Here is a 115,343-nt window from a genome sequence, read left to right as displayed (position 1 = left end):
AGGCCCTGCCGAAGGCCGACGTGCAGCGCTTCCGCGACTACGGCGCGCAGATCTACCACCCCAACTTCGAGGTGTGGGACCGGCGGCTGTTCGAGCTGTACTGCCCCGGCAAGGAGCGCTACGTCGGCCGCGACGAGTGGCACCGCCGCATCCTCGACTCCGCGGAGGTCTTCGGTCCTTCGAACGTCATCCCCAACTTCGTCGCGGGCGTGGAGATGGCCGAGCCGTTCGGCTTCACGACGGTCGACGAGGCCATCGCGTCCACGCGCGAGGGGCTGGACTTCTTCATGTCGCACGGGGTCGTGCCGCGGTTCACCACCTGGTGCCCGGAGCCGACGACGCCGCTGGGCAAGGCCAACCCCGAGGGCGCGCCGCTGGAGTACCACATCCGGCTGCTGGAGACGTACCAGGACGCGCTGGACAGCCACGGTCTCTCGTCCCCTCCGGGGTACGGGCCGCCGGGGGCGGGGCGCGCGGTGTTCTCGGTCAGCTCCTTCATGGACTCGATGCCGCTGCCGGACGACGCCTCGGAGGCCGCGGTTCCGGCACGGACGTGACGGCACGGACGTGACGGTGCGGATGTGACGCTGCCGAGGTGACCGCGCGGACGCGAGGGCGGGAGGGCGCGAGGGCGCTGGCGTGACCGCGCGGTCGTGGTGGGATGCTGTGCCCCATGGCGCGCGCGGGAGAGCACGACAGGACCCGGACCAGCTACGACACCGTGGCGGAGACCTACCTCGGCACCGTCGGCGGTGAGCTGGCGCACAAGCCGCTGGACCGGGCGCTGCTCGCGGCGCTCCTGGAGCAGGCCGGGGACGGCGCCCCGGTCGCCGACCTGGGCTGCGGCCCCGGGCACGTCACGGGGTGGCTCGCGGCGCACGGGGCGCGGGCGGTCGGGATCGACCTGTCGCCCGGCATGGTCGCGCTCGCCCGGCGCGAGCATCCGGCGGCGGAGTTCCGCGAGGGCGACCTGCTGCGGCTGCCTGCGGCGGACGGCGAGTTCGGCGCGGCGGTCGCGCTGTACTCGGTCATCCACCTCGAACCGGACGAGCTGGCGCCAGCGTTCACGGAGGCGCGCCGGGTGCTGCGGCCCGGCGGGCGGCTGCTGGTCTCGTTCCACGTCGGCACCGAGGTGCGGCACCTGGACGACTGGTGGGGGCACCCGGTCGACGTGGACTTCCGCTTCCTGGAGCCGGCGGCGGTGGCCGCCCTGCTCGGGGCGGCCGGCTTCGAGGTCGAGGCCACGCTGGAGCGCGCCCACTACGCCCAGGAGCCCGAGACGACGCGCGCCTACCTCCTGGCCCGGCGGCCGGAAGCGTAGGGTCTCGCGCTTGTCCTGACGTCGGCGTCAACGTCTAATGTCGGCCGTATGCGCATCGGGGAACTCGCCGAGAGAGCGGGGGTCAGCACGCGGACCCTGCGCTACTACGAGTCGCGCGGGCTGCTGCCCGCCGCCGACCGCGGCGCCAACGGCCACCGCGTGTACGGCGACGACGCCCTGCGGCTCGTCGCGCAGATCCGCACGCTGCAGGACTTCGGCTTCGAGCTGGAGGACACCCGCCCGTTCGTGGAGTGCCTGCGCGCCGGCCATCCGGCGGGCGACTCGTGCCCCGACGCGCGCGCGGTGTACCGCAGGAAGATCGCCGAGCTGGACGGGCTGATGGCCGAACTGCGGGCGGCGCGCGACCACCTGACCGCGCAGCTGGCGCGCGCGGAGGCGCTGCCGACGCCGTGCGGCGCGGGCGGGACCGACGGAGACGTGCCGCTGTGCGGCGGCTGACGGGAGAGGCCACATGACGACATCAGGGACGACGCCGCAGACGAAGAACGAGGGCGTTCCGTACGTCACGGACGAGACGTTCGCCGAGGAGGTGCTGCGCGCGGACGTGCCGGTGCTGGTGCAGTTCACCGCCCAGTGGTGCCCGTCGTGCAAGCAGCTCACCCCGGTCATCGGCGCACTCGCCGCCGAACTGGGCGACCGGGTCAGGGCCGTACGCCTCGACGTCGACCACAACCCGCGGACGACCGTCGCGCACGGCGTCCTCGCGGTGCCGACGCTGCTGGTCTTCCAGGGCGGCGAGCCCGTACGGTCCGTGGTCGGCGCCCGCTCCAAGGCCCGCCTCCTGCGGGACCTCGACGGTGTGATCTGACCCCGGCGGGCGCGGGGGGAGGGGCGGCGGCGGGAGGGGCATCCGCCGGGTGGGGTGGTCGCCGGTGCGCCTGCGGGACTGTACGCGTACGTGAGGCAAAACTCCGCGTATGTCTGCATACGTTCCACACGGCGCGTACCGTCTCCGGCGCGTCCTCACGCTCCTCTTCGCGCCCCTCCTCACCGCCGCCGCCCTGCTCGCGGGCCCGGCCGCGGACCCCGCCGCCGCCTGCCCGGCCGGAGCCTGCGGCTCCGTCATCACCGCCCCGCTCGCACCGCCCGCCCCGGCCGCCGAGCCGTGCCCCAGCCCCGATCCCGTCGTGTGCCGGATCCGGGTGCTGCCGTGGGACGAGAAGGTCGAGGCCCAGCAGACGCGGATGCGCTACCACGGGCTGCTGGAGGACATGCGCCGCACGGAGGCCCGGATGCGGGCGGACGGCGCGTCCGACGAGGAGGTCGCCAGGAAGCTGGTCGACATGCGCAACCAGGCCAAGGAGATCACCCGCGCCGGCATGACGCCCGCGGAGGTCCGCGTGCTGGAGGAGCGCAACCAGGCCAAGTACGGCAACCCCCTCGGCCCGACGGCCGACCAGCTCTACGCCAAGTACGGCTCGTGGCAGGAGGTCATCGCCGCCTCCACCCGCACCAGCACGGCCGTCGACGAGGCGCTGAGCCTGCACTACCACCCCTGCCCCGTGTAACGCCCGGGGCTGCGGGGCTCTCGGGGCCGTAGAGAAATGCGTGGCGGGCGGGGCCGATCCTTGCGAGGGTCGTAGGTGCTCTATCCCAGTTCAGAAGGAGTGCCCGTGCCCCGTGCCGTCACGCTCATCCGCTCCGACTCCCTGTCGGACGTCGCCGAGTACGCCTACGCCGCCACGGCGCCCGCCGAGGCCCGGCTGATCTTCCTCGCGGGCGCCTGCCCGCTGAACGCGGACGGCTCCACCGCCGCGGTCGGGGACTTCGCCGGACAGGCGGCCACGTCCGTCGAGAACCTGCGCACCGCGCTCGCGGACGCGGGCGCGGCCCTGACGGACGTGATCAGCACCCGCGTCCTCGTCGCCTCCACCCGCCAGGAGGATCTGGTGAAGGCGTGGGAGGTGGTACGCGACGCCTTCGGCGAACACGACGTGCCCAGCACGCTGATGGGCGTCACCGTCCTCGGCTACCACGACCAGCTCGTGGAGATCGAGGCCGTCGCCGCGGTGCTCGACTAGCCCTTCCGGCCCGCTAGTCCTCGCCGGTCCGCAGGGTGTGCGCGAGCACGGCGCGGATCCGGCGGACGTCCGGGCGGGCGTCGGTGAGCAGGATGTCCGCGCACAGCCCGTCCGTCGCGGCGACGAGCGCGTCGACCGCGCGCGGGTCGGTGGAGTGCCGCTCGCCGATCTGCGCCACCACCTCCCGCCACCGCCGCGCGACAGGACGCAGGGCGGGGCGGCGGGCGGCCATCGTGGACAACTCGCGCTCGGCGAGCGCGCGCTGACGGCCCTCGCCGCCCGCGGAGGCGACGAGGGCGGCGAGTCCTTCGAGGTCGTCGGTGTCGCTCTCGATGATCTCGTGCAGCCGGCGGGTGTACTCGTCGGCGACCGTGGACAGGGCCGCCACCAGCAGGTCGTCAAGGGTCGCGAAGTAGTACGCGGTGAGGCTGGTGGTGACGTCCGCCTCGCGGGCGACGGTGCGGTGCGTGACGCCGCCGGCGCCGTCGCGCTGGACGACGCGGAGCGTGGCCTCGATGATCTCCGCCCGGCGGCGCACGCCGCGGGCGCGGCGGCCGTCGGTGACGGGCTCGGCCTTGCGGCGCGTCACGCCGTGCTCCACGATGCGGGCCTCCGGTCGGGGTGGTGGGTGGGACCAGGGTAGTCGGGGCGCGGGGCGGCCGGCGGGCTCGTGCGGCGCGGGTGGCGGGGCCCGTACGACGCGGGTCGCGGAGCCGTACGAGGCCGGAGACCACCGCGCTACCGGCCGCGCCCTCCGCAACCGGCCACCGCGCTCAGCCGTCCTCCTCCGCCCCCTGCGTCGGCCCCACCCCCCGCAGCGCCACCGCCGCCACCACCGCGAGCGCCGCCACCGCGACCCCCATGATTCCCGTGGCCACGTTCAGCCCCGAGACGAACGCCTCCTCCGACCGCCGCAGCACCTGTCGCGGCAACTCCGCCCCTGCGGCGGCCGGGAGGCTGTCGCCCGCCGCCTCGCGCGGGCCGTCCGGCAGCCCGGCCGGAATCCACCCCTCCACCCGGGCGCGGTACACCACCGTCGTGACGCTCCCCAGCACCGCGACCCCCACCGCGAGCCCCAGTTCCTGCACCGTCTCCGACAGCGCCGACGCGGAGCCCGCCTTCGCCGGCGGCGCCGAGCCGACGACCAGGTCCGTACCGAGCGCGGCGAGGGCGCCGAGCCCGAGGTAGACGAGCGCGAAGCCGGTGACGACCGGGGCCGCGCCGTCCGTGCGGTCGACGGTGGCGAGCAGCCCGTACCCGATCGTGGACGCGCCCAGCGTCGCCCCGACGACGTACCCCGGGCGGACCCTGCGCGCCAGCAGCGGCGCCCCGATCGCGGCGACGAACATCATCAGCGCGGGCGGACCCATCCACACCCCCGCGGCCAGCGGCGTCATGCCCTCGACCAACTGCAGGTGCTGCGTGACCAGATACATCACCCCGCCGACACCGACGAGCCCGACCAGCAGCAGCCCGAGCGCCACCCCGAACGTCCGCTCGGCGAAGAGCCGCAGGTCCAGCAGCGGCGCGGCGAGCGTGCGCTGGCGCCGTACGAACCACACCCCCGCGGCCGCCCCGACCGCCAGCGCCGGCACCGTCGCACCCCCGAGGCCGCCGCCGCCCTCGGCGGCGACGTGCTTGACCGCGTAGACCACGGGCAGGATCGCGGCGAGCGACAGCGCGACGCTGGGGAGGTCGAAGGGCCCGTCCTGGCGCGCCCGGTACTCGGGCAGCAGGAACGGCGCCGCGACCAGCACCACCGCGACCATCGGCACGGCGACGAGGAACGCCGAGCCCCACCAGAAGCGCTCCAGCAGCGCCCCGCCGACGAGCGGCCCGGCGGCCATGCCCAGCGCGAACATCGTCGCCCAGATGCCGATGGCCAGCGCGCGCTGGCGGGCGTCGGCGAACATGTTGCTGATCAGCGCGAGCGTCGACGGCATCAGCGTCGCCCCGGCGACCCCGAGCGCCGCGCGGGCGGCGATGAGCGCCTCCGCGCTGGGCGCGTACGCGGCGGCGACCGACGCGGCGCCGAAGGCGGCGGCGCCGACGAGCAGCAGCCGGCGGCGGCCGAAGCGGTCGCCCAACGTGCCCATGGTGACGAGGAATCCGGCGATCAGGAAGCCGTACGCGTCCATGATCCACAGGGATTGGGTGCCGCTGGGGTGCAACTCGGCGGCGAGCGCGGGGAGCGCGAGGTAGAGGACGGTGACGTCCAGGCCGAGCAGCACGGTCGGCACGGCGAGCACGGCGAGCCTCGCCCACTCCCGGGGGCCGGCGCGGCGGGCGACGGACGTGGTCATACGGGGCTCCCTCGGCGGTGTGGACGACTGGGCTCCTTCTTGAACGATAGTTCTAGTTGTTGTTTTGTTCAAATTGTTGGGCGGGCGGTGCCGAGGGAGTGGGGTGGGGTCGGGCCTGCCCGGCGGCTGGGCCACCGACGTCGGCCCCACCCCAACCCCCACCCCAACCCCACCCGCCACCGCTGCCCCCTGACGATTGGCGCAGGCGCAGTCTCGACAGCCGGGGAGACCCGTTCGTTCACTCTCTGTATGGGAAACGGGAAACAGCCACATTCGCCTTGTTCGACCCGAGTCCGCTGCCGCACGCTGACTGGTGCCGGCGATCGAAGGCCGCGACAGCGGTCCGGTCACGGGAGTCCGGATGCCTGAGCGCACGTACGGGTTCGGGCCCGAACTCCGCAGGCGGCGCCTGGCGGCGGGGCTCACGCTCGATCGTCTCGCCGCGCTGGTGCATTACAGCAAGAGCCATCTGAGCAAGGTCGAGACCGGGCAGAAGAGCCCCACGCCGGAGCTCGCCCGGTGGTGCGACACCGCGCTCGGCGCGGGCGGCGCGCTCGCCGCCCTCGTACCCGAGCGCGCCGTGTCCGCCCGGCGCTCTCCTGCGAGCCATGACGGTGAGGTGTGGACGTTGCGCATGCACAAGGACGGTTCGAGCCGGTTCGAGTCGTCGGCGGGGCAGCACACCGCCGCGGCCGGCACCGGCCCCGACACCGCCCCGGTCTTCGCGCTCGACACCGGTGGCGGCGCACGTCCCGACGCCGGTCGCGACCGCGCCGGCCCCGGTCTTGCGCTTGACGAGGGCGGCCTGCGCGCGGCCGCCGACGCCGGGGGGACGACGCTGATCGAGGCGTCCCGCGCGGTGTTCGCCCAGTTCCGCCGCCTCGGCCAGACGGCCGGCCCGGCGCTGCTGCTGCCCGCGCTGATCGCCCAGACGCACACCACGGAGCAACTCGCCCTGCGCTCCGGCCCGCGCACCCGGGGCGAACTGCTGGTGCTGGCCGCCCGGTTCGCCGAGTACACCGGCTGGATGGCCCAGGAGTCCGGCAACGACGAGGCCGCCCTGTGGTGGACCGACCGGGCCGTGGAGCTGGCGGAGGCCGGCGACGACCGCCACCTGGCGGCGTACGGCCTGGTCCGGCGCGCCCTCGTCAGCCTGCTCCGCGGCGATGTGGCGCACGCCGTCGGCCTCGCCGAGCATGCCCGCGACGGGGACGCCCCACCCCGCATCCGCGGCCTCGCCGCCCAGCACGAGGCCCAGGGCCACGCGCTCGACGGCAACTACAGCGCGTCCATGTACAGCCTCGACCGGGCCCGCGAACTCCTCGCCCTCGACCGGCCGGACCCCGAGGAGCCGGTCATCGGCGCCTCCCACGTCCCCGACGTGGTGTCGCTCTACACCGGCTGGTGCCTCTACCACCTCGGCCGCCCCCAGCGCGCCGCCGACTACTTCGCCCGGGAGACGGACCGCATGCCACTCCACGCGTTACGCAGCCGCACCCGCTCCGGCGTCCGCCTTGCCCTCGCGCACGCCGCGTCCGGCCAGGTCGAGCACGCCTGCCACCTCCTGCGCCCCCTCCTCGGCCACGCCGCCCTCGTCCACTCCGCCACCATCGGCGCCGACCTCCGCCGCACGGCCCGCATCCTCGGCCGCCACCCGCGCAACGCCGCCGTACGGGACCTGAGCCCCGACCTCACGGCGGCCCTCACCGCCACCGCGCCACGCACCACCACCCGCTGACCGACCGCCCCGTTCCACCACCACCCGTACGAAAGGACGCTCCGCCATGCCCGAAATCTTCATCAACTACCGCACGAGCGACGGCAAGGACGCCGCCTACGCGCTCTACCACGAGCTGACCCGCCGCTTCGGCGACCGCATGGTCTTCCTCGCCGCCCAGTCCATCCCCGCGGGCGAGAACTACAACGACGCCCTGACCAAGGGCGTGCGCCGCTGCAGCGTCCTGCTCGCGCTGATCGGCCACGGCTGGATCGACACCGTCCACCCCGCCCGGCCGGGCACCAGGGCCCTCGACCACGAGGACGACTGGGTGCGCCGCGAGATCGAGGAGGCGTTCGCGCACGGCGTCGCCGTGATGCCCGTCCTCATCGGCCGCAACACCGAACAGCTCGACCCCCGGCGGCTGCCCGAGAGCATCGTGGCGCTGGCGGACTGCCAGTACATGCGCTTCACGTTACGCACCGCCCGCCACGACCTCGCGCTCATCGGCGACCAGCTCGCCAAGCAGGTCCCCGAACTCGCCGCCGCCGACAGCGGCCCCGACCCGGCCGCCGCGGCGGAGCCGCCCGCCGAGCCCGGGCCCGGGGCCGACGACACCGCCCCCGGGATGCACAACACCGGCCAGAGCGGCGGTATCGGCAACATCAGCGGCCGCATCGGCACCGTCGTCGGCGAGGCGAACGCCCCCTTCCACACCGGCTCCGGCGACCAGATCAACGGCGACCGCATCGATGGCGACCAGATCAACGGCCCCCAGGTCACCGGCGACGGCAACATCGTCGGCGGCAGCGACCACGGCGGCATCGACCAGAACTTCGGCCCCGCGCGCCGCCGCCGGGAGAACGACCGATGACGGACTTCGGCACGTTCGTCGGCGAAGCCCGCGCCCCGTTCCATACCGGGCCCGGCGACCAGTACGTCTACATCGCCGCGATGGCCGAGGCGTCCCAGCGCCTCGGCAACCGCGGCAAGGACCCGCGGGCCGTCGCCAAGGAGCAACTCGCCTTCGTCCACCAGCGCTTCGTCCCGCCCCGCCACCTCGGCGAGGCCCGCCGCCTGCTGCGCGAGCACCGCACCGCCGTCCTCTCCGGGCCCCCGGGTTCCGGCCGGCACACCGCCGCGCAGATGCTGCTGTACGAACCGGCCGCCGGCACGGGCATCCACGCGGTCGACCCGGAGGACGGCGAGGACGGGCGGGTGACGCTCGACCGGCGGGCCGTGGCCGACGGCGACCGCCTGCTCCTCGACCTGTCCGACTGCGAGGCGACCCGCTTCGTCGGGCTGCAGAGCGAGCTGTCCGCCTTCCGGTCCGTCCTGGAGGAGCGCGACGCCCGCCTGGTCGTCGTGCTCTCCCCGCACCTGCGCGACTTCCTCCCGGCGGAGCTGCACCGGCTGATGGTGCACCTGGACCGCCCCCGGGCGGACCAGGTACTCATGCGCTACCTCCGTCGGGAGCAGCTCACCCCACCCCCGGCCGCACTCGCCGCACCCGAGCTGGCCCGCTTCCTCGCCGACGCCCCGATGGACGACATCGCGCGGCTGGCCCAGGGCATCAAGCAGGCCCGGGATGCCGCGCCCGCGGGATCGTTCGACGACTGGTGGCCGGACCAGTTGGCGCAGCTCACGGAGGACGACTCCGCGGAGGCCGGGTTCGTCCGCGGCCTGGTCGACGGGCGGCAGCGGGCCCTGGCCGTGACCGTCGCGATGCTCCACGGCGCCGCGCCCGACATCGTCTACCAGGCCGTGAACGCCCTGCTCAAGGTGGTCAACCATCCCGAGGACGAACGCCCCCTGCTGGACCGGGCCGATCTCAACGCCGAGCTGGTCAACCTCGGTTGCAGCCCCGGGCCGGACGGCCGGGTGCGCTTCGAGCGCCCCGGCCGGGTCCGGGCCGTGCTCCGGCACTTCTGGTCGTACTTCCCCTACCTGCGCCCCAAGTTCCATACCTGGGTCGCGCACTGCGTGGGGGACCTGCGGCTGGACCGCGGCGAACGGGACCGGCTCATCGCACGCTTCGCCGAGCAGGCGCTCCGCACCGGCCGCCCGCTGGAGCTGAGTTCGCTGGCGCGCACGTGGGCCGACGACCGAACGCACGGGCTCGTGGCGGACGCCGCAAAGGCGCTGGAGGCCGGAGTCGGCCACGACGTGCACGGACGTGTCCTACGGCAGCAGATCCTCGCCGACGTACGGCAGCGCGGCCTGCCGAGGACGTACCGGCTGGCCCTGACCGTGGTCTGCGCCCAGGTGATGGCCGTCGGCCACCCTGACCAGGCCCTCGTCCGGCTGCACCACCTGGCCCGCGCCGAGGACGACCGCGACGGGCGCCCCGCGCTGGCGGCCCTGCTCGCCCTCGCGACCGGCGAACCCCGCCTCTGCGCCCTGCTGCTCTCCCGCCTCACCACCTACGGCATCGGCCCCGCCGGCTTCCGGTGGCCGTACGAGGTACGCATCTTCCTCGCCCTCGCCGGCGCGGCGGCCCGCGACCCGGACCTGTGCACCGGGCCCACCGCCCGCAGGCGGCTGACCGAGTGCTGGGCCGCCGTGTTCGCGTACCGGCCGCACGAGGAGTGGGCGCCGCACGTCCCCGCCTGGCTGACCGCCGCCGCGACGGCCCGTGCCCCCGCCCACCGCGACGCGCTGCTCGCGACCCTGGCCGCTGCCGCGGCCCCATACCCCGCGGCAGCCGGCCGCACCTACGTCCTCTCGCAGCGGTGGGTCCTGGCCCCCGGCCCCGACCGCGCGCAGCGCCGTGACGTGGCGGAGCGCTACCGCCGCCGCCTCGACACCGCCCAGGGCCTCGGCCGCCCGCCCACGGAGCCCGGACCCCCCGACACCGATACCCCTCCGGAGGCCCCCCGATGAGTTCCGGCCATCGCATCCTGACGGTCTTCCTCACCGTCATCTGCCTGCTCGTCCTCACCATCGCGGGCCTCGCCGCCGACTGGCCCCGCTGGTTCTGGCCCGCCCTCGGTGCCGTAGCGCTGACCGGCACCGTCGCCGCCGCCCGCGCGGGCGCGTACCGCGGCGGCCGGATCCCGCAAGAGACCACGCTGGAGCCCGACCGCCCGATCCCGCCCCCGCCGCGCCAGGAGCACCGGGTCACGAACGTCTCGCTGCCCAGCGCCATGCCCGACTACGACTTCCTCTTCTCCGCAACCGTGCGCTGGATCCCCGAGGACTGCGAGAGCCCGCACTTCGACCCCTGCGGCCTTGCCGTGCACGCCGTCCTGCTGCGCGCCCGGGAGTTCGCCGCCCGGCAGTCACCGCGGTCGCCGGCCATGGCGCAGCACCAGCTCAACGGCGTGCTGAGCGTCATGGAGCCGGATGCCTCCGGCCGTGTGCTGGCCATGGCGAAGGACGTGGGCCTTGCTCTGTCCGACTCCGACCGGGAGCGGCTGAGCAAGCTGTCGAACGTACGGAAGGACGAGGACGTCTGGGAGCACGAGCGCAACTACGAGCGGAACAAGCGCATGTACCTCTCCGACGACGTGCTCAAGGACCCGGGCAGCGCCGTCGTCTGGTGGCTCGCGCGCAACGACGAGCAGGTGGAGGGCACCGTGGAGCGCATCGGGCTGCTGGCGCAGCTCTCCGCGGCTGCCAACAACAGCGAGGTGGCCCCACCCTTCCGCGACCTGCTGTACCCACCGGAACCCGAGCCCGGGCCGGAGTTCGAGCCCGAGCCCGAGTACGAGCCGGGGCCGGAGGAGGCGGTCGTGCCGCCGGAGCAGCAGTTCGCCGACGTGACCACCGACTGGCTCCGGCTCGGGCGCCAGGACCCGGAGACGATCCTGCTGATCTCGCGGATGGCCGAAGCCATGGAGGCGACGGGCAGGAAGCAGGAAGCCGACGCGCTGCGCCGCTTCTTCGGCTTCCCCGAGGACCCGCCGCCGTACGCGGACGACCAACCTCCTGACGAGGAAGGCCCGTTCGCGGAGGCGGGCTGAATAGACTCGTGTCCATGGCGGACAGGGGTGGGGAGAGGGCCGGTGCGGTGCGGCTGACCGTGGTCGGTGGGGCGGACGTCGATGACGAGGAGCTGGACTCGCTCACCCGGCAGTTGCGGTCCGCGTTGCTGGAGTTGGATGTCGACGACGTACGGTCCTGGCGGGCCGGGGGCGAGGTGCCGGCGGGGGCCAAGTCCGGGGAGGGCCTTGCCCTCGGGGTGCTTGCGGTGACGCTGGCGCCGGTCGTGCTGCGGTCCGTCGTGCGGCTGGTGGAGGCGTGGTTGCAGAACCGGCCCGTCCGGTCCGTACGGCTGGAGCTGGACGGCCGCAGCCTCGAACTCGGCGATGCCACCGACGCCGAGAAGCAGCGCCTCATCGAGGCGTTCCTCGACGCCCGGGATTAGCCGTGGCCGGCCCCGGCTCCGGCAGTCGTGATGCGCTGCTCATCGCCACCGACACGTACGACGACGGCGCCTTCCGCCCGCTCCGTTCGCCCGGTCAGGACTGCGCCGGCCTCGCCCGGGCGCTGGCCGACCCGGCGATCGGGGGCTTCCGGGCCGAGCAGGTGAAGGACGCGCCCGCGCACCAGGTGATGCGTGCCGTCGAGCGCTTCTTCCGCGACCGCAGCCGCGACGACCTCCTGCTTCTCCATCTCTCCTGCCACGGGATCAAGGATGACGATGGACACCTCCACTTCGCCGCCCGCGACACCGACCGCGACCTGCCCGCCTCGACCGCCATGCCCGCCGCGTTCCTGCGCAGCCAGTTGGAGCGCTGCCGGGCGCGCACGATCGTCGTCCTGCTCGACTGCTGCTACAGCGGTGCGTTCCTGACCGGCGCCAAGGGCGACGACCAGGTGCATCTACGGGAGGAACTCGCCGGCTCCGGACGGGTGGTGCTCACCGCGACCAGCCGCACCGAGTACGCCTGGGAGGGCGAACGCCTGGAGACCGCCTCCCCGCAGCCGTCCCGCTTCACCGGTGCCCTCATCGAGGGGCTGACCACCGGCGCGGCGGACCTCGACGGCGACGGCCGGATCACCGTGACGGAGCTGTACGACTACGTCTACGAGTCGCTGCACCGCGCCGGTGCACGGCAGCGGCCCCGGATGTGGGCGGACGTGGAGTACCAGGTCGTCATCGCCCGCGTACCGCCGCCGCAGCCCGCGGAGGAGGAGCCCGCACCGGCGGTGGACGACACGAACTACCGCGAGATCATGGACGCCTTCTTCGGCGGGGGCGGTGCAGCGCCGCCGCTCGGGCGCACCCGCCGTGGCACCGACGCGACCCTCCGGCTCGACATGGACCTTGCCGACATGGCCCGGAGCACCGTCGAGGAGTTCGTGGTGGACACCGCAGTCCTCTGCCCGACCTGCTCGGGAGGGCTCGCGGCGGAGGGGACCTCGATGCACCTGTGCGCGCACTGCAACGGCACGGGCAGGACGAAGGGCACAAGGCGCAACGTCCTCGGCTGGGAGTGCCGGCACTGCAAGGGGACCGGCACGCTTCTTCCGTATCCCTGCCAGGAGTGCGGCGGCGGCGGCCGGATACGCACCCGCCGTACGCTCAAGGTCAAGATCCCGGCCGGCATCATGGACGGTGCCCGCATCCAGCTGGCCGGCGAGGGCGAAGTCGGCCCCGGCGGCGGCCCGGCGGCGGACGTGCACGTCCACGTCACCCAGCGGCCGCACCCCGACTTCACCCGCGAAGGCGACGACCTGCACACCCGCATCGCGCTGTCCGCGAAGGACACGGCCGCGGGCACCACCGTCCGCGTGCCGACCCTGGTCGACGGCGACAAAACCATCCGCATCCCCGCCGGTATCCGCGACGGCCAGTCCCTCCGGCTGCGCAAGCTCGGTATGCCCCGCCTCAAAGGCCGCGGCCGCGGCGACCTCTTCGTCCACGTGGACATCGACGCCTGACGCCCGGCGCCGCGCCGGGTCCGCAGCCGTCAGCGGCGCGCGTGCCGTACCGTCAGCCGGCCGAAGCCCATGACACCCGAGATCCGTATCGTCGGCCCTCCGGAGGCCGGCCGGCGCGGGGGCTTGTAGACGGAGTCCTTCATGCCGGTCTGCACGCCGTCGAGGTCGACCACGGCGTCGTGCGGCACGGTGATCGAGGCCCTGCCGGTGCCGACGTTGAGCACGATGTCGACCACCCGGTGCTCGATGATCGCCCGCGACAGGTCCAGCCGCACCCGCCCCAGCGCCGAATCCACCTTCAGCGTCCGCGGCACCCGCCACGCGCCGCTCCGCTTCACCCGCCCGGTCGCGGCCCCGATCGCGGCCGACGTGCCCGGGTCCTCCGCGGGCAACGACGCCAGCGCCTCGGCCAGTTCGCCGCGCGTGGTGGCGGTGAGCAGGCGGTCGAGGCGCGCGTCCATGTCCTCGCGGGTCAGCCGCCCTTCGGCGTACGCGTCCCGCAACCGCCGGGCGCCGTCGTCCCGTTCGCCGTCGCCGACCAGCGTCGATGCATCGTCCGGAGGGGAGGTCACGCGCTCACTCTAGCGCCGCCCGCGTACGCCGCCGCCGGGCCCGGCGCACCCGCGCCCCGATGCGCGTCGTGCGATCCCCGGCCGGGGCCTGAAAGATCGGGGGATTTGCGCCGGTTGCTTCTACAACCCCCCGGGGGCGTCACGGGTCTTACCGGGTATCCGGGGGCATGAGCCGTATGCTTCTGAAATCCCTCTGTGTCCAGAAAAGGGAGAACAGCTATGCGTTCCACCCGACTCAGGAAGTTCGCTCTGGCGGCCGCGGCCACCGTGCTGGTCCTCACCCCCGCCGGCGCCGCCTACGCGGGCAGCGGGCCCGCGCCGGCGCCCTCGGGCAAGAGCGACCGGGCCGCGGCCACCGCGCCGACCGCCCAGGGCAACCCCGAGAGCAAGCGGGCCCAGGCCGCCGGGGTCTGTGCAGACGCTTACCAGATCGGGGCGACCGGCTACATCAAGCGGAGCGGCGCGACCCTCGCGTCGGTGAAGCAGTTCTATTCGCCTTCGTGCAACGAGAACTACGGCTACCTGTGGGTGTGGGACAGCTTCCACACCGGCGCGAAGCCGTACGACGTGACCCTCGGCGTGTTCAGCTACGACCGGGACGCCGTGGTCGGCAAGCTCACCCGCAACGACACCACGCAGCAGGAGTTCTGGACGCAGGGCACCGCCACCGCGAACGAGTGCACGGCCGCGGTCGGCACGCTGCGCGTCGAGGGGGCGCCGCTGCCCAACCAGGCCGCGTCCGAGAAGCGCTGCTGACGGCCCTGGGTCGAGGGCCGGTCGACCACAGGCCGGCAGACCGTACGCCGGCGGGTCCGCTTCCGCATCGCGGGCCCGTCCGCGTACCGGCCGCCAGTCCTACCGCTCGCTGTCCAGATGCGTCATCGCCGCCGCGCCGTACCGCTCACCGGCCACCGCCGTACGCGGCACGGCGCGCTCGACCGCCGCCAACTCCTCCTCCGTCAGCGTCAGTCCCGCCGCCGCCACCGCGTCCGCGATCCGCTGCGGCCGCCGCGCCCCGACCAGCGCGACGACGTCGCCCTCCGGCCGCGCCCCCGCGCGCCCCTGCGCCAGCACCCACGCGATCGCGAGCTGCGCGACCGTGAGGCCGCGCGGCTCGGCGATCTTCCGCAGGTTCTCCACCAGCGCCAGGTTGGCCGCCACGTTGCCGTCCTGGAAGCGCGGCAGATGGGAGCGTGCGCCGGTCGCGTCGGCCACCGGGCGGTAGCTGCCGGAGAGCAGGCCGCGCGACAGCACCCCGTACGCCGTGACGCCGATGCCCAGCTCCCGGCACGTCTGCAGCACCCCGGCCTCGGCGCCGCGGCTGAAGAGCGAGTACTCGATCTGCACATCCGCGATCGGGTGGACGGCGTGCGCCCGCCGGATCGTCTCCGGGCCCACCTCCGACAGACCGATGCCGCGCACGTACCCGCCCCGTACCGCCTCGGCGATGGCGCCGACCGTCTCCTCCACCGGCACGGCGGGGTCGAGCCGGGCCGGGCGGTAGATGTCGACATGGTCGGTGCCGAGCCGTTGCAGCGAGTACGCGAGGAAGGTCTTCACCGCCGCCGGCCGCCCGTCGCTGATCCCGAACGTGCCGTCCAGGCCGGTCAACTGCCCGAACTTCACGCTCAGGACCACCTTCTCCCGGTCCCTTGCGTGCAGCGCCTGCCGGATCAGCCACTCGTTGTGGCCCATGCCGTAGAAGTCCGCGGTGTCGAGCAGCGTCACCCCGGCGTCGATCGCGGCGTGGATCGTCGCCACCGACTCCTTCTCGTCCGCGGGCCCGTACGCACCGGACATCGCACTGCAGCCGAGCCCGATCGGGGCCACCCGCGGGCCATCCGCCCCCAGCCGTCGCATCTCCATGCACGCAACTCTAGGCAGCGGAAGGGCCGTCGGGTCCGGATCACGCCCGGCTGGACGCCGCCCCGAAGGCTTCGACGCCCGTCAGCTCCGCCGACAGCGCCCACAGCCGGGCGGCCTGGTCCGGGTCGGCGGCGTAGTCCCGTACGCCCGCGCGCAGTTCCTGCTCGCCGCCGGCGCCCGCCGGCTCGGCGACGTCGCAGTCCTCGCAGTACACGCCGCCCAGGCCGGCCAGGCGCGGCGAGGTCGCCGCCCAGACCTGGGTTGCGGCGCCCTGCTCGGTGGTCTTGAAGGCGTCGCTGAGGTTGCCGTCCTCGTCGATCCAGCCCTGCGCGATCTGCTCCTCGCGGGGGATGTGGCGGACGAGTTCGGTGAAGATCATCCCGGGGTGCACGCTGAACGCCCGGACGCCCGCATCCCGGCCGAGGGCGTCGAGGTGGACGGCGAAGAGCGCGTTCGCGGTCTTCGACTGGCCGTACGCCAGCCACTTGTCGTACGGCTCCGCGCGGAACTGCGGGTCGTCCCAGCGGATGCCGGAGAGGTGGTGGCCGCGGGACGAGAGGGCGACGACGCGGGCGCCGCCGTCGTGGACGAGGGCGGGGCGGAGGTGGTTGGCGAGGGCGTAGTGGCCGAGGTGGTTGACGGCGAACTGCCCCTCCCAGCCCGCAGGGCCTACGCGGGTCTCGGGGCTGGCCATGACGCCGGCGTTGTTGACGAGGAGGTCGAGGGAGCGGCCGGAGGCGAGGAACCGGTCGGCGAAGCCGCGGACGCTGTCCAGGTCGGCGAGGTCCATCTCGTCGACCTCGACGGCGCCGGGACCCTCGGCCGCCAGGCCGCCGAGCGCCTGCTCGGCGGCGTCGCGCCGCCTGGCCGGTACGACGACGCGGGCTCCGGCCCGTACGAACGCGCGGGTCGTCTCCAGCCCCAGACCGACGTAGCCGCCGGTGACGACGGCGAGCCGGCCGCTCAGGTCGACGCCGTGCAGGACGTCGGCGGTGGTGCTCCGGGCGCCGAAGCCGGAGCCGGTGTGCTGCTGCGGAGTGGTCGTGTGGGTCATGTCGCCGACGCTACGACTTGGAGGGCGCTCTACCGCAAACCCGACACGGGCGGGGTGCCCGGGTCTTGCCGGCGGTGCGTGGCGGACCCGGTCCCCTGTTCCGGGCCCGCCGGCACCGACGGTGTGGAACGGTCGGGGAACGACCGTTCTCCGACCAGAGGGTAATGTCGAGAACGGTCGTTCTCAAGCGGCCGGACGCGGCCGCGACGGGATCGGGACGGGGCCGGTACGTTGTGGGCGGCGCAGCGGGACGTGACGGCGGGCACGCGGGCGGAACGGGAGCAGCGGACATGGACGACGCGGTCAACGAGGCCGACCGGGAGCGCGTACTGGAAGCCGCCGACCGGCTCTTCTACGCCCACGGCATCCGCGCGGTCGGCATGGACCGGATCCGCGACACCGCAGGCGTCTCGCTCAAGCGCCTCTACCGCTGCTTCGCCTCCAAGGACGAGCTGGTCGAGGCGTACCTGCGGCGGCGCGACCGCTGGGTGCGCGCGGAGCTGGCGGACTTCGTCGCCAAGGAGGCGACGGGACTGCCGCGGGAGCGGGTGCTGGCGGTCTTCGACTGGCTGGAGTGGTGGTTCGGCCGACCGGACTTCCGCGGCTGCCCGTTCACCAACGCCTTCAACGAGATCGGCGCGGACAGCGCCCGCGCCGCCGCCGCGGTCCGCGACCACCAGCTCGCCGTCAGCGCGTACCTCCGCGGCCTGATCGCCGCGACCGGGATACCCGACCCGGACGCGGTCACGAACCGCTTCCTGATCCTGTACGCCGGCTCCCTCACCTTCGCCGCCATCTCCCGCAGCACCGAGCCCGCGCGGTACGCGCGCGAGACGGCGGCGGCGATCCTGCCGCCGACGGGAACGACGCGGCACATCACAGAACATGGGGCATGAGGGCGGGGCTGAAGGGCTGAGATCGAGCCGCCACCGGGGCCGTTGACGCGGAGATCATGCCGTGTCACACTTCCGGCAAGTCTCCCCTGCCCGAAATCGGTTATTCGGAGGGTGAGATTCCCCCCTCTGGGGTGACGATTATCGCCGTCACCCGCCGGCGTTCTTCGCCGACGCTCCACGATTTCGCAAGGCTTTCGGCTTTCAGGCCCTCCTTCGCCATGCCTGCGACTGTGAGTCCTTCCCCTTTGCACCCGGCAACTCCGGTACCCGGTCCGCGGTTTCAGCGGCCCGGGTCTTTTGCAATTCCGAAAGGAAGTCCTTGATGACTGATCGACTGGTTGGTTCCGCGGCCGATGCCGCTTCGCAGCCCGTGGCAGGGGGCTCCGGGGGGCAGCGGCCCGGGCCGCAGGAGGTGCGGCGTCGTGTCGCGCGGCACCTGGCGGTGCAGGTGGACGGCGAGGGTGCGCTGAGGGACCGGTGTGCCGGCCGGATCATCGAGTCCGCACTGCTGTTGCTGCTGCTGCGCAAGGAGCGTGCGCTGCCGCGGGTGCAGAAGGAGCTGCAGGAGTACCTGCAGCGGGCCCAGCCGAAGGGCACCCTGGAGCGGGTGGTCGTGGACGCGCTCTCCGGCCGGGCGTGCGAGGCGGACGAGCTGCTTGCGGGCCTGAGCGGGGCCCGGCACGGGTCCGGGATGCGGAAGCGGCTGCTGCTGGACACGATTCTCGTGCTGTGCGGACTGCTGCCGGACGGTACGCGTCCTGATCCGCGGGAGATCGCTCCGCGGCCGCAGGCGGTGTGGACGGAGCTGACGCTGTACGCCGCCACGATCCTGTACGTCCACGACAACGCCGGTGCGGGCGCGGACGCGGGCGAGTCCGGGCAGGAGCTGGCGGAGTACCAGGAGTTGCTCGTACGGCGGCTGGCGGCCTTCCCGGCGAGGCGGGTGTGGGAGGGGAACGCGCTCTGCCACCTGGTGGCGCTGCACGCCCTCCACACCTTCCGGCCCGGTTCCGAGCTGATGCGGGAGGGGATCGAGGCGCTGTCGCGGCTGCGCGGCCCGGACGGTGGTGTGCCGTTCATCGACGGGCAGGAGGTCTTCGTGACCTCGCTCGCCGCGGTGGCGCTGGCGTCCGCGCCGGGCCACGAGCGGCTGGCGGCGCGCATGGGGCAGTACCTCGCCTCGCGACAGCACTTCGACGGCGGCTGGGGTTACAACGAGGCGACCACGCAGACGGATGTCGACGACACCGCCCGGTGCGTGGAACTCCTGCGGATGCTCGACGCGCGGCGGTACCGCCACGTCATCGCGGCGGGGGAGGAGTACCTCTGCTCGCGGACCAACGAGGCCGGCGGCTTCCCGACGTATCTGCGGGGCCACACCTCGGACCTGGACATGACGGCCGGCGCGGTGATCGCCATGCCCTGGAACCGCTACGGGAACATGCTGGCCCCGGCGGTCGACGTCCTCATCGACGCCCAGCAGCCGGACGGCAGCTTCGAACCGAGCTGGACGCTGAGCAGGTCCAGCGCCATCCTGCGCATCCTGGACGCCCTGGCCTGCGTGCCGGCCGCGGAGACGGCACTGCACCGGCGCGCCGGCGAAGCCACCGCCAAGGCCGTGGCGTTCCTGGACGAGAGCCGCGGCAGCGACGGCGGCTGGGGGCACGTACCGGGCAAGGACAGCGACGTGCTGTCCACCGCCCAGGCCCTCGCCGCCCTCGCCCGGCACGCGCCCGGGACCGATCTCGCCAAGCCGCTGGCGTACCTGACCGACCAGCAGCACGACGACGGCGGCTTCAGCTCGATAGCCGACCAGGCGGGTCCGCGTCCGCTGCCGTTCGACTTCCCCGTCCTGGCCGACGTCCAGGTCCTGACCGCGCTCAACCGCCTCATCGCGCACAACGCCGCCTGACCGGACCACACTCCGGCACACGGGCCGAGGCCGCCAGCCACCAGGCGGTTCGGCCTTCGGTTAACGGAGTGCGCCGGAACGCCGCCTGGCTGTCGGCGGCGATCGAGGGCCGCACCGGCGGTGAGGCCCTCGACGTCATGACCCGGCACGACCCCGGCGGCATCGGATCCGGATCTCCGTAACGCCGCTCGTACGTCAGCTCCCGCGGCGTACCCGGTCGTGAGCGGCCGTGGCCAACTGGTAGTACGTCGCGAGCTTGTAGTACTCCCCGTCGGCCGTCAGCGCGCCGGCGAAGACGAGCTTGCGGTCGCCCTCGTAGGTGTACGGCGCCTTGGCGGCGAGCACGCCGAGCTTCGGTTCGATGTGCGAGGGGAGCGCCGCCGGGTCGGTCGTACGGGTGGAGAAGCTGACCCGCTCGATCTCCGCCGCGTCCCAGCCGAAGGTCGGGTACAGCGCGGACGAGGTCGCGGCGAAGTCCAGGAGCTGTCCGCTCGGCTCCGGCAGCCCGAAGTCCCGCAGCATCGCCTGGACGGTGGCGCGCTCGAAGTGCTCCGGGGACAGCCCGTTGAAGTACACGTTCCACGTCCGGTTCGCGTGGTCGATCGCCACGGTCGACACCTTGCTGTCCAGGCCGTACTCGACGAGCACGTCCATCCACTTGGAGAGCGCCGTGGACATGGCGGGGACGGCGGCGAGCCGGCCCAGTTCCTGCAGTTGCCCCATGGGGAAGACGGCGTAGCTCTTGTTGAAGCCGCTGTTGACGCCGTAGTCGACGCCGTAGCAGTCGACCGGGAGCGTGGTCAGCAAGTCCGCGAACATGCCGCGGACCGGATGGTCCGTCTCCTCGGCGAGGCCGTGCTCCAGGGCACGCTCATAGGGATTGCCCTCGGCCAGCGGCACCGTGAAGTCGAAGGAGATGTCCCGGATACTGCCCCCCTTGTTCACCGCGTTGAACACGACGGTGGAGTCGGTGACGACGTTCGGGAACGCCGTCAGCAACGCGGTCATCTTCTCGGGCGGGCAGTCCACGCCCACCAGCCCGGCCGCTTCTCCAGCAGCCGCACACAAACGCTCGATCCCAGGATTTGCGCTCATTGCTCCCCCACAGGGTGATGTGAAAAGGCCCTGCCCGCTGCTCGTTCCAGCAGGACATCGGATAGCGAACACAGGCGGCCGACCGCGCCGGCCTCGGCCGTGGCCGAGAGCAGGACCGTGGGTCCTGCGGCGCAGGGCCGGATTCGTAAGTCCCCCACCGGCACCGGCTCTTCCGGTTTACGGTCCGCCGCACTGCCGTGATTCTCAGGGGGAATCTCACCCTCCGCATTTCCTCATCCGGGCAGGGGTGACGTGCCCAAAGTGTGACACGGCCCTGACCTCCACGCCAGCGACGTCGGTGGCGGCCCGGACCGTACGGACCGCGCACGTGCCGACGGCAAGCCACCGGCAAGTCACCCTCAAGCCGGGCAGGTCAGTCTTGGAGCAGGCAACCGGGACTACCGGCGCCGGGGCGGGTGTGCAAACCGGCCGACTGCCGCAGTCGGCGCGGGTCCCTCGGGGGCAGCGGTTTTCGAGGCGATGGGTCTGACGGAGGAGCTTCGATGCCGTTTCATCCCTGTACGCGAGGTCATGCGCGAAGAAGCAGTGCCGCTGCTGCCCCCTCTCTCCTGTGTGACCCCTGCATCAGCCAGGTCGGGCGTCATCTGCGGGAGCTGGCCGGCCTGCACCGGGAGTGCCTGTACCAGGCGTCGCCGACGGTGGCGACCCGGTGGAGCAATCCGACGAAGGTCTCCACGAGCCGCCGCCTCGACTATCCCGACATCTCGGTGCTGGACACACGGCAGCGCATCTCCTCCCTGCTGGAGTCGTGGTCGGGCATGGTCGTGGAGAAGCGGAGGGCCGCCGCGCCGAAGCGCAGCGTGCCGCACCTGGCGGTGTTCCTCGCCGGGCAGGTGGACTGGATCAGCACCCAGCCCGCGGCGGCGGACTTCGCCGACGAGATCGAGGGCCTGGTCAAGGAGCTACGGCAGACCATCGATCCTGAACCGGGCGGGCACTTCACCTTCGTCAAGGAGTGTGTCCAGGACGGCTGCAGCGGAACCATCACCGCCTCGCTCGGAGCCGGCGAGCCGGTGCCCGTGCGGAGCATCGCCTGCTCGGCGGGGCACGCCTGGGCGCCGCACGAATGGCTCCTGCTCAGGCAGCTCATGGAAGGGCGGCGAAAGGGCAGCGAGGCGTGAGCAGACCACCGCACCACAGACTCGTTTCGACCAAGGTGGCCGCGCTGGCCATGGGGGTGTCGGAGGCGACGATCCGAAAATGGGTGAGCCGGGGGAAGCTGACCCGCTACGGCGCGCCGAACCGCCGCTCGCACTTCGACATCGAGGAACTCGCCGCGCTCTCCGCACAGCGCCGGCCCTGAGCCGGGCGTACGGGTACCCCGGTCGCCATCGACTGGCGGACTCCGTCCTGGTCCGCGTGGGCATGAACCGTGAGGCGAAGGAGCCGGGCGGACGGGGCCCGCCCGGCTGGTTCGCTAGCCGGAGGCGGGGGGCGCCGTGGTGTGCATGTGGTTCACCAGGCGCGGGCGCCACTGGTAGTACGACTGGACCTTGCAGTACTCGCCGTCGCCCGGCGAGGTGGCGACGTAGACGGCCTTGGGGTTGTCGGCGCCGTACGGGATCTCCCGCAGGAAATGCTCGATCTTCGGCTCCACCCGGTCCAGGATCGCCAGCGGGTCGGGGGTGATCGCCGAGTAGCAGAAGCGCTCGATGTCCGGGGAGTCCCAGCTCAGTGTGGCGTAGAAGCCGAACGCCTGCTGCGCGAACTTCAGCAGGTGCTCGCTCGGCTCCGGCATGCCGATGTCGCTCAGCATGGACCGGACGGCCGCCGGCGTGAGGCAGTCGTCCACCTCGCCGAAGTACACGTTCATCGTGCGGTGTCCGTAGTCCATGCCGATCAGGGTGATCTTCTCGGCCAGCCCGTAGCGGTCGAAGAAGTCCATGTTCCCGGCCACGCTGGGCGGCATGGAGGGGAGGGCGGCGAGCTTCGGCAGGCTCTGCATCTGCTCGCCGGGGAAGCACGACCACGCCTTCTGGAAGCCGCCGACGAGGCCGAAGTCGATGCCGTAGCTGCCGATGGGGAAGCGCGCCTCGATGTCCCCGAGGAGCGAGTCGATGGGGTGGTCCGTACGCGGCAGGAGGCCGTTGGCCTGCGCGAGCGCATGCGGGTCGATGGTGCTCGGGAGCATCATCATGTGGCAGTTCATCTCTCCGGCGTGGCGGGCGTCGGTCGCCACCCGGAAGAGGATCGCGGCCTGCGGGAGCAGTTCCTCGAACGCGCCGAGGATCGGCCAGACCTTCTCGCGCGCGCAGGGCACGTCCACGAGCCCCGCGGTCTTCTCGATGGCGGCGTACAAGTTCTCTGCCGAACTGGACATGGTTCTCCTGTCGTTGAAGTCGCGGTTACTCGCTCAGGTAGCCCTGGAGCGTGGGCGCGAATGTCTCGACGAGCTCGTCCACCGACGCCGAAGCGATCGGCTCCATCTTCATCACGTAGCGCAGCATGATCAGCCCGACGACCTGCACCACCAGCGCGTTCAGCCGCAGCCGCGGTACGTCGACGACCTCTCCCAGCCGGGTGACGAGCAGGGCGGAGAAGTGCTCGCGCAGGTACTCCGCGCCCTCGGCGCTGCTGGTGGCGGCCCGGACCCGCTCCAGAAGCCGCGGCCGCAGCTCCGGGTTCTCCCAGGCCGTCAGGGACATGCGCAGCAGGTTCTCGCCGAGCTGCGCACGGGGCCCGGAGACCGCTTCTTCGAAGAGCGCGTTCGCCCGTGCGGCGAGGTTCCCGGGAGCGGCGCTTCCCGCCTGAGCGGCTTCGGACATGGTGACCTCCAAGTCTCGGGTACGGCTTCCTGCCGCCGGGATGTCAGTCGCCCCGGGTGAGTTTCCTGAGCATGGGCGAGAGCTGGTAGTAGGAATTCGCCTCGACGAACTGCTCTTCTGGCACCCACTTGACGGCGATCAGATTCACCCGCTCGCCCTCGTACGCGAACGGCGCCTGCCGCACGAACCGTTCCATGTGCGGCTCCATGGGGGCCGGGATTTCCGCGGGCTCGAATCCCGCACTCGGCGGCGGGGCGAGAGCGACGCGGAAGATGTGCGCGGAGTCCCAGCCGAGCGTGATGTTCGCCCGCATCGCCGCGCTGACATACCGGAGCACCGCTTCGCCGGGCTCCGGCATTCCCATCTCGCGCAGCATCGAGGCGATGGCGCCGGGCTCGGGCCGGTTGTCGGGGGTGAACTGGAAGTACAGGTTCATCGTGTTCGCGCGGTAGTTGACCCCGACCATCGCCACCTTGTCGAGCCCGTAGCGCGCGAAGAGCCCTGCGTTCTCGGCGACCGCGTCCGGCATGGACGGGATGTCGGTGAGCGCCGCGAGCGGCTGCAATGCCTGCGGGAAGTGCGCGTAGAGCTTCTTGAACCCGCCGACGACCCCGGCGTCTATGTAGTACTCCTGGACCGGGACACGCCCGCCGATGTCGGAGAGCAGGGCGCCGACGGGATGGCCGGTCTCGCCGACGAACCCCTTCGCCAGCGCGTACGGGTACGGATTCCCGATCTCACCCGGCACCCTGAAACTGAAGTCCAGCTCGGCCGCGTTACGCTCACCGCTCTGCACCCCGAGAACGACCAGATCCTCACCCAGCACGGCACCGAACGCATCAAGCACCGGCCACACCTTGTCGCGAACGCAGACGGCACCCACGAGCCGGGCGGATTCCTCCAGCGCCGAATACACTTCTTCCACTTCGGTCTTGTCTGCCAACATTTCCTCCCTGTGCGAGTCATTCGTGTGCGGGCATGGCAAAGCCGCCACCGGGTTGCGTCCCGGACGGCGGCGTAGAAACGTGGCTTTGTCATGTGGGGGGAGAGGGCCGGAAGACGGCACCCGCGACGCCAGGTCGCGGGGAGGGGGAGCCGGCATACAGAAGCGCCGGGAAATCGGGACCAGAGCCCGAACCTCAGCGGCGCAACCCTATTTCTAGATTCTTCAGCCCTCGGCTGTCAAGCCCCCTGCACCGCAGGACGCCACACCCCGACAAACCGGAACAACACCCTTCGGTAACCTCGCGGGGATTGCAGAATCCGCAACGCTGCCGTGTCCATTGCCCCTGTGGAACCCTGGCGGCTGCGCGAAACGCCCGCGCGGGGCACGCCCTTGGCGAGGGCGTCCATGCCGACGGGCCGGTGCGAACGCACCGGCCCGTCGGGGAGTTCGGGTGTCAGCGGTGCCTGGCGCGCCGATGACGGCTGACCAGGACGGCTGCCGCACCCGCACCGAGCAGCAGGGCGGCGAGGGCGAGGACCTCTCCCAGGCCGGACGTGCCGGTGCTTGCGAGTGAACCACCCGGCTTCCGGTCGCCTGCCGGTGCCGGGGTGTTGGGCGCCGGGTCCGTCGGGGGCGCCGGTGACGGTGTCGGTGGCTCGGTTGCCGGCGGCTCGGTTGCCGGCGGCGTGGGTGTCGGGGGCGTGGGTGTCGGCGGTGCCTCCTTCGGGATGTACACACCGGCGTCGATCGTGTGATCGACCCCTCCGGGCCTGGTCGGCGCGGTGACCGGGGCGTACCCGTTGCACAGCCGGCCGTTGTCCGGCGGGGTCACGTTGGAGTCATGCACCCGGTCGTCACCGGCCCGCGGCAGGGTGAACCGCAGGTCATCGGCGGCCGGCCGGTCCGGCACGTCGCCGGTGTCCGCCGTGCACACATCGAACTGCACGGTGTATTTGGCGCCCGGAATCAGCTCGTACTCCGCTCCGACACCGCCGAAGTAGTACTCACCGGCGGCATCGGTCGTGGTGGTGGCGACCTTCTCGCCATCGGCGTCCAACAGGTTGATCGTCGCATCCGGCAGCAGCACGTGCCCGGCGTCCTGGACGCCGTTGTGATCGCCGTCGAACCACACCACGTTGCCGATCTGGATCGGTGCGTTCGCCGCGGCGTACGCGATGTCGCCGAGGCCGCCGGCCTTGCCGAACCCGTTCTGGTTCGGACCGACGAACTGGTAGGCGTTGGCTGCCGGATCGTTGCCGGGGCCGAGGCCGGTGGCGACGTCGTAGTAGCCCGTTCCGCTGGTGATGACCTGTCCGGTCGGGTCCATCTGGGTGCTGACGGCCCACTGCTGCTGCGGGATGTAGGCGACCGATCCCAGCGAGGACTCCTGGTGCGGACCTGGTTGGGTCGCGGAGCCGCCGTTCGGGAAGAAGTCACCCGGGAAGTACTCGACGACGCCGCTGGGCTGGACCCCGTCAAGGGTGGGGTCCGTGGCGTGGTCGGGGCAGTTTCCGGTGCCTTCCCACTCGTACCCGCCGGTGGGCGTGGCGCAGGCCATGTTGATGTCGCCGCCGGACATGCCGTTCTGCGGGGTGTCGTTGCCCGGCCTGGGGTCCAGCCCGCCCCAGCTCACGACGTCCATGAACCGGTCACGGAAGCCGAGGATCAGCGAGCCGTCGCGGGTGAAGGCCAGACTGGCCAGCTCCGGCTGCGGATCGATCATCGGGCCGTTCACGCTGAAGGTGTCCCAGTCCTCCAGGGCGGTGTTCCACGGGTTCCAGTGGTTGACCTGGTCGCGGCCGGAGTTGCTGGTGAGCACGCTCCCGCGCTCGAAGTCCAGCGGCTGGGACAGCACGGTGGTGAAGTCCTCGCCGTCATAGGTGGCGACGACGGCCTTCAGGTCCGCGCGATCCTGTGTGCTCTCGGCGCTGCACACGCCCCCGACGTAAAGGGTGTTGTTGTGGGTGGCCACGCTGAACGGGCGCCAGTCGTCCGGCGACGCGCAGCCCGGGTCGGGGATCGGCACGGTCGCCTTGGGCGCGGAGGCCGTGGGCTTGGTCGCGTCGAAGCTGACGAGGCTGCGGGTGAGCAGGTTCACCGCGTACAGGGTCGAGCCGTCCTCCGACAGGTCCAGGCTGCCGATGCTCTCCTTGCCCGGTGCGTCGGTGAAACCGGCGTCCTTGATCAGGTTGTCGGTGTCGTGCGGCGTCTTCGTGGCGCCCGGCACCTTCGCGAACAGCTTCGGGGCACCCCCGCCGTCGGCCGGCACGGTGTAGATCGCGTCACCGCCGTCCGGCCCGTACTCGGTGTACCGCCGGGCGAACGCCGACTGGAAGAGCTGGTCGCGGTGTTTGTCGTAGGCCAATCCGTAGGTCGTGCCCACCTGGTCCTGCGTGTTGAGCACTTCCGGGCATGCCTGCTGGTCGGGACAGTTACCGCGGGCGTCCGTCCCGAACGCCACCAGTGCCCGGGTGTCCGTCCCGCCGGCACCGCTCTGGATCGGCACGAAATAGCGGGAGTCGGGCAGTGCGTAGTCGGCCGGGTCCCAGACCCCGGTGATCACCGAGTCGTCCTTGCCGTCCGAGACGTCCACGGACGTGGTGAAGCTGTCGAAGTGGTTCGGCGCGGTCGAGGCGGGCGCCGCCCGCAGATAGTCGCTGTAGGGTGCGGGGACGGTGACATCGACGCGGTAACGGCCGCCGGTCAGCTCGCTCGACGGCGGCACGACGACCTTCCCGGTGGCATCCGTGACGCCGGTGACGTGATGGCCGGCGGGGTCGGTGACATCGACCTTCATCCCGCGCTGCGGCACGTCCATGGTCGAGTTGATCACGCCGGTGCCGAAGAAGTCCCGCAGTACCTGAACGGTGAGGCTGCCGTCGGAGGCCGAAGCGCTGGCCTGCCCGGCGCCGGTCAAGAGTGTGCCTGTGCCGCCGCCCACGAGCAAGAGGCCGGACAGCCCTAAACGCACCACTCCATGTAATGGCATGGCATTCCTTCATTTGTTCGACGCCGACGTCAAATCGGCATATTCCAGGTTGAGTTTATGGGCTACGGAGGGTCATGTCCGGAGAACACAGAGTTTGTCCGTGGCTGCGTTTGACCTGTTACAGTCGCGCCGCGTGCGGAGCATCAGAATGCAGAGCATCGACACCAAGCGGGGCCCCGGGGGGCGCGAGGCGGGCCGGCGCCGCCGGTGGCCGAGGTTGCGCTGGGTGGCGGCCGCCGCCCTCGGCATCACGGCTGCCGCCGTCACCGCCTCCGTCCTCCTGGGCGACAGCGGTGGGCCCACCGCCCCACGGGCGTTGACCTCGGACGAGGCGAACCGGCTGGCGGTCACACGGTTCCTCAACTACCAGGCGGGAGGCCGGGCGGTGACCATCACGGTCCCGAACGCCGCCGGCGGGCTGGTGATCACCGCGTCCGTCGACTACCGCACCCACACCGGTTACGGGGTGGTGCGCGGCACCGGGCGCGACACGACCAGCGACGGGCTGATCCAGTGGACGGCCACCACCGTTCTCGTCCACCCCATGACAGACCCCCCGGCGGTCGCACCGGCGTCGCCGCCCGCGTCCGGTTGGCACAGTCGTCCGCTGCAGACGTCCGGCATGGCCCTGGACACCTCGCTGGGCATCGCACTCGGCCTCGGCAGCGACCGGCCGGAGAACGCCGCGCTGCTGCCGCAGAACGGCGCGGCATGGGTCGGGCGGGACAAGGTGCACGGCCATCGGACGGACATCATGAACGGACCGGACGCCGACACCAAGGCCGGTGCGTCCGACAAGGCCGGTACGTCTGCCGAGGCCGGTACGTCACCGACCGTGCGCTACTGGATCGGCTCGGACGGCACCATGTACCGGGTCCAGGCCGGCATCGCCTCCGAGCCGAAGCCGGTGGTCTTCGACTTCGACGACCGGGCGTACGTCCCCGTCAAGCCGGTACCCGGCCTCACACCGGCGCCGTAGCCGCCGCTCACGAAGTCCGCGCTCGCGCACGGTCGGCGAGCAGCGACTCCGGCGGCAGCGCGATGTCCGCGACGTCCGGCAGCGCCGGAACGTCCGGCACGACGGTGGCGCCTGTGGTCGTGGCACGCGGGAACTCCGGCTGCGGGCCCGGCGCGGCCACGTCGGTGAACGGGATGCCCGCGGGCCCCGTCGCACTCGGCCAACTGCCGGAGGGCGTGGGCGACGTGGCGGGAACCGGGCAGGACGCGGTGTCCACGAGCTCCGTGGGCACGGTCTCTTGAAGCGCGTTCCCTTGCAGGCAGTTGCCCTGTCCGCGGGTGGCGGTGGGGAACGTCGAGCCGATGTCGACGCCGTTGGCGGTGAAGGTGTTGTCCGTGATCCTGTTGCGGTCGGCCGTCAGGTCGGCGGTCGCGGTGATCACGAGCCCGGCGTTGGTGTTGCCGGTGATCCGGTTGCGGACGAACCGGTTGTCGCTGCCGCCGTCGACGCCGATACCGATGCCCCAGCCGCCGTCGGCCTGTTCGGGCGTCTTCGGGTGCTGATTGTCCGCGATCAGGTTGCCGGCGACGACGGCGTCGCGCTGCGGGAGCAGTTTCTCCTGGTGGTCGGAGCTGGTGGTCAGGCCGACGCGGTTGCCGACCAGACGGTTGCCGACCACGTACATCTCGCCGCTGGCGTTGGTGCCTTCGTAACCGACCGCGTTGAGTTCGGAGACGTTGTCCCGTACCACGATCCGGCACGGCTTGCACTGGCCGACATAGATTCCTGAGTCAGCCCCGCCCGATGCGTAGGAGTGCTCGATGGCACCGTTCTGCGCGGAGAACGCGTAGATGCCGTACAAGCCGTTACGGGTCGCGGTCACATGCGAGACCAGGAACGACTTCAGGAGCGTGACGGGTTCATCACCGGTGTCGTAACCGCCGCTGCCCGGCAGCCCTTCGACCGCCGCCGCCGAACCGGTGACCAGCACCCCGTTCTGCGTGTTCCTCTGCACGGTCAGGTTCTCCACGGCCACGCCGGGCGCGGTGACGACCACCCCGTTCGGCCGCCGCAGCTCACCGTCGATGACCACCTTGGCCCGGGACTCACCCCGCAGCGTGATGCGAGCCGTGTCGAGCTTCACCGACTCGCGGTACACACCCGGAGCCACCAGCACCAGGTCACCGGGCCGGGCCAGGGACACGCCGGCCGAGATCGTCGGGGCGTCGCCGGGCACACGGATCGTCACCCGCGCACCGTCCGGCCGCCGGCCCTCGTCCGGTCCGTCGTCGTCGCCACCGCTGCCACAGCCGGCCAGCAGCGTCAGTGCGCCCAGTAACGCCGTCATCACGCGAAGTGCCGATCGAGACATGACGGCCAGTCTGGCACGAGGACGAATTCCCCGCCGGAACACGTCGGTTGAGCGGCAGACGCGAGGCCCGGTGTGACACTCTGCACCTCATGGACCGCGTCGATCGCCCTCCGTCACGCCGCGCGTTCCTCGATGTCACGGGTGCCACGGTGGCCGCCGGTCTCGTCGCCGGTTGCTCATGGGACTCCGCCGAGCCGGGTCGTCCCGCCCGTTCCGCGGCGGCCGCGTCCACGCCGGTTCCGGCGACGGGCCGGCATCAGGCGGGGGTCACGCTTCCCCGGTCGCCCCAGCGCAACCTGCTGGCCGTGGTGGCCGACCTCGGCACCGCGGTGTCGCCGGGCCCGTTACTGGCCGAACTCGGCGAGACCGTCCGCGCCCTCACCGCCGGGTCCGACCCGCGGCTGCTGGGCCTGTCTCCGGGTGACCTGACGGTGACCGTCGGCGTGGGTCCGCGGCTGGTGCGGACGGCGGGCGCTTCACTGCCCGGCGCGGTCGACCTCCCGCGGTTCTCCCGCGAGCGGATCGCTCCGCAGGCACGCGGCGGTGACCTGCTGATACAGATCTGCGCCGACGACGCGCTGCTCCTGCCGGTCGTCGCCGCCGCGCTCCTGGACCAGGCCGGCGACCGCGTCCGCGAACGGTGGCGGCAGTCCGGACGCCGCGGTACGGACGTGCCGGTCGCCAAGGGCCGTACCGCACCGCGCAACCTGCTCGGTTTCATCGACGGCATCGTGGGCCCGCACACGGACGCCGAGCAGGAACGTGACCTGTGGCTGGCCGGGCCCTCCGCGGTCGCCGGCGGCACCCTGGCCGTACTGCGGCGCATGGAACTCGACCTGACCCGGTTCGCCGCCCTGTCCGTCCCCGAGCAGGAGGCGGTCTTCGGGCGGCGCCGGGCCGGCGGCGCACCCCTCTCCGGCGGCACCGTCGCTGCCGCCCCGGAACTGGGCGCCAAGACACCCGACGGGCGCTATCTCATCCCCGTGGACGCCCACGTGCGCAGGGCGAACCCCACCGCGGTCGGCGTCGGCCACATGCTCCGCCGTTCCTACAGCACCGACGAGCCGGCCCCCGGACTGCTCTTCATCAGCTTCCAGAACGACCTGCGGACCTTCACGGCCACGCTCACCCGCATGGACACCTCCGACGCCCTGCTGCCCTTCACCACCACGACGGCCGGCGCGACCTTCCTGATCCTCCCCGGCTTCGACCGGCAACACCCGCTCGGTTCCTCTCTGTTCCGCTGATCGCCGTTCGGAAGATCGACTCCCCGTCCGCCACGCAAACGGCCCCGGACGAGGAGCCCGAGGCCGAGTGAAGCCCTCCCTGGCGTAGAAAAACCAGGTCAGAGAGGAAATACCTGGTGCCCCCGGCAGGACACCACACAGATGGGAACGGTCACAGGCCATGGTCACCGGGCGCACGGATCACCATCGAGTCCACTTTGCCACTCTGAAGCCCCAGCGTTGGTGCCGTAGGTTCGGTTCACGGGCGGGACCTAGTGTCCTGAGTCGTTGATTCGCCGGCAGTGTGCGGTGAGGGTGTCGAGGATCTGGTCGGCGGTCTTGGTCCAGATGAACGGCTTGGGGTCTTTGTTCCACTCGTTGATCCACTGCCGGATGTCGCGCTCCAGCTCGGTGACACTCCGATGCGCCGATCTGCGGAGTTTCCGGTTCGTCGGTTCGGCGAACCAGCGCTCGACGAGGTTCAGCCGGGATCAGGCCACCGGAACGACCGGGGTGGTGATCCGGTCGGCGGCGCCTCCCTGGAGCCGGTCCAGGGAGGCGATGATCCCCTCGTGGGGCGCGCCGAGCGGCATCGCGCTGACCTCGGTCAGGCGGGTGTACTGCGCGTCGGTCAGCCGGACGTCGAGGGCGCCGAGGTAGCTGTCGAGCTGGGAGAGACTGCGCGGGCCGATGATCGGGACGAGCGTGGCCACGGAACGGGCGGCGCGCTCGCGCACCCAGGCCACCGCCACCTGGGCGGGCGTCACGCCGGTCTCCTCGGCGATCGCCAGGACGGTGTCGACGACGGCGGTCTTCTGGTCGGTGCTCTCGGTGTGGATGACCATGCCCAGGTCGCTCAGGCGCCCCTCGGCAGAGGTGCGGTACTTGCCGGTGAGCAGTCCGCCGCCGAGCGGGGACCACAGGGCTGCGCCGAGCCCGAGGCTCTCGGCCATGGGCAGGAGCTCACGGTCGGCGGTGCGCTCGACGAGGCTGTACTCGTGTTGGATGCCCACGATCGGGGCCCAGCTCTTCAGGTCCGCGAGAGTTACCGCGCGCGAGACGCGCCAGGCGGGGAAGTTGGACAGCGCGGCGTGGTGAATCTTGCCGGCGCTCACCAGGTCGTCGAGTCCGCGCAGGAGTTCCTCCATCGGCGTGAGCTCGTCGGGGAAGTGCACCCAGAGCAGGTCGATGTAGTCGGTGCCCAGGCGCTTCAGGCTGGCCTCGACCGAGGCGGCCATGTTCTTGCGGCTGTTGCCGGTCTTGGAGATGTCCGGCTGCGGGGCGGCGCCGAGGGTGAACTTCGTGGCCAGGACGAAGTGGTCGCGGTCGGCGGAGATCAGCCGTCCGGTCAGGTCCTCCGACTCGCCGAACTGGTAGCCGTCCGCGCTGTCGAGAAAGGTGCCGCCGGCCTCGGCGAACCGCTCGAAGATCCGCCGGGCCTCGTCGGGCTCGGCGCCTGCGCCCCAGCCGGTGCCGAAGTTCGCGGTGCCGAGCGCGTATTCGGAGACGCGCAGTCCGGTCCGGTGGCCGAAGGTCGTGTAGCGCATGAGATGTCCTTGTCTGAGAGGTGTGGTCGCGCCCGGGGTGAGCGTCAGTCTGCGTTCGGCTGGGGTGCCGCGGACAGGCTCTGCTTGACGTACCGGCTGGCCTCGTCCGCGAGGATCTCGGGCAGGCCGGTCTCGATGCCCTGCAGGGCCTGGGCCGCGACATCGGCGGCAGCGACCTTCTGATCGGCGGGCACGCCGGCGGCCATGTCGGTGTCCATGTAGCCGACGTGCAGCGCGGAGACGGTGATCCCGCGCGGTGCCAATTCCTCACGGGTCGCGTCGCTCAGCGCCCAGGCGGCGGCCTTGGACGCGGCGTAGGAGCCGAGGCCGGCCGGGTGGAACCAGGACAGGGCGGACAGGACGTTGAGTACGGTGCCGCCGCCGTTGTCCTCGATCACGGGGGCGAAGGCGCGGGTCGCGACGAGCGGGCCGAAGAAGTTGGTCTCCATCTCGCGACGTACCTCGTCCAGGCCGCCTCCGATCAGCGTCGCGCCGGTGGAGATGCCCGCGTTGTTGATCAGCAGTGTCGCGTCGGACGCCACCCGGGCGGCCTCCCGTATCGACGCCTCGTCCGTGACGTCCAGCCGCAGCGGGACGACGCCCGGCACATCGACCGTCTCGGGGCGCCGGGCCGCCGCATAGACCTTCGCGCCGCGCTCGACGAGCTGGGCTGCCAGGTGCCGCCCGAGCCCCCGGTTGGCGCCGGTGACGACCGAGACCGCGTTCTTCAGTTCCATGCTCACTCCTGTTCCTGGCGGGCACCGTCGGCACCCGCAGCAAAATAGATTATGTGTACAATCCAAACACTACGATAGATGCCAGTCGACATCCAAACGGGAGGTGGCTATGGGCCGCGTATCGCAGGCACAGGCGGAGGAGAATCGCAGGCGGGTGGTGGACACCGCCTCCCGGCTGTTCCGGGAGCAGGGCACGCAGGTCAGCGTCGCCGGCCTGATGAAGGCGGCCGGTCTGACCCACGGCGCGTTCTACAAGCAGTTCGCCTCCAAGGAGGCGCTCGTCGACGAGGCAACCGCCCACGCCTTCGCCGAGCTCGCTCGGCGCTACACCGAGGGACTTGAGCGGTATGAAGGGCGGCGTGACGCCGCCCAGCAGGTGCTGATCGACACCTACCTCTCCGTCGAGCACCGCGACGGCCCGGCGGACGGCTGTCCGGTCGCAGCCCTCGCCTCCGACATCGCGCGCGAAGGCGGGGGACGTGAGGCCCGTCGCGTCTACACCGAGGGAGTGGCCGACTTCGCCGATTTCCTCGCTACCGACGACCAGGACGGCATCGTCCGCCTCTGCACCCTGTTCGGAGCGCTGGTCCTGTCCCGGGCCATCAACGGCTCCCCGCTCTCCGAAGAGATCCTCGCCGCCGCGCACGCAGCCTTGACCGAAGCAGGCTGATCAAGGGCGCGGTGCGCGTATACGTCGACCGCCGGCGGGAGCGGTGGATGACGTCGCCGGAGCAGCAGGCCATCGCCGTCGAGCTGGAGCGGCTCCGCGGCATCACCGAAGCCGGGTTCGCGCGGCTGCACGGGCGGCTCGACGTCGTGCTGCAGCGCACGGACCGCGCCGAGCAGGACGTGCGGAGGCTCCGCGAGGACTTCGACCAGGACCTCGCCGAACTCCGCGCGGAGGTCGAGGCACTCAAGCGCGGCCGGTGGCCGCTGCCCGCGGTCGGCGCGCTCACCGGCGTTGGCGCGCTGGCCGTCGCGGACCTGCAGTACGTCGGCAGGTGACCACGGGTACGTCGGGCTCCGCGTGTTCAAGCGTGGCGGCCCGCGAAGGTCTGGGGGCGCCGTCGGCTTCCAGATGATCAGTCTTCGCCGGGCTCGGCCTCGTCCATGGGGATGTCGGCGAGAGCTTCGCTGATCAGGCGGGTGGCGAAGTCACGGTCGTCGGTGACGCGGTTGATGTGCTCCGCGAGCAGGAAGGCGGTGGCCTCCAGAGCGTTCATCTCGTCGCTGGTCCAGGGCCCGTACTGTTTGCGCCACAGGCTGGGGCTCAGGCCGGTGCCTGCGGCGATGATCAGGCCGACCATGGTGGGGATGGCCTCGGGACGGATGCTCCGGGGCATCTGGCGCATCGTGGCCACGAAGCTGGGCACCACGTACTCGATGACGTCCTTGTCGTGGTCCTCGTGGGCCAACCGCAGCCAGCGCATGAACAGGTAGATCAGCGTGCAGGTGCCGTCTAGCACGTCATCGGCGCCCTTGGGGCCCAGGGAGGCGATGAACTGGTCGGTCAGCGCCCGTTGCTCGGCGTCCGTGCCTGTGGTGCCGTCGTAGATGCTCTTGAGCCGGGAGTCGATCATCATGAGGGCAGCGCCCACATCTCCGGCGGGAGCGTGCTGGGGGTCGCAGGGCGATGACACAGGACTCCTCCTTCTGTGACGCTGTGTGCCCGTACCGTAGGCCGCGCATGAGGGTGGGGTCTGACGAATCCCTGTGTTTCCGTCGGATAAAGGCGCAGGGTGCCGCAGTACGCCGTCCCGGGTCACGGGGTGAGCGGTGCAGCTCTACGGCGCGGGTGAGTAAGGCGCGCGTAGCTGGGTGACGATCCACGACAACTGGGCGGTGAGCGCGTGGGTGAGGGTCGCTGCGTCAGTGGTCGGCGCTGTGCGCGCCGTCGTCCGGTTCTGGCTGTCGGCCGCGGGGGCAGCCCGCTCGGTACCCTGCCGTTCATGACTGAGAGCCCAACTGCTGGTGTCGAGGCGTTGCTCGGCGAGGAGATCCTCCCTCTCGCCGCCAGCACGTTCGTGGGGACGTTCACGGGTGTCGGACTGGGGCGCGAGCGAGCCCGCAACGTGGTGGACAAGGAGATCCACCACCGGTTCGGGAAACCTCGCGGAGGCGACGCCCATTACGCCTACAAAGCGGTCATTCTTCAGATCGTCTTGATCTGGGAGCAGGCACGGATCGCGGCGCGGACCGCCAGTGGCCCTCTGGTCCTGCTCCCCGATGGCGCCCGGCTGCTCAACGCCACGGACGCGGTCGACGAACTGCGCGCCCTGCTCCGAGCTTGACGTCCAGCCTTGACCCGCCGGCTGAGGAGGGTCGGGAACTGGAAACGGAGCGACAGCCACAGCGTCAGTCCCTGACCCTGCTCAGCCGACCCCGGGACTACCCGGTGTCCTCTGGTGGCTGATTCCGCTGGACGGCGATGCCGGCCCACAGCCCAGCGCGCGTAAAGTCGGCGCCCCGGAACGCCTCCTGGGTAAACCGCTGGTAGCGCTTGCCCACTCTGCTATGGGCTTGGCTCTCGGCCCGGCCGCCCGCCGGCGGCGCCCAACCGGGTATCCGCGTCGGACATGTGTTCGGCTGCGCGGGGAGCCCTTTTCCCTGGGTACACCTACCGGTGGGGCCGAGCACCCGCCCGGTCTGTGCCGGAGCCTAGGCTGCGCCTGTGGTTGAGACGATCGTCCTCGACGTCGGGGAGACCCTGGTCCGTGACGACCGCTACTGGGCGGGATGGGCCGACTGGCTCGGCGTCCCGCGGCACACCGTGTCTGCGCTCGTCGGCGCGGCGGTCGTCGCCGGCCGGGACAACGCCGACGCGCTGCGCCTGCTGCGGCCCGGCATTGACGTCGACGCCGAGCGCGTTGCCCGCGAGGAAGCAGGCCGCGGCGAGCAGTTGGCGGAGGAGGACCTGTATCCGGACGTCCGCGGAGCACTCAGCGGGCTGCGCAAGCTCGGCGTGCGGGTGATCGTTGCCGGGAACCAGACGATCCGCGCGGGCGAGCTGCTTCGGGCGCTCGACCTGCCGGCGGATCTCGTCGTCACCTCCGGGGAGTGGGGGGTGGCCAAGCCCGGGGCCGCGTTCTTCGCCCGCGTGCTGGAAGTGGCGCAGGCGGATCCGGGAGAGACCGTGTACGTCGGTGACCACCCGCCCAACGACCTGTTCCCGGCGAAGAAGGCGGGCATGCGGGCGGCTCACCTGCGGCGGGGCCCGTGGGGGCACTGGTGGGCGGACGACCCCGAGGTGGTGCAGGCCGCGGACTGGCGCATCGACACCCTCACGGACCTCACGGCGATCATCGCCGACTGATGTGCGAAACGGCTCACCCGGTCACCCGGGCACCGGCGGCCGATGTGGTGTCCGGCACTGTACGGGTGTCTGCGCGGCGGAAGGTCACGCCTCAACGTCGTGCCCGCGCACGAGCTTCACCAGTAGGCGCGGATCCTCCAGGCTCGACAGCACGACATCGGCCCCGGCCTGGCGCAGCACATCTTCGCTGCTGTGGCCGGATGCCACGGCGAGTACTCGCACACCTTGTTGAAGTCCGGCAGCTACGTCGGCGGGCGTGTCTCCGATCAGCACCGTGTCCGCGGCAGGCACGCCGGCGCGTTCCAGGGCGAGGGCGACAAGGTCGGCCCGCTCGTCGTGCTCCTCCCCGTATGCGCCGACTTCCCAGCGGATGTGCCGGTCGAGGCCGAAGACCTGCAACTTGATCTCGGCGACGGCGCGGACGTTGCGCCCGTTCCGGAACCCGGCCACGGAACGGACGGCCTCGGCGCGGACCTCGGCCCGCCGCCAGCGCCTCCGCAACCTCCCGCAGCCGCTCCCGGGCCCGTCGCTCCTCCTGATGCTCCCGCTCGGCCAGCGCGAGCTGCTGAGCGGAGACGAACGCCGCCGTCTCCCACGCCGTGTTCTCCGCACGCCGCCGCCCCTCCTCCCGCGTCGCGGCCGGCGGGACACCGCTCGTCCTCCCCGGAGGCGAAGGCGCTCTCGAATGGTGATGCGCACGTACCCTAGCCACGGTCTTGACACGGAGTTAGGATCCCCTGATCGACTCGCGATTCCGCGACTCCGCTCGTTCACCTGAATCCCGCTCCGGTCCGGAGGCATTGGATGGATCCGCTGAACTCGCTGTGCGCAGAGACCGATGAAATCCGCCGGGACCTCGCCGATCGTGCCTTATTCCGGGATCCGGAGATGCTTACCCGACTCGCCCATCGCATCGAGGAAATGCCGGGACTGTGCCGGGAACCCGCGGTCCGTGCCTTTCTGGACGACATACGCGACTTCACCCCGGGGCGACGGCTCGCAGCTGTCAAGGAACACATCAACGCAAGGCGGGACAACCGGCTGTTCTCCCTGTTCGACGCGTCGTACTTCCCCTCGCTGCGGTTGGAGTTCCTGGCGTACGAAACCCTGCCCACGAATCCGCACCTGGCCGATCGGTACGCCAGTAATACGATGCCGGTGAACATCGTCGCCCGCTCCGCGGGATTCGGCGGCCGGCCGGTGGTGGCGCTGTTCCCGGAGAATCACATCGACGGGGTGCAGGAGCCGGACGACCAGATCTTCTATTTCATCGACAAGTTCGTGGAGCGGCATCGCCGAATTACCCGCCGCATGCTGGGACCGGTCCTTGCGGAAGGCAGTCTGCCACTTGTGCAGAAAGCTACGGACGCGGAGATAGAGATGGCCTCGTCCTGGTGGGTGCGACTGCACGAATACCACCACAGGCAGGGCGATATGCCCATTCCGGAGTTCCTCCCGGCGAAGAAGTCGAAACCGCTGGCCGGGCTGGAGGAGCTGCGCGTCGACGTGTCCGGCATGCTGGCGCTCCTCGGCGACGCCGCGCTGCCGGCGGAACCGGCGCGGTTGACGTACGAGTACATCCTCGCCGAACGGCTGCTGCGCTACGCGGTCGAGGGCATACCCCGCCCCAACTACGACGCCGTCGCCTCGCAGCTTCTCTTCTCCTATCTCACGGAGCACAGCGGGCTGCGGCTTCGGGGCGGCCTGATCCACCTCGACCGGGACCTCCCCCGGGTACTGGCCGGGTTCCTCGGCGAGATCGAGGCGATCGAGCGCAGGATCCACCAGGAGCCGGTGGCCGCGGTGAAGAAGCGGCTGCTGGAGTTCACCCACGCCTACACGGACTACGACGCCGAGGCCGGCGACTACCGGCACATCCCGTACTTCGCCGCGGTCAAGGCGTCGTTGGGTGTGTAGGGCAAGGGCCCGGACGGGCCCGGCGGCCGCGCGTCACCGCGCGGCGGCCGAAGGAGCGGCGCGACCCGCACGGAACGGAAAAACAGGAGCACATCCCGACGGACATCCTGGAGTGCATGTGACTGTTGCAGCGGAACTGCCCGCCGTCGACCGGAGCCGGCTCGACGACCGGGTGGAGGAGCAGATCGACAAGGCGCAACTGCGCCGGACGGACAACCCGTTCTTCGCCGCCGCGCGCAACGCCGGCGCCGTCACCCCGGAGGCCGGGCTCGACATCGCCGTGTGGTGGCGGGCGATGACCAAGAGCTTCATGTTCACCACGCTGGCCGGGCTGGGAGTGATCGCCCGTTCCTTCGCGGCGGACCGCGACCCGTCCCGTACGCTCCTGGGCGCCCTCCAGACCGTCTACCGCGTCATCGGCGACGACCTGGACAACACCGCCCCCGAGTTCAGCTCGGTCGCGCCCCGCGGGCCGGCCGGCATCCACTACGTCTGGTGGGACGACACCATCACCGCGCCCCTCGCCGCACGCGTGGGCGAGCCGGAGCGCGCCCGGGCGCAGGAGCTGCCGGGCCCGGTGGCGGAGCTGCTCGCGAACATGGACCGGCTCGCCGTCTCCCCCCACGGCGCCGCCGTGCAGTTGCGCGTCGTGGAGACCATCGCGCTCGACATCGCGGTGGCGTTCCGGCGGATGTACGGGAAGGTGACGGCGGGCGGCGAGAAGGTCTTCACCGAGAAGGAGCAGTTCGCCTGGATCGACGCCCACATCAAGGCGGAGACGGTGCACGCCGCGCAGGTCAGCGATGACGAGACCGGCATGACCACGCTGGTCACGGACGACGCGGACGCGGCGGAGTTCCTGCGGCTGGTCGAGGAGTACGCCGGCAGCTTCTCGCGCGCGCTGAAGTGCTTCGCACGGCGCCTGGCCGAGCCCGCAACGGCCGGCGCGTAGCCCGGACATGGAGCTGCGGGACCACTACGGCCTGGCGCTCGCCGTGATCGAGCCGGCGGAGCTGGACCGCCGGCCCTGGGCACAGGTCCGGGAGCGGATCGACTTGGTCCGGCTGCCGGAGCCGCCCGCGGGGCTGGCCGGTGAGCTGGCCGCGCGCGGCTTCGTGGTCAAGCCGTCCGCGGTGACGTGGCTGGCGGAGCTGGGTGCGGACGAGGCGGCGTTCCTGGGCCTGCTGGAGCGGGCCGACCGGCAGTCGATCCGCAGGGCGCAGCGCCGCGCCGCCGCGGCGGGGCTGCGGGAGGTGGTGGCCGACCCCGTCACTCCGGAGCTGCTGGACCGCTTCCTCGTCCTGTACGCGGCGCGCGTGGCGCGGATGCGCTTCGGCGTGCCGTTCGCCCTGGACTACCGGGACACGGTCCTGAACGGCCCGGACAAGTTCTTCGGCGTCTTCGCCGTCGCCGGGGACGGCGTCGGCGGCGGGGGCGCGGACGGCACCGACGTCGTCGGCGGCGTGCTGGTGCTGGAACGGCCGGACATCCGGACCGCGGTGCTGCGGTTCTCCGCGGTCAGCGCGGGGTGGCGGCGCCGCAGCCTGCCGCGGGCGCTGTACACCGCGGCGCTGCGCATCGCCCGGGAGAAGGGGTACGAGTACGCCACGCTCGGCGACGAGCCGAACCTGTCGGGGCACCTCACCAAGCCGGGCCTGTTCGTGTTCAAGGCCGGGCTGGGCTTCCGGCCGGTGCCCGCACAGGACTTCACCGACCCGGCGGGCACGGACGAGGCCGACCTGGTGCTGCGGCTCGGCGCACTCAGCGACCCGACGCTGATGCTCGGCTATCCGGCGTCCGCGCCGGGCGGCGAGCATACCGGCGCGGGCGGCAGGGGCGGCAGGGGCGGCGGGAGTAGCCCCCCGGCCGCCGCCGGCGGTCCGCGGCAGCTCGCGGTCAACCTCGTCTGCGAGTCCCCGGTGAACACCGCGCTGTACGCGGCGCCGTCGCTGGCGCCGACCGTGCTGCGCCGCCCCGGCGGTTGACGGAGCCCGGCGGCGGTGCCTGATCAGCCCGCCGCCATGCTCCGCTCCACCCAGTCGAACACGCCGCCGAGCACCTGCCGGTGCTGTTCTCTGCCGAGCAGCGACAGAAAGCCCGGCACCGCGTTGACCTCAAGGATGACGTAGCCGTCGGGGGTCGGCAGGACGTCGAGTCCGGAGAGTGTGAGGCCCAAGGCGCGGGTCGCCGCCACCGACAGCTCGATCAGCTCGTCGGGAGCGTCGAAGCGCTCGAAGCTGGAGCCCTCCAGCGTCTTGCAGCGCCAGGACCCGGCCGCCGGCAGCTTCAGCATGTTGATCGGGGCGACCTCGCCGGCGACGGTGATCCGGTACTCACCGCCCTCGGTGGGGTGGTACGGCTGGCACACCAGCGTGCGGTGACGGGAGAGGAGTTCCTCGGCGAGTGCCTTGTCGGCGGCGTAGTCGGCGATCCGCTCGACATCCTGCCCGCGGTAGCCGAACGACGGCTTGATGATCACCGGGCCCCATGCGGCGCACGCCGCCTCGATCTCGGCGGTGGTGGTCACCGACCGCAGCGGCGGCACGGGCAGCCCGGCCGCCGCCAGCCGCTGCGCCATCTGGAACTTGCTGTACCCGGTCAGCCACGCCTCCGCGGGGTCGAACATGCGCGGCCCCGGGGTGTCACTGAGCATCGTCAGCCGCTCGACCCGGTCCTGCCAGTCGTCGCCGTACAGCTTGGCCCGGTTCAGGATCGCGTCGAAGGCCGCGGCGGGCTCCCCGCGCAGCGACAGCTCCACGTCGCCGCCGGGCCCGGTGCGGTACGCGATCTCCTCCAGCGTGAAGAACGACATCTCGTGCCCGCGTTCACGCCCGTACTCCACGAGGCTCGGGCCGTCGGGATCGATTCCGGTGTAGTCCCAGCCCAGCAAGCCGATCTTCACGGTGCCTCCCGTCGGGTGCGTGGCGACGCGGCCCTCCGCCTTCCCGTGCCCGGAGCCTCCCGGCAGGACGAACTCCCTGTCAAGGCCGTTGGCAGCACAAGAAATTGGCCACACAAACGGTCTACCGCTGGGCCGGACCGTCCCGTTAGCATCAGCCGCCATATTCGTGCTTGCGTACGAGGGGGAATGCCGCGGTGGGCATGTGGGGAACGCTCGTCACGCCAGGCCAGGAACAGGCCGACGCGTACCGCACGGCGGGCTGGTGGAGGGACGAGACGTTCCTCGACGACCTTCTGGCGGCGGCCCGTTCACGCCCGGAGCACCCCGCGATCATCGCGTACGAGGGGCGCGATCGCGCCAGGACGCTCACCTACGCCGAGCTTGCGGACGTCGTCGAGCGGTTCGCGGCGGCGCTGGCGGCGCTCGGCGTCGGACGCGGCGACGTCGTCGCGCTGTACATGCCGAACCGGTGGCAGCTCACCCCGCTCTTCCTGGCGTGCCACCGGATCGGCGCCGTCACCTCACCGGTGATCCCCGCGCTCGACGTTCGCGAGCTGGCGTACGTGCTCACGGAGAGCGGCGCGAAGGTCTGCGTCACGGTCGACCGGATAGGCGAGACCGACTACGGCGCCCGGCTGGCCGAGGCCGCACCGAAGACGCTGGCGCACCGGGTGGTGGTCGGCGACGCCGCCGCGTCCGGGGCGCTGGACTTCGAGGAGTTCTTCGTACGGACCGACCACCCGCCGGTGGCGCCGGCCGCCCGGCTCGGGCCGGACGACCCGTCACTGCTGCTCTACACCTCCGGCACCACCGGCCGGATGAAGGGCGTGGTGCACAGCCAGAACACCCTGCACGCCGCGGTGCTCGCGGTCTCCCGGCCGCACCGGCTGACCGCCGGCGACATCATCTCGATCCCGGCCTTCGCCACGCACATGGCCGGGTTGACCTACGCCTGCTACATGCCGCTCCTGCTGCACGCCACCTGCGTCACGCAGTCCGACCACCTCGACGTGGAGCTCTTCCTCGACCTGCTCGCCGAGCACCGCATCACGTGGGCGTACGCCGCGCCGGCGCGGCTGGTCGACATGCTGGAGATCCAGCGCGGTCAGCCGCGGGACACCTCCGCCGTGGTGCAGGTCGTCTCCGGCTCGGCGCCCATTCAGCCGCGGCTGATCTCGGAGATGCGGGAGGTCTTCGACCTGCCCGTGCGCGCGCTGTGGGGCATGACCGAGAACGGCGCGGTCACCGTGACCCGGGACGGCGACCCGGAAGGCTGGGCGGCGCACAGCGACGGCCGGGCGGAGCCGTCGATGGAGGTGCGCATCGACGCCGGGCCGGGCGGGCCGGAGCCCGCCGTGGGCCGGCTGCTGGTCCGCGGCGCCTCGCAGTGCCTGGGCTATCTGGGCCAGCGCGAGGTGTACGAGGCGTGCCTGGACGCCGACGGCTGGTTCGACACCGGCGACCTGGCGCGCCACGACGGCCGCGGCGGTATCCGCATCACCGGCCGCCGGGTGGACCAGATCAACCGCGCCAACGGCCAGAAGATCGCCACGCTGGAGGTCGAGTCCGTCCTCACCCGGCACCCGAACATCCGGGAGGTCGCACTCGTCGGCTACCCCGATCCTCAGCTTCCCAGGGCCGAGCTGGTGTGCGCGGTGGTGGTGGCGGACGGCGAACCGCCGACGCTGGAGTCGGTGCACGCGCACCTGGCGGCCGAGAAGATGGCCCGGGTGCTGTGGCCGGACCGGGTGCAGTTCGTCTGGGAGCTGCCGAAGAACTCGCTGGGCAAGGTGCTGCGCCATCCGCTGCGCGAGCGCCTTGAGATCGAGTACGCCGCCCGCCGATGACGGCCTCGCCGGGCTCCCCGCCCCCCCGGGGGTCCTCTCCTCCGCCGGGGTCCGCGGAGCCCGGCGGCGCCCCCGCGTTCCACGCGGCGCGCAGGCGGCGCTCCGTCGCGCTCCTGGTGATCTCCACGGCGCAGTTGATGTTCCTGCTCGACGCGACCATCGTCAACGTCGCGCTGCCCAGCATGCAGCGCTCGCTCGATCTGTCGGGCTCCGACCTGGAGTGGGTCGTCGCGTCGTACTCGATCGCCTTCGGCGGGCTGCTGATCCTGGGCGGCCGGTGCGGCGACATCCTGGGCAGGCGGCAGGTGTTCACCGCCGGCATCGCGCTGTTCACCGTCGCCTCGCTGCTCGGCGGCATGGCCTGGGAGCCGTGGCTGCTGGTGGTGTGCAGGACGGCGCAGGGCGTGGGCGCGGCGGCGGCGTCGCCGGCCGCGCTCTCGCTGATCGCGGTGACGTTCCCCGAGGGGCCGGAGCGCAATCGGGCGGTGGGCTGGTACACGGCGGTGGCCACGGCGGGCGGCGGCGTCGGCATCATGGCCGGCGGGCTGATCACTTCGTATCTCTCCTGGCGCTGGGTGCTGTTCGTCAACGTCCCGATCGGGGTGGCGATCCTCGCCGTGAGCCGGCGGGTGCTGAAGGAGACGGAGCGGCGGCGCGGCGCGTTCGACGCGGCGGGCGCCGTCACCGGGACGCTGGCGGCGCTGCTGCTGGTCTACGGGCTGATCGACGGCGCCGCGGACGGCGGCAACTGGAGCTCTCCCGCGGTCGTCGGAGCGCTGGTGCTCGCGGCGGTGCTGCTGCCGGTCTTCGTGCTGGTGGAGAAGCGGAGCAAGCAGCCGCTGGTGCCGCTGCGGCTGTTCGCGGGCCGCACCAGGCCGGGTACGTACGCGGTGTTCGCACTCACCAGCACCGCAATGTTCGGCATCTTCTTCTTCCTCACGCTCTTCTTGCAGCGGGTGTGGGACTACTCGCCATTGAAGACAGCGTTCGTGTACATCCCGCTGACCGGGCTGCTGGTGCTGGGCGCCAAGGTCAGCTCGCGCCTCGTCGCGGTGGTCGGCACGAGGCCGCTGGTGTGCGGCGGGCTGCTGGTCGCGACGGTCGGCATGCTGTGGCTGTCGCGGATCGGGGACTCCGCCGGGTACGTCACCGGGATGCTGGTTCCCACGGTGCTGACGTACGCGGGTCTCGGTGTGGTCAGCGTGCCGCTGACGATCGCCGCGCTCGCCGACGTACCGGACGAGGACTCGGGCGCCGCCTCCGGCCTGTTCAACATGTCCCGGCAGATCGGCGGCGCCACCGGCCTGGCCGTGCTCGGCACGGTGGTGTGGGCGACGGTCGAGGCGCAGGGCCACGCGGACGCGGAGGCCGCGCTGTCCGAGGGCGTCGGCCGCGGGTTCCTCGTGGCGGCGGGCGTCACGGCGCTCGCCCTGCTTCTCGCGCTGCTGACCGTGCCGGGGAGGGCCGAGCCGGGACCGCCGGCGGACGTGCGCACCGCGGCGGGCGGTACCGACGGGCCGAAGACGAAGGCCGGGCCGTCGGCCGGTACCGCCGGTCCGGCGGAGCCGGGAAGGGCGGGTGACGGTGGCTGACGTCCTTGTCGTCGGGGGAGGCATCGCGGGTGCCGCGGCGGGATGGTTCCTCGCCAGGCAGCGCGGCGGCAGCCGGGTGACCCTGCTGGAGGCGGAGGGTGCACCGGGGATGCACGCGACCGGGCGCTCCGCGGCGCTGTTCAGCGAGTACTTCGGCAACGCGGCGGTGCGGGCGCTCACCAGGCACAGCCGGGCCTTCTACGCGGCGCCGCCCGCGGGCTTCGCCGCCGGCGCGCTGCTCGCGCCGCGCGGCGTGCTCGCCCTCGGCACCCCGGAGACCGCCGCCGCCTTCGAGGTGGCGAAGGCCGCGGGGGCCGGCGCACCGCGGCCCGCGGTGGAGCTGACCGCCGCGGCGGCGCTGGCGCTCTGCCCGCTGCTCCACCCCGGCGCCTTCGACCGGGCGCTGCACAAACCGGGCGCCTGCGACATCGACGTGGACGCCGCGCACCAGGGCTTCCTCCGCGGGCTGCGTGCCGCCGGCGGCACGGTGGTGACCGGTGCACGGGTCACCGGGCTCGGCCGCCGCGGCGGCCGGTGGCACGCCGCCACCTCCGTCGGCGGTTTCTCCGCGCCGCTCGTCGTCAACGCCGCCGGCGCGTGGGCGGACGACGTTGCGCGCCTGGCCGGCGTGGCGCCGGCCGGGCTCGTCGCGTATCGCCGCACCGCCGCCCTCGCGCCGGTACCGGACGGCCACGACGTCACCGGCTGGCCGATGGTCACCGACGTCGCCGACACCTTCTACGCCCGCCCCGAGCCCGGCGGCCTGCTGCTCTCCCCCGCCGACGCGACGCCGATGGTGCCGGGCCCGGTGCGGCACGACGACACCGACGTGGCGCTGGCGATCGCGCGGTTCGAGGCGATGGTCGCACTCCCGCTGCGGCACGTCTCGCACGCCTGGGCGGGGCTGCGCACCGCCGCGCTCGACGACACCCCTGTGATCGGGCCCGACCCGGACGCGCCGGGGTTCTGCTGGCTCGCCGGACTCGGCGGCTACGGCATCCAGACAGCCCCCGCGGCCGGCGAGCTGCTCGCCGCCCTCGCCGCGGGGGACGCACCACCCACCGCACTGCGCTCGCTCGTCGCGGACGTCACCCCTGTCCGCACCCGCACCCGCACCCGCACGGCACCTCTCTGACCTCAACACCCTTCCGGGAGAGAGAGTTCGCTGGACATGTCGGATACGATCTGGCACCTCGCCGGTGGCCGGGCCGACCACGGCCCGTACCGTCCGGTGACCGCCCTCATCGAACAGCAGCGTGGCCGCACGCCGGACCGCCCCGCCGTCACCTACCGCGGCACGACCGAGACCACGCTCACCTACGCGGAGTTCGACGCGCTCGCCAACGGCCTGGCCGCCGAGCTGGCCGAGGCGGGGGTGCGCGCCGGAGACGTCGTGCCCGTCGTCCTCGGCAACAGCCTCGAACTGCCGCTGTGCATGGTGGCCCTGATGAAGCTCGGCGCCGCCTTCACGCTCTGCGACCCCGCCTGGCCCGAGGAGCGGCTGCGCGCCGTGCTCGTGCACCCCGCCCCGCGGCTGGTGCTCACCGCGACCGCCGCCGTCGTGGAGCACGGCGCGCACGTGGTCGCCGCGCACCGCATCCGTCCGCGCGGACGCGGGCCCGATGTGCCGGCGCCGGGCGCGGACGCGGTGGCGTACGGGGTGTTCACCTCGGGCAGCACCGGTGCGCCGAAGTGCGCGCTGAACCTGCACCGCGGGCTGACCAACCGGCTGCGCTTCATGACCCGCTGGTTCGCCGCCACCGGCGACGAGGTCGTCCTGCAGAACAGCCGGCACACCTTCGACTCGGCGATCTGGCAGTTGCTGTGGCCGCTGACGACCGGCGGTCGCACGATCGTCCCAGAGCAGGGCGAGTTTCTCGACCTGGAGCGGACGGTGGAGATCATCCACCGCTACCGCGTCACCGTCACGGACTTCGTGCCCGCGATCCTCGGCATGCTGCTGGCCCTGCTGGAGGCCGAGCCCGCGGAGGTGGCGAAGGTGGCGTCGCTGCGCCACCTCGTCGTGGGCGGCGAGGAGATCATCCCGCACGCCGTGCACCGGCTGCGCGAGCTGGTGCCGGGGCTTGAGATCACCAACGGCTACGGCCCGTCCGAGACCGCGATCGGCATGGTCTTCCACCGCATCTCCGGCGAGGAGGGCGACCGCATCCCGCTCGGCCGCCCCATCGACAACTGCTACGCGGTCGTCGCCGACGACACGCTCACACCGCTGCCCGCCGGCCGCACCGGGGAGATCCTCGTCGGCGGCGACTGCATGGGCGCCGGCTACCTCGACGACCCGGAGCGGACCGGGCAGGTCTTCGTGCCGAACCCGTACCCGCAGATCCCCGGCTCGCGGCTGTACCGCACCGGCGACCTCGGCTGGTTCGACGAGGCGGGCCTGCTGCGCTTCACCGGCCGCCGCGACCGGCAGGCGAAGGTGGACGGGGTGCGCATCGAGCTGGCCGAGGTCGAGACGGCGGCCGAGGGGTGCGCCGGGGTGATCCAGGCCAAGGCGCTGACCGTGCGGCGGGGCGGGCGCAACAAGCTGGTGGTGGCTGCCGCCGCCGAGGAGGGCACCGCGCCGGCGGCGCTCCGCGCGCACCTGACGTCGGTGCTGCCGCGCATCCACCTGCCGCAGCACTGCTTCGTCCTGGAGTCGCTCCCGCTGACCGACAACGGGAAGGTCGACCTGGAGGCGCTGCGCCGGATCGTGGCGGAGAAGCTGGAGGCCGGCGTCCGATCCGCCGCCCGCGACGGCGACCCGCCGGCGGAACGCGTCGCGGACATCGTGCGCGGCGTCCTCGGGCTGCCGGACTTCGGCGTGGACGACGACTTCCTCGCCCGCGGCGGCGACTCGCTGAGCGCGCTCGGCGCCACCATCGCCGTGCGCGACGCGCTCGGCGTGCCGGTGGCCGTCTCCGACCTCTACACCCACCGCACCCCCGCCGCGCTCGTCGTCGCCGTCCTGCGCCGTACGGCGCAGGACGGCGACGACGAGCAGGAGGAGTCGGCGCTGATGGAGCGCGACGCGCTGCCGCCGGAGGACCTGGCGCACGCGGCGGCCCGCGCTGCCGGTGCCGCCGCGGTGCTGCCGCCGCGTACTGTGCTGGTCACCGGGGCCACCGGCTTCGTCGGCTCCCGGGCGGTGCACCGGTTGCTCGACGGCACGCCGGCCCGGGTGGTGTGCCTGGTCCGCGCCCGCGGCGACGCGCAGGCCAGGAGCCGGATGGTGGCCGCGCTGCGCGCCCAGGGGCTGTGGGAGGAGTCGCTGGGGCAGCGGCTGGACGCTCGCGCCGGCGACCTCGCCCTGCCCCGCTTCGGCTGGCCCGCGCGGCGGTGGGAACGGTACGCGGCTGAGTGCGACGCGGTGCTGCACGCCGGCGCGCTGGTCAACTTCCTGCTCGGCTACCGGGACCACCGCGCCGCCAACGTCACGGGGACCGCCCACGCGCTGCGCTTCGCGCTCGCCGGCCGGCCGAAGCCGCTGCACCACGTGTCCACCCTCGGGACGCTCGACCGGCATGCGCTGCACGCCGGCGCACCGCTCGGCGAGGACACCGACCCGCGGCGGGTGACGGTTCCGGTCAGCGGCTACAGCCGCTCCAAGCTGGTGGCGGAGAAGCTGCTGCTGCGGGCGCGCGAGCTGGGCGCGCCGGTCACGGTCTACCGGCTCGGCGAGATCATGCCGGCCGCGGACAACGGCGTGCCCAACCCGCGGGCGCTCACGCACCTGTTACTGTCCGCCATCCACGAGGCCGGGGTACGGCCCGCGGTGCCGATGCGCACCGACTACACGCCGGTCGACGAGACGGCCGCCCGGCTCGCGGCGGGGCTGGCCGAGGGGCCGACCGGTGCGGACTACCACGTCTTCCGCACGGAGAGCGTCGACCTGGCGGACGGCGGCCTGTCCCCGGGCGGCGCGGCAGACGGCGGGGCGCCCCCGCTGCCGCCGCGGGAGTTCATGGCCGCGCTCGCCGCGGCGGCCGAGGCCGACGAGCGGTCGGCCTCCGCCCTGCTGCACGCCGTGCTGACCTCCCTCCCGGCCACCGGGGCGGACGGAACACCGGACTTCGCCGGGCTGTTCGTCGACAACCCGCGGCTGTTCACCAGGGCCGGGTGCGCGGCGCTGGACGAGCGCCACGGGCTGCGTGACGGCCCACTCGACAAGGCGTTCGCCGCCTACCGCGCCACGCTCACCGGCTGACAGCGAGAGCGGCCCGGCCGGCGCGGCGGCCGGGCCGGACGTACCACAGGCAACCCGACGGAACCGAACGGAAGTGCGACGAAAGGGAACTCGTGCGGAATCGGACCATGGGCCGGCTCGGCTGGCAGGTCAGCGAGATCGGCTACGGAATGTGGGGCATCGGCGGCGGCCCCGGCGGCTTCACCGGCTGGGACTACGACGTCGCGCCCGACTGCCTGGACCTGGCGGTGGAGCTGGGCTGCACCTTCTTCGACACCGCCTGGGTCTACGGCAGGGGGGTCAGCGAGCAGTTGCTCGCGGCGCTGCTGAAGCGCCACCCCGAGCGGCGGCTCTACACCGCGACGAAGGTGCCGCCGCGCAACCGCGAGTGGCCGCCCGGCAAGGACGACACGCTCGACGACGTCTTCCCGCCCGACCACGTGCGCGAGTACGTGCACCGCAGCCTGGAGAACCTCGGCACCGACAGCATCGACCTGCTGCAGTTCCACGTGTGGGAGGACAGTTGGGCCGGCGACGAACGCTGGCAGCGGGTCGTCGCCGGCCTCAAGGCGGAGGGCGTGATCGAGGGCTTCGGCATCAGCGTCAACCGCTGGGAGCCGGAGAACTGCATGCGGGCGCTCGACACCGGCCTCGTCGACGTCGTCCAAGTGATCTACAACATCTTCGACCAGGCGCCGGAGGACGAGCTGTTCGAGCGCGCGCAGCGCGACGGCATCGGCATCATCGCCCGGGTCCCGTTCGACGAGGGTGGGCTGACCGGCACCCTCACCCGCCAGACGGCGTTCCCCGAAGACGACTGGCGCGCGGTCTACTTCGGCCCGGACAACCTCGGCCCCACCGTCGACCGGGCGGAGGCGCTGAAGAAGGTGCTCCCCGAGGGGATGACGCTGCCCGAACTCGCGCTGCGCTTCATCCTCCACCACCCGGCCGTGAGCACGGTCATTCCCGGCATGCGCAAACCCGCTCACGTGCGCGCCAACGTCGCGGTCTCCGACGCCCCGCCGCTCGACGCCGAGCTCCTGGCCGAGCTGCGCCGGCACCGATGGGACCGGCGGCCCACGGCGTGGTCGATGTGAGCGGGGGCGACGGCGCGGGGGCGCGGGCGGGCGTCATCGCCCTGTGGGCGCACCCGCGCTCGGTGTCGACGGCGTTTCTGCGCATGATGGCCGAGCGCGGCGACGTCACCGTGGTGCATGAGCCGCTGGTGCTGCTCACGGACCACGGCGAGGTGGCGCTGCCAGGCCCCGGCGGCGGCACGACGACCGTGCGGTCGTACGCAGCGCTGCTCGCGCACCTGGCCGAACTGGGCGCGGCGGGCCCGGTGTTCTTCAAGGACACGCTGGAGTACCGCTACGACCACCTCTTTGCTCACCCCGGGTCGATCGCCGGGTTCCGGCACACGTTCATCGTCCGCGAGCCCGCGGCGACCATCGCCTCGCACCACGCCGTCAAGCCGGAGTTCGCCTGTGGCGAGGTCGGCTACGAGCACCAGTGGGCGCTGTTCGACCTGGCGTGGAAGACCACTGGCGTCCGGCCCGTGGTCGTCGCCGCGGAGCGGCTGCTCGCCGACCCGGCCGGCACGGTCGCCGCGTACTGCGCGGCGGTCGGCCTGCCCTTCCTGCCCGCCGCACTGACCTGGGCCCCGGGTGAACTGCCCCAGTGGCGGCAGAACCGGCGCTGGCACCTGGACGCCAGCGCCAGCTCCGGCTTCACCGCCCCGCGCTCCCGGCACCAGGTCACCGTCGAGGACGACCCGCGGCTGCGCGCGTACTACGACCACCATCTCCCCTACTACCAGCGGCTCGTCGAACACGCCCTCTGAAACCCGGCACAGGAGGAGAGACATGCCCGCGACCGAGATCCGCACCGCCACCCCCGGTGAGCAGTTCGCCCACGCCTTCCGCACCGACCCGGCGTCGGCGGAGGTCCGCTTCGACTTCACGCTCAGCGACGCCTTCCAGCCGACCGTGGACCGCCCCCGGCTGACCGTGCGCAACCTCTTCCGCAAACAGCGCGTCGACACCGGCGCGCTCGTCTCCTGGTTCGAGTCCCGGCCCGGCGGGTCCGCGCCCCGCACGGCGGGCGAGCGGCTACGGGAGGCGGACTTCCGCTTCGCCACGGCGGCGTACGGCGTCGCGCCCATCGCTGGCTGGGTGCAGATTCCCGACCGGCTCGCGGACGAGCCGGAGGCGCTGGCGTCGTTCGTCGACCGCCGCCTGATGGTGCGGCTCGGCACCGCGGAGAACCGCGCGCTCACCGTCGACCTGCTGCGCCACCCCGACCTGGCGCCGCTACCGTACTCCGGCTCGTACGTGCAGGGGGTGCTGGCCGCCTTCGACGAGATCGAGCAGACCGGCGGCACCGGGCACGCGATGATCGTCAACCCCCGGGACTACTACGGCGAGCTGGTCGGCTCCGGCAGCCTGCTGACCGACCTGGCCCGGGAGAAGGTCATGATCTGCCGCAACCGGCACGTGGCGCCCGGCCACGCGATCGTCGGTGACTTCGCGATGGCGGCGCGGCTGCTGGAGGCCGGCCACTCCGTGATCAAGGTGGCGGAGCCCCCGCCCGGTACCTTCGCGGCGCCCGGCACCGCTGTGTGCGCCGAGGTCTACGAGGGCGTGGCCCTGCAGTTGCCGACGCACTTCTACCACGTGGTCCCGGGAGGGGCAGATGACTGAGCGGTGGGCACGCACCTTCGCCGGCCTGATCGCCGCGCTGCTCTGCACGTTCACCGCCGTCGGCATGGTGATCCCGATCATCCCCAAGCTGGTCACGGACGAGCTGGACGGCTCGGCGTTCGAGGTGGGCGTCACCTTCACCGTCTCCGGCGTGGTGGCGCTGCTGGTGCGCCCGTACGCGGGGCAGCTCGCGCAGCGCACCGGCTGCCGCCGGGTGATGTTGTTCGGCGCGGTGCTCATCGTGGCCACCGCCGGCCTGTACGCGCTGCCGTTCGGCCTGCCCGGCCTGTACGCGGCGCGGGTGCTGCTGGGCGTCGGCGAGGCGATGCTCTTCATGGCCGGGTCGCTGTGGACGGTGGCGCTGGCCCCGCAGGACCGGCGGGCGCAGATCGTCGGCTTCTACGGGCTGGCCATGTGGAGCGGCTTCGCCCTCGGCCCCGTGCTCGGCGAGCTGGTGCACCGGGCGGGCTCGTTCGGCGCGGTGTGGGCCACGGTCGCGGCGCTGCCGGCCGTCGCATTCTGCGTGATCTTCGCGCTCACCGACCGGGTGGAGCGGGGCGCCGCGGTCTCCCGCAAGCTGCTGCCGCGCTCGGCCGTGCTGCCGGGGGTGTCGCTGGCGTGCGGCTCCTTCGGCTACGCGATGGTGGCGGGCTTCGGGGCGCTGGCGATGACGCACCGCGGCGTGGCCCACGGGTCCGTCGTCGTCAGCGCGTTCGGCGTCGCGTACGTGACGGTGCGGGTGGTGGCGGGCCGGATCCCCGACCGGGTCGGCGCGCTGCCGGTAGTGGTGTTCTCCGCGTCGGTGGAGGCGCTGGGCATGGTGCTGATCGCGTTCGCGTCCGACCTGTGGCTGGCCGCGCTCGGCGCGCTGATCGCCGGCGGCGGCTTCACGCTGCTCTATCCTGCGCTCGCACTCCTCACCATCGACGCCGCGCCTGAGTCCGAACGCGGCGCCGCGCTGGGCGCCGTGACGTCGTTCTTCGACGTGGCCATCGGCCTGGCCGGGCTGATCGGCGGCGCGCTCGCGGGGGTCAGCTACACGCTGACGTTCCTGATCGCGGCCGGTGCCGTGCTGGGCTCGCTGTACGCGGGCACGGCCGCGGCCCGGGCCGCGGCGGCCCCGGACCCGGCGGCGGCCTGAGCCACCGGGCCGCGGCCCGCGGCGATCCGCAGCGCCGCGCTACTGGGGCCAGCCGGCAGCCGGGTCGTCGGAGCCCTCGCCCTCGTACCGCTCCGCGCAGCGCTTCTTCACTTCGCGCTCCACCAGCTTCCGGGCCGCGGCGTCGCCGTTGTTCCGCCGCTCCTCCCTGGCCTGCTCGACGACATCGAGCAGGATCGTGTTCTGCCCGTCGGACAGGCCCTTCTGCTGGTAGTCCGACTGGCTGCCGCCGCCGGGTTTGAGCTGGTCGTGAGCCCAGTAGGTGATCAGCCGCACGCATACGGCCTCGTGGGAGGTCGCGCTCGGGGCCGGGGCGGCGGACGAGGAGGACGGCTCCTCACTTCGGTCACTCCGGCCGACGGCGTCGTCCGAGCCCCCGCACGCGGTCAGCGCGACGGCGAGCAGCGCGGCCGGCACGAGTAACGATCGCGTTCGCGTCATCGCCATGACCATGACCGTACGCGAACGAGGCCGCCGTCGGCAGCGCAACAGCCGGTCCGGCCGCATCCGACCGACCGGCTCCGCCCGCGACGCCACCGCCGCCTTCCCGACGACCGGGTCATCGCCTGCCCGTGGGCCGGACCTGGGGGCTCGCGGTGAGGGCAAAGAAGCGATCGACGGCGGTGGCCGCGGCGGCGCGGACGCCGTCCTCGCCCGGCGGAGCCTCGCCGGGCAGCACGCAGATCTGCAGATCGCGCACGTAGATGGTGTCGAGGCTGTCTGGTCCGAAGCCTTCCCTTCTTCCGCCGGTCGACCGGTGACGGCCCGGTCGCGGCTGCCCGTTACCTTCTTCATACCTCGCAACGGGGCGCCCAAGCTTGAGCCGGGCCATGACCTCCCGCACAGTCAGCAACTCCTCAGCCACCCGCCAGCAGTGCCCGCAACCAGTCACACGTCGAGCACAGCGGTTGGACCAAGCCGGCGACAACAGGTCTCCGGGCAGCCCGTCGCAGCAGGATGGTGGTCAGCGTGCGGTACTCGGTGGACCGGCGCTCGTCCTCGGCCCTGCCGGATGTGGTGAAGACCTGCACGCCGTGCTCGCGGACCCGGTCGAAGAAGCCGTCGGCGGTCTGGACGCGCGACGTTGACCGCGAACAGCGACGCATGCTCGCCTTCACCGCGGCGGATGATCCCGGGTATCCCGGGTTCCCGATTTCTTCAGGGTGATGAACACCGCATCAGGGTGACTGTGAGCGCACTCAGCCCTCCGGTCAGGCCCTGTACCATCGCGGCGAGCTCGAACGGGTTGTGACCGCCCGTCAGACTGGTTGGATGCCACGACGACGAAGGAGCCCTCACGGTGGCGGCGGCGTCGGTCACCGAGCGGTCGGACCCGCTCGTGCGGCTGGCGACCGCGCGGGAGGCGGTGTGCCGAGCGAGGAACTGCGTGTTGGCGTTGTGGACGCTGCGTTACCATGAGCCATTCCGACACCGATGGAGTGGCGACAGGACAATGGTGAAACTGCAACATATCGGGGCGCAGCACCCGCGGATTCGCCAGATCATTTCGATTCAAAGGAACTCGGCACCGAACCCGCACAAGCTCTTCGTCGCTGAAGGTCTGTGGGCGCACAACCTGCTGCTCGACAATGACGTGGAGGTTGACGCGTTCTTCTGGTGCCCGGAAGCCGCTTACGGTGATGAGGCCCGCAAGCGCGCCGAACAGCTCATGGACCGCGCTCATTCGGCTTACCAGATATCAGCGAAGACGCTTGAGCGCATCTCCGAGCGAGACCGGCCGGATGGGTTGGTATCACTTGCGGCCCTCCCGAGGTATACGCCGGAGGAGGTGCAGCTACCGCCGAACGCGCTGGTGGTCATCGCCGATGGCATGGAGATCCCCGGCAACCTTGGCACCCTTATCCGCACCTTCGACGCCTGTCGCGGTGATTGCTTGGTGCTGACGAACCGTCGCACTCGACTCACGCATCCGAAAGTGTTCCGGGCCAGTCAGGGAATGTTGCTGACGACGCCCATTGTCGAGTTCGACCAGATCGAGGACGCCGTGGCCTGGCTGCGCGCATGGGACGTCGACGTCTACCTCAGCGATACCAGAGACTCGCGTAACTATCGGCAGCACGATTACGGGAAGGGTCGCACGGCGATTGTTCTCGGCGCCGAGAAGTACGGGATCCCGAAGGCATGGAACCAGCCCGACTTCAAACGGGTGTTCGTGCCGATGCTCGGCCATGCCGACTCGCTCAACGTCTCCGTCTCGGCGGCCGTCCTGTTGTATGAGGCCAGGGCGCAGAAAGAACGATGGTGACCTAGTACGACCTCACCGGGAGCCGTAGCTCAGGTACACCCTGACCGGAGCGTTCTCGATCCGGCCTGCCAAGGCCGCGACCGCGTGGGCCCGCACTCGGTCGCGCAGCTCGTCGGCGTCCCAGGTCGCCCGCGCCAGGAAGCCCTGCAACCGGTCCGGACCAGGGCACCTCACCAACCCGGCGACACACGGTGATCACCGGCGTAGGATGCGACGGTGTCGAGTGTCGGGAGTGGAAGGCCGGGTGAGGGGTCACCCCGACGCTACGGCTACATTCGTGACTGAGCCCCGACCGGGACGCGATGCGTAGGAGGTTGCCGACGATGGCGGTGCACGAAGGAGACATTGCCCAGGTCTGGGCAGACGTGATCGGGGTGGATGTCTCCGAGATCGACATGGTCACCAGCTTCTTCGATGTCGGGGGAAACTCGTTTCTGCTGGTCAAGTTGGTCGACGAACTGAAGTCGGTCCTGGGCATCGAGACGGACATCGTTGAATTGTTGGAGTATGCAACGATCGAGGAGTTCGTTTCCCACTGCAATTCTCGGCTTGAAGATGCCGAGTCAGAGCCAGCTTGACCACAACCGGGCGTAGGTGCCGCCCTGGTCGAGAAGGTCCTGATGGGAACCGATCTCGACGAGCCGCCCGTGCTCCATGACGGCGATCCGGTCCGCGTCGTAGGCCGTGTGCAGACGGTGCGCGATCGCGATGACCGTGCGACCCTCCAGCACGGTCGCGAGCGCCCGCTCAAGGCTACGGGCCGGTCCCGGGCTTATCTGAGAGGTCGCTTCGTCGAGAATGACCACCGGTGGATCCGCCAACAACAGCCGGGCGAGGGCAAGCTGTTGCGCCTGCGCGTCCGTCAGGGACTCCCCGCCTGCGCCGACCGCGGTGTCCAGCTTCTCCGGAAGTTCGGCGAGCCAGTCGCTCGCGCCGACCGTTTCCAGCGCCGTCCACAGCGCGAGGTCGTCGGGCTGCGCCCGCACGTCCCGACCGGCCCGGGAGGTGGACATCTCAAGGTTCTCCCGGAGCGAGCCGCCGAAGACGTAGTGGTCCTGGGTGACCAGCATCACGTGCTGGCGCAGTTCGCGCAGCGGAATCTCGTGCAACGGGACGCCGGAGATGCGCACGCTGCCGGCACGTGGGTAGTAGACCCCGGACAGCAATCGGGCGAGCGTCGACTTGCCGCTCCCGGTCTGACCGACGATGGCGAGCCGCTCGCCCGGCCGTACCGTGAGGTCGATCCCGTGCAGTACGTCCGGCCCGTCCTCGTAGCCGAACCGAAGGGCACTCGTGGACAGGTCAGCCGAGGATATGACGCTGTCCGGGCTCTTCGGTGCCGGCTTCGTCTCCGTGTCCACGACGCCGAGCAGACGCGCCAGCGAAACTTTTCCCTGCTGGAGCGTGGGCACCCAGTCGAGAAGGACTTCGAGGGGAACCATCGCCTGCAGGATGTACAGCGTCGCGGCGGTGACCTGGCCCAGGTTGACCCAGCCATGGTCGTAGGCGAACCCGCCGACCAGCAGCGCCACGGCCAGCGGCGCGACGAAGAGGAACTCCTCGACCGGGTAGAGGACCGTCCGCAATCGCAGCGTCCTGCCGACGGCGCCGTACCAGGATCGGGTGTCTTGGCCGGTGCGGCGCATGCGGTCGGCTTCCAGGCCGAACGCCTCGACGGTCGACGCTCCCGCGACGGTGGCGCTCAGGCCCTCGGTGATGCGTGCCGATGCCTCGGCTTCGCGCAGGTACGCGGCGTAGCTGCGGGACAGGTACCACCTGTTGACGAGCACGAGCGGCGGCGCGATCACCAGCAGCGCGAACGCGAGTTGCCACGACACCAGCAGGAGAGCGCCGACACTGAGCACTATCCACACCACTGCCTCGGTCACCTGTGGTACCGCCAACTGCATGGTGCGCCGCAGCATGTCGACGTCGCGTGACGCGCGCGTCACCAGATCGCCGTCGTCGGATGTCTCGACGACGGCGAGGGGAAGCTCGAGCACATCGTCGACGAACTTCTCGCGGATCTCGCTCAGGACCGTCGCGGCGAGCCTGCCCGCCGAACGGAAGGCGACGCCGATCAGGAAGACCTGCAGCAGAATGAAGCCGAGCAGTGCGCCCGCGAGGACCGTCACGTGGCCTGCCGTCGTGCCGTCGCGCACGGCCTGAACCATGGTGCCCAGCAGTCTGGGCCCGACCAGACCGCTGGTCGCGGCCAACCCGTACTGCGCCAGCACCAGTGCCAGCTCTCGCTTGTGGCCGCGCACGAGCGTCCACACAAAGCGGCGGACCGTCTTCTCGCTGGCGACGGGGAGCGTGCGCGCGTTCATCGGCCGGCCTCCAGTGCGTCGTCGCGCCTGATCAGGTCCCCATAGTCGGAATGGGTCGCAAGCAGTTCCTTGTGCGACCCCGTGGCGACCACTCGACCATCGACGACGTAAGCGACCTGCCGGGCATGTTGCAGCAACAACGGGCTCACCGTGAACACGACCGTGCTTCGGTCGTCCGGGAGAGCCTCGTGGTACTTGGCCAGATTGGCCGCGACGGTGTGCTCGGTGTAGGCGTCGACGGCGTTGGTCGGCTCGACGAGCAGGGTGATCTCGGCGCCGGCCAGAATCGCGCGGGCCAGTCGCAGACGTTGCAGCTCGCCACCCGAGAACGTTCTGCCTCGCCCACGCATCCGCGTGTCGGAGCCGTCCGGGAGCGAGTCGATGATGTCCGCCGCGCAGGCGACCTCGAACGCGGCCGCGAGTTGTTCCGGAGAGGCGGTCGGCGCGATCTCGTGCGTGATGGTCCCGCCGAAGAACCGGTCACTGTTGCGCGCCAGCAGCACCCGGGAACGTATGACGGACAGCGGCAGCGAAGCCAGCGGCTCGCCGTCCAACGTGACATCGCCGGAGCTCTCGAAGCGCGCCCACCGTCGGGCGATCAGCTCGGCAGAGGACGGCTCGGCGCACGCGACCGCCATCAACGTCGACGGTGGGACCTCCAGTCCCGAGGTCCGGTCGACCAGGTGGGCCGCGCCGTTGGTCCCGGTGGCCACCGCCGGTCGCGCCCGGTCCGGCGCCTCGGTGTCCAGCAGCGCCGTGACACGGCCGGCGGAGACCAGCGCCTGGGTCACCTGCTTCGCGCCTTCCATGATGTCGTTGAGGGGGAGGGCGAGGAAGACCGCGAACGCGTAGAACGCGACCATCTGGCCGATCGTCACCTGCTGGTCGAGCGCGAAGAGAGCAGCGGCGTAGGTGGTGATCGCGGCGATCAGGCCCGGCATCAGGATGCGCGCCGCCTCGAGATTCGCCTCGGCCCGTGCCACCTCGGTGTCCGCGGCCCGCAGTTGTGCGGAATCGGTGTGGAAGGCCGTCGAGAACTGCCTCTCGCCGCCGACCCCGCGCAGCACCCGCAGTCCCGAGGCGATGTCGACGGCCCTGGCCGCCAACCGTCCTTGCTGAGACCGGTACTCGTCCTGGTTCCGGTACAGGGGACGCAGCAGAAGTCCGCTGAGCGCGAGGAGCGCGGGAACCATCACCAGGACCATCAGCCCGAGCGGCACCGAGATCGTGAGCATGAAGATGGTGACCACGATGACGGCCACGATCGAACCGAGGACCCGGCCGGCGTGGAGCAGCCCGTTGCCGATCGTGGTCACGTCCGACGTCACCGTCGCGGTCAGGTTGCCGGCGCTCTGCCCTCGCGACAGCGAGCCGCCGAGCTTCGTGACGTGCCGCGTGACCGCCTGGACGGTCAGACCGGCGGACACGGTGCGGCTGACGACCGTTTGCCGGTAGAACGCGATCCCCGCGGCCGCTCTCACCACGCCGAGCAGGAGGATGACCCCGGACCAGAAGATCAAGTCGCCGCTGTCGCGGCCAGCGATGCCCCGATCCAGGGACTGGCCGATGGCGACCGGAATGAATGCCTGGCTGGCGTTCCACACCGCGGAAGTCACCATCCCCCAGGCGGTGCTGGCCTTTTGACGCCCGACCAGCCACAGTAGGTACCTGCTGGCCGAGCGATGGTCGACCGCGCCCGCGCCTAGCTCGGGGATGCGTCGCATGGCGGGAGGGGCTCCTTTTCGGTGTGTTGATCCGTGCGGCAGCATACCGTCCGGCCAGCGGGGGATGATTTTGTATCGTGGGTTTCCTGTGACGACTCGCCGCCCGGAACCTCGCGACCTAGGGGAAGGCCTGCCTCGTGAGTGGACTGTCCGTACTGGAACAGGTCGGCGACATCGCCGCACGTGAACCGCGCCGACCCGCGGTGCGCTCCGGGGGAGGACTGCTCGACTACGGCGAACTCATGGCGAAGGTGACCGATCTCAGCGATCAGTTGCGCGCGCAGGGGGTCGGCCCGGAAGACGTGGTGGCAACCGTGTTGCCCCGGGGCGGCAATTCGATCATCGCCATGCTCGGCATCTGGATGACGGGTGCGGCGTACCTGCCGGTCGACGTGAAGTGGCCCGAGCGGCGGCGTGAGCTCGTCCTCGCCGAGGTCGCGACCTTTGCTCTGGAGGCGTCCGACGGCGAGGCGCACGGTGGCATACCGGGTGAATCAGGGCTTCGTGTCCGACGTCTGCGTGAAGGCCGTGCCCGGATCGACGGGGCGAGCGCGACCGAGCGCAATCTGGCCTATGTCATCTGCACGTCCGGCTCCACCGGTACCCCGCTGGCGGTCTGTGTCGAGTTCGGCGCGTTGGACAACTACGCGCGGTACCTTCGCGACCTGATGAAGCAGCCGGGTGTGCACGACGAGGTCGACCTGCGGGTGCTGCTCTCGGCCGACCTCGCCTTCGACGCGTCGCTGCGGCCCGTCCTGCTCCTCGCGGCGGGCGCCGAGCTTGTCGTCGCGCCGGACCTGACCGAGGGCTCGTGGCAGGAGCACATCGACTGCATCGCCGAGCACAAGGTCACGGTCCTCAGTGGCGTGCCGTCCTGGTACTCCGGGCTGTTGGCCGCGGGTTACGTACCCGGCGACTCCGCCGTGCGACTGGCGTTCATCGGTGGCGAGGCGGTGCCCAACGGCGTCGTGCGCCAACTGGCCGCGAGCCAGCGCGTCGTGGTGCAGTACGGCCCCACGGAAACGACGGTCGCGGCGACGGGCGGTCGGGTGGTCGACGACGGGTTCCTGGAAGCGCCGATCGGCGAACCCCTGCCAGGGACGCAGATCCACCTCTACGGCAACGCCGAGCTCGACCCGGCGATCGACGGCGAGCCGGCATACCTGTACGTGGGCGGCTCTGGCGTGGCGCGCGGGTACCTGAACAATCCGCGGCTGACCGCGGAGCGATTCATCCCGAACCCTTCCGGTCCGCCGGGCTCCCGGCTCTTCCGGACCGGCGACCTCGCGAAGGTGTCGCCGCAGGGCACCTACAGTTTCCACGGGCGATCGGACGACCAGGTCAAGATCAGCGGCCGGCGGATCGAACTGTCCGAGATATCGACGGTCCTCAACCGGCACCCCGCTGTCGCCCAGTCGGTCGCGTTCGTCGACCGCGACTCCCCGACCCCCTTACTCGTCGCCTGCTACGTCGGTGATCGTGGCGTGGCCGAAGCGGGGGAGGAGGCCAGTATTCGGGACCACCTGGCCCGCGAGCTCCCCGGCTACGAGGTGCCCGCCGTGGTTCAGCGCGTGGAGTCCATGCCGATGACCGAACGCGGGAAGGTGGATATCCCCGCGCTGGCGCGACTCGTGAAGCCGGCGGAGACCGGAGCCCAGGACGAGAAGCCCGACGAGTCCGCCATGACCGAGGTCGAGAAGCGTGTGATCGCGATCGTACGGTCGATGACGGATGCCCGGTGCTCGCTCGACGACGAGTTCTTCACGCTGGGCCTCGGCTCGCTGGACTCGCTGAACATCCTGGCCCAGATCCGCGAAGAGCTCGGCGTTCGGGTGCGGTTGCGGGACTTCTTCCAGGCGCGCACCACGCGGAACCTCTGCAAGCTCATCGGGGACGTCAGTTGACGAGCACGGAGGTGGGAGAACACATCTTCCCGCTCGGTCCACTCCAGGAGCAGTTCTGGCGTTTCTGGCGGCAGAACCCCCGGAGCACGGCGTACATCATGCCGGAGGTCTATCTCTTCGACGGCGCCTTCGACGTCGCAGCCGCCACGTTCGCCCTCGACGAGACGGCGCGCCGCCACGAGTCCCTGCGAACAACATTCCGCGAGGTGGACGGCACCGTCACGCAGATCGTCAGCCCCGATCCGGCGCACGCCCCGGTCGAGGTGCTCGATCTTCGGGAGCTGTCCGGGACCGCGCAGGCCGAGCGGTTGGAACGCGCCATCGCCGACGCGACGAACGCGACGTTCGACCTGACCGCCCGGCCGGCGATCAGGCTCACCGCCGTGCTCCTGTCGGACAGGCGGACAGGACTGGTCCTCTCCGCTCACCAGATCATCTGCGACGGCAGCTCGATGGCGCTCGTCGTCGACGATTTCGGCGAGCTGTACCGCTCGGCCCGCGCGGACACGACGCCGGAGCTCGCGCCGGTCACACCGGGATACGCCGCCTTCGTGACGGACCAGCTCACGGCCCTCGCCGACGACATCTCCCGCGACGACCTGAAGTCCTGGGTCGAAGGGCTCTCGGGAGCCGGCGGAAGCGTCCTGCCCGGGGACTCCCGGGCAGCAGTGGGGAATCCGGCGGCGCCGGACAACGGCGACCTGTCCACGACACTCCTGTCCACGACGCTCGACGATGGGCTGGCCGACCAGGTGGTGGCGTACGGGCGCCGCGCGGGGTCGACACCGTTCTCGGTTCTGCTGTGCGCGATGAGTGTCATGATCGCCGCCGCCACCGGCGACGGCGACGTGTGCGCCGGGACCGCGACGAGCTGCCGGACCCCGAAGTTCGCGCGCACCGTGGGAATGCTCACGAACATGGCCGTGACGCGCTCGCGGATCGACCTGTCGGGCACGTTCGCCGAAGCTATGCACGAGGTTTCGATGAACCTGCTGGACGCAATCGACAACAAGGACCTGCCGTTCAGCAAGGTGGCGGATCTGTGGCGAGCGGACGGATCGCCTGCCGGCACCGAACTGGTCCGGACGACGTTCTCCGCCGGCGCCAGCGGTGGATTGGCCCTTGGCGAGGGCACGTTGTCGGAGCGGGTCGCGCGCACCTCGCAGGGTCCTTTCGACCTCGGCGTCGTCTGCGACATCACCGAGGCCGGCATCGCGCTGGACTGGCAGTACGCGCTGCGCGCCTACTCGCCCCAGCTCTCCCGCGACTACTGCGACGCGTATCAGGAGATCCTGGCGATGTTACTGACGCACTCCGAGACGGCGATGGACTCGCTCGGCATCACAGAGGTCCTGCCTCTGGTCGACCGTCGGACGGACGGGGTGCGGGGAGAGGCGGATGCGTGAGCCGCTGGCCATCGTGGGCATGGCGTGCCGCGTCCCCGGCGCCGCCGACTACCGTGCGCTGTGGGCCAACGTCGAGGCCGGCGCGACAGGCATGGTGGAGGTCAGCGAGCAGGATCGCCGGCGCGAGGGGATCGTCCTTCCCCCGGACGTGAGACATCCTTACGTGCCGGTGGCCGCGCCGCTCGAGGATCACGACAAGTTCGACAACGCCGCCTTCGGCATCACCGCCGGTGAAGCCCAGGCTGTGAACGTCAACCACCGCGTCATGATGGAGGTCGTCCTCGAGGCCCTGGAGGACGCCGGCTGCGACCCGCTGCGGCACTCCGGCAGGATAGGTCTGTTCGCCGCTGGTGGCGCCGGCTCGCCGATCCCGGTCCTGGAGCGCATCGGCGACCCCCGGTGGGGCGATGCCACGAGACCGCTCATGTCGTCGGAGGCGGTCAACTGGGTGTCGCTGATCGACCACGATCTCCTGTCCACCCGGATCGCCTACGCCCTCGACCTGCGTGGTCCGTCCCTGACGGTGCAGAGCGCCTGTTCCAGCTCGCTGGTCGCGCTGCACCTCGCCGGCCAGAGCGTGCTGTCCGGTGATTCCGACGTGGCCGTGGCCGGGGGAGTGAACGTCGAGCACCCGCACCGGGTGGGCTACTACCACCAGCCGGGCAGCATCTGGTCCGCGGACGGCCGATGCCGTCCGTTCGACGCGTCGGCCAACGGCACGATCTCGGCGAGCGGGGCGGGCGCGGTGGTGATCAAACGACTCGACCGCGCGCTCGCCGACGGAGACGAGATCCACGCGGTCATCCGCAGTAGTGCGATCAACAACGACGGCAGGCGCAAGGCCGGGTTCACGGCGCCGAGTGTGCGCCAGCAGAGCCAGGTCATCTCCGCGGCGCTGACCGCGGCGGGCGTGGCAAAGGGCGACATAGGCTACATCGAGGCCCACGGAACCGCGACCGAGGTCGGGGACGTCGTCGAATGGGCGGGCCTCGAACGCGCCCTCGGCGCCGAGGGCGCGCGGTGCGCAATCGGCGCCGTCAAGGCGAACGTCGGCCATCTTGGTGCGGCGGCCGGCGTCGTCGGACTGATCAAGGCCGCGCTCGTCGTCGGCCACGGCCGGATCCCACCGGTCGCGAACTTCGTGCGGCTGAACCCGAGGATCACGGCGAGCTCCAGGCTGTTCGTGCCGGCGGACGTGATGTCCTGGGCGGACGACGGACGTCCGCGACGAGCCGGGGTCAGCTCGATGGGTGTCGGCGGTACCAACGCGCACGTCGTCCTGGAGCAGGCGCCGGTGCGCGAGCCGGCGAACCCGCCGGTCGACGGCGCGTACGTGCTCCCGGTCAGTGCCGCCTCGGCGCGCAGCGCCGAGAGAACGATGAACCGCGTGGCGGACTTCGCCACCGAGGACCCGGACCGCCTGAGCCGACTCGCCCACACGATGTCGACGGGCCGGCGTGTGCTCGCCCACCGGCAGGCCACCGTCGTGGTCAGGCATGACAAGCAGATCAGCACGTGGCGGACGGGGGCCCGGCGGGCGAGGAAGAGCCCTCACACCGTTCTCGTGTTCCCCGGGCAGGGGGGCACGATCGGTGACCTGACGGCGGCGAAAGACGAGATCGACGGGTTCGCCGACTCGTTCTCGGAGGCCCTGTCGAGCCTGGCGGTCGAGGACCGGCCACTGGTGGCGGCCCTGCTCACCGGAGCAGGGGAAGCCTCCACGCCGAGGATCACCGAGCTCGCGATGCTCGTCCGATCCGTCGCGATCGCGAGATCGTTGCTCGCCGACGGCATCCAGCCCAAGTCCTTGTGCGGCTACAGCATCGGCGAGCTGGCCGCCGGTGTGGTCGGCGGAGTGCTCACCCTGGCCGATGCCGCGACCGTGCTCACCGAGCGTGCCCGCATCCTGGAGGATGCTCCGCCCGGGGAGATGATCCGGGTACGGCTGCCCGAGGACTCCGCGGCCCGGTACCTCAGCGATCGGGTGTCTTTGGCGATCGTGCCCGGTGCCAGGGACTGCGTCCTCAGCGGTGAGGCGCTCGCGATCGAGGCGGTCGCGGCCGAGCTGCGGGCCGCGAAGGTCGCCTCGGTCAGGATTCCGGTCGCGCACCCTTTTCACAGCACGGTCCTGGAGCCGTTCATCGAGAAGTACACCGCGATCTGGGCCCAGATCGACCTGCGGTCCCCGGCACTGCGGCTGACGTCGCCGACGATCGGCGGCCCGATCGACGAGGCGACCGCCCGGGACCCCGGATTCTGGGCCGGCCAGTTGGTCCGGACGGTCCGGTTCGGTGACGCGCTGCGCACGCTGCACGCGGACGGCGCGGACCTGGCCGTCGTCCTGGATTCGGGCACGGGCGTCACCCCGTTCGTCAAGGACGTGTTCGGTGCCGACGCGGTGGCCATGACCACCGGGCGGCAAACTGGGTTCGACGCGAGCTCGCGCGCCCGGCTGCTCGCGACAGCCTGGACGGCCGGGCACGACCGGGCGCTCGCGTCCACCACCGAGCGCCGCGCGGACGGCGCGCGGACCGTCGTCGTCCACGCCCCCACCTACGCGTTCGACCGGGACGGCGTCGACGGGGACCACGCTCATGCAAGCAACGAGGAGGGGCACGAGCCCATGCCGGCGGAACCAGTCCAGGCTCCCGCTTCCGGTCAGCCTGAGCCACTGTCGGCGCAGCCTCCGCGGACCGCCGACCGCGACAGCGTCGAAGTGGGCATCCGGCAGGTTGTCGCGAAGCTGGTGGGGCTCCCGCTGCGGGAGGTGGCGCCGAGCACGTCCTTCATCAACGTCGGGTACGACTCGTTCCTGCTGATTCAGCTTGCGGACGCGCTGTCGGCCGAGTTCCAGGTCGCCGTCGACGTCCGTCTGCTGTACTTCGAGCGGGATTCGCCCGCCCTCCTTGCCGAGCACCTCACCGACCTCGTGCCGGCGAGCTGGCGCCCGTCGGGCGCCGCGGCGGTGCCCGCCCCGGCTCCAGAGCCGGCCCTCGCTCCGGCTCCCGCGCAGGTCCGCGCGCCGGCGCCGCGGTCCGAGCCCGAGCGCCGGCCCGATGAGACGGCCGGGCTCCCGACGGAGGAGGAGCAGGAGTGGCTCAGGCGTACCCCGGTGTCGAAACGAGTCACCGAGGAGGACCGGTACACGCTCGTCGATCAGCGGAACGTGGTGTTCTCGCTGCGCACGGGCCGCCGCGAGGTGAGCTACCCGGTGGTCGGGGTGAAAGGTGAGGGCTCGCACTTCGTCGACGTGGACGGCCGCGAGTACCTCGACCTGTGCATGGGCTTCGGCGTCACCATGCTGGGACACGCGTCCGAGCCGGTGACACGGGCGCTGCGCTCCTTCGAGCCCTCCGAACTGTTGCTGGGCCCGCAGTCCTCGACCGCGGGAGACGTCGCCCGCGGCATCGCGTCGTTGACCGGGGTCGACCGGGTCGGCTTCGCCACCTCGGGCACCGAGGCGGTCATGGCCGCGGTGCGCGCGGCTCGCGCCAAGACCGGGAGAGACCTGCTCGCGGTGTTCACCGGTTCGTTCCACGGCACCTTCGACGGCGTGCTGGTCGCTCCTCGGGCCGGTGGGCTGCCGGGTGAGACGACGACCCTCGGCCGGGGCACGCCGGCCGGCATGGTCCAGGACGTCATCGCCGTCCCCTACGACGAGTCGGCGATCCCCGTTCTCGAGTCCTACGGCGAACGGCTGGCGGCGGTGCTGGTGGAGCCGGTCCAGAGCCGACGCCCCGGCTACCAGCCCGCAGAGCTGCTGCGGCGGCTTCGCACGCTCACCAGCGACGTGGGCGCCGCACTGATCTTCGACGAGATCATCACCGGTTTCCGGTGCCACCCGGCCGGTGCGGCCGGATACTTCGGCGTCCGCCCGGACCTGGTCACCTACGGCAAGGTCATCGGTGGCGGCATGCCCATCGGAGTCATCGCGGGCGACGCGGAATTCATGGCGCCCATCGACGGCGGTCGCTGGCGGCAGGGAGACGCCGGACTGCCGCAACGACCGAGCATGGTGTTCTCCGGAACGTTCAGCAAACAGCCGATGGCGATGGCCGTCGCGCAGCACATGGTCGGACACCTGAGGAAGGAGTCGCCGCGGCTGCAGGCCGACCTCACCCGGCGGACCACGGATATGGCCGAGGCGATCAATGCACACGCGGCCGCGCACGGTTTTCCGGTCACGGTCGAGAACTTCTCGTCCTTGTTCCGCATCAACGTCGGCGGCTCCGAGCGAGCGGAGGACATGTTCTTCCTCGGCCTGCTCAGCCGTGGCGTGTACGTGTGGGAGGGGCGCACCTGCTTTCTCAGCGCCGCACACGACGACGCGGACTGCGAGCGGATCGTGCGGACCGTCGCCGACACCGCGGCCGAGATCGCCGCGAGCGGCCTCTGGCCGGGAACCAGGGCAGCGGCTCCACCCGCACGGCCGCAGTCACCTCGGCCACCGGGCCCTCAGGCCCCTTCGCCGGTCGTCGGCGAGGCTCCGCTCACCGACGGCCAGAAGCTGCTGTGGATGAGCAGCGAACTGGGCGGCGAGCGCGAGGCTTCGTACCGCATGTCCGACGTGCGCCGGATCGACGGCGCGATCGACGAGAAGCGGTTGGCGGCCGCCATCGCCGCGGTCTCGCAACGGCACGAGGCGATGCGGATCGGATTCGACCAGGACGGCGCGACGCAGAACTGCGTCGCCCACGCCGTTCCGAAGCTGACCACGTGCACCATGAGCGACGCGTCGCCGGAGGACATCGAGGCGCTCCTCGACCGTTTCGCGAAGCGGCCGGTCGACATGTCGGTCCCGTCGCTGTTCCAGTTCCACCTCGTTCGGACCGGCGACGCCTCGTTCCTTCAGGCGACCGCGCCGCACGCGGTCGTGGACGGTTGGTCGTTCGAGGTCCTGTGGGGGGAGTTGTCGGCCTGCTACCTGGGTGACGCGACGAGCCAGGCCCTGCCGGCCCCTGCCGGCTTCCTGGAGTACGCCCGGTTCAAGCGGGCCGAGGAGGACTCGCAGTTCGGCGCGAACGCCGCGCTGTGGCGGCCGAGGCTGGACAAGTTCTGGACGGCGGGCCGAATGGTCGAAGGTACCGGGCCGTTCGTGCCGGTCACCCGGGTGGACTCGTTCTCCGAGAAGAGCCTGGCGGACCTCCGTGGCCTGTCGCGCGCCGGCCGGTCCACTATGCACACCGCCGCGCTGTCGGCCGTGGCGGTGGCGTCGTCGCTGCTGACGGGGGCCCCGCAGGCGATCGTGGTGGCCCACAGGACCGGGCAACCGCACTACGCCGACAAGCCACTTGTCGGCTTCTGCGTGGACCAGCTACCGGTCCTCGTGGAGCTTCCCGGTGATCGCAGCCTGGCGGACGTGACTCTGGACGTGCAGACGCAGCTCGTGGACACCTCAAACGCCACAGCCGGCCTGTACCGCCTGCTGCAGGACCGGCGCTACCGCCAGATTCCCGCCGCTCTCATCGCATTCGACTACGCGCACGAGGGCCAGGAGGACCTGTTCGGGTTCGCGACCGCACCAGTGGCGATGCCGCGCCGGGCGATGCCCCGGCCGGCGATGGTGACCGTCGAGGAGCACAGCGCCGGGTTCGAGATCATCTCGGAGGTGTCGCAGGCCAGCGACCTCGCGCCGTACGCGGCGGACCTGGCGGCCACCGTGGAGCGGGTGCTGTCCGGATCCACCGTCCCACTCGGCGAGATGCGCCGAGCCCGCCGGTCCTAGGTGATCGATTTGTGATCATCCGACCGGGCGTTGCGGCTAGACTCATCGACGACCTGAGGGTCCATCAGCGGAGGGGGACCAGATTGTCCAGCGACCGGACAGATGCCGCAGTGCGTGACCTCGACCATCCACACGGCACCGTGACCGCGACGTCAGGCCCCGTCAAGTGTTACAACGAGTGGGATCCGCTCGAGGAAGTCATCGTCGGCATCGTCGACAACGCCCACTTTCCCCCGTGGCATGTCGCCGTCGGCGCGCCGCTGTCGCCCGAGCAGCGTGAGGTCTTCCGACAGCGGGCCGGGCAGCCGTTCCCGGCCGACGAGGTGGCCGCCGCGCGCGACGAGCTCGATCAGCTGGCGGAGATCCTCGAGAGCATGGGCGTCGTGGTGCGTCGGCCGGAGCCTCGCGACCACTCCGCCTCCTACGGCGTTCCCGGCTGGTCGAGCACCGGACTGTACGACGCGATGCCGCGGGACCTGTTGCTCGTCGTCGGTGACGAGATCATCGAGGCGCCGATGTCGTGGCGGTCGCGGCACCACGCGGTGTCGGCGTTCCGGCCACTGCTGAAGGAGTACTTCCAGCGCGGGGCGCGTTGGGCCTCCGCGCCGAAGCCCGAGCTGCACGATGAGCTGTACGCCGAGGACTGGACGGACCAGCCGGATGGCGAGCCGTTCCGGTCGGTGATCACAGAGTATGAGCCGACCTTCGACGCGGCCGACTTCATGCGCTTCGGCCGGGACATCTTCGCCCAGCGCAGCCACGTCACCAACGGGATGGGCATCGAATGGCTGCGCCGGCACCTCGGCGACGACTATCGCGTCCACGAGGTAACGCTTGAGGACGACCACCCGATGCATATCGACGCGAGCCTGGTGCCGCTCGCTCCCGGGAAGCTGCTCATACAGCCGGAGCGGGTGAGGGAGGTGCCGGAACTGCTGAAGGACTGGGAGGTGCGGTCCGCGCCACCGCCGGTCATCCCCGACAGCCACCCGCTGTACATGACCAGCAAGTGGCTCAACATGAACGTGCTGATGATCGACGAGGAGCACATGCTCGTGGAGGCACAGGACGTGCCGATGCAGCGACTGGCCGAGAGCTGGGGCATCACCCCGGTTCCCTGCCCGTTCCGCAACTTCAACAGCTTCGGCGGTTCGTTCCACTGCGCGACGACCGACGTCCGCCGTCGTGGTGAGCTGCGGTCCTACCTGTGAAGCCGATGTCGCACCTGGCCCACCGGCTCATCGAGGCGCAGGCCGAGCAGACCCCGGACGCGGTGGCGGTGTCCTGGGACGGCGGGAGCTACACCTTCCGCCAACTCGATGAGCGGGCAAGCGTGCTCGCGGGCCTGCTCGTCGAACTCGGTGTCCGGCCAGAACGTCTGGTAGGCGTGAGCATGCAGCCGTCGCCGCTGCTGCTGGTGTCGATGTTCGCGATCTGGAAGGCCGGCGGGGCGTATGTCCCCATCGACGCGTCGCTGCCACGCGACGTCGCCGAGGGCATGGTCTCCGACGCCGGCGTGACCCTGCTGATCGGCAACGGTCCCGTCGCGGTGGATCTCGCCGGGGTGCACACGATCGACCTCGACGGCCTCGACCTTTCCGGCCCGCCCACAGCCCTGCCGTCAGTGGAGCCGCACCCGGAGAACCTCGCGTACTGCGTGTTCACGTCGGGCTCGACGGGTAAGCCCAAGCTGGTCGCGGCCGCGCATGCGAGCTTCGTCAACCACGCGCGGGCGCTGCGCGACCAACTCTCGCTCGGTCCGGAGGATCGTTCGCTGCAGTCCACGGCGATGGCCTTCGACGCCGCGCTCGAGGAGATTCTCCCGGCGTGGCTGGCCGGCGGCGCGGTGGTGATGCCCGCACAGAGCAAGTTCACCCCCTGGGAGTTCACCAGCCTCATCGAGCGGCTGTCGGTGACGATGGTCAGCCTGCCGAGCGCCTACTGGCACCTGTGGGTCGACGACCTGGTGGCCGGCGTGGTGAGCCTGCCGCCGAGCCTGCGGACCGTGTTCATCGGCGGCGACAAGATCCTCGTCGACAAACTGACGGCCTGGTACGGCGTTCCGGGAGCGGAACGGATCAACTGGGTGTCGGACTACGGGCCGACCGAGACGTCGATCAGCGTCGCTCTGCACCATCCCGCCCGCGACGGCGTCGGCGGCTCCGACGGCTCGGACTACGCCCTGGTGTCGCTCGGCCGTGCGTTCGCGCAGGCGGCACTGTACATCCTCGACGACGAGCTGCGGCCGGTGCCCGACGGCGAGCCCGGCGACCTGTGGGTGGGCGGTCCGCCGGTGACGCGCGGCTACTATCGGGCTCCGGCGATGACCGCCGACCGCTACCGGCCGGACCCGCAAGGCGCGCCCGGTGCGCGGATGTACCGGACCGGCGATCGCGCCGCCCGGGCGCTCGATGGCACGCTCTCCTTCCTCGGCCGTTCCGACCGCCAGGTGAAGATCCGTGGGCAGCGGGTGGAACTCGGTCAGGTGGAGAGCGTCCTGCACCAGATCGACGGCGTGCGCGACGCCGTGGCTGTCGTGGTCGAGAACCCGCCCGTGGGGTCGTCCCTCGTCGCGTACGTCGAGGCCGGGACCGACGTGTCGGAGGAAGGGATCAGGACCCTTCTGGCCGAGCGGCTGCCCGAATCCGCGCTGCCGACGCATATCGTGCTGCTGGAGAGGATCCCGCGTTCGCCGTTGAACGGGAAGGTGTCGCGCTCTGCCCTGCCGCCGGTCGGCGGCGCACGAGCCGGACGTTTCGGTGACGCGGCCGCCACCACGCTCGAACGCGCTGTCGCCATGGTTGTCGCCGACGTCCTCGGTGCGCCGGTGAGCGACCGGCACGACAACATCTTCTCCGCTGGCGGGGACTCGTTGCAGGCCATACAGATCCTGAGCCGGGTCGCCGAGGTGACCGGTGTGGCGCTGACCTTCAAGCAGTTCCGCGCGGCCCCGCACGTCGCCGGTATCGCCGCGTCGGTGACGCGGCTGCGCGGCGCCGGGCACGCCATCGTCCCGGCCGCCAGCCGCGATGAGTGGCAGCCGGCGTCGCGTGGTCAGCAGGCCCTCGCGTACCTCGACAAAGTGCACCGAGGCGCGCCCCTGTACGCCATCCCAGTCTGCTACCGGATCCGCGGACCGCTCGACATCGAACGCCTGGACGCCGCCCTGACCACCATCGTCGCCCGGCACGAGGCCCTGCGGACGGTGCTGGTCCAGAAGGACGGCACCGTGTGGCAGCACATCCGGCCCGCCGAGCCCGTCCGGACCGAGGTCGTCCGCGCCAGCGAGTTCGACGACGCCGCCGACCGCGCCCAGGTCGCGGCCGGGGTTCCCTTCGATCTGAGCACGGGACCGCTGCTCCGCTCGACCGCGTTCACGTGTGACGGCGAGTGGCTGTGGCTGCTCGACGTGCACCACGCGGTGTTCGACGCCTGGTCGCTGGCCCTGTTCTGGAAGGAGCTCACGGCACTCTACGAAGGTCGACCGCTGCCGGACGTGGCCGTGCAGTACGCCGACTACGCCGTGTGGCAGCAACGCTGGCTGGCGGGACCGGAGGCGGCGGCACAGCGGGCGTACTGGTCGGCACAGCTGACCGGCGCCCCCGAGCCCGCGCCTCTGGGAACGCGTCGAGCCGCCGGTGCCCGCGTGGGCACGTCCGGCTTCGCGCTGCAGTTGCCGCCCGCCGCCATCGACACCGCGGCGGTCACGCGCGTCGCCCGCGAGTGCCGCTCGACTCCGTACACGGTCCTGCTCGCGTCCTTCTTCCTCGCCCTGAGCCGTGCGATCGGCACGGACGAGCCAGTGGTCGGCCTGCCGGTCGCCTGCCGCAACCGGCCAGGTACCGAGGACATCATCGGCTACCTCGTGAACACGGTCGCGGTGCGAGCCCGGTTGAAGCGGGCCATGACTTTCCGCGACGTGATCGCCGACGTCGACGCGGCGATGGCCGAGGCGCTGACGAACCAGGATCTGCCCTTCGCCGACGCGGCCGACGGGGCATCACGCAGCTCCCGAGCCGGCGCCCCGCCGATCTTTGAGGCGATGTTCGGGTTCCAGTCCACGCCGCTCGACAGCCTTGACGGCATCGCGGGACTGTCCGTCGTCGAGCACTTCGTGCACTCCGGAACGGCCAAGACGGCACTGACCTGGACGGCGCGCAACGAACCGACCGGCCTGGTCGGCGAGATCGAGTTCGCCGCCGACGCCTTCGACACGGAGTCCGCCGGTCGGTGGCAGGCAGACCTGATGGCCACCCTGGCCGCGGCGCTTGCCGAACCGGACCAGCCGATCGGCGCGCTTCTCGACGGGCCCCCCGCGAGTGTTCCCTACTCTGTAGAACGTATAAGTTGAGTTGGATAGAGTCTGGTCATGTCGCAAACCTTCGCCGATACGATGTCGGGCGGCAGGGGGACCCGGCATCGGTTCGATCGGGAGATACTCGACGCCGTCCGCGTAGCGTCCCGCCCGGACAACTGGCGCGGTCCAGCAGAAATCCTCCGGCACTGGTTCTGGATCGCGTTCTGGTGCACGGCATCGGTGTGGACCTTCAGCAACTTGTCGCTCTGGGCGTCGATCCCGGTGTACCTGATCGCCGCTTTCTTCATCGGCGGCCGCCAGCGCGCCGTGGCGGGTGTGCTGCACATGGCCACGCACCGCGCGTTCATGGCCAACCATCGCGTCGGTAGTGTCCTCGGCGCTGTCTTCGGCGGGTATCCGGTGCTGCAGAGCTTCACCGCTTACCGCGCGTCACATCTCGGCGAACACCACGGGCGCCTGGGCGACCCGGAGCGCGATCCCGACTACCGCCAGTACAAGGACAACGGCCTGTGCGGCGACAACCTCGGGCGCCCGGCGCTGAACCGCTATCTACGCAAGGTGGTGGGCCCGCGGTCCACCGGCTCGTACATCCTTTACCTGCTGCGGCACCGGATCTGGTCGAAGGACGAAGCGCCGTTCGAGCGCGCCCTGCGCATCGCGTTGCTCGTCGTTGTGCTGGTGTGGGCCGTGGTCGCCAACTGGTGGCTGTGGTTGATCCTGCTCTGGTTCGTCCCGCTGGTCACCACGCAGGTCTGGATCGGCGCGGTGGCCGAGTTGATGGAGCACTTCCCGCTCATCGAGAACGCGCCGCGCGTAGACCTTTACATGTCGTGGAACCGGGACTACGGGTTCTGGACCCGTTTCCTGTTCGGTGAGACCGACGGCGAAGGATTCCATCTGGTCCATCACCTGTTTCCCAGGACACCGATGTGGCGCCTGCGTGAGGTCGACGCCATCCTCGCGAAAGACCCGGTCTACGCCGCACTTCCTCGGCTCAGCGGGGTGCTCGGCGGCATGGTGCAGATCTACCGGTCACTGCCGCCGACCCCACGGCCACGCCCGCAAACAGGCCCGGTTCAAACCGCCACGTGAGGAGCTGAAGTGGATCACGTGAGCGGCTCGACGTCGCTGGTCTCACGGTTCGAGCGCCAGGCCAGATCCACGCCGGAAGCCATCGCGGTCGACGACGCCGGTCAACTCGTCACCTACCGCCAACTCGACCAGTGGTCCGACGCGGTCTGCGCCGAACTGCTGGCCGCCGGGGTGGCACCGGGCGGCCTCATCGGTGTGCTGCTGCCGCGCGACTCTCGTTGGATAGCTGCGATTCTGGGCGTGCTGAAGACCGGCTGCGGTTACGTGCCGCTGGATCCGCTGTATCCGGCCGAGCGCTTGGCCATGATGGCGTCGGATTCGGCGCTCACGCTGGTCCTCTCTGAACCCTCAGGGCCGGATCCGGCGTTGGGCCGGCCGTGTGTGGCGATGCCGGCCGCGACCGCGCGTGCTCGGTCGACGGTACGCCCGCCCGTTGGCCCTGACTCACCGGCGTACGTCATCTACACGTCGGGCTCGACCGGGCGGCCGAAGGGAGTGCCGATCCGGCACCGCAACGTGCTCGCTCTCTTGGACGCGGCCCACGCGCGGATGAGCTTCGAGGCCAACGACGTCTGGTCCTTGTTCCACTCGTTCAGTTTCGACTTCTCGGTGTGGGAGATGTGGGGGCCGTTGCTGACGGGTGCCCGCATCGTCCTCGTGCCGCAGAATGTGCGGCTGGACCCACACGCGTTCGTTTCCTTTCTGGCGAGTTCCGGTGTGACCGTATGCAACATGGTCCCGTCGATCTTCCGGCATCTTGTCGCCTCGGGTGACGGTCCGCAGGACGAGCTTGTGTTGCGCCAAGTCATCTTCGGTGGTGAGGCGGTCGATCCGGTGTCGGTCTCGCGGTGGCACTCGGCACTGCCCACGTCGCGACGGCCGTCGGTCGCGAACATGTACGGGATCACCGAGTCGACCGTGCATGTGACGCTGCGACAGATGACGGCGGCCGACTTCTCGCGCTCCGCGCCGGGAACACTGATCGGCACGCCGCTGTCCCACGTCCGGCTGCGCCTGGTGGACCACCTGCTGCGGCCGGTCGAGCGCGGCGACGTCGGCGAGATCCTCCTCGACGGTCCCGGGGTGAGCGACGGCTATCTCGGCCGCGCGGATCTCAACCGCGAGCGGTTCCCCGAGAGGACCGGCGATGACGGATCGAGGGAGCACTGTTTCCGCACCGGCGATCTCGCCGCCTGGGACGAAGCCACGGGCAGCTACGTCTATCGCGGACGCATCGATGACCAGGTGCAACTGCGCGGTCACCGTATCGAGTTGGGAGAGGTCGAGGCGTCGCTGCGAGCCTGTCCCGACGTGTTCGACGCCGCCGTGGTGCTGCACAGCACCTCCGGGCAGGACTCGGCCCTCTTGGCCAATGTCGTCGCGGCCGGGTCTCTCTCGGACGACCCGGCACACGCGAGCCGAGTCGTCCGGGCGATCAGACGCAACCTGGCCGAGATGCTGCCTCACTACATGATTCCGCAGCACATCCGACTGGTGCCCGCCCTGCCGCAGAGCGAGTCGGGCAAGGTGGATCGGAACGCTCTCGTTCCGCCTTCCCTCCCGGCGGAACAGTAATACCCGGTCCGTGTCAGCGCTTTGATTCGCCATCATCCGACGTCAGGAGAGTTGTGTACCGTCTTGAGGGTAGGGTCGCCTTCATCACCGGAATCGGCCGCGGCCAAGGGCGTAACCAGGCAGTGCGGCTGGCCTCCGAAGGTGCGGACATCATCGGTGTGGACATCTGTCGTGATGTCGAGTCCGCGGCCTATTCGATGGCGTCGGAAGACGACATGGCCGAGACCGTGCGACAGGTGGAGGCACTGGGCCGGCGAGTCGTCGCACGGGTCGGCGACGTGCGTGACGGCGCATCGTTGCGCAAGGCCGTGCAGGAGGGCGTCGAGCAGTTCGGCCGGCTGGACTTCGTGGTGGCGAACGCCGGTATCAGCACCGCCCAGTTCGGGATGACGACGCCGGAGCAGGAAGAGCAGGCGTGGAACGACGCCATCGCCGTGAACCTCACCGGGGCCTGGAACACCGCGCAAGCCGCCATTCCGTACATGGTCGCCGGCGGCCGAGGCGGTTCGATTGTCTTCATCGGCTCGACCGCGGGGCTGCGTGGCCTGGGGGCGGGCGGGTACACCGCGGCCAAGCACGGCGTCGTCGGCATCATGCGCGGGCTTGCCAACGAGCTGGCCGAGGACAACATCCGCGTCAACGTCGTGCATCCCGCGGCGGTCAACACACCGATGGCGGTCAACGAGGGGATGCAGGCATATGTGGACGCGCAGGCCGAGAAGGGCGCGGGCCACCAGAACGCGATGCCCTTGCTGGAACCTGCCGACATCAGCGCCGCCGTCGCGTTCCTGCTCTCGGATGAGGCCCGTTACATCACCGGCACGGACCTTCCGGTCGACGCGGGATTCGTCAACCGCGTCAGCTAGCGCGCATTGACAGCACGACGCTCTGCACTTCGAGCACGTCTCGCTCGGCGAGCGCGTCGAGGTAGGCGGCCCGCTCGGCCCGCCCGACGGCCAGCAGTGAATGCGGTGGCAGCCAACGTTCGCGGACCATGTCCCGGCTCAGGGTGAACGGCGACGAATCATCGGTCGCCGGGCTCAGGTGCCAGCTCTCCGGATCGTGGATCACCCGGCGGAGCAAACCGTTCAGTGAGCCGTCCGCCGCGGTGATCTCGGTGTCGAACCAGACCTGTGCCGTGCCTTGCGAGTCGAGAAGGCCGCGCAGAGTGGTGTTGATGAAAGCGAACGCGGTCGCGCTGTCCGGAGCGTTGAACGCGATCCGCGCATAGGTGGCGGTGTCGGTGTAGGTCGTGCAGTCGCCGACGACGTAGCGGGCGTCGACACCGTTGAGTACCGCGTTCGCGGTGGCGTAGGCAACCGATCGGGGGCCGATGTCGGCGCCCACCCGCGGATGACCACAGTCGGCCAATTGGGACAGGAAGCCGGTCCCGCATCCCATGTCGAAGAAGGATTGACCGGGCAGGTCGAGTCGCTGGAAGCCTCGGAGCAGCTCGATCGACGAGGCGTGCGGCGGCATGCACCCGCCGTCTGGCCAGTCTCGGGTGAACCCGTCCGGACCGTGTTCGAACAGCCGGTCGGAGAGAAAGAGCCCGTTCCGGTACTCGGTGATGGCGACCGTGCCGCGTCGCTCGCCGTCCGGAAGGATCCTGACCAGCCCGAGGTCGGTGAGCAGGGAGGCGAGCTCCGGAGCCAGGAGCTTCCAACGCCGCTCCGGCACCTGCCCACACAGGAGGAACAACTCGAACAGGACCGCGGCGGGGTCGTCGATCAGCGACAGCTCTCCGAGGTGGTACAGCGAGAACCGCCCGATGTCCGACAGGACGGCTTCGCCGGACGTGTCGAGCTCAAGCAGGATCGGCAACTGGACGGTCCGGTAGTTCGCTGCGCGGAGCAACGCACCGAGTCGGGCGAGCGAGTCCCGCTCGGCCCGGAAGACACCCACGTTCCGCTACCCGCGAGCGTCCATCGCCTGCCGCAGGCTCTTGGGTCGCATGTCGGTCCAGACCTCGGCGATGTGGTCCAGGCACTCGGTCCTGCTGCCCGCATGACCGACCTCGTGCCAACCGGCCGGCAGCGATCGACCGGCGAGCCATATCGAGTACTGCTCCTCCTCGTTGACCACGACCGAGTAAGTGCGGTTGTCCTCGTCGATCTCGCTCACGACCAGCCTCCGTGGGGTCTTCGCCGAACAGCACGAGTCTATCGCCCTGTTCATAAGGTTAGACTGATCTTTCGGCCGCGACGCCACATGGAGACACTCATGGCAGAAGTCGATCCGGTCACGATCGACGAGATGTACACGTCCCGCCACCTCGAAGTGGCGCAGCGGGGGCAGTACCGCAGTTATGAGCCCCGGCGGTCCGCCATGTTGTACGAGTTGGTCGATGATCTCGGGATCGGGCCGGGGGATGTCGTGCTCGACATCGGCGGGCGCGACGCGTCGCATTCGCTCGCGATGGTCAGGATGTTCGGCTGCGACGCCGTTTCTGTGGATCCGGTGGCGAGCAACAACGAGGAGGCGCGGGCCGCGGTGGCCGCGTCTCCGCTGGGCGACAAGGTGTCGGTCCGGGACGGCATGATGGAGGAGATCCCCGCCGCCGACGGCGAGTTCGACTTCATCTTCAGCCGGGACATGTTCTTCCATGTCGTCGGTGCCGACCGGGCGCTGGCCGAAGCCCGGCGTGTGCTCAAACCCGGCGGACAGATGCTGCTGTACCAAACCTTTGCCACCGACCGCCTTGAACCGCTTGAGAGAGCGCAGCTCTTCTCCGACTTGGCCGTCGCGCCCGAGCGCATGTCACCGGAGGACTTTCGGACGCGAGCGCTGGCAGCAGGTTTCACCATCGAGTTGACCGACATCATCGGCTCCGAGTGGCGTGAGGCGTGGGAGGAGGACGGTGAAGGGCTGACGTCCCGGCAGCTGTTGTACGCGGCCCGACTGATCCGCAAGTCCGAGCAACTGCGAGCCGAACTCGGAGATGTCGATTACCGCGTCGAACTGTCCAACGCCCTGTGGGGCGTCTACCAGATGATCGGAAAGCTCGAGCCCTGGATCTTCCTGTTGCGAAACTAAAGCGTGTGGCAAAGGTTGTATCCGGGCAGGTCAGGGCCCGGATACAACCTTCTGCAACACGCTTCAGAGTCCGCGGGCGGTGAGGAACTCGTCCATGCGGTCGAAGGCCTGCGGCAGTGCCGAACGGCCGAGTCCGACGCGGAACCGGTTGTCGGTGGTGTCGAAGACCGTTCCGGGCAGGAGCAGGACACCCTGATCGCGAACAAGTTCGGTGACGAAGTCCTCGACCGGGACGGGCGCCAGCAGCCGAGGGAACGCGAGCAGACCCGCTGCTGGTGCGGTCCAGGCGAACGTGTCGCGATGTCCGCCGAAGAACGACGCGGCGTGGGCGAGGTTGGCCTTGACGATCGTCCGGCTGCGCTCGATCAGGTGGTCGTGGGCGCGCAGCGCGATCAGCGACAGGATCTCGGCCGGCGCCGAGGAACAAACCGACGTGTAGTCCTTGAGGGTTCGGGCCGCGTCGGTGATGGACCGGTCACGGGTCGCGAACCACCCGACGCGCAACCCGGCCAGGGCGTACGCCTTGGACATCACGCCGACGCTGACGGCGCGCTCGTCCAGATCGCAGGCCGCCGGCAGGGTGTCCGCGTCGTCGTACTCCAGATGGCGGTACACCTCGTCGGAGACGACCGTGACTCCGGCCTCGCCGGCCATCGTGAGCAGTTCGGCGAACTCGGCGTGACTGGGCAGCGCACCGGTCGGGTTGTGCGGGAAGTTGACGAACAACGCGCGGGTGTTCGGCCGCAGCGCCTTCCGCACGGCACCGATGTCGAGTTTCCAGTCGTTGTCGGCGTCCAGTTCCACGGCGGTGAACGTGGCGCCGAGCGACGGCGCGATGCGGTGCAGCGACTCGAACGCCGGCCACACCACCACCGCGTGGTCTCCGGGCCCGAGCAGGGAGTGTGCGAGCAGGAACAGCGCCTCGACCGCGCCGCCGGCGCACACGGTGACCTCGGAGGCCGGGGTCTTCGTGTACTGATCGGCGATCGCCTCGCGAAGCAGTGGATGGCCAGTGGTCTCGGTGTAACCGAGTTCGAGCCCGTCCCACAGCGCCCGGGTGTCGGCGTCGGCCAGGTCCAGTAGTTCGCGGAGGGACAGTGGATCGACGTCCGAGGCGCAGGCGAGATACTCGGCCTCGGGGTCCCACCGGCCGAAGAAGTCCTCGATCTTGCAGCGGTTGGGGATCATGTCAGCCGGCCTCCTGCGCCTGGCCATCGTGCAGCCTCGGCCTGCCCCGGTCGAGGAAACCGACCATCGCCGGGACCGGGCTGACGATGCGCGGCTGAGCGGCCAGTCGTTCCTGGTGGCGGGCGTTGATCACGGGCATCTTCGACCAGTGGGTGGCCGGGCTCAGGTGGTGCTCCTGGTGGTACCCGTCGTTGAACGTGACGAGGTTGTAGAGCCGGCCGTAGTGGCTGACCGAGTCGGTCATGCGGGAGTCCGGGTTCGCGCCGTAATGACGGTAGTAGTTCTGCAAGTTCACCAGTGTCAGCGCGCAGAAGAACGCCGGCAGGTAGACCATCACCGTCCACTGCCAGGAGATCACCACGAAGCCGGCCAGCGTCAGGCAGTGCGCGGCGCGGTCGAGCTGGAGCTGGAGCAGTTCCCGCCTGCGCCGGTCAGGCTTCTTGGAAGCCAGGGCGAGCAGGTTCTCCTCTCTGGCACCGACCCGCCACAACCGGACGACCGCCGCCAGTTCCATGACTCGGTCGGCGATCGAGTCAACGGCTCCTCGCAGCGCGTACGACGGGAGCGGCTCGTGCTGGCCGTTCTTGCCGCGGCGGTACGTCGACGAGCGATCGCGGGTCGGCTCGCCCCCCTTTGGGCGGTCGTTGTTGTGCCGGTGGTGGTTGCGGACGTGCGTCAGCTCGTAGGCCTGCACCGACTGTCCGATGTTCGCCGAGTTGACGACCGACACGACCGCGTTGAGCTTGCTGCTCACGAACCAGGGCATGTGCGTGAACAGGTGGGACACGACGATGATGTTGTAGGCCATCATGAAGGTGAGCAGGATTCCGCCGGCGATCCGTCCCGCGATCGGCATGGCCTCCCATGTGCTCGCCAGGGCGAACGTGATGGCGAACTGCGCCACGCTGATGGCCAGCAATATCGCGTCCTTGCGACTGTGCTTCCACATCCGGTAGACCGCCAATCCGCAACGAAAGAGGGGATCTAGCTGCGCGCACCGAAGAGTTCGGTGTTTGATCAAGAATAGTACTGGCTGCAGGGGCGGCGGGGGGAGTGGCATAATTTCACACGACTTCGGTCCGTGCCGGGACGGCGAAGGGTGGAGATGACAACACATGACCACGTGAGGGCCGAGTCCCCGCGGATCGACCGTGCGGCCCCACTGGTCGACGAGACGAGCGACACACTCCCCATCGGACCGCTCCAAGAGGGACTGTGGGTGTTCTGGCGGCTGAACCCGGCCAGCGCGGCGTACAACCTCCCCGAGGTCCTCCACGTCGAGGGCGAGTTCGACCCCGACGCCATCCAGTTCGCGTTCGACGAGACGGTGCGGCGGCACGAGGCGCTGCGCACGACGTTCCGGGAGACCGAGTCCGGTGTGGTGCAAGTCGTGGCGCGCGACCCGGGCCGGATGCCGGTCAGGGTCACCGACCTTCACGACGTGCCGGAGGCCGAGCGTGCCGACCGCATCGCCGCCACTCTCTTCGACGAGGCCAACGCGCCGTTCGACCTGGCAGTGGACCTGCCGATCAGGCTCGCTGCGATCCGCGTCGCCGAGGAGCGCACATCGATCCTCCTGGTCGTCCACCACATCGCGTGTGACGGTCCGTCGTTGTCGCGCGTGCTTGAGGATTTCGAGACGTTCCACCAGGCCGCACGACGAGGGACTGTCCCGGATCTCCCGCCGGCTCCCCCCGGCTACACCGAGTTCGTCCGGCGGCAACTCGACGCGCTCTCGGGGCAGGGCTTCCGCGAGGAGCGCGACTACTGGGGTGAACGGCTTGCCGGCGCGCGTGGAAGCGTGCTGCCGGGTGACGGCGGCAGCCGGCCGGCGGAGGGCACCCACCGAACCTGTGCCGTGTCGACAGTCCTCGAGCCCGAACTCGCGGCCGCGGTGCTCGACTACGCCCGCCGAGCGCGGGCCACTCCGTTCACCGTTCTGCTCTGCGCGATGCAGATCATGTTCGCCCACGCGGCGAACGACCGTGAGGTGGTGCTCGGCACCGCGGTGGAAGGGCGGCCGCGACGGTTCGCCGGCACCGTCGGGATGCTCGTGAACACGCTCGTGATCAAGTCGGTCATCGACAAGGCCGCCTCCTTCGCGGGCGTGCTCGATGCCGTGTCCCTCGACCTGATGGACGCGCTCGACCACCAGGATCTGCCCTACAGCCGCGCGATCGCCGAACTCGAAGGCTCCGGTGGCGGGTTGGGCGACGATCTCATCAACACCATGTTCACCGCGGGCTCGAAGGGCAGTCCCACCGTCCGCGGCGAGCGGGACTCCGGGGTTCCGGCCCACCGCGTCGAGGGCCCGTTCGAACTCATCACCTGGTGCTACGTCGAGGGATCCGTGGTTGCTCTCGACTGGGAGTTCGCGCTGCGCACGTACTCACGCGAGACCGCGGCGGGCTACCGGGACGCCTACCGGGAGATCCTGGCCGCCCTGCTGCGCGATCCCGAGGCGCCGATCAACTCTCTCGGGCTGACCGACGCGCTCACCCGGCTCGTTCCCTGCACGTCCCCGAACGCGCTCGCCGGGCCGGTCGAGGCCCCGTCCGACGCGGAAACGTCCAACGGGACCGGCGACACGACCTTGTCACCGGTCGAGGCGGCCGTCGCCGCGATCTGGTCGGAGTTCCTGGGGGTCCCGGTCGAGTCGCCGTTCGACGACTTCTTTGAGCTCGGCGGCCACTCGATGGTGGCGAGCCGGGCTGTGGCGGTGGTCCGCCGGAAGGTCGCGCCCGTGACGATGCGGAAGCTGTTCGACCACCCGCGACTGCGCGACTTCTGCGCCCAGTTGGACGCCGGCGAGTGAACCGACGTGGCGTGGACCTGAGGACGCGTCGCTCGTGGCCTACTCGTGTTGTCGCAGCAGGAGACGGCAACACGATCTTTTCGGCTAGCATCGCCCGATGCGTATGGACTCGATGAAGGTGATATGGCGGACTCCGTGATGCCCCAGGGACTGGCGCCCGTCTCGGTCGGTCAGGAAGCGCTCTGGTTCATCGACCAGATGGCGCCGGGCACGTCCCAGTACCTGATGACCTTCCCGTTCCGGATGACCGGTGAACTGGACGTGCCCGCGCTCAAGAACGCGCTCGACCGGCTCGTCGCCCGGCACAGCGCTCTCCGGACGACGTTCGTCGAACGCGACGACCAGGTGTGTCAGGTCGTCCATGACAACCTGCGCGTGCCGTTGACCGTCGAGAACGTGGCGGGCGGCGAGTCCGGGCTGCGGCAGCGGCTCGCGCATGAGGCCGACCGCGGCTTCGACCTGGCGACGAGTCCGCTGTTTCGAGCAACCTTGCTCAGGTGCGGCGAACTGGAGCACGTGCTTGTGCTCGCCACGCACCACATCATCTTCGACGGCGGCTCGCTCGACATCGTCATGGACGAGCTCGCCGAGTTCTACGCCGACGGGCTGGGCGCCGCTTCGCGCAAGGAGCCGGCCGGCCAGTACACCCGGTTCGCGATCGACGAGCGGGCATGGCTCGACCAGGAGGAGAGCCGCGAGCAGCTCGACTTCTGGCGTGCGACCCTCGCCGGCGCCCCGCATCTCACACTGCCCACCGACCGCCCCCGGTCCCTGGCTTCGTCGCAGACCGGTGGCGCCGCGCGGTTCACGATCGGTGCGCAGGAGTTCGAGGGTGTTCGCTCGCTGCTCGCGCAGGAGCGACTCACGCCGTTCATGTTCGCCCACGCGCTGCACCATCTGGCGGTCGCGCATCTGACCGGCCAGCGGGACATCGTCGTCGGCAGTCCGGTCTCGAACCGGCCCGACGAATTCCGCGATGCCGTCGGCTACTTCGTGAACATGATGACACTGCGCGTCGACTCGCTCGGAGCGCACACCTTCCGGGATCTGCTGCGCCAGGTCCGGGGCGCCCTGCTGGACGCCTACGAGAACCAGCGATACCCGTACGCCTATCTGGTCTCCGAGCTCGCGACCTCGGAACTCGGGCTCCGTCCCGACCTTTTCGACACCGTTCTCGCCGTGGAATACGAGGGGTCGGGAGAAGACCGCTGGCCCGGTCTGGGCGTGACGCGTCTGGAGACCGACAACAGCACGACCAAGTTCGAACTCGGCGTCTCGGTCATCTGGGGCGACAACGGCTTCGAAACCGACATCGCGTTCCGTACGGCACTCTTCGACCGGTCGACGATAGCCTCCTTCACCGAGCACTACCGGTTACTCGCGCTACGGGCGATCGCCGAACCGGATGCCGAGCTGGCGGGTCTGCTGTCGGACGGCGCCGTTCCGTCCGGACGGGAGGAACCGGTCCGGCGTCTTGTCCGCAGTAGGGCGTCACTCGCGTCGCGGCCTGCTGAGACGGACCCGAGTGGACCGTCGCCGGAGTCGCCGGCCGAGGGCCGGGCGCCGAGGAACTCCCGGGAGGAGATCATCGCCCGGCTCTTCGCCGAGGTGCTGGGCCGGGATTCGGTCGGGGTCGACGACAACTTCTTCGACCTCGGTGGACACTCGCTGCTGATCCTGCGCCTGGTGTCCCGGGTGCGGGCGGTGCTGGGGACGGACGTCGCGATCCGGTGGCTGTTCGAGGCGCCGACGGTGGCGGGACTCGCCGATCGCCTCGCACATCCGGTGCCCGACGCGCCTCCGCGTTCCGACGGCGATGCTCCGATCGTCCGGAAGAAAAGCAGGATTCACGTCCGGCGGCTTGTCGGCGATGAGACGGCCCGGAAGGAGCCTCGGGCAAAGGTCGCGATCGCGAACCCGCCGTCGTCGGAGTTGCCGGCCGAGGGCCGGGCGCCGAGGAACTCCCGGGAGGAGATCATCGCCCAGCTTTTCGCCGAGGCGCTGGGCCAGGATTCGGTCGGGGTCGACGACGACTTTTTCGACCTCGGTGGACACTCGCTGCTGATCGCGCCCCTGGTGTCCCGGGTGCGGGCGGTGCTGGGGACGGACGTCGCGATCCAGTGGCTGCTCGAGACGCCGACGGTGGCGGGACTCGCCGATCGCCTCGGGAGCCCGGTGCACGACTCGCTGGCGCCGCTGCTCCCCCTGCGCGCGGGCGGCGGCCTCGACCCGGTCTTCTTCCTGCCGCCGATCGGCGGTCTCAGTTGGGCCTACGCACGGTTCCTGCCCTTCATCCCGAAGGGACGCCCGGTCTACGGCCTGCAGGCGACGCGTTTGGTCTCCGGTGCGGACCGGCCGGGGACGGTGCGGCAGGTGGCCGAGACCTACCTCGACCTCATCTCGGGAGTGAATGCCGACAGTCCTTTGTCTCTGGTCGGATGGAGCTTCGGCGGCGTCGCTGCGCAGGAGATCGCGGTGCTGGCGCAGGAGTCCGGGCGTCCGGTGCGCGACCTTGTCCTGCTCGACGCCGTCCCAGGCGTTCCTGGGATGGTCCAACTCGACGGGACCGTCTCCCCGGCGGCTCTCTCACCGGAGACCATGGAGGCGATCACGGCCTCGATTCGTGGCTCCGTCGGCGGCGAGGCCGGCGAGCTGACCGAGTCCCTGTTCGATGATTTGCTGGGCACCGCCACGCACTGCTTCCGCCTGTCTGCGGCTCATCGATCCCGGCCGTTCGACGGCCGGACCGTCAGCTTCGAGACCGACGAGACCGGGCCGCTACGCCGCCGGGCCGGGATCACGTGGGCCGACCTTTCTTCCGGTGGCGCCGAGACGCATCGGCTGACGTGCCTGCACACCGAGGTCATGGACACATCGATCGTTCGCCGGACCGGACCCGCCGTCGCCGGTATCCTGGCACGGCCCCGGTGATGATGATCGCACTCCGCCCCTGCCTCCGGCGGTCGGCGAGCACAGAGAGACGTGTCCTGTGAGAACGCTGCATTCCTGGTTCACCTCCACTGCCGACCGGCTCCCCGATGAGATCGCGCTGGTCGTGGCCGGGCAGCAATGGACCTACCGGGAGCTGGACCGGGTCGCACGATCCGTGGCCGCGGTCGTCGCGGAGATCGCGCCTCGACGTCCGGCCCGGATCGGGCTGCTGGCCGCGCAGAGCGTGGGGGCCTATGCGGGCTACCTCGGCGTGATCCGCGGCGGCAACGCGGTGGTGCCGATGCATGTCGACTATCCCGCTGAGCGCAACCGCCAAGTCGTCGAGGTCGCCAAGCTCGACGCCCTGATCGTCGACGATGGCCGCGACGTCGAGTTCGCCGAGGACCTTGACCTGCCGGTCATCGAGATAGGCAGCGAGGACGCCAGGCAGGTGTCGGCGGCGCCCGTGGCCGACGCCGTCGAGGACGCGGACGACGCGCAGGACATCGCGTACATCCTGTTCACCTCGGGATCCACCGGCGTGCCGAAGGGGGTGCCGATCCGGCATCGCAACCTCGATGCGTTCGTCCGCTACCATCTGGACCGGTACGGTGTCGGTCCCGGCTGCCGCCTGTCCCAGACATTCGGGCTGACCTTCGACCCTTCGGTTTTCGACATGGCCGTCGCGTGGGGGAGTGGCGCCACGCTGGTGGTGCCGTCACGGGCCGAGCTGATCGACCCGGTCGAGTTCGTCAACAATCACGCCCTCACGCACTGGTACTCGCTGCCCTCGATCGTCTCGTGGGTGCACGACTCCGGATCACTGGAGCCGGGTAGCCTGCCCACGCTGCGCCGCAGCCTTTTCGCGGGTGAGCAGTTGACTCTGGAGCAGGCGCGGGTGTGGTCGGACGCCGCGCCCAACAGCACGATCGAGAACCTCTACGGGCCGACGGAGCTCACCATCACGGTCACCGCGTACCAACTGCCGGCCGACCGAGAAGCGTGGCCGGCGACCAAGAACGGAACGGTGCCGATCGGCCCGGTGTACCCGCACCTCGAGGGCCGGATCGACCCGGTGACCGGTGAGCTCCAGGTCCGCGGGCCGCAGCGGTTCGACGGGTACCTCGACCCGGCCGACAACGTCGGCCGCTTCTGGGGTCCCGATGCGGAGGGTGATGCCGACTCGGTCGACCGTTCGGTTGACGACGCCGCGTGGTACCGCACCGGCGATCGCATGACCGACGTCAACGGCGATCTCGTTCACCTGGGTCGCCTCGACGAGCAGGTCAAGATCATGGGTCGGCGGCTCGAACTCGGTGACGTGGAGGCCGCGTTGCGGCGGTGGGCGGGTGTTGGTGATGTCGTCGTGGTCGTCGGCTCCGCCCCGGCCGGCGAGCTTCAGCTCACCGCGGTGTACACCGGCGCGGCCGTCGACGCGGGCGAACTGCGCAGCCGCCTGCTCCCGAACATGCCGGTACACATGGTTCCCGCGCGGTTCGTGCACGTGGAAGCGTTTCCGCTCAATGCCAACGGCAAGATCGACCGCCAGGCCTGCCGAGCGCTGTGACTCCGATGGTCCAGCGCCCTGACCCGCGGGCTACTGAACGCGGAACGGGTAGCCCCGCTGGTTCTCCGTCGCGATTCGGTTGATTCCGTAGTCATCGACGCCGGAGACGAGCACGGCGCCGTACTTCGAGAGGTCGATCGCGCCGCCGTACTCGACCACGTCGTCGGTTTCCGGGTAGACCTTGACCTTGGTCGGCACGTAGCGGGCAGCGAAACCCATGCGGTAGTCCCGCACGCTTCCCGTGTGTGGCAGGGACGCGTGCATGAGGGTGGACCAGAAGATGACCGCCTCCCCAGCCCGCATGACCAGCGGGAACGCCTGGGACTCGTCCGGCTTCCAGTCGGGATCCGTCTGCAACTGCCGGTAGTCGTAGCCGAAGAAGCCCCGCTTGATGCCTTCCTTCTCCGTGTTGTTGAGCGTTTCGGGTCGGAAGTCCATGGGCTTCGACTCGTCGTAGTTCATGTGGCGGTGGGTCCCCGGCATCAACTGGAGGCAACCGTTCTCCAGCGTCGAGTCGGTGAACGCCGTCCACACCGTGATGGTGCCGCCGAACGCCGGTTCACCGTTCTCCGACGGCCAGGCGATCTGCGGCTTTTTGCTGGCGTTCGCGAAGGTTGCCGCCTGGTGCCAGTCCGTTCCCTCGTCGCCGGCGTACTTGGGGAAGAATTCGGTGCGCCAGCACAGGACGTCGGGGCCGATGATCGACGCCACCCGGTCGACGATCCTGGGGTCCATGATGTGCTCCGAGAGCAGATCAATATCCAGGTGCCGGTCGTAGTTCGCGATGTTGGTCGCCGAACCCCGGGCGTTCGCGTCGTAGATGGCATGGGACCGGTCAACTAGCTGACGCCGCACGGTCCGCCATCGCTCTTCGATCACTTCGGGCTCGTAGATCTGGACCGGTCCGATGTAGCCGTCCCGCTCGAACTGTTCGCGCTGCTCCGCAGACAGTGTGAAATCGGCGCGTGCGTCGTTGTTCGTCATCTTGATTCATTTTAACACCACGAACGGTTGATGATTTTTACTTCGGCCAGGTGAATCGTGGGTCAACCGCGGGACCCGGACCAGACGCACCTGTTGAGCGTGGTGGTGCAGCTCGGCGCTCGCCGAGGACGCGCAGGCCGGCAGAACCGCATGCGGCCCTGCGGGGATCGTCACCGGGGCCGGAACCTCGTCTTGCACATCTGCGTCGCGGATCATGGCCGGATCGCCGCCTGTGCAGGCGGCACCGTCGCCACCGGCGCCGCCGAACTCGACGACGAGGGCGGGCCACTGCTGCTCTCCTCCCGGGAGGCGCCTGAACTGCGTCAGAACGGTGGAGTGGGGGAAACCCAGGAAGTCCGCTACCTCGTCCGGCTGTGCCTCGCCGTTGGCCAGATACTGCAGGATTGCCAACCGGGTCGTATCCACCAGGGACCGGAACAAGATCGCTTTCGTGCCGGAGGCGCGAGTAAGGCCCGGTGTGCTCAGCGGTGTACGGATTGCGAATGAACCGGAGAGCAATGTTCCCGATGTCGGTCACATGAGCGCGCCGCAGACGTCGTCATCTGCCTTTCCGGTCAGGTCGTGGACGTGGCCGTGCCCCCGGCTTTCCCGACGGTGAGGCCACCGCTGCCGCGAAGCCGGGTGGCACGTCCACGTCCACGACCTGCCACCGCGCCACCTCGACCGGCCCCGGCGCGGCGCCGAGGTAGTCGAGTGTCGGGTCGCGGGCGAGTCCGGTACCGATGCCTTTGAGGTACGCCTCCTTGCGCGCCCATATCCGGGCGCAGGCCCGGGGGCGCTCCGCCGCGGGCAGCCCGCCGAGTTCCGCGGCTTCGCGCGGGTGCAGCACCCCGGCGATCTCCGCGGCGGCACGGGCGGACGGCACCTCCTCGGCGTCCGCGCCCACGGGTTCTGCGGCGAACGCGAGCAGCACGAGCCGGCCGCTGTGGGCCAAGGAGAAGTGCGTTCGGCCCTCGGCGACCGCGGGTCGGCCGTGCGCCTTTCGGCAGAGTGGGCAGGCTTCGCGGACGAGGGTGACGCACTGCGGGGCGAGGCCCAACTGCGCGCCCAGCAGCATCCGCAGAGCCACGTGGGCGACCACGTACGTCGCCCGGTCGTGCTCGCGGCGGAAGCCGGCGGCCCGCCGCCGCTCCTCGTCGTCCAGGACCGCGGGCGCCGCGAGCGCGGCCGGCGCCGCGTGCCGGGCGGCGTCCACCGTCCATAGCGCGGGCGGGTCGCCCGGGGCGGGCGGTCGCACCGCTCCGGGGCCGAGGGCGAGATCCAACTCGACCGGCCGGCGCCCCGGCGCGCGGGGGCAGGGAACCGGGCCGCCAACGGTCGCGTGGGCGGGGGAGGGTCGTACGGTGCCGGAGTCCGGCGCGGACGGGGACATCGCCGTGGCTGCCCGATTCCGGCCGACTTCGGCCGCCCGGGCGCTCCTCATCGGCACTGGCCACCCCCCGGATCCCGTGGGGTTGCGACTGTGCCAAGTGACGCAGCCGCAGCCGCAGTTGGGCACTTCCTGCTATGCCGCGAAGCGCGGCAGGTTCCTTGACGGTCTCTGGGAAAGGGGCGCCTATGGTCGGCCGCTGACAATATCTGATCGCGATTACATCGTTAAACGTCGATGCTACAAGTGATGCCGGTCTACGGGGGATGCGCCGAAGTCAACCCATTGCGTGCTCCAGGGGGGCCCGCTCTGCCGCCTGCGCGCCCTGGCTGTGTGAGGGCATTTCAGAAATGCAATGGGAAGTGTGGATATGGTCCCATCAACGGGGCAAAGAGTGCGGCGACGTGACCGAGGACGTCTGTGCAAACCACTCGACCACCCGGCGCTTTTCCACGTTTCCCATCGTTCCGGCGGATCGTTCGCTTGCGCTCCCCACTCCGGGTATGCAGGGTGGTCCGCCGATCACGGAAGGGATGTCATGGATACACACCAGACCTCGTCACTTCTCTTCGGCCTCGCCGCCATGGTGGTGCTGGCCCGGCTGCTCGGAGTCTTAGCGCAACGGCTGGGCCAGCCAGCGGTGATCGGAGAGGTCCTCGCCGGGATCGCACTGGGTCCGACCCTCTTCAACGGCGCCGTCACCGAGGCGCTCTTTCCGGAGAACATACGGCCGCTGCTGGCCGCCCTGGCCGCGATCGGCGTCGCCATATTCATGTTCATCGTCGGCTTCGAGTGGGATCCCGCGATGATCCGGGGCAGCGGCGGCCTCGCGGCGTCCGTGTCCTTCAGCTCCATCCTGCTGCCGTTCAGCCTGGGCATGCTCCTGGCGCTCTACCTGATGGACGACTACGGAACAGGCGACCGGACGCCGTTCATGCTCTTCATGGGCATCGCCATGTCGATCACGGCCTTCCCCGTCCTGGCTCGTATCCTCACCGACCGGCGTATGAGCCGCAGCCCGCTGGGCGTCCTCGCCCTGGCCTGCGCCTCGATCGACGACGTACTCGCCTGGACCCTGCTCGCCGGCGTGGTCGCCGTCAGCGGCTCGGCGGGCGAGGAGCAGTGGCGGATCATCCTCGCCGTCCCCTACCTCCTGGCCATGCTCTTCGTCGTACGCCCCCTCCTGAACGGCTTCGCGGCAAGCCGCCCTGAAGTGCGGCTGACCCCGTCGGTGTTCGTCTTCGTACTCGCCGGCCTCCTGGTCTCGGCCGCCGCCACCGAGTGGGTCGGCCTGCACTACATCTTCGGCGCGTTCCTCTTCGGCGTGATCCTTCCGCGCGCCGGCGTGGAGCAACTCCGCGACCAGGTCCAGGACAGGCTCGGCCAACTGAACGGCACCTTGTTGCTCCCGGTGTTCTTCCTCGTCGCCGGCCTGCACGTGGACCTGTCGGACCTGGGCACGAGCGGCCTGGGCGCCCTGCTGCTGATCCTCCTGGTGGCCATCGGGGGCAAGTTCCTCGGCGCCTTCGTCGCGGCCCGCCTCAACCGCATGCCGGTCCGGCAGTCGGCGGCGCTGGCCACACTGATGAACACCCGCGGCCTGACGGAACTCATCGTCCTGAACGTGGGCCTGCAGATGGGATTCCTGGGACAGGACCTCTACTCGCTGATGGTGGTCATGGCCGTCGTCACCACGGCGATGGCGGGCCCGTTGCTGACCTGGTTGGTAGGTCACCCGGGCCAGGACGACGACCGCCTACGGGTCAAGTCCCTGAACCAGGACAGCATGGCGGACTCCGCGAGATAACACACAGGGCGTTCGGACCCCCGGGGCCGGACCGGCCCCGTATGCCGCCGCTCATCACCTGCACCAACCTGCGGCGGCGTGCGGGGCCTTGCCCACGGACGGTCGAGACGCCGCTGGCCGTCGGCCTCTCGCATGTCGGGTCCAAGATGGACCCGCCCGCCCAGCACGAAGCCGCCGGGATCAAGGCCGACGACGGCGTTGACCTGCTCGCCGGGTCCACCGCGGCGGGCGTGGCTTCGTTCACGTCATTCTGGTTCCGAGCGGTGAAGCCGGACGCTGGATCGACGTAACAGCCCGCATCGCTGCCGAAACGATGCGGACCAGGCACGCAGACGGGGTTTCGTTTCCATCTGTGTGGTGCCCCCGGCAGGATTCGAACCTGCGACACCCGCTTTAGGAGAGCGGTGCTCTATCCCCTGAGCTACGGAGGCGGGGTGGGCCCGGAGGCCCGGTCACCCGCGACAGTGTAGCGGGTGGCGGGGGTGGGGGTCGGCGGGTGCGGGGGTGCGTGGGTGGGGGCGGGGCTTCGTCCGTCGCGGTGTCTTTTCGGGGTGGAGTTGAACGCGTACGGTCAAGTTGTAGGCCGCAACGAACCGGAGGACCCCTGCATGCGCCCACGCCGTGCTCTGCTCGTCCCCCTCTCCGCAGCGCTCGCCGCTCTCCTCGCCCTCCCGCTCACCGCCCAGGCCGCCGCCCCCCAGGCATCCCAGCGCATCGACCTCGACGTGCTCTCCGGCCGCCCCGGCTCCGTCACCGGCGGCGACGCGCTGCTCCGCGTCGCCGCCCCAGACCCCGCCGCCGTGGAGATCCGGCTCAACGGGGAGGACGTCACCCCGCTCTTCGCCCCCGAAGGACCCGGCGCCGTGTCCGGCGTCGTCGACGGCGTACGCGACGGGCGCAACACCGTCACCGCCACCGCCCCCGGCCACCGCGCCGCCCGGCTCACGCTCACCGGCCACCCCGCGCAGGGCCCCGTCTTCTCCGGGCCGCACCAGCAGCCCTTCGTCTGCGAGACCGGCACCTTCCGGCTGCCCGTCGTCGGCGGCACCCTCGGTGACCCGCTCGACGCCGACTGCTCCGCGAAGACCCGCGTCGACTACTTCTACCGGAACACCGCCGGCGTCTACACCGCCTGGCCCGCCGGCGCCACCGACTACCCCGCCGACCTCGGCCGCACCACCACCTCCACCGGCCGCACCGTCCCGTTCATCGTGCGCATGGAGACCGGCACCGCCAACCGCGGCATCTACCAGTCCACGATCCTCCACGACCCCCTCGCCGAGCCGGACCCCGATCCCCGCAGCCGCCCCGCCGGCTGGAACGGCCGCGCCGTCTACACCCTCGGCGGCGGCTGCATCGGCGGCTGGTACCGGCAGGGCAACACCACCGGCGGCGTCACCGACACCTACATGCTCGGCCGCGGGTACGCCGTCATGTCCTCGTCCCTCAACGTCTTCGGCGCCAACTGCCACGACCTCACCGCCGCCGAGACCGCGATGATGGTCAAGGAGCGGTTCACCGAGGCGTACGGGCCCGTCGACCACACCATCGGCTTCGGCTGCTCCGGCGGCTCGTACCAGGCGTACCAGATCGTGGACAACTACCCCGGCATCCTCGACGGCATCCTGCCCGCCTGCTCCTTCCCCGACGTCGGCTTCGCGATGACGAACAGGGTCACCGACACCCGGCTGCTCACCGAGTACTTCGCCGGGGACACGGACCTGGCCTGGACCGAGGAGCAGAAGCGCGCCGTCACCGGCTTCGCCTCGTACGCCGTCGCCACCGGCACCCAGGGCGACGCCACGCGCATCGACCCGACGGGCAACTGCGGCGTGCTGCCCGAGGAGTTGCGGTACGACCCGGAGACCAACCCCCGCGGCGCGCGCTGCGACCTCTACGACCACGCCATCAACGTCTACGGCCCCGACCCGCGCACCGGCTTCGCCCGCCGCCCGCTCGACAACGTCGGCGTGCAGTACGGCCTCGGCGCCCTCGCCGCCGGGACGATCGGCAAGGAGCAGTTCCTGGAGCTGAACGAGCGCGTCGGCGGCTACGACCACGACGCCGGGATCGTCGACGCCCGTACCACCGCCGACCCGATCGCCACCCGCACCGCGTACCGCACAGGACGGCTCACCAACGGCGGCGGGGGCCTCGCGGACGTGCCGATCATCGAGTACCGCGCGTACGTGGACGACGCCCCCCGCGGCGACACCCACCTGCGCTACTACTCGCTGTCCATGCGCAAGCGCCTGGTGAAGGCCAACGGCACCGCGGCCAACATGGTCTCCCTCATGGAGGACAACCGCTACGGCGGCCAGAGCACCGCCAGCCCTCTCGTCCGCCACTCGCTCACGATGATGGACCGCTGGCTCACGAACCTCGACGCCGACACCTCCGCCGCCCCGCGCATCGACAAGATCGTGGCGGCGAAGCCCGGGGAGCTGCGGGAGGGCTGCAACACCCGGGACGCCGAGCCGCGGTTCGTCGCCGAGGCGCTCGACCGCGACCCGGACGGCACCTGCGAGAAGCTCTACCCGTCCCACTCCTTCCCGCGCGAGGTCGCGGGCGAGGACATCGCCACGGACGTGATCAAGTGCCGTACGGAGCCGCCGCGGCGGGACACGTACGCGAGCGAGTACGGCGTGACGTGGACGGACGCCGAGTGGCGGCGGCTACGGGCCGTCTTCGACCGGGGCGTCTGCGACTACTCCACGACGGGGGTGGGGCAGCAGGGGCTTGCGGGGACCTGGCTCTCCTTCTGAACGCTCCCCGAGGGCGTCTTCTGAGGGTTTGCGCAGTTGGACGGGCATCAGGTTCAGACCGCTCTCATCCGGTTCTCAGGGAGCCTCGATAGCCTGCGTGCATGAGTGGAATGGCACCTGCAGGGTGGTATCCCGACCCGGACCGCAGCGACGACGAGTCGCCGAGGGAGCGGAGGTGGGACGGTGAAGGCTGGACGGACGAGGTCAGGCCCGCTGCTGTCGCCGCAGATGTCCCTGCGCAGAGCCCCGAAGGGGCCACCGGGGCCGACGGAGCCGCCGGCGGGGCCACGGGTCCGGACGGGCCCGCGGTCCCCGCGGCGCCCCCGGCCCCCGGGTCCGCCCCGCAGGACGCTCCGCCCGGCGGCAGCCACGGAGACAGCCACGCCGGAATCCCCGGCGGCATGCCTCCGCCCGGCGGGATGCACGGGGCGCCCACGGAAGTCATATCCGGCGGCCACGCCGAACCGCTCGGTCCCGAGGGGCCGTACGCCAGGAAGCGCTGGGCGGCCAAGCGCCCCCTCGCGCTCGGCATCGCCATCGGCGTGGCCGCCGCGGCCCTCGTCGGCGGCGGCATCGCCGGGGGGTACGCGATGTGGGGCGACGACGACGGCGACAAGGCCGGCGGCGGTGGCCCCGTGGTCTACGGCCCGGACGGCGAGCCCCGTTCGCCGGCCCCCGGCGAGGGGCCGGACGGCGGGCCCGATGGCGGCTCCGGGGGTTCCGACGGCGGCCCGGGCGGCGGGCCAGGACAGTCGCCCGGTCCGCAGGACCCCGAGGGCGGCGAGCAGGACCCCGGCGGCCCCGACGGCGGGCAGCCGCCGATGGAGATCCCCAGCGAGGACGGCTTCGCCACCGACCTGGCCAGCGGCATCAAGATCCCGGTGCCCGACGGCTGGAAGGGGCAGTCCGGGCAGATAGGCGCCTCGGTGTCGGTGGGCGAGTACAAGTGCCCGACGTCACCGAAGGACACGTGCGTACGCGGCGGGGTGAACTCCGCGCCCGCCCTCGCCCTCGGCATCGACGCCACCAGCCCGAAGAGCATCGCCGAGAAGGACATCGAGCCCAACGCGGAGGCGTCGTACGGCGACGAGGCGTACGGCGGCATCACCTCCCACGACGAGGTGGAGTCCGGCGAGGTCGAGGTGGCCGGCGAGAAGGGCTACCTGGTGCGCTGGAAGGTCGTGACGAAGGAGGGCGACGACGGCTACGTGCAGTCGCTCGCGTTCCCGTCCCCGGCGAACCCGGACACGCTGGTCGTCGTACGGGCCGGCTTCGACATCGGCGACGAGGCGCCCGCGCTGGACGAGCTGGAAGAGATCACAGACGGCATCAAGAAGTCCGAGGGCGGCGCGGGCCTCCCGGGCGGCGCCGGCCAGCCGGCGAGCGTCACGCCGGCGGCGACCGCTCGGAGCTGAGACACGGCGGACACCTCCGGGACGCCGTGCGGCGCGCCCGGGGTCGTGCAGGCACGACCCCGGGCACCGCCGTCGCCCGGCCGCGGCTCACCCCTCGTACAGCCCCTCGATCTCCCGCTCGTACGCCGCCTCCACCGCGTGCCGCTTCACCTTCATCGACGGCGTCAGCATCCCGTTCTCCTCCGTGAACTCCCCGGCCACGATGGTGAACCTGCGGATCGACTCCGCCCGCGACACCGCCTCGTTCGCGTAGTCCACCGCCCGCTGCACCTCCGCCCGCAGCTCCGGGTCGTCCCGCAGCTCCGCGAGCGGCGTGTCCCGGGGCCGCTTCCGTACCGCCAGCCAGTGCGCCAGCGCCTCCTGCTCCAGCGTCACCAGCGCCGCCACATACGGCCGCTTGTCGCCCACCACCAGCACCTGCCCCACCGGCGGACGGCTGCGCAGCCGGTCCTCCAGCACCGCGGGGGAGACGTTCTTGCCGCCCGTGGTGATGAGGAGGTCCTTCTTCCGCCCGGTGATCGTCAGATACCCCTCCTCGTCCAGCGCGCCCAGGTCGCCCGTCGCGAACCAGTCGTCCGCCAGCGCCGCCGCCGTCGCCTCCGGGTTCCGCCAGTACTCGCCGAAGACGATGCCGCCCTTGATCAGCACCTCCCCGTCGTCCGCGATGCGGATGGCCGTCCCCGGCAGCGGCCGGCCGACCGTGCCGGGGCGGGGGCGCAGCGGCGGGGTGATGGTGGCGGCGGCGGTGGTCTCGGTCAGGCCGTAGCCCTCGTAGATGACGATGCCCGCGGCGTAGAAGAAGAGGTTGAGGTTGCGGTCGAGCGGGGAGGCGCCGCTGATGGCGTAGTGGAGCCGGCCGCCCAGCTCCTTGCGGATGCGCCGGTAGACCAGCAGGTCGTACAGGCCCCACGCCAGGGACAGTCCGGGCCCGGGGCCCTTGCCGGTGCCGAGGAACTTGTTCAGGTGCGCCTCGCCGAAGCGCACCGCGATGCGGTCGGCGCGGTCGAACGACGAGCCGCGGCCCAGCTTCTCGGCCATCTCCCGGCCGGTGTGGTGGATCTTCTCGAAGAGGTACGGGACGCCGACGAGGAACGTCGGCTTGAAGACCTTGAACTCCGGCCGCAGCTCGTCGGGTTTGATCGACGGCCAGTGGCCGATCTCGATGCGCGCGGACAGGCAGGCGATCTGGATCGCCCGGCCGAAGATGTGGGCGAGGGGCAGGAAGAGGAGCGTCGAGGCGGTCTGCCCGGTGACCTCCTTGAAGATGGGGTGCAGCAATTCGACGCTGTTGGCGGCCTCGGCGTGCAGGTTGCCGTGGGTGAGGACGCAGCCCTTGGGGCGGCCCGTGGTGCCGGAGGTGTAGCAGAGGGTGGCGATGGTGCCGGGGGTGAGGGCGGCGCGGCGCTTGGCGATCTCGTCGTCGGACACGTCGCGGCCGAGGGACCTCAGCTCGTCCAGGCAGCCGTCGTCGAGCTGCCAGACGTGCGCGTCGGAGGCGGCGGTACGGACCGTCCGCTCGTTGGCGGCGGTCTCGGCGACGACGAAGCGGGTGCCGGAGTCGTGCAGGATCCAGGCGACCTGGTCGGCGGAGGAGGTCGCGTAGACCGGTACGGACTGGCCGCCGGCGGCCCAGACGGCGAAGTCCAGCACGCACCACTCGTAGCGCGTACGGGACATGATCGCGACCCGCCCGCCGGGTTCGAGCCCGGCGGCGACGAGGCCCTTGGCCACCGCCGTCACCTCGTCGGCGAACGCGCGGGCGGTGACCGGGACCCACCGGCCGCCGGTCTTGCGGCGGATGACGACGGCGCCGGGGTCCTCGGCGGCGTTGGCGTAGGGGATGTCGGCGACGGCGCTGCCGCTTTCCGGGGCCGGCGCGGCGAGCCGCGGGACGGTCGCCTGGCGCACGACGCCACCGTCGGTGCGTACGTCCACGGGGGCGCGCCCGGCGAGGTCCGAGCGCTTCCGCGCGGCCCTGAGGTCCTTTCGTACGCCCACGATCGCTCCTTCGGTTGGCGGGGTTCAGGCTTCCAGCAGCGCCGTGACGCCCTGGCCGCCGGCGGCGCAGACGGAGATCAGCCCGCGTACGGGCCGGGCGTCGCCGGCCGTGCGCTGCGCCGCCCGCTCGTTCAGCAGCTTCGCCAGCGTCGCGACGATCCGGCCGCCGGTCGCGGCGAAGGGGTGCCCGGCGGCGAGCGAAGAGCCGGCGACGTTCAGCCGCTCCCGGTCGACGGCGCCCAGCGGCGCGTCGAGGCCGAGGCGCTCCTTGCAGAACGCGGCGTCCTCCCACGCGGCGAGCGTGGCCAGCACCTGGGAGGCGAACGCCTCGTGGATCTCGTACAGATCGAGGTCCGCCAGCGCCAGTCCGGCGTCGGCCAGCAGCCTCGGCACCACGTACGCGGGCGCCATGAGCAGCCCGTCCGGTCCTTCGGCGAAGTCGACCGCGCCGGTGCGCGCGTGCGTGAGGTACGCGAGCACCGGCAGTTCGCGCGCGGCGGCCCACTCCTCGCTCGCGAGCAGCACGGTGGCCGCGCCGTCGGTCAGCGGGGTGGAGTTGCCCGCGGTCATGGTGGCGTCCGGGTCCGCGGCGCCGAACACGGGCTTCAGCCGGGCCAGTCGGGCGGGGGTCGAGTCGGGGCGCAGGTTCTGGTCGCGGTCGAGGCCGCGGAAGGGCGTGAGCAGGTCGGTGAAGAAGCCCGCGTCGTACGCCGCGGCGAGCCGGCGGTGGCTGGCGGCGGCCAGTTCGTCCTGCGCGGCGCGCGGCACCCGCCACTCGCGGGCGGTGAGCGCGGCGTGCTCGCCCATCGAAAGCCCGGTGCGCGGCTCGGCGTTGCGCGGGATGTCGGGGACGACGTGCCGCGGGCGCAGCCCGGCGAGGGCGGCGACGCGGCGGGCCGGCGACTTCTGCCGGCGGGCCTGGAGGAGGACGCGGCGCAGGCCGTCGTTGAGGCCGAGGGGCGCGTCGCTGGCGGTGTCGACGCCGCCGGCGACGCCCGCGTCGATCTGGCCGAGCGCGATCTTGTTGGCGACGAGGAGCACGGTCTGCAGGCCGGTGCCGCACGCCTGCTGGACGTCGTACGCGGGGGTGCGGTGGTCGAGCCTGCTGCCGAGGACGACCTCGCGGGCGAGGTTGAAGTCGCGGCTGTGCTTGAGCACGGCGCCGGCCACGAACTCGTCCAGCAGCGCGCCGCGCAGCCCGTACCGCTCGACGAGGCCGTCGAGGGCGGCGGAGAGCATCTCCTGGTTGGACGCGGTGGCGTACGCGCCGTCCGCGCGGGCGAAGGGGATCCGGTTGCCGCCGACGATCGCGACGCGCCGCACGCCGCCGCCGGTCCGCCCGCCCGTCCTCGCCGCTGCCGTCATCGCCGCGCTCCCTCTCTCGCCTCCCCGCGGCTTCTTGTGCGGCGGGGGCTCAGTTCCTACGCTCCTTACTCCACAGTAAACTTACTCAGGCGTAAGGAGATTGCCAATGGCCGATCGCTACCAGAAATTCACGAGCCGCGGAGCCGGGGCCTTCGCCGCCAAGCGGCTCGGCCTCCCGCGGCCCGCGCGCCTGGAGCGGTACCGGCCGGGGCAGCCCGTCGCCCGCGGACCCGTCGTGCTCGGCGGCGCGGCGGGCGGCCGGATGCACAAGACCCTGCGCGAGCTGCTGGACGCGGCGGGCGCGGAGGTGGCGGAGGTCGCGGCCGGGGCGTCCGTACGGGCCGGGGCGCTGGTCTTCGACGCCACCGGCATCGGCACCTCCGCCGGGCTGCGCGCGCTCTACGACTTCCTCCACCCCCGGATCCGCGAACTCGCCCCCTGCGGCCGCGTCGTGGTCGTCGGCACCCCGCCGGAGGACGCCGCGGGGGCGGGGGAAGCGGTGGCGCAGCGGGCGCTTGAGGGGTTCGTCCGGTCGGTGGGCAAGGAGCTGCGGGACGGCTCCACGGCGCATCTGCTGCTGGTCGCGCCGGGCGCGGAGGGCGGGGTGGAGTCGACGCTGCGCTTCGCGCTGTCGGCGCGCTCGGCGTACGTCTCGGGCCAGGCGCTGCGCGTCACGGGCACGGCGCCGGTGCCGGGGACGGCGGACTGGGCGCGGCCGCTGGCCGGGAAGACGGCGCTGGTCACGGGCGCGTCGCGGGGGATCGGCGCGGTGGTCGCGGAGACGCTGCACCGGGACGGGGCGCGGGTGGCGTGCCTGGACGTCGCCGCGCAGGGCGCGGAGCTGGCGGCGGTGGCGGCCAGGGTCGGCGGCGGGGCGCTGGAGTCGGACATCACGGCGCCGGACGCGGGGGACCGGCTCGCCGCGTACCTGGACGAACACCACGGCGGCGTCGACATCGTCGTGCACAACGCGGGCATCACCCGCGACAAGACCCTGGGGCGGATGAGCGCCGACCAGTGGGAAGCGGTCATCGGGGTCAACCTCACCGCCGTCGAGACCCTCACCGCCCGCCTCCTCGGCGACGGGCTGCTGCGCGCGGACGGCCGGATCGTCTGCACCTCGTCGATCAGCGGCATCGCAGGCAACGTCGGCCAGACGAACTACGCGGCGAGCAAGGCGGGCCTCATCGGCTACGTCCAGGCCACGGCCCCCGAGGCGGCGGCACGCGGCGTGACGGTCAACGCGGTGGCGCCAGGATTCATCGAGACACGGATGACGGCTGCGGTCCCGCTGGTCATCCGCGAGGCGGGCCGGCGCATGAACAGCCTGAAGCAGGGCGGCCTGCCGGTGGACGTGGCGGAGGCGGTGGCGTACTTCGCGGCGCCGGGCAGCGGGGCCGTGACGGGACAGGTGCTGCGGGTGTGCGGCCAGGCGCTGCTGGGGGCGTGAGGTGGAGACACGGGAGCTGGACAGAGCGCCGCGGCTGCTGCCGCTGTACGGGCGGGCGGTCGTGCCGAAGCGGTGGGGGAGAGCGTACGGGACGGGGGCGGGAGCCGACGGAGGACCCGGCGCCGGAGCCGCCGCGCCCGGAGTCCGGGCCGCCGGGGAGGCCGGGGCGGAGGCCGGCGCCGGGCTGCCCGCCGTCCCCCAGCGCCGCCTGGTCCTCCGCGACGTACGCCCCGACCCCGCCCGCCTCCGCCGCTACGCCGCCGTGTGCGGCTTCCCCGACGACGGCCGGCTGCCGCCCACGTACCCGCACGTCGTGGCCTTCCCGCTCGCCATGTCCCTCATGACCGCCCGCGACTTCCCCTTCCCGCTCCTCGGCCTCGTCCACCTCGCCAACCGCGTCGAGCACCTGCGCCCCGTCGACGCCGGCGAGCGGCTGACGTACGTCGTCGCGACGGGCCGCGCGCAGCCGCACCCGAAGGGCACCGCGTTCCCGGTGGCCGCGCACGCGCGCCTGCGCGGCGAGACGGTGTGGCGCTCGACGAGCACGTACCTGAGCCGCGGGCCACGGACCGGCAACGGCACCGGCTCCGGCGAGCCGCCCGCCGAGGCACCCGGGGCGCCGGAACTCACCGCCGCGGCGCGGGAGGAGAGCTGGCGGCTGCCGGGTTCGCTGGGCCGCTCGTACGCCGCCGCCTCCGGCGACCGCAACCCCATCCACCTGCACCCGCTGACCGCCCGGCCGTTCGGCTTCCGGCGCGCGATCGCGCACGGGATGTGGACCAAGGCGCACTGCCTGGCGGCGCTGGCGGCCGAACTGCCCGGGGCGTACGCGGTGGACGTGTCCTTCCGCGCGCCGGTCCTGCTGCCGGCGGCGGTGCGCTTCCGCGCGGAAAGGGCCGAACAGGCCGAACGGGCGGAACACGCGGCGGGCGGCTGGGCGTTCGACGTCCGCGGCGCGGACGGCGGCCGCGCGCACCTGCGGGGCGCCGTCTCACCCCTGGGCGGCTGACGGCTCCGGCGGCGGCGGTGGCGCCCAGGTCTCGCCGTCGAGCACGTTGCGCATGCCCACCCAGACCATGTTCATCAGCCGCCGTGTCATGCCCTCCGGCGACTCGGCGGGATGGTCGGCCATCCAGTCCGTCAGCGCGTCGGCCGCGCCCACGATGGTGTGCGCGACGAACTCGGCGTCCTCGTCCCCGAGCCGGGCGGGCCCGCCGTTCTCCTCGATCCCGGTCCGTACCAGCGCGGTGACCTCCGCCATCACCGCCCGCCGCGCCCGCGCCGACTCCGCGGCGATGGCCTCGCTCAACTCGGCGGCGTGCCGGTGCAGCACGACCCAGCCGTCGCGGTGCTCGGAGACGAACGAGAAGAACGCCCGCAGCCCCGCCCGCAGCCGCAGCTCCGGCGTCAGCACCCCCTCGGCCGCCCCCTGGAACGCGGCCACCAGCCGCTCCGCCTCGCGCCGCAGGCAGGCGATGAAGAGCCCTTCCTTGGACTCCAGATAGAGGTAGACCATCGGTTTGGATATGCCGGCCAGCTCGGCTATCTCGTCCACGGAGGCGGCGTGGTAGCCGCGCTTGGAGAAGACCCGTACGGCCACGTCGATGATCTGCTGCTCCCGCACCTGCCGGGGAAGCCGCCGCCTGCGCTTTTCGGTCACGCTTGCGAGCGTACTCTGCCGCCTCCTATATTTAACGATCGAGTAAGTCTACTATTCGGTAAGGAAGATGGGGTGTGCGGATGACGGACGACACGTCGGGGCTCAAGGGCCTGGACTTCGCCGCGGTGTCCCCCGAGGAGTACGCGCGCATCGTCAAGGGGCTCTCCTCGCGGGAGATCGAGGAGCTGGCCCGGGACGAGGCGCTGCGCGCGAGGGTCGTCGGGGAGGTCTTCCGGCGGATGGAGCAGCAGTTCCGTCCTGACAGGGCCGGGGAGCTGGAGGCGGTCATCCGCTGGCGGATCGCGGGTGTGACCGAGGTGGTGTACGACGTGACCGTCTCGGGCGGCGCCTGCTCGGTGCGCGAGGGGATCGGCGAGGCGAAGCCGCGGGTGACGCTGGACATGGGCGACGAGGAGTTCCTGAACGTCACGTCCGGGAACGCGGGGCCCGTCAAGCTCTTCATGACGCGGAAGCTGAAGGTCACCGGAGACGTGGCGCTCGCGCTGAAGCTGACGAGCATGTTCGACATCCCCAAGGCCGACTGAGCGCGGGCGACCCCCGTCGCCCCGCCCGGTCCTGCCGGCGCCGGTCGTCAGCCCGGCGGTTCGGTGCGTTCCGTGCGTTCCGCGCGTTCGGTACGTCCCGTACGGCCCGTGATCGGGCCCGTCGACGGCAGGTCCGCCTGGTCGCGCAGCCAGAGCGCGCGCAGTGTCGCCTCCAGGGCGAAGCGCCGGTCCGGCTCGGTGAGCTGGGAGCCGAAGTGCTGGCCGAGGGTCCGCATCCGGTAGCGCACGGTCTGCGGGTGGACGTGCAGTTGCTCGGCGATGCGCCCCGCGGTGCCGCGCGTGGTCAGCCACACCCGCAGGGTCTCCACCAGCCGTTCGCGCCGGCCGGTCGTCACGGCGGCCAGCGGCTGGAGCTGGCGGCCCGCCATCTGCTCCACGAGGGCGGGGTCCGTGAGCAGCCACAGGGTGAGCAGGTGGTCCTCGACCCGTACCGGGGAAGGGGCGCGGATCGCGCCCGACTCGACCATGCCGAGGGCCTGCCGCGCCCAGCGCAGCGAGTCCGCGGTCTTGTGCAGCGGCACGGTGAGGCCGACGGCCACGCCTACCGGGCCCAGCGCGACGTCCAGCGCCTCGCGCCGCCCGTCGTCGAAGGGGCCGGGGATGAGCAGGTACGGGTGCGGGCCCGCGGTGTCTGCCAGGACGTCCTCGGGCAGCCCGGTCAGCGACGTGAGCCGTTCCGCCGGCATCAGCGCGGCCGGCGTCACCTCCTCGGGTAACTGCCAGCGGGCCTGGGCGGCGATGTCCTCGACGGTGTGGCGCGGCACGGGCGGCTCGGCGACCAGCGTCCGCAGCAGCCGCCTGCGCAGGCTCTTCAGCCGCTCCGCCGAGTCGGCCTCCGCCTGGAGGTAGCCCTCCCTGGCCAGCTCCGACAGCTCGTCGATGTAGGCGAGCAGGGCGTCGGCGAAGGCGTTCATGACGTGCGAGGCGAGGTGGTTGCGCTCGCCCACGACCATCGCGCGCCGCCACGCGACCCGGCCGCCGATGCGGTACGCGGACTGCAGGGTGTCGAGGCTGCGGCCCTCCTGAGCCTCGAACCGGCCGAGTCTTCGGTGCACCTCGGCGAGGTGCGCGGCGCGTTTGCGGGGCGTCGCGACCCGGTCGGTGAAGGTGTTCAGCGACTGCCGGACGCCGAGCCGCAGGGCCCGGTCGTACGCCTCGCCCATCTGGAGCCCGTACTCGGGCACCGCACCGCGGATCGCCGCGACGATCTCCCGGTAGAGGCTCGGTAACTCCGGCCGGATCAGCGCGGCCAGTTCCCGCGGCAGCGGCTCGGGCGGCTCGGCCAGTGCGACTGCCTGCACTTCGGACGGCATAGGTCTACCCCTCACGCCGCCGGCGAGGCGGGGGGACACCGACCCGGTGGGGGGTGTGCAAGTCAGGTGCCCTGCCGCACGGTGGTGCCGGCAGCTCACTGTTCGGATGAAGATCCGCGGGCGCCCGGCCTGCGGCGCACCGGTGACCGCGGTGTTGCGTGGCATGTTCGGTACCGCGAGGAACGTGTAGCCCACACAGAGTGGATGCGGCACTACTCACCCGGCAAGCGCTCGTACGCATCTTTTGTACGCGGGTGATAGTTCGCCGCCTCCGCGCCGGGCCGGGCGGAGGTCGCGTACGGGTCGCGTACGGGCCGTGCGCGGGGGCGCTCAGCCGCCGTCGCCGCGCTGCCGCAGATGCAGGGTCCGTACCGCGACCTCCACCGCGAACCGCTCGTCGTGGTCGTCCAACTGCGCGCCGAAGAGCTGGTGGAGGCTGCGCAGCCGGTAGCGCACGGTCTGCGGGTGGACGTGCAGCAGCCGCGCCATCCGCGCCGCGGTGCCGCGGGTCGTCAGCCAGACCCGTAACGTGTCGACCAGCCGCTCCCTGCGCACCGGCGTGTGGCCGGCGAGCGGCGCCAACTGCCGCCGGGCCAGCTCCTCGGCGAGCGGCGGGTCGGCCATGAGCCACAGCGTCACCAGGTGGTCGTCGCAGGCGAACACCGGCTCGTCGCGGACGATGCCGGTCTCCGCGTGCGCCAGCGCCTGCCGGGCCCAGCGCAGCGAGTCCGCGGACCTGGCGAGCGGCACCGTCACGCCGAGGGCGGCGCGGCAGCCGGCGAGCGCCGCGGCGAGCATGGCGCGGCGCTCCTCGGTGAGGGGCCCGGGAACGAGCAGGTGGGGCTGCGGGTCGGCGAGTTCGACGAGCACGTCGGGGTGGAGCGGCCTGGGGTCCGGGCGGCGGTCGGCGGTCAGCGCGACGGGCGTCGCCACGTCGGGCAGCGGCCAGCCGGCGCCGTCGGCGAGTTCGGTGACGGCGGGGTGGGCCAGGGGCAGCGCGCCGCCGGAGAGCAGCAGCCGCAGCAGCCGCCGCCGCCGCGCCTCGGCGTCCTCGGGACCCGACTGCGCCTCCCGGTAGCCCTCGCGGCACAGCTCCTCGGTCGCGTCGACGTGCGCGAAGACGGCGTCGGCGAACATCGCCATGAGGGTGGGCGAGATGTTGTAGCGGGTGCCGACCGTCTTGGCGCGGCGCAGCGCCACGCGCGCGCCGATGCGCAGGGCCGAGCGCAGGTACTGGAAGCTGCGGCCCTCGTACGCCTCGAACCTGCCGAGCCGCCGGCACATTTCGTCCCTGCGGCCTGTCGGGGATTTCGGGTTGGCCACCTGCTCGACGAACGCGGCGAGATTCTGCTCGACGCCCTGCTGCAATACCTCCCCGTACGGGCCTTCCAGCAACTGGTCGTATGCGGGGATCGCCCTTCTGATCTCCACCGCGATTTCCTCGACGAGGCTGGGCAGTTCCGGTCGCATGATCGCGGCGAACTCCGGCGGCAGCGGCTCGGGCGGCTCGACGAGTCCGGCGGCGGGTCCTGCGTCTGGCATCTGCATGACTCCTCCCACCCCGGGGCGGAGCCCCATCGGCGGGGCTCCGCTTGCGGGTGGTGCGATGAGACGGGGCGGTGATACGGGGGGTGGGGCCGCGCACATGCCGCCAAGCATGCGCGGTGGGGCGGCCGTACGGGAGTGGAACGCGCGCGATTGCGCACCGGGCGACAAAAGCCGAGGGGGGAACACTTGCGTGGTGACAAGCGCGTCCTTTTTTGTCCCCTGGGCTGCGCCGGATTCCCGTGAGGTCCTCGACACGCACCGGAAGACGCGCGGAAATCCCTCACGGGAAGGGAACTCGTGCGCAAGAAAAGGGCAGGACCGCACCACGTCCGTCGCCCCACCGGAACACACGGCGGTGGCCGGCCACCGGGTGTGGCCGGCCACCTCATGCGGGCAGCGTGTTCAGCGCACCGCCGAGTGCCAGTACTGGGACAGCAGCTTGCCGTTGTCGGGCGCGATGAGGCCCGGGGCCGTGAGGGCCGCCATGTAGGTCGAGGCGTCGTTCAGGACGAGGTCGTTGTTGCCCGAGGCGGACGGGAGTCCTGTCTTCAGGTTCACGGCCAGGTCGATGAGGCCGAGCAGGCCGCAGCCCGTCGCGCCCGGTACGGAGAACGCGGAGTCGCCCTGGTCGGCGCCCGGCAGCTCGATCCTCGTCATCGCCGCTTCGGGTGCGGGGTTGGGGGTGCCGTCGCTGTCGAAGCGGGTCGCGCCGAAGGACGGCTGGGTGAGGTTCGCCGGGCGGAGGACGACCGGCTTCGAGGCCGAGCCGATGTAGCACGAGTCGGCCAGGAACGGGTTCTCCAGGTGGATCCGTACCGGCAGGGTCACGATCGGCTTGCCCGTGGTCGCGCCCGCCAGCAGGTCGAAGTTCGACGGGGAGCCGACGGACTCCATCGTCGCCGTGATGCGGTTGAGGCCGGAGTTGGTGATCGAGTCGCAGATCTGGCTGACCACCGGGATGTCGCTCGGGCACATCAGACCGAGCAGCCCGCCCGGCACGGTGGCCGGGTCGGCGACGAGTGCGCCGGCCTTGGGCGGTACGACCTCGAAGGTGCCCGCCGCGGTGTTCTGGACCAGGCCGAACTGCAGGTTCGAATTCCCCGCCGTCACCTCGGTGTTACCGAGCTTGATGGCACCGCTGGCCGAGGCCGAGGACACGCACTGGGTGACGAAGTCGTTGCCGTCCGCGGCCAGCATTCTGGGGTCGTCGACCGGACAGCGGGTGAAGGGCCCCCAGGAACCGTTCAGCTCGGTGGCCGCGGCGGCGTTCGCCGTGGACATTCCCAGGGAGACGAAGGCGGTGAAGGCCGTGAGCGCGCACAGCAGCGAAGCCTTTACCCCGTTTCTGACTGCTTTCATGCTTCCCTTTCCGGTCGGGCCCACTCCGTGATCGCGGTCATGGGAAAGGGTCGTCCGCACAACCGGGCATGGGCGCCTGGACAGTTGGATGGTGACCTGTGACGTACCGGCCCCCGGGTGGCCGGGGGCCGGAAGCGGGAGAGCTCAGCGTTCGGCCTGGGGGATGTCCCGGGGGGAGAACTCCTCGGTACAGCCGCCGTTGCCTTCGGGGCTCCGCCAGGAGCAGGCCCCGCCCTGCGTCTGCTTGAGCAGGTTGCCGGGCCCGGACACCGAGGCGGTGAACAGGGGGTCGAGGTCCTCTTCCGCACCGCAGCCCTCGAAACGCGGGATGGTGACGTTTCCGGGCAGGGTGCCGCCGGCGCCGAGCGTGTATCCGTCGAAACTGCCGTCCGGATTACGGAAGGTGAACCCGGAGAGCACCATGTGGTCCTTGGTGTCCTGCGCCGGATCGGGGTCCTTGGAATAGAGCGGTCCCGCGGTGCGGCAGTCCGGTCCGACGTCCAGGGGCGTTCCGTTGACCCGTACGTCGGTGATGCGGATCACCAGGGAGATTCTGATGACGGCGGTGGCCTCACCCTGCGTGACGTCGAAGATGTGGGTCTTCGAATCGGCGACGACCCGCATCGGCCCCTTCTGTTCGAGCACCATGGTGGCGGTCGTCGGCATGAAGCCGAAGGTGAGGAAGGTGGCCTTCACGGGGGGCGACTGAGGGCGGCCCTTGTACATCAGCTCGCCGTCACCGGTGCCGTGGATATAGGCCCACGGGAACTCGATTTTGATAGACGGCTCGTACTGCAGGAAGAGGCCGCACATCAAGGGGAGCCGGGCCGCGCCCTTCAGCTTTTCGACGTTCGAGAACCCGGTGATGTACGCGGACAGCGACTGCACGTTGGTGACGTCCGAGGGGCAGGGCGGTGCGTCCTCCCGCGGGTCCGCGGGTGCCCCCGGGGACGCCGGCTCGCCCGCCTCGGTCTCCGGGGTGACCGTGCCCCCGCCGTCGCGCGGGTCGTCCGGGTCGCCGTCGTCCGGGCTCCCCTCTCCGGGCGGGCTGCCGGCCGGCGGGCTCTCCCCGTCGTCGGGGCCGGTCACGGAGATGCTCGCGAGCAGCAAGTCGGCGCCTTCCACGGGGGAGCAGGCCACCGAGAGCGGTTCCGGTGCCGCCTCGCCGCTGTCCGCGGCCGGGCTCGCGGTGAGGTCCAAGGCCAGGTCGCCGGCCGCGACCGTCAGGTCGCCGGGCGTCTGCGTCGTCATCGACGGCGCCAGACCCGGCGCGGGCAGCGTGACGTCACCCGTGTCCGGAAGGGGGACCTCGCCCTCGGTCGCCGCCGTCCACTCCGCCTCCGCCGTGTCCTCGCCCTGGGCGACGGCGGTGTCGAGCGACACCTGCGCGCTCAGCGCACCGGGCCTGCTCGCGGAGATGCCGGAGAGCGCGGACTCCGGGAGCCGGATCTCGACGGCCACCTCCTGCGGCTGGATCTCCTCGCCGATGTCCACCCGGTCCGGGAGTTCGGCGGCGATGCGTACATGGACGTCCTGCCCGCCGGAAGGGAATTCGCAGGCGTACGGGATCTCGGTGTCGACGGTCTTGGTCCCCGCCGCGGCGCTCTCGGCCGGGATCGCCGCGGCCACGAGCAGGGCGGCGACCACCGCTCCGGCGCGCGGGGTGATGCGCGGTCTGCGGCTCTTCGCCGCGTCGCTCTCGGTCACGACTTGCTCGATCCCTTCAGGACCTCGGCGGGACGCCGACGGCTGGCACATGCCCGGGCTGCCCGGCCGTCGGGAGAGGGCCGGGCAGCTTCACGTCAGGCGTCGTTCACTGGCGGGTCGTCACGAGGGCGGGTTGGACCCGACGATGCTCGGCTTGCCGCCGCCGGGGATCGTGACGTCGTACACCGAGTCGAAGCTCGGCTTGTCGCCGTTCTTGGCGATGTCACCGCAGTTCACGGAGTTCGCGACCAGCAACTCGCCGGGCAGGCTGTCGACCGTCAGCTTCCCGGTGGCGTTGCTGTAGTTCCCGGACGCCTTGCCGACGACGTCGAAGGTGCACGCCAGGACGGCGAGCTTGGCGGTGACGTTGCCGATGTTCCCCTTCGTCACCCCGGCGCTGTAGTCGGCGGCGTTCAGCGACCACGGCTCGACGGTGTCGACGTTGAGGGGCCCGAAGGGGGTCGTGCAGTTGTTGAAGGCGACGGCCGCGATATTGCCGACCGCTGCCGGGTTGCCCGTCTTGCTGGACAGAGTGCCCGAGGCCGTGGAGTTCGTACAGGTGAGCAGGATGCCGTTGAGTTCGAGCTTCGTCGAACTCGAAACGGCGTTGAATGCCTGCGGGCTGCCGGGGCCGACCGTCCACACGGTGGAGGGGTCCGCGGTGGCGGGACCGGCCGCCATGGCGATGGAGCTGACCGCAACGGCCGCTCCTACGGCGAACTTGCGGATCTTGCGCATTCTCGTCCTCGCATTCGTCGAGTTTGCAGGACAGGAGGGCAGTGCCGAGCCGAGAATCAGCGCACCGTGATAGGGGGGCACAATGAATACATACACTGTGCTCGTGGGCTCCGAGCGTTTGCCGGCGTCAATTGTGCAGGCCGGCCCGCCTGAATAAGCCAACATCTCAGCTACTGACGGGTACCGTAGCCACATCCGCAAGAGGGCACAACACCTTCGCCGGGAAACTATCCAAGAAGTCCCGCGGCCGTGTCGTTTCTGTCAAATCATTGTCATGCGGTGACAATCGGGCGCTTGCCGGGCGCGCAGTCGCTGACAAATCCGGAAGTCGCCCCGCCGGGCAGGCGGTTGAGCGTACGGGCCGCCTGAGCCGTACGGCGTCCGCCGGCCGCCGGACCGCGCTGGTCAGGGCGGTGCGGGCCCGCGGCGCGCGCCCGCTCCCGCGCGTCGTGCGCGTCGGAGCCTTCTTTTTGCCCTGGCTGATTTCGTTGTCACGGGATGAGGAACGGCGGTACGCGCGCGGCCGTTCCCGGCGGTCCCCGGATTGTCAGCCGGTGACAATCCGGCGGGTCCGATTGCTCAGCGGACGACAAGAAAATACCCGCTGGTAAGGAGCCGGTGACTTTCCCTGCCACGGCTATTGATTCCCCGGTTACCCGTGCGTAGCGTCTCCCTCCGCAGGTGCTCGTGCAGCCCGTCCCCCAGCAAGGCCGCACCGAAGAAGTCGGGTCCGCCGCCAGCGTGGATCCCTCAGGCGCAGAGGCCGCACCGGCTGCTGCAGGACTGCTCATGGAGTGATGCACGCATGTGCACGGCAGAACACGCATCGCGCAGAAGCCGGGCCCGGCCCGCTCCTCTTTGCTCACTCGGAGACAAACGCGTCGCCCGGGATTGTCACCGGATGCCAGTCGTCGTTTGCGGCAGGGGCACCAAGGCGCCGGCCGTGCTGTGCTGTGCCCGCACCGGAGTTGACGGGACCGGCCGCGGTGTACACGGCCGGCGCTGCGCACCCGCCAGGGGGCTGTGATGGGAATCGAAGTCGTCGTGGACGGCCTGACGAAGTCCTTCGGCCGGCAGAACATCTGGCGCGACGTCACGCTGACGCTGCCGGCCGGCGAGGTCAGCGTGATGCTGGGCCCGTCCGGCACCGGGAAGACCGTGTTCCTGAAGTCGCTCATCGGCCTGCTCAAGCCCGAGGAGGGGCAGGTGCTGGTCGACGGCGTCGACATGGTGAACAGCCGCGAGCGCGACGTCTTCGAGGCCCGCAAGAAGTTCGGCCTGATGTTCCAGGACGGTGCCCTCTTCGGCTCGATGAGCCTCTTCGACAACGTCGCGTTCCCGCTGCGCGAGCACACCCGCAAGAAGGAGTCCGAGATCCGCCGCATCGTCATGGAGCGGATGGACCTCGTCGGCCTCGGCGGCGCCGAGGGCAAGCTGCCGGGCGAGATATCAGGCGGCATGCGCAAGCGGGCGGGGCTCGCCCGCGCGCTCGTCCTGGACCCCGAGATCGTGCTGTGCGACGAGCCGGACTCCGGTCTCGACCCGGTGCGTACGGCGTTCATCTCGCAACTCCTCATCGACGTCAACGCGCAGATCGACGCGACGATGCTGATCGTCACGCACAACATCGACATCGCCTCCACCGTCCCCGACAACATCGGCATGCTCTTCCGCCGCAACCTCGTCACCTTCGGCCCCCGCGAGGTGCTGCTGACCAGCGAGGAGCCGGTGGTCTCGCAGTTCCTCAGCGGCAGCAGGCTCGGCCCCATCGGCATGTCGGAGGAGAAGGACGCGGCCACGCTCGCCGCCGAGGGCTTCGACCCCGACGGCGCCTCCGGTACGGGCCCGCGCGAGATCGTGCCGCAGTTGGAGCCGTCGCCCGGGATGCCCCCGCGGCAGGCGGTGGACCGGCACCGCGAGCGGGTGCTCGGCATGCTGACACACCTGCCGACCGCCGCCCGCCAGGCCATCCTCGCCGGCATCGGCGGCTCGGTCGCCCACGCGAAGACGCTGACCATGCCCGCGCCCCCGGAGGAGCGGCCATGACCACGACCCTGCCGCCCGTGCCGCACCCACCCGACCCCCCGGACCCGGACCCCGGCGAGGAGCCGGAGGCCGCCGGGCAGCCGGCGCCGCCGCGCCCGGCCTGGTCCGTGCCCGGTGCGGGTGCGCTGCGCGAGACCGGGAAGCTCTTCGCGCTGGCGCTGTCCGTCGCCCGGCTGTCGTTCAAGCGGCCGTTCCAGTTACGGGAGTTCGTCGAGCAGTTCTGGTTCATCGCCAGCGTGACGATCCTGCCCGCGGCCCTGGTGTCGATCCCGTTCGGCGCGGTGATCGCCCTCCAGGTCGGCTCGCTCACCCAGCAGTTCGGCGCGCAGTCCTTCACCGGCGGCGCCAGCGTGCTCGCGGTCATCCAGCAGGCGTCACCGCTCATCGTGGCGCTGCTGATCTCCGGCGCCGGCGGCTCGGCGATCTGCGCCGACCTCGGCTCCCGGAAGATCCGCGAGGAGCTGGACGCGATGGAGGTCATGGGCGTCTCGCCGGTCCAGCGGCTCGTGGTCCCCAGGGTGCTGGCCACGATGGGCGTCGCGGTCCTGCTCAACGGGCTGGTCTCGGTCGTCGGCACGCTCGGCGGCTACTTCTTCAACGTCATCCTCCAGGGCGGCACCCCCGGCGCGTACCTCTCCAGCTTCTCCGCCCTCGCGCAGCTTCCCGACCTCTACATCAGCGAGATCAAGGCGCTGATCTTCGGCTTCATCGCCGGCATCGTCGCCGCCTACCGCGGCCTCAACCCCCGCGGCGGCCCGAAGGGCGTGGGCGACGCGGTCAACCAGTCCGTCGTCATCACCTTCCTGCTGCTGTTCTTCGTCAACACCATCCTGACGTCGATCTACCTGCAGGTCGTCCCCCCGAAGGGAGGCTGAGCGATGGCCCTGGCCCAGAAGGACGGCACGGCGGGGGAGTACGAGCGGGGCCCCCGGCGGCTGCGCGCAGGACGGCTCCTCGACCGCCCGCTCTCCTGGCTCGACCAGGCCGGCGACCAGCTCGTCTTCTACGTACGCGCCCTGCTGTGGACCCCGCGGGCCGCCCGCCGCTACCTCAAGGAGGTGCAGCGGCTGCTCGCGGAGGTCGCCTTCGGCAGCGGCGGCCTCGGCGTCATCGGCGGCACGATCGGCGTGATGTTCGCGATGACCCTGTTCACCGGCACGGTCGTCGGCCTCCAGGGCTACGCGGCCCTCAACCAGATCGGCACCGCCGCCTTCACCGGCTTCGTCTCCGCGTACTTCAACACCCGCGAGATCGCCCCGCTCGTCGCCGGCCTCGCGCTGTCCGCCACCGTCGGTGCCGGCTTCACCGCCCAGCTCGGCGCGATGCGCATCAACGAGGAGGTCGACGCGCTGGAGGGCATGGGGGTGCGCTCCATGCCGTACCTCGTCACCACCCGCATCATCGCCGGGGTGGTGGCGATCATCCCGCTCTACGGGATCGGGCTGCTCAGCTCGTACCTCGCCTCTCGCGCCGTGACGGTCCTCTACAACGGGCAGGCAGCCGGCACGTACGACCACTACTTCAACCTCTTCCTCTCCCCGACCGACGTGCTCCTGTCGTTCATGAAAGTGCTGATCTTCAGCGTGATGGTGATCCTGGCCCACTGCTACTACGGCTTCCGCGCCACCGGCGGCCCCGCCGGGGTCGGCGTCGCCGTGGGGCGCTCGGTCCGTACCGCGATCGTGCTCATCGCGGTCACCGACTTCTTCCTCAGCCTGGCGATCTGGGGCACCACGACCACGGTGAAGGTGTCCGGATGAGCGGCCTGGAGACGGCGGGACGCAGGACCGCGGGGCTGGTGTTCCTGCTGGTGATGGTGCTGCTCGTGTGGCTGTCGGTGGCCGTCTACCACAAGGAGTTCACCGACACCGCGACCGTCACGGTCGAGACCGGCAGCGTCGGCAACGAGATGCACCCGTACGCCGAGGTGAAGATGCGCGGCGTCGTCGTCGGCGAGGTGCGGGAGATCTCCGCGGAGAACGGCGGGCGGACCGCCCGGCTGACGCTCGCGCTCGACCCCGGGCAACTGGACCGGATCCCCGCCGACGTGTCCGCGCAGATGCTGCCCACCACGCTCTTCGGCGAGCGGTTCGTCTCCCTGGTCCCGCCCGCGGACGGGGGCACGGCCGGCGAGACGCTGGCGGCGGGCAGCGTCATCCCGCAGGACCGCAGCGAGAACGCCATCGAGCTGGAGCAGGTGCTCGACAACGTGATGCCGCTGCTCACCGCCGTGAAGCCGGCGAAGCTCTCCGCCACGCTCACCGCCATGGCCGACGCGCTCGACGGCCGCGGCAAGAAGCTCGGCGACACCCTCGTCGAACTGGACGAGCACCTGCGGAAGCTCAACCCGCACCTGCCCACGCTCAACCGCGACATCCGCGAACTGGTCGAGTTCGGCCACCTGTACGCGGACACCGTCCCCGACCTGGTCAAGGCGTTGCAGGACGCGACGACGACGAGCGGCACCATCGCCGAGAAGGCCGAGGACCTGGGCGGGCTGTACGGCACGCTCACGACCACGTCGCAGGACCTGGACACCTTCCTGGAGCAGAACCGGGAGAACATCATCCAGTTGTCCGCCGACGGCCGGCCCACGGTGGAGAAGATCGCCGAGTACGCGCCGTCGTTCCCCTGCACGCTGCGTACCCTCGCCGACTTCGTGCCCGTGATGGACAAGGCGCTCGGCAAGGGCACCGCCGAGCCGGGACTGCACGTCGACGTCGAGGTGCTGCCCGCCCGCGGCAAGTACGTGCCCGGCCGGGACGCCCCGCGCTTCGACGCCGGCGGCGGCCCGCGGTGCTACGGCGTCCCGTACACCGGCGCGCCCGCCAGGAGCGGCACCGCCGCGGGCCGGCCGCAGTCCGCGAAGACCCTGGCCACCGACGACGACGCCCTCGGGCTGCCCAACTCCCCGGAGGAGAACCAGCTCGTCAACGAACTCCTCGCGGCCGGCGGCAAGAGCGCCCCGGCCGACCTGCCCGACTGGTCCAGCGTGCTTGCCGGACCAGTCTTCCGCGGGACGGAGGTGCGGCTGAATTGAATCCTCCCCCCGCTCAAGCAAGGGGATTTCTGGCTCACGTTGCCCAGTCGCCCTTCGGACGCCCAGGTCTTCCACGATCAACACCAGCCGGGTTGAAACCTGCCCGGGTTCTTACTGCAAGAAGAGGTGGTGCTGTGCGCGCTTGGTTCTCGCTACGCACGATGCCAGCTTGGTTCTCGCTTAGCGTAGTTGATCGTACACGCTACGGAGGGTGTGGTGTCAAAGGCCGGTGCATCCTCGGAGGTATCAGGTGACCAGAAGAAGCCTCGCCGGCCCCCTCGTGAAGTCCCTCGTCTTCGTCGTGGTCACCGCGCTCGCCACCACCGCGCTCGCCTTCTCCATCGCCAACACCGGCGTCGGCCCCACCGACGGCTACAGCGCCCGGTTCACCGACGTGACCGGCCTGGTCGAGGGCGACAGCGTGCGGGTGGCGGGCGTGAAGGTCGGCGAGGTCGAGTCCATCGAGCTGAGCGGACGGCGGTACGCGCGGGTGGAGTTCACCGTACGCGAAGGGCGTGAGCTGCCCGCCTCCGTCAACGCCTCCGTGAAGTACCTCAACATGGTCGGCCAGCGCTACATCGACCTGGAGCAGGGCGAGGGCCCGGTGGGGCGGTCGCTCGCACCCGGCGGCACGATCCCGCTGGAGCGCACCCGGCCCGCGCTCGACCTCACCGAGCTGTTCAACGGCTTCCAGCCGCTGTTCCAGGGGCTGTCGCCGCGGGACACCAACCAGCTCGCGAACGAGATCGTCCAGGTGCTCCAGGGGCAGGGCGGGACGGTCGACAGCCTCGTCGAGACGGTCGGCTCGCTGACCAGCACGCTGGCCGCCAAGGACCAGGTGATCGGCGAGGTCATCGACAACCTCACCGAGGTGGTGGAGACCGTCAACACCCGCGAGAAGGAGTTCAACGACCTGCTCGTGACCCTCCAGGACCTGGTGTCCGGCTTCTCCGACGACCGCAAGCCGCTCTTCCGCGCCGTCGACGCGATGGGCGAACTGACGGCCACCACCGCCGGTCTCGTACGCGACGGGCGCGCCCCGCTGAAGGAGGACATCCACCAGGCCGGCCGGGTCGCCGGGCGGCTGGCGGACAACGTGCCGCTGGTGGAGGAGTTCCTCGAACAGACCCCGGTGAAGATGGCGACGCTGGGGCGGCTGGCCTCGTACGGCTCCTGGTTCAACCTCTATCTCTGCGAGGCGCGGGTGACGGGCGTGAGCATGTCCGACGGCAGCGAGCCGCCGACCGGGATCACGGTCCAGCCGCCGAGGTGTGAGCGATGAGAGTGCCTCGGCTGAAGCCGGTACGCGAACGCAACCCCATCGCCGTGGCGCTGGTGGGGCTGCTGGTCCTCGCCCTGGGCGGGTTCGCGGCGTACCGCGCCGACGCGCTGCCGGGCGTCGGCGGCGGTACCTCCTATACCGCCCACTTCTCCGAGGCCGCCGGGCTGCGCTCCGGTGACGAGGTGCG

97 protein-coding genes, 1 tRNA gene and 2 pseudogenes (2 of these 100 cut by a window edge) are annotated in these 115,343 nt (G+C 71.1%); 61 read left to right on the top strand and 39 right to left on the bottom strand.

What is annotated here, in order from left to right:
- From OG946_RS14135 to OG946_RS14110, 6 genes are all read left to right on the top strand, one after another.
- Window positions 1-557, top strand: partial view of a radical SAM protein gene (locus OG946_RS14135; RefSeq protein ID WP_326796473.1) — the 3' end only. The gene continues 817 nt to the left of window position 1, outside the view; only the last 557 of its 1,374 coding nucleotides appear in the window; its start codon lies beyond the left edge, outside the window; its stop codon occupies window positions 555-557.
- A gap of 116 nt (window positions 558-673) precedes the next feature.
- On the top strand, window positions 674-1,321 hold the full coding sequence (locus OG946_RS14130; RefSeq protein ID WP_326796472.1) for a class I SAM-dependent methyltransferase: 648 nt from the start codon (window positions 674-676) through the stop codon (window positions 1,319-1,321).
- Window positions 1,322-1,369: 48 nt separating this feature from the next.
- On the top strand, window positions 1,370-1,780 hold the full coding sequence (locus OG946_RS14125; protein ID WP_326796471.1) for a MerR family transcriptional regulator: 411 nt from the start codon (window positions 1,370-1,372) through the stop codon (window positions 1,778-1,780).
- Between the two features lie 13 nt (window positions 1,781-1,793).
- A complete protein-coding gene (locus OG946_RS14120; RefSeq protein WP_326796470.1) occupies window positions 1,794-2,150 on the top strand; it encodes a thioredoxin family protein in 357 nt (118 codons plus the stop codon).
- Between the two features lie 109 nt (window positions 2,151-2,259).
- Window positions 2,260-2,850, top strand: a complete 591-nt coding sequence (locus tag OG946_RS14115; RefSeq protein WP_326796469.1) for a hypothetical protein — start codon at window positions 2,260-2,262, stop codon at window positions 2,848-2,850.
- A gap of 105 nt (window positions 2,851-2,955) precedes the next feature.
- Complete coding sequence (locus OG946_RS14110) at window positions 2,956-3,363, top strand: RidA family protein (protein WP_326796468.1); 408 nt, start codon at window positions 2,956-2,958, stop codon at window positions 3,361-3,363.
- A gap of 13 nt (window positions 3,364-3,376) precedes the next feature.
- On the opposite strand, the gene OG946_RS14105 is transcribed toward OG946_RS14110, so the two are convergent.
- Window positions 3,377-3,952 (bottom strand): TetR/AcrR family transcriptional regulator, encoded by a 576-nt coding sequence (locus tag OG946_RS14105; protein ID WP_326796467.1) that lies wholly within the window; start codon window positions 3,950-3,952, stop codon window positions 3,377-3,379.
- A 184-nt stretch (window positions 3,953-4,136) separates the two neighbouring features.
- Window positions 4,137-5,666, bottom strand: coding sequence for an MFS transporter (locus OG946_RS14100; protein WP_326796466.1), 1,530 nt, complete (start codon window positions 5,664-5,666; stop codon window positions 4,137-4,139).
- Between the two features lie 361 nt (window positions 5,667-6,027).
- Between OG946_RS14100 and OG946_RS14095 the strand changes: the two genes are divergently transcribed.
- The 6 genes from OG946_RS14095 to OG946_RS14070 are packed head-to-tail and all read left to right on the top strand — an operon-like array spanning window position 6,028 to window position 13,272.
- Complete coding sequence (locus tag OG946_RS14095) at window positions 6,028-7,404, top strand: helix-turn-helix transcriptional regulator (protein ID WP_326796465.1); 1,377 nt, start codon at window positions 6,028-6,030, stop codon at window positions 7,402-7,404.
- Window positions 7,405-7,450: 46 nt separating this feature from the next.
- The gene (locus tag OG946_RS14090) at window positions 7,451-8,257 is read left to right on the top strand and encodes a toll/interleukin-1 receptor domain-containing protein (protein ID WP_326796464.1); all 807 of its coding nucleotides are present in this window, start codon (window positions 7,451-7,453) and stop codon (window positions 8,255-8,257) included.
- Window positions 8,254-10,266, top strand: a complete 2,013-nt coding sequence (locus OG946_RS14085; protein WP_326796463.1) for an ABC transporter substrate-binding protein — start codon at window positions 8,254-8,256, stop codon at window positions 10,264-10,266. The genes OG946_RS14090 and OG946_RS14085 overlap by 4 nt, the downstream gene beginning before the upstream one ends.
- Window positions 10,263-11,348, top strand: coding sequence for a hypothetical protein (locus OG946_RS14080; protein WP_326796462.1), 1,086 nt, complete (start codon window positions 10,263-10,265; stop codon window positions 11,346-11,348). Before OG946_RS14085 ends, OG946_RS14080 begins: the two co-directional genes overlap by 4 nt.
- Before the next feature lie 14 nt (window positions 11,349-11,362).
- On the top strand, window positions 11,363-11,752 hold the full coding sequence (locus OG946_RS14075) for a hypothetical protein (RefSeq protein ID WP_326796461.1): 390 nt from the start codon (window positions 11,363-11,365) through the stop codon (window positions 11,750-11,752).
- A gap of 2 nt (window positions 11,753-11,754) precedes the next feature.
- On the top strand, window positions 11,755-13,272 hold the full coding sequence (locus OG946_RS14070) for a caspase, EACC1-associated type (protein ID WP_326796460.1): 1,518 nt from the start codon (window positions 11,755-11,757) through the stop codon (window positions 13,270-13,272).
- 29 nt (window positions 13,273-13,301) lie between these two features.
- On the opposite strand, the gene OG946_RS14065 is transcribed toward OG946_RS14070, so the two are convergent.
- On the bottom strand, window positions 13,302-13,844 hold the full coding sequence (locus OG946_RS14065; RefSeq protein WP_326796459.1) for a DUF1707 SHOCT-like domain-containing protein: 543 nt from the start codon (window positions 13,842-13,844) through the stop codon (window positions 13,302-13,304).
- Between the two features lie 267 nt (window positions 13,845-14,111).
- Here OG946_RS14065 and OG946_RS14060 point away from each other — a divergent pair, with 267 nt between their 5' ends.
- Window positions 14,112-14,600 carry a hypothetical protein gene (locus OG946_RS14060; RefSeq protein WP_326800244.1) on the top strand — a complete coding sequence of 163 codons (489 nt, stop codon included), beginning with the start codon at window positions 14,112-14,114 and terminating at the stop codon, window positions 14,598-14,600.
- Window positions 14,601-14,699: 99 nt separating this feature from the next.
- Here OG946_RS14060 and OG946_RS14055 read toward each other — a convergent pair whose 3' ends face one another.
- Entirely contained in the window at window positions 14,700-15,710 is a 1,011-nt protein-coding gene (locus OG946_RS14055; protein ID WP_326796458.1) for an aldo/keto reductase, read from the bottom strand.
- Between the two features lie 40 nt (window positions 15,711-15,750).
- Window positions 15,751-16,764 (bottom strand): SDR family NAD(P)-dependent oxidoreductase, encoded by a 1,014-nt coding sequence (locus OG946_RS14050; RefSeq protein ID WP_326796457.1) that lies wholly within the window; start codon window positions 16,762-16,764, stop codon window positions 15,751-15,753.
- Window positions 16,765-17,054: 290 nt separating this feature from the next.
- Here OG946_RS14050 and OG946_RS14045 point away from each other — a divergent pair, with 290 nt between their 5' ends.
- Together OG946_RS14045 and OG946_RS14040 are read left to right on the top strand one after the other, a co-directional pair.
- Window positions 17,055-17,660, top strand: coding sequence for a TetR/AcrR family transcriptional regulator (locus OG946_RS14045; protein WP_326796456.1), 606 nt, complete (start codon window positions 17,055-17,057; stop codon window positions 17,658-17,660).
- Window positions 17,661-18,072: 412 nt separating this feature from the next.
- The gene (locus OG946_RS14040) at window positions 18,073-19,572 is read left to right on the top strand and encodes a prenyltransferase/squalene oxidase repeat-containing protein (RefSeq protein WP_326796455.1); all 1,500 of its coding nucleotides are present in this window, start codon (window positions 18,073-18,075) and stop codon (window positions 19,570-19,572) included.
- 195 nt (window positions 19,573-19,767) lie between these two features.
- Here OG946_RS14040 and OG946_RS14035 read toward each other — a convergent pair whose 3' ends face one another.
- Window positions 19,768-20,667 (bottom strand): aromatic prenyltransferase, encoded by a 900-nt coding sequence (locus OG946_RS14035; RefSeq protein ID WP_326796454.1) that lies wholly within the window; start codon window positions 20,665-20,667, stop codon window positions 19,768-19,770.
- Between the two features lie 659 nt (window positions 20,668-21,326).
- Between OG946_RS14035 and OG946_RS14030 the strand changes: the two genes are divergently transcribed.
- Both OG946_RS14030 and OG946_RS14025 read left to right on the top strand, forming a co-directional pair.
- The gene (locus tag OG946_RS14030) at window positions 21,327-21,809 is read left to right on the top strand and encodes a hypothetical protein (protein WP_326796453.1); all 483 of its coding nucleotides are present in this window, start codon (window positions 21,327-21,329) and stop codon (window positions 21,807-21,809) included.
- Window positions 21,806-21,991: a helix-turn-helix domain-containing protein gene (locus OG946_RS14025; protein WP_326796452.1), complete on the top strand. Its 186-nt coding sequence runs from the start codon at window positions 21,806-21,808 to the stop codon at window positions 21,989-21,991. The genes OG946_RS14030 and OG946_RS14025 overlap by 4 nt, the downstream gene beginning before the upstream one ends.
- A 114-nt stretch (window positions 21,992-22,105) precedes the next feature.
- Here OG946_RS14025 and OG946_RS14020 read toward each other — a convergent pair whose 3' ends face one another.
- The 4 genes from OG946_RS14020 to OG946_RS14005 form a co-directional block, all read right to left on the bottom strand.
- Entirely contained in the window at window positions 22,106-23,008 is a 903-nt protein-coding gene (locus OG946_RS14020) for an aromatic prenyltransferase (RefSeq protein ID WP_326796451.1), read from the bottom strand.
- A 25-nt stretch (window positions 23,009-23,033) separates the two neighbouring features.
- Window positions 23,034-23,453, bottom strand: coding sequence for a TetR/AcrR family transcriptional regulator (locus OG946_RS14015; protein ID WP_326796450.1), 420 nt, complete (start codon window positions 23,451-23,453; stop codon window positions 23,034-23,036).
- Window positions 23,454-23,496: 43 nt separating this feature from the next.
- On the bottom strand, window positions 23,497-24,396 hold the full coding sequence (locus tag OG946_RS14010; protein ID WP_326796449.1) for an aromatic prenyltransferase: 900 nt from the start codon (window positions 24,394-24,396) through the stop codon (window positions 23,497-23,499).
- Between the two features lie 457 nt (window positions 24,397-24,853).
- On the bottom strand, window positions 24,854-27,388 hold the full coding sequence (locus OG946_RS14005) for an SdrD B-like domain-containing protein (RefSeq protein WP_326796448.1): 2,535 nt from the start codon (window positions 27,386-27,388) through the stop codon (window positions 24,854-24,856).
- Between the two features lie 133 nt (window positions 27,389-27,521).
- Between OG946_RS14005 and OG946_RS14000 the strand changes: the two genes are divergently transcribed.
- Window positions 27,522-28,367 carry a hypothetical protein gene (locus OG946_RS14000; RefSeq protein WP_326796447.1) on the top strand — a complete coding sequence of 282 codons (846 nt, stop codon included), beginning with the start codon at window positions 27,522-27,524 and terminating at the stop codon, window positions 28,365-28,367.
- A 7-nt stretch (window positions 28,368-28,374) separates the two neighbouring features.
- Here the strand turns inward: OG946_RS14000 and OG946_RS13995 are convergent, their stop codons facing one another.
- Window positions 28,375-29,718, bottom strand: coding sequence for a right-handed parallel beta-helix repeat-containing protein (locus OG946_RS13995; protein WP_326796446.1), 1,344 nt, complete (start codon window positions 29,716-29,718; stop codon window positions 28,375-28,377).
- Between the two features lie 89 nt (window positions 29,719-29,807).
- Between OG946_RS13995 and OG946_RS13990 the strand changes: the two genes are divergently transcribed.
- Window positions 29,808-30,965, top strand: a complete 1,158-nt coding sequence (locus OG946_RS13990; protein ID WP_326796445.1) for a Dyp-type peroxidase — start codon at window positions 29,808-29,810, stop codon at window positions 30,963-30,965.
- A 251-nt stretch (window positions 30,966-31,216) separates the two neighbouring features.
- Here OG946_RS13990 and OG946_RS13985 read toward each other — a convergent pair.
- From OG946_RS13985 to OG946_RS13975, 3 genes and pseudogenes are all read right to left on the bottom strand, one after another.
- Window positions 31,217-31,435, bottom strand: a pseudogene (locus OG946_RS13985) (IS630 family transposase); the annotation flags it as partial.
- A complete protein-coding gene (locus OG946_RS13980) occupies window positions 31,436-32,491 on the bottom strand; it encodes an aldo/keto reductase (protein WP_442814352.1) in 1,056 nt (351 codons plus the stop codon). It lies immediately after the preceding pseudogene.
- Window positions 32,492-32,535: 44 nt separating this feature from the next.
- The gene (locus OG946_RS13975; RefSeq protein ID WP_326796444.1) at window positions 32,536-33,228 is read right to left on the bottom strand and encodes an SDR family oxidoreductase; all 693 of its coding nucleotides are present in this window, start codon (window positions 33,226-33,228) and stop codon (window positions 32,536-32,538) included.
- 109 nt (window positions 33,229-33,337) lie between these two features.
- Between OG946_RS13975 and OG946_RS13970 the strand changes: the two genes are divergently transcribed.
- Both OG946_RS13970 and OG946_RS13965 read left to right on the top strand, forming a co-directional pair.
- Window positions 33,338-33,898: a TetR/AcrR family transcriptional regulator gene (locus OG946_RS13970; protein ID WP_326796443.1), complete on the top strand. Its 561-nt coding sequence runs from the start codon at window positions 33,338-33,340 to the stop codon at window positions 33,896-33,898.
- Window positions 33,899-33,945: 47 nt separating this feature from the next.
- Window positions 33,946-34,233 carry a hypothetical protein gene (locus OG946_RS13965; RefSeq protein WP_326796442.1) on the top strand — a complete coding sequence of 96 codons (288 nt, stop codon included), beginning with the start codon at window positions 33,946-33,948 and terminating at the stop codon, window positions 34,231-34,233.
- A gap of 77 nt (window positions 34,234-34,310) precedes the next feature.
- On the opposite strand, the gene OG946_RS13960 is transcribed toward OG946_RS13965, so the two are convergent.
- The gene (locus OG946_RS13960; RefSeq protein ID WP_326796441.1) at window positions 34,311-34,868 is read right to left on the bottom strand and encodes a hypothetical protein; all 558 of its coding nucleotides are present in this window, start codon (window positions 34,866-34,868) and stop codon (window positions 34,311-34,313) included.
- Between the two features lie 309 nt (window positions 34,869-35,177).
- On the opposite strand from OG946_RS13960, the gene OG946_RS13955 reads away from it, so the two are divergent.
- Together OG946_RS13955 and OG946_RS13950 are read left to right on the top strand one after the other, a co-directional pair.
- Window positions 35,178-35,519, top strand: coding sequence for a hypothetical protein (locus OG946_RS13955; protein ID WP_326796440.1), 342 nt, complete (start codon window positions 35,178-35,180; stop codon window positions 35,517-35,519).
- Between the two features lie 380 nt (window positions 35,520-35,899).
- The gene (locus OG946_RS13950; protein ID WP_326796439.1) at window positions 35,900-36,541 is read left to right on the top strand and encodes an HAD family hydrolase; all 642 of its coding nucleotides are present in this window, start codon (window positions 35,900-35,902) and stop codon (window positions 36,539-36,541) included.
- Between the two features lie 84 nt (window positions 36,542-36,625).
- On the opposite strand, the gene OG946_RS13945 is transcribed toward OG946_RS13950, so the two are convergent.
- Window positions 36,626-36,991, bottom strand: a complete 366-nt coding sequence (locus OG946_RS13945; RefSeq protein WP_326796438.1) for an HAD family hydrolase — start codon at window positions 36,989-36,991, stop codon at window positions 36,626-36,628.
- A gap of 438 nt (window positions 36,992-37,429) precedes the next feature.
- Between OG946_RS13945 and OG946_RS13940 the strand changes: the two genes are divergently transcribed.
- The 3 genes from OG946_RS13940 (at window position 37,430) to OG946_RS13930 (ending at window position 40,443) form a co-directional block, all read left to right on the top strand.
- Window positions 37,430-38,458, top strand: coding sequence for a DUF6421 family protein (locus OG946_RS13940; RefSeq protein ID WP_326796437.1), 1,029 nt, complete (start codon window positions 37,430-37,432; stop codon window positions 38,456-38,458).
- 118 nt (window positions 38,459-38,576) lie between these two features.
- Window positions 38,577-39,410, top strand: coding sequence for a DUF6202 family protein (locus OG946_RS13935; RefSeq protein WP_326796436.1), 834 nt, complete (start codon window positions 38,577-38,579; stop codon window positions 39,408-39,410).
- 7 nt (window positions 39,411-39,417) lie between these two features.
- Window positions 39,418-40,443: a GNAT family N-acetyltransferase gene (locus OG946_RS13930; protein ID WP_326796435.1), complete on the top strand. Its 1,026-nt coding sequence runs from the start codon at window positions 39,418-39,420 to the stop codon at window positions 40,441-40,443.
- 23 nt (window positions 40,444-40,466) lie between these two features.
- Here the strand turns inward: OG946_RS13930 and OG946_RS13925 are convergent, their stop codons facing one another.
- On the bottom strand, window positions 40,467-41,360 hold the full coding sequence (locus OG946_RS13925; protein WP_326796434.1) for an ATP-grasp domain-containing protein: 894 nt from the start codon (window positions 41,358-41,360) through the stop codon (window positions 40,467-40,469).
- Window positions 41,361-41,560: 200 nt separating this feature from the next.
- Between OG946_RS13925 and OG946_RS13920 the strand changes: the two genes are divergently transcribed.
- From OG946_RS13920 to OG946_RS13885, 8 genes are all read left to right on the top strand, one after another.
- Window positions 41,561-43,207: an AMP-binding protein gene (locus OG946_RS13920; RefSeq protein WP_326800243.1), complete on the top strand. Its 1,647-nt coding sequence runs from the start codon at window positions 41,561-41,563 to the stop codon at window positions 43,205-43,207.
- Entirely contained in the window at window positions 43,204-44,799 is a 1,596-nt protein-coding gene (locus tag OG946_RS13915) for an MFS transporter (RefSeq protein WP_326796433.1), read from the top strand. The genes OG946_RS13920 and OG946_RS13915 overlap by 4 nt, the downstream gene beginning before the upstream one ends.
- Complete coding sequence (locus OG946_RS13910) at window positions 44,792-45,934, top strand: NAD(P)/FAD-dependent oxidoreductase (RefSeq protein ID WP_326796432.1); 1,143 nt, start codon at window positions 44,792-44,794, stop codon at window positions 45,932-45,934. The genes OG946_RS13915 and OG946_RS13910 overlap by 8 nt, the downstream gene beginning before the upstream one ends.
- Before the next feature lie 36 nt (window positions 45,935-45,970).
- Window positions 45,971-49,006 carry a non-ribosomal peptide synthetase gene (locus OG946_RS13905; protein ID WP_326796431.1) on the top strand — a complete coding sequence of 1,012 codons (3,036 nt, stop codon included), beginning with the start codon at window positions 45,971-45,973 and terminating at the stop codon, window positions 49,004-49,006.
- 92 nt (window positions 49,007-49,098) lie between these two features.
- A complete protein-coding gene (locus OG946_RS13900) occupies window positions 49,099-50,082 on the top strand; it encodes an aldo/keto reductase (RefSeq protein WP_326796430.1) in 984 nt (327 codons plus the stop codon).
- The gene (locus OG946_RS13895) at window positions 50,079-50,828 is read left to right on the top strand and encodes a sulfotransferase family protein (protein ID WP_326796429.1); all 750 of its coding nucleotides are present in this window, start codon (window positions 50,079-50,081) and stop codon (window positions 50,826-50,828) included. Before OG946_RS13900 ends, OG946_RS13895 begins: the two co-directional genes overlap by 4 nt.
- Window positions 50,829-50,850: 22 nt before the next feature.
- Window positions 50,851-51,687, top strand: a complete 837-nt coding sequence (locus tag OG946_RS13890; RefSeq protein ID WP_326796428.1) for a family 3 encapsulin nanocompartment shell protein — start codon at window positions 50,851-50,853, stop codon at window positions 51,685-51,687.
- Window positions 51,680-52,828, top strand: coding sequence for an MFS transporter (locus tag OG946_RS13885; RefSeq protein ID WP_326796427.1), 1,149 nt, complete (start codon window positions 51,680-51,682; stop codon window positions 52,826-52,828). The genes OG946_RS13890 and OG946_RS13885 overlap by 8 nt, the downstream gene beginning before the upstream one ends.
- 39 nt (window positions 52,829-52,867) lie before the next feature.
- Here the strand turns inward: OG946_RS13885 and OG946_RS13880 are convergent, their stop codons facing one another.
- The 3 genes from OG946_RS13880 to OG946_RS13870 form a co-directional block, all read right to left on the bottom strand.
- On the bottom strand, window positions 52,868-53,293 hold the full coding sequence (locus tag OG946_RS13880; protein ID WP_326796426.1) for a hypothetical protein: 426 nt from the start codon (window positions 53,291-53,293) through the stop codon (window positions 52,868-52,870).
- 112 nt (window positions 53,294-53,405) lie between these two features.
- A complete protein-coding gene (locus OG946_RS13875; protein WP_326796425.1) occupies window positions 53,406-53,546 on the bottom strand; it encodes a hypothetical protein in 141 nt (46 codons plus the stop codon).
- A 157-nt stretch (window positions 53,547-53,703) separates the two neighbouring features.
- A complete protein-coding gene (locus OG946_RS13870) occupies window positions 53,704-53,964 on the bottom strand; it encodes a hypothetical protein (protein WP_326796424.1) in 261 nt (86 codons plus the stop codon).
- A gap of 182 nt (window positions 53,965-54,146) precedes the next feature.
- Between OG946_RS13870 and OG946_RS13865 the strand changes: the two genes are divergently transcribed.
- On the top strand, window positions 54,147-55,112 hold the full coding sequence (locus tag OG946_RS13865; RefSeq protein ID WP_326796423.1) for a TrmH family RNA methyltransferase: 966 nt from the start codon (window positions 54,147-54,149) through the stop codon (window positions 55,110-55,112).
- A gap of 323 nt (window positions 55,113-55,435) precedes the next feature.
- The gene (locus OG946_RS13860; protein WP_326796422.1) at window positions 55,436-55,690 is read left to right on the top strand and encodes an acyl carrier protein; all 255 of its coding nucleotides are present in this window, start codon (window positions 55,436-55,438) and stop codon (window positions 55,688-55,690) included.
- On the opposite strand, the gene OG946_RS36090 is transcribed toward OG946_RS13860, so the two are convergent.
- The 3 genes and pseudogenes from OG946_RS36090 to OG946_RS13850 form a co-directional block, all read right to left on the bottom strand.
- Window positions 55,676-56,554 carry an ATP-binding cassette domain-containing protein gene (locus OG946_RS36090; RefSeq protein ID WP_442814615.1) on the bottom strand — a complete coding sequence of 293 codons (879 nt, stop codon included), beginning with the start codon at window positions 56,552-56,554 and terminating at the stop codon, window positions 55,676-55,678. The genes OG946_RS13860 and OG946_RS36090 overlap by 15 nt on opposite strands.
- 3 nt (window positions 56,555-56,557) lie before the next feature.
- Window positions 56,558-57,442: pseudogene (locus OG946_RS36085) on the bottom strand (ABC transporter transmembrane domain-containing protein); the annotation flags it as partial.
- A complete protein-coding gene (locus OG946_RS13850) occupies window positions 57,439-59,166 on the bottom strand; it encodes an ABC transporter ATP-binding protein (RefSeq protein WP_326796420.1) in 1,728 nt (575 codons plus the stop codon). The pseudogene OG946_RS36085 and the gene OG946_RS13850, both read right to left, overlap by 4 nt.
- Before the next feature lie 137 nt (window positions 59,167-59,303).
- On the opposite strand from OG946_RS13850, the gene OG946_RS13845 reads away from it, so the two are divergent.
- The 8 genes from OG946_RS13845 to OG946_RS13810 all read left to right on the top strand — a co-directional run bounded on the left by OG946_RS13845 (window position 59,304) and on the right by OG946_RS13810 (window position 76,052).
- Complete coding sequence (locus OG946_RS13845) at window positions 59,304-61,070, top strand: non-ribosomal peptide synthetase (RefSeq protein WP_326796419.1); 1,767 nt, start codon at window positions 59,304-59,306, stop codon at window positions 61,068-61,070.
- A gap of 11 nt (window positions 61,071-61,081) precedes the next feature.
- The gene (locus OG946_RS13840) at window positions 61,082-62,476 is read left to right on the top strand and encodes a condensation domain-containing protein (protein ID WP_326796418.1); all 1,395 of its coding nucleotides are present in this window, start codon (window positions 61,082-61,084) and stop codon (window positions 62,474-62,476) included.
- Entirely contained in the window at window positions 62,469-68,201 is a 5,733-nt protein-coding gene (locus tag OG946_RS13835; protein WP_326796417.1) for an aminotransferase class III-fold pyridoxal phosphate-dependent enzyme, read from the top strand. The genes OG946_RS13840 and OG946_RS13835 overlap by 8 nt, the downstream gene beginning before the upstream one ends.
- 110 nt (window positions 68,202-68,311) lie before the next feature.
- On the top strand, window positions 68,312-69,412 hold the full coding sequence (locus OG946_RS13830; RefSeq protein WP_326796416.1) for an amidinotransferase: 1,101 nt from the start codon (window positions 68,312-68,314) through the stop codon (window positions 69,410-69,412).
- Between the two features lie 5 nt (window positions 69,413-69,417).
- A complete protein-coding gene (locus OG946_RS13825) occupies window positions 69,418-72,552 on the top strand; it encodes an amino acid adenylation domain-containing protein (protein WP_326800242.1) in 3,135 nt (1,044 codons plus the stop codon).
- 18 nt (window positions 72,553-72,570) lie between these two features.
- Window positions 72,571-73,611, top strand: coding sequence for a fatty acid desaturase (locus OG946_RS13820; protein ID WP_326796415.1), 1,041 nt, complete (start codon window positions 72,571-72,573; stop codon window positions 73,609-73,611).
- A gap of 9 nt (window positions 73,612-73,620) precedes the next feature.
- A complete protein-coding gene (locus tag OG946_RS13815) occupies window positions 73,621-75,186 on the top strand; it encodes an amino acid adenylation domain-containing protein (protein WP_326796414.1) in 1,566 nt (521 codons plus the stop codon).
- Window positions 75,187-75,239: 53 nt separating this feature from the next.
- Complete coding sequence (locus OG946_RS13810; protein WP_326796413.1) at window positions 75,240-76,052, top strand: mycofactocin-coupled SDR family oxidoreductase; 813 nt, start codon at window positions 75,240-75,242, stop codon at window positions 76,050-76,052.
- Here OG946_RS13810 and OG946_RS13805 read toward each other — a convergent pair.
- Together OG946_RS13805 and OG946_RS13800 are read right to left on the bottom strand one after the other, a co-directional pair.
- Window positions 76,045-77,091 carry a 50S ribosomal protein L11 methyltransferase gene (locus OG946_RS13805; RefSeq protein WP_326796412.1) on the bottom strand — a complete coding sequence of 349 codons (1,047 nt, stop codon included), beginning with the start codon at window positions 77,089-77,091 and terminating at the stop codon, window positions 76,045-76,047. The genes OG946_RS13810 and OG946_RS13805 overlap by 8 nt on opposite strands.
- 6 nt (window positions 77,092-77,097) lie before the next feature.
- Window positions 77,098-77,310, bottom strand: coding sequence for an MbtH family protein (locus OG946_RS13800; RefSeq protein WP_326796411.1), 213 nt, complete (start codon window positions 77,308-77,310; stop codon window positions 77,098-77,100).
- A 99-nt stretch (window positions 77,311-77,409) separates the two neighbouring features.
- On the opposite strand from OG946_RS13800, the gene OG946_RS13795 reads away from it, so the two are divergent.
- A complete protein-coding gene (locus OG946_RS13795; protein WP_326796410.1) occupies window positions 77,410-78,222 on the top strand; it encodes a class I SAM-dependent methyltransferase in 813 nt (270 codons plus the stop codon).
- 63 nt (window positions 78,223-78,285) lie between these two features.
- Here the strand turns inward: OG946_RS13795 and OG946_RS13790 are convergent, their stop codons facing one another.
- A complete protein-coding gene (locus tag OG946_RS13790) occupies window positions 78,286-79,410 on the bottom strand; it encodes an aminotransferase class I/II-fold pyridoxal phosphate-dependent enzyme (RefSeq protein WP_326796409.1) in 1,125 nt (374 codons plus the stop codon).
- Between the two features lies 1 nt (window position 79,411).
- Complete coding sequence (locus OG946_RS13785; protein WP_326796408.1) at window positions 79,412-80,374, bottom strand: fatty acid desaturase family protein; 963 nt, start codon at window positions 80,372-80,374, stop codon at window positions 79,412-79,414.
- A gap of 141 nt (window positions 80,375-80,515) precedes the next feature.
- On the opposite strand from OG946_RS13785, the gene OG946_RS13780 reads away from it, so the two are divergent.
- The 3 genes from OG946_RS13780 to OG946_RS13770 all read left to right on the top strand — a co-directional run bounded on the left by OG946_RS13780 (window position 80,516) and on the right by OG946_RS13770 (window position 86,723).
- A complete protein-coding gene (locus tag OG946_RS13780; RefSeq protein WP_326796407.1) occupies window positions 80,516-82,225 on the top strand; it encodes a condensation domain-containing protein in 1,710 nt (569 codons plus the stop codon).
- 123 nt (window positions 82,226-82,348) lie between these two features.
- Window positions 82,349-85,156: a condensation domain-containing protein gene (locus tag OG946_RS13775; RefSeq protein ID WP_326796406.1), complete on the top strand. Its 2,808-nt coding sequence runs from the start codon at window positions 82,349-82,351 to the stop codon at window positions 85,154-85,156.
- Between the two features lie 58 nt (window positions 85,157-85,214).
- Window positions 85,215-86,723 (top strand): AMP-binding protein, encoded by a 1,509-nt coding sequence (locus tag OG946_RS13770; RefSeq protein ID WP_326796405.1) that lies wholly within the window; start codon window positions 85,215-85,217, stop codon window positions 86,721-86,723.
- Between the two features lie 30 nt (window positions 86,724-86,753).
- Here OG946_RS13770 and OG946_RS13765 read toward each other — a convergent pair whose 3' ends face one another.
- The 3 genes from OG946_RS13765 to OG946_RS13755 form a co-directional block, all read right to left on the bottom strand.
- Window positions 86,754-87,707 (bottom strand): chlorinating enzyme, encoded by a 954-nt coding sequence (locus OG946_RS13765; protein ID WP_326796404.1) that lies wholly within the window; start codon window positions 87,705-87,707, stop codon window positions 86,754-86,756.
- A 6-nt stretch (window positions 87,708-87,713) separates the two neighbouring features.
- Window positions 87,714-88,133: a winged helix-turn-helix domain-containing protein gene (locus OG946_RS13760; RefSeq protein WP_326796403.1), complete on the bottom strand. Its 420-nt coding sequence runs from the start codon at window positions 88,131-88,133 to the stop codon at window positions 87,714-87,716.
- Window positions 88,134-88,266: 133 nt separating this feature from the next.
- Window positions 88,267-88,965 carry a 4'-phosphopantetheinyl transferase family protein gene (locus OG946_RS13755; protein WP_326796402.1) on the bottom strand — a complete coding sequence of 233 codons (699 nt, stop codon included), beginning with the start codon at window positions 88,963-88,965 and terminating at the stop codon, window positions 88,267-88,269.
- Window positions 88,966-89,635: 670 nt separating this feature from the next.
- Here OG946_RS13755 and OG946_RS13750 point away from each other — a divergent pair.
- Window positions 89,636-90,904 carry a cation:proton antiporter gene (locus OG946_RS13750; RefSeq protein WP_326796401.1) on the top strand — a complete coding sequence of 423 codons (1,269 nt, stop codon included), beginning with the start codon at window positions 89,636-89,638 and terminating at the stop codon, window positions 90,902-90,904.
- Between the two features lie 41 nt (window positions 90,905-90,945).
- Window positions 90,946-91,194 (top strand): hypothetical protein, encoded by a 249-nt coding sequence (locus tag OG946_RS13745; RefSeq protein ID WP_326796400.1) that lies wholly within the window; start codon window positions 90,946-90,948, stop codon window positions 91,192-91,194.
- Between the two features lie 65 nt (window positions 91,195-91,259).
- Here the strand turns inward: OG946_RS13745 and OG946_RS13740 are convergent.
- Window positions 91,260-91,335: transfer RNA gene (locus OG946_RS13740), tRNA-Arg, on the bottom strand.
- Window positions 91,336-91,512: 177 nt separating this feature from the next.
- On the opposite strand from OG946_RS13740, the gene OG946_RS13735 reads away from it, so the two are divergent.
- Both OG946_RS13735 and OG946_RS13730 read left to right on the top strand, forming a co-directional pair.
- Window positions 91,513-93,669, top strand: a complete 2,157-nt coding sequence (locus OG946_RS13735) for a DUF6351 family protein (protein WP_326796399.1) — start codon at window positions 91,513-91,515, stop codon at window positions 93,667-93,669.
- A gap of 101 nt (window positions 93,670-93,770) precedes the next feature.
- A complete protein-coding gene (locus OG946_RS13730) occupies window positions 93,771-95,084 on the top strand; it encodes a DUF2510 domain-containing protein (protein ID WP_326796398.1) in 1,314 nt (437 codons plus the stop codon).
- A gap of 87 nt (window positions 95,085-95,171) precedes the next feature.
- Here the strand turns inward: OG946_RS13730 and OG946_RS13725 are convergent, their stop codons facing one another.
- Window positions 95,172-97,082, bottom strand: coding sequence for an AMP-dependent synthetase/ligase (locus OG946_RS13725; protein ID WP_326796397.1), 1,911 nt, complete (start codon window positions 97,080-97,082; stop codon window positions 95,172-95,174).
- 24 nt (window positions 97,083-97,106) lie between these two features.
- Window positions 97,107-98,447, bottom strand: coding sequence for an acetyl-CoA C-acetyltransferase (locus tag OG946_RS13720; protein ID WP_326796396.1), 1,341 nt, complete (start codon window positions 98,445-98,447; stop codon window positions 97,107-97,109).
- Window positions 98,448-98,553: 106 nt separating this feature from the next.
- Here OG946_RS13720 and OG946_RS13715 point away from each other — a divergent pair, with 106 nt between their 5' ends.
- Both OG946_RS13715 and OG946_RS13710 read left to right on the top strand, forming a co-directional pair.
- The gene (locus tag OG946_RS13715) at window positions 98,554-99,897 is read left to right on the top strand and encodes a 3-oxoacyl-ACP reductase (RefSeq protein WP_326796395.1); all 1,344 of its coding nucleotides are present in this window, start codon (window positions 98,554-98,556) and stop codon (window positions 99,895-99,897) included.
- Window position 99,898: 1 nt separating this feature from the next.
- Entirely contained in the window at window positions 99,899-100,906 is a 1,008-nt protein-coding gene (locus OG946_RS13710) for a MaoC family dehydratase (protein ID WP_326796394.1), read from the top strand.
- Here the strand turns inward: OG946_RS13710 and OG946_RS13705 are convergent.
- Window positions 100,889-101,557: a TetR/AcrR family transcriptional regulator gene (locus OG946_RS13705; protein ID WP_326796393.1), complete on the bottom strand. Its 669-nt coding sequence runs from the start codon at window positions 101,555-101,557 to the stop codon at window positions 100,889-100,891. The genes OG946_RS13710 and OG946_RS13705 overlap by 18 nt on opposite strands.
- A gap of 80 nt (window positions 101,558-101,637) precedes the next feature.
- Between OG946_RS13705 and OG946_RS13700 the strand changes: the two genes are divergently transcribed.
- Window positions 101,638-102,102 carry an SCP2 sterol-binding domain-containing protein gene (locus OG946_RS13700; protein WP_326796392.1) on the top strand — a complete coding sequence of 155 codons (465 nt, stop codon included), beginning with the start codon at window positions 101,638-101,640 and terminating at the stop codon, window positions 102,100-102,102.
- Between the two features lie 47 nt (window positions 102,103-102,149).
- Here the strand turns inward: OG946_RS13700 and OG946_RS13695 are convergent, their stop codons facing one another.
- The 5 genes from OG946_RS13695 to OG946_RS13675 form a co-directional block, all read right to left on the bottom strand.
- Window positions 102,150-103,436, bottom strand: coding sequence for a helix-turn-helix domain-containing protein (locus OG946_RS13695; protein WP_326796391.1), 1,287 nt, complete (start codon window positions 103,434-103,436; stop codon window positions 102,150-102,152).
- A gap of 330 nt (window positions 103,437-103,766) precedes the next feature.
- Window positions 103,767-104,978 carry a helix-turn-helix domain-containing protein gene (locus OG946_RS13690; protein WP_326800241.1) on the bottom strand — a complete coding sequence of 404 codons (1,212 nt, stop codon included), beginning with the start codon at window positions 104,976-104,978 and terminating at the stop codon, window positions 103,767-103,769.
- 408 nt (window positions 104,979-105,386) lie between these two features.
- Entirely contained in the window at window positions 105,387-106,343 is a 957-nt protein-coding gene (locus OG946_RS13685; protein ID WP_326796390.1) for a hypothetical protein, read from the bottom strand.
- 144 nt (window positions 106,344-106,487) lie between these two features.
- Window positions 106,488-108,050, bottom strand: a complete 1,563-nt coding sequence (locus OG946_RS13680) for a DUF6801 domain-containing protein (RefSeq protein ID WP_326796389.1) — start codon at window positions 108,048-108,050, stop codon at window positions 106,488-106,490.
- Window positions 108,051-108,170: 120 nt separating this feature from the next.
- A complete protein-coding gene (locus OG946_RS13675; RefSeq protein WP_326796388.1) occupies window positions 108,171-108,788 on the bottom strand; it encodes a hypothetical protein in 618 nt (205 codons plus the stop codon).
- A gap of 1,026 nt (window positions 108,789-109,814) precedes the next feature.
- On the opposite strand from OG946_RS13675, the gene OG946_RS13670 reads away from it, so the two are divergent.
- From OG946_RS13670 to OG946_RS13645, 6 genes are all read left to right on the top strand, one after another.
- Entirely contained in the window at window positions 109,815-110,834 is a 1,020-nt protein-coding gene (locus OG946_RS13670) for an ABC transporter ATP-binding protein (protein WP_326796387.1), read from the top strand.
- The gene (locus OG946_RS13665; RefSeq protein WP_326796386.1) at window positions 110,831-111,709 is read left to right on the top strand and encodes an MlaE family ABC transporter permease; all 879 of its coding nucleotides are present in this window, start codon (window positions 110,831-110,833) and stop codon (window positions 111,707-111,709) included. The genes OG946_RS13670 and OG946_RS13665 overlap by 4 nt, the downstream gene beginning before the upstream one ends.
- Before the next feature lie 3 nt (window positions 111,710-111,712).
- On the top strand, window positions 111,713-112,594 hold the full coding sequence (locus tag OG946_RS13660; RefSeq protein ID WP_326796385.1) for an MlaE family ABC transporter permease: 882 nt from the start codon (window positions 111,713-111,715) through the stop codon (window positions 112,592-112,594).
- A complete protein-coding gene (locus OG946_RS13655; RefSeq protein WP_326796384.1) occupies window positions 112,591-113,874 on the top strand; it encodes an MCE family protein in 1,284 nt (427 codons plus the stop codon). Before OG946_RS13660 ends, OG946_RS13655 begins: the two co-directional genes overlap by 4 nt.
- Before the next feature lie 250 nt (window positions 113,875-114,124).
- A complete protein-coding gene (locus tag OG946_RS13650) occupies window positions 114,125-115,156 on the top strand; it encodes an MCE family protein (protein WP_326796383.1) in 1,032 nt (343 codons plus the stop codon).
- On the top strand, window positions 115,153-115,343 hold the 5' portion of the coding sequence (locus OG946_RS13645; RefSeq protein WP_326796382.1) for an MCE family protein. 835 nt of this gene lie beyond the right edge of the window; the window shows 191 of its 1,026 coding nt (coding positions 1-191); it begins with the start codon at window positions 115,153-115,155; its stop codon lies off the right edge, out of view. Before OG946_RS13650 ends, OG946_RS13645 begins: the two co-directional genes overlap by 4 nt.

The organism is Streptomyces sp. NBC_01808, assembly GCF_035917395.1.
Classification (GTDB): Bacteria; Actinomycetota; Actinomycetes; order Streptomycetales; family Streptomycetaceae; genus Streptomyces.
This window is presented reverse-complemented; position numbering and strand designations above follow the sequence as displayed.

Bases quoted from the DNA above. Each gene is read 5' to 3' on its own strand.
- OG946_RS14130 (WP_326796472.1), top strand. From the start codon at position 674: ATGGCGCGCGCGGGAGAGCACGACAGGACCCGGACCAGCTACGACACC.
- OG946_RS14125 (WP_326796471.1), top strand. From the start codon at position 1,370: ATGCGCATCGGGGAACTCGCCGAGAGAGCGGGGGTCAGCACGCGGACC.
- OG946_RS14120 (WP_326796470.1), top strand. From the start codon at position 1,794: ATGACGACATCAGGGACGACGCCGCAGACGAAGAACGAGGGCGTTCCG.
- OG946_RS14115 (WP_326796469.1), top strand. From the start codon at position 2,260: ATGTCTGCATACGTTCCACACGGCGCGTACCGTCTCCGGCGCGTCCTC.
- OG946_RS14100 (WP_326796466.1), bottom strand. From the start codon at position 5,666: ATGACCACGTCCGTCGCCCGCCGCGCCGGCCCCCGGGAGTGGGCGAGG.
- OG946_RS14095 (WP_326796465.1), top strand. From the start codon at position 6,028: ATGCCTGAGCGCACGTACGGGTTCGGGCCCGAACTCCGCAGGCGGCGC.
- OG946_RS14090 (WP_326796464.1), top strand. From the start codon at position 7,451: ATGCCCGAAATCTTCATCAACTACCGCACGAGCGACGGCAAGGACGCC.
- OG946_RS14085 (WP_326796463.1), top strand. From the start codon at position 8,254: ATGACGGACTTCGGCACGTTCGTCGGCGAAGCCCGCGCCCCGTTCCAT.
- OG946_RS14080 (WP_326796462.1), top strand. From the start codon at position 10,263: ATGAGTTCCGGCCATCGCATCCTGACGGTCTTCCTCACCGTCATCTGC.
- OG946_RS14075 (WP_326796461.1), top strand. From the start codon at position 11,363: ATGGCGGACAGGGGTGGGGAGAGGGCCGGTGCGGTGCGGCTGACCGTG.
- OG946_RS14055 (WP_326796458.1), bottom strand. From the start codon at position 15,710: ATGGAGATGCGACGGCTGGGGGCGGATGGCCCGCGGGTGGCCCCGATC.
- OG946_RS14050 (WP_326796457.1), bottom strand. From the start codon at position 16,764: ATGACCCACACGACCACTCCGCAGCAGCACACCGGCTCCGGCTTCGGC.
- OG946_RS14045 (WP_326796456.1), top strand. From the start codon at position 17,055: ATGGACGACGCGGTCAACGAGGCCGACCGGGAGCGCGTACTGGAAGCC.
- OG946_RS14035 (WP_326796454.1), bottom strand. From the start codon at position 20,667: ATGAGCGCAAATCCTGGGATCGAGCGTTTGTGTGCGGCTGCTGGAGAA.
- OG946_RS14020 (WP_326796451.1), bottom strand. From the start codon at position 23,008: ATGTCCAGTTCGGCAGAGAACTTGTACGCCGCCATCGAGAAGACCGCG.
- OG946_RS14015 (WP_326796450.1), bottom strand. From the start codon at position 23,453: ATGTCCGAAGCCGCTCAGGCGGGAAGCGCCGCTCCCGGGAACCTCGCC.
- OG946_RS14005 (WP_326796448.1), bottom strand. From the start codon at position 27,388: ATGCCATTACATGGAGTGGTGCGTTTAGGGCTGTCCGGCCTCTTGCTC.
- OG946_RS13995 (WP_326796446.1), bottom strand. From the start codon at position 29,718: ATGTCTCGATCGGCACTTCGCGTGATGACGGCGTTACTGGGCGCACTG.
- OG946_RS13990 (WP_326796445.1), top strand. From the start codon at position 29,808: ATGGACCGCGTCGATCGCCCTCCGTCACGCCGCGCGTTCCTCGATGTC.
- OG946_RS13980 (WP_442814352.1), bottom strand. From the start codon at position 32,491: ATGCGCTACACGACCTTCGGCCACCGGACCGGACTGCGCGTCTCCGAA.
- OG946_RS13975 (WP_326796444.1), bottom strand. From the start codon at position 33,228: ATGGAACTGAAGAACGCGGTCTCGGTCGTCACCGGCGCCAACCGGGGG.
- OG946_RS13970 (WP_326796443.1), top strand. From the start codon at position 33,338: ATGGGCCGCGTATCGCAGGCACAGGCGGAGGAGAATCGCAGGCGGGTG.
- OG946_RS13965 (WP_326796442.1), top strand. From the start codon at position 33,946: ATGACGTCGCCGGAGCAGCAGGCCATCGCCGTCGAGCTGGAGCGGCTC.
- OG946_RS13955 (WP_326796440.1), top strand. From the start codon at position 35,178: ATGACTGAGAGCCCAACTGCTGGTGTCGAGGCGTTGCTCGGCGAGGAG.
- OG946_RS13940 (WP_326796437.1), top strand. From the start codon at position 37,430: ATGCTTACCCGACTCGCCCATCGCATCGAGGAAATGCCGGGACTGTGC.
- OG946_RS13930 (WP_326796435.1), top strand. From the start codon at position 39,418: ATGGAGCTGCGGGACCACTACGGCCTGGCGCTCGCCGTGATCGAGCCG.
- OG946_RS13920 (WP_326800243.1), top strand. From the start codon at position 41,561: ATGTGGGGAACGCTCGTCACGCCAGGCCAGGAACAGGCCGACGCGTAC.
- OG946_RS13915 (WP_326796433.1), top strand. From the start codon at position 43,204: ATGACGGCCTCGCCGGGCTCCCCGCCCCCCCGGGGGTCCTCTCCTCCG.
- OG946_RS13905 (WP_326796431.1), top strand. From the start codon at position 45,971: ATGTCGGATACGATCTGGCACCTCGCCGGTGGCCGGGCCGACCACGGC.
- OG946_RS13890 (WP_326796428.1), top strand. From the start codon at position 50,851: ATGCCCGCGACCGAGATCCGCACCGCCACCCCCGGTGAGCAGTTCGCC.
- OG946_RS13885 (WP_326796427.1), top strand. From the start codon at position 51,680: ATGACTGAGCGGTGGGCACGCACCTTCGCCGGCCTGATCGCCGCGCTG.
- OG946_RS13880 (WP_326796426.1), bottom strand. From the start codon at position 53,293: ATGGCGATGACGCGAACGCGATCGTTACTCGTGCCGGCCGCGCTGCTC.
- OG946_RS13860 (WP_326796422.1), top strand. From the start codon at position 55,436: ATGGCGGTGCACGAAGGAGACATTGCCCAGGTCTGGGCAGACGTGATC.
- OG946_RS36090 (WP_442814615.1), bottom strand. From the start codon at position 56,554: ATGGTTCCCCTCGAAGTCCTTCTCGACTGGGTGCCCACGCTCCAGCAG.
- OG946_RS13850 (WP_326796420.1), bottom strand. From the start codon at position 59,166: ATGCGACGCATCCCCGAGCTAGGCGCGGGCGCGGTCGACCATCGCTCG.
- OG946_RS13835 (WP_326796417.1), top strand. From the start codon at position 62,469: ATGCGTGAGCCGCTGGCCATCGTGGGCATGGCGTGCCGCGTCCCCGGC.
- OG946_RS13825 (WP_326800242.1), top strand. From the start codon at position 69,418: ATGTCGCACCTGGCCCACCGGCTCATCGAGGCGCAGGCCGAGCAGACC.
- OG946_RS13820 (WP_326796415.1), top strand. From the start codon at position 72,571: ATGTCGCAAACCTTCGCCGATACGATGTCGGGCGGCAGGGGGACCCGG.
- OG946_RS13795 (WP_326796410.1), top strand. From the start codon at position 77,410: ATGGCAGAAGTCGATCCGGTCACGATCGACGAGATGTACACGTCCCGC.
- OG946_RS13790 (WP_326796409.1), bottom strand. From the start codon at position 79,410: ATGATCCCCAACCGCTGCAAGATCGAGGACTTCTTCGGCCGGTGGGAC.
- OG946_RS13780 (WP_326796407.1), top strand. From the start codon at position 80,516: ATGACAACACATGACCACGTGAGGGCCGAGTCCCCGCGGATCGACCGT.
- OG946_RS13775 (WP_326796406.1), top strand. From the start codon at position 82,349: ATGGCGGACTCCGTGATGCCCCAGGGACTGGCGCCCGTCTCGGTCGGT.
- OG946_RS13765 (WP_326796404.1), bottom strand. From the start codon at position 87,707: ATGACGAACAACGACGCACGCGCCGATTTCACACTGTCTGCGGAGCAG.
- OG946_RS13750 (WP_326796401.1), top strand. From the start codon at position 89,636: ATGGATACACACCAGACCTCGTCACTTCTCTTCGGCCTCGCCGCCATG.
- OG946_RS13745 (WP_326796400.1), top strand. From the start codon at position 90,946: ATGCCGCCGCTCATCACCTGCACCAACCTGCGGCGGCGTGCGGGGCCT.
- OG946_RS13735 (WP_326796399.1), top strand. From the start codon at position 91,513: ATGCGCCCACGCCGTGCTCTGCTCGTCCCCCTCTCCGCAGCGCTCGCC.
- OG946_RS13730 (WP_326796398.1), top strand. From the start codon at position 93,771: ATGAGTGGAATGGCACCTGCAGGGTGGTATCCCGACCCGGACCGCAGC.
- OG946_RS13720 (WP_326796396.1), bottom strand. From the start codon at position 98,447: ATGACGGCAGCGGCGAGGACGGGCGGGCGGACCGGCGGCGGCGTGCGG.
- OG946_RS13715 (WP_326796395.1), top strand. From the start codon at position 98,554: ATGGCCGATCGCTACCAGAAATTCACGAGCCGCGGAGCCGGGGCCTTC.
- OG946_RS13700 (WP_326796392.1), top strand. From the start codon at position 101,638: ATGACGGACGACACGTCGGGGCTCAAGGGCCTGGACTTCGCCGCGGTG.
- OG946_RS13695 (WP_326796391.1), bottom strand. From the start codon at position 103,436: ATGCCGTCCGAAGTGCAGGCAGTCGCACTGGCCGAGCCGCCCGAGCCG.
- OG946_RS13690 (WP_326800241.1), bottom strand. From the start codon at position 104,978: ATGCCAGACGCAGGACCCGCCGCCGGACTCGTCGAGCCGCCCGAGCCG.
- OG946_RS13685 (WP_326796390.1), bottom strand. From the start codon at position 106,343: ATGAAAGCAGTCAGAAACGGGGTAAAGGCTTCGCTGCTGTGCGCGCTC.
- OG946_RS13675 (WP_326796388.1), bottom strand. From the start codon at position 108,788: ATGCGCAAGATCCGCAAGTTCGCCGTAGGAGCGGCCGTTGCGGTCAGC.
- OG946_RS13670 (WP_326796387.1), top strand. From the start codon at position 109,815: ATGGGAATCGAAGTCGTCGTGGACGGCCTGACGAAGTCCTTCGGCCGG.
- OG946_RS13665 (WP_326796386.1), top strand. From the start codon at position 110,831: ATGACCACGACCCTGCCGCCCGTGCCGCACCCACCCGACCCCCCGGAC.
- OG946_RS13660 (WP_326796385.1), top strand. From the start codon at position 111,713: ATGGCCCTGGCCCAGAAGGACGGCACGGCGGGGGAGTACGAGCGGGGC.
- OG946_RS13655 (WP_326796384.1), top strand. From the start codon at position 112,591: ATGAGCGGCCTGGAGACGGCGGGACGCAGGACCGCGGGGCTGGTGTTC.